The 111526-nt window shown below is 64.8% G+C and carries 112 protein-coding genes (2 of these 112 only partly in view); 64 read left to right on the top strand and 48 right to left on the bottom strand.

Going from position 1 to position 111526, the window contains the following annotated elements; all coding sequences use genetic code 11:
* Positions 1–423, bottom strand: the 5' end (the start) of a protein-coding gene (locus ACSC1P_RS20655; protein ID WP_435362105.1) for a hypothetical protein. It extends 636 nt beyond the left edge of the window; 423 of the gene's 1059 nt are visible here — the first part of the coding sequence; the start codon lies at positions 421–423; its stop codon lies beyond the left edge, outside the window.
* A gap of 117 nt (positions 424–540) precedes the next feature.
* Between ACSC1P_RS20655 and ACSC1P_RS20650 the strand changes: the two genes are divergently transcribed.
* Positions 541–1833 (top strand): outer membrane protein assembly factor BamB family protein, encoded by a 1293-nt coding sequence (locus ACSC1P_RS20650; RefSeq protein WP_435362104.1) that lies wholly within the window; start codon positions 541–543, stop codon positions 1831–1833.
* Between the two features lie 3 nt (positions 1834–1836).
* On the opposite strand, the gene ACSC1P_RS20645 is transcribed toward ACSC1P_RS20650, so the two are convergent.
* From ACSC1P_RS20645 to ACSC1P_RS20630, 4 genes are all read right to left on the bottom strand, one after another.
* Positions 1837–3684, bottom strand: coding sequence for a cation:proton antiporter (locus ACSC1P_RS20645; protein WP_435362103.1), 1848 nt, complete (start codon positions 3682–3684; stop codon positions 1837–1839).
* 682 nt (positions 3685–4366) lie between these two features.
* Positions 4367–5242 carry an alpha/beta fold hydrolase gene (locus tag ACSC1P_RS20640; protein ID WP_435362102.1) on the bottom strand — a complete coding sequence of 292 codons (876 nt, stop codon included), beginning with the start codon at positions 5240–5242 and terminating at the stop codon, positions 4367–4369.
* An 84-nt stretch (positions 5243–5326) separates the two neighbouring features.
* The gene (locus ACSC1P_RS20635) at positions 5327–6787 is read right to left on the bottom strand and encodes a hypothetical protein (RefSeq protein ID WP_435362101.1); all 1461 of its coding nucleotides are present in this window, start codon (positions 6785–6787) and stop codon (positions 5327–5329) included.
* A complete protein-coding gene (locus ACSC1P_RS20630) occupies positions 6777–7532 on the bottom strand; it encodes an ABC transporter ATP-binding protein (protein ID WP_435362100.1) in 756 nt (251 codons plus the stop codon). The genes ACSC1P_RS20635 and ACSC1P_RS20630 overlap by 11 nt, the downstream gene beginning before the upstream one ends.
* Before the next feature lie 126 nt (positions 7533–7658).
* Here ACSC1P_RS20630 and ACSC1P_RS20625 point away from each other — a divergent pair, with 126 nt between their 5' ends.
* Complete coding sequence (locus tag ACSC1P_RS20625; protein ID WP_435362099.1) at positions 7659–8621, top strand: C-terminal binding protein; 963 nt, start codon at positions 7659–7661, stop codon at positions 8619–8621.
* On the opposite strand, the gene ACSC1P_RS20620 is transcribed toward ACSC1P_RS20625, so the two are convergent.
* Positions 8618–9208: a DUF7344 domain-containing protein gene (locus ACSC1P_RS20620; RefSeq protein WP_435362098.1), complete on the bottom strand. Its 591-nt coding sequence runs from the start codon at positions 9206–9208 to the stop codon at positions 8618–8620. The two genes, ACSC1P_RS20625 and ACSC1P_RS20620, sit on opposite strands and share 4 nt — an antisense overlap.
* Before the next feature lie 224 nt (positions 9209–9432).
* Here ACSC1P_RS20620 and ACSC1P_RS20615 point away from each other — a divergent pair, with 224 nt between their 5' ends.
* On the top strand, positions 9433–10464 hold the full coding sequence (locus ACSC1P_RS20615) for a sodium:calcium antiporter (protein WP_435362097.1): 1032 nt from the start codon (positions 9433–9435) through the stop codon (positions 10462–10464).
* Between the two features lie 66 nt (positions 10465–10530).
* Positions 10531–11091, top strand: a complete 561-nt coding sequence (locus tag ACSC1P_RS20610) for an SRPBCC family protein (RefSeq protein ID WP_435362096.1) — start codon at positions 10531–10533, stop codon at positions 11089–11091.
* Positions 11092–11112: 21 nt separating this feature from the next.
* On the opposite strand, the gene ACSC1P_RS20605 is transcribed toward ACSC1P_RS20610, so the two are convergent.
* Positions 11113–12156: a DUF7544 domain-containing protein gene (locus ACSC1P_RS20605; protein WP_435362095.1), complete on the bottom strand. Its 1044-nt coding sequence runs from the start codon at positions 12154–12156 to the stop codon at positions 11113–11115.
* Positions 12157–12272: 116 nt separating this feature from the next.
* Here ACSC1P_RS20605 and ACSC1P_RS20600 point away from each other — a divergent pair, with 116 nt between their 5' ends.
* Genes ACSC1P_RS20600 through mutS form a run of 3 tightly spaced genes read left to right on the top strand, consistent with a single transcriptional unit; the run spans position 12273 to position 16542 of the window.
* Complete coding sequence (locus ACSC1P_RS20600; protein ID WP_435362094.1) at positions 12273–12977, top strand: hypothetical protein; 705 nt, start codon at positions 12273–12275, stop codon at positions 12975–12977.
* A gap of 6 nt (positions 12978–12983) precedes the next feature.
* Entirely contained in the window at positions 12984–13829 is an 846-nt protein-coding gene (locus ACSC1P_RS20595) for a hypothetical protein (RefSeq protein ID WP_435362093.1), read from the top strand.
* 49 nt (positions 13830–13878) lie between these two features.
* Entirely contained in the window at positions 13879–16542 is a 2664-nt protein-coding gene (mutS, locus tag ACSC1P_RS20590) for a DNA mismatch repair protein MutS (protein ID WP_435362092.1), read from the top strand.
* 9 nt (positions 16543–16551) lie between these two features.
* Here mutS and ACSC1P_RS20585 read toward each other — a convergent pair whose 3' ends face one another.
* Entirely contained in the window at positions 16552–17019 is a 468-nt protein-coding gene (locus tag ACSC1P_RS20585; RefSeq protein ID WP_435362091.1) for a cupin domain-containing protein, read from the bottom strand.
* Between the two features lie 157 nt (positions 17020–17176).
* On the opposite strand from ACSC1P_RS20585, the gene ACSC1P_RS20580 reads away from it, so the two are divergent.
* A complete protein-coding gene (locus ACSC1P_RS20580; RefSeq protein WP_435362090.1) occupies positions 17177–17383 on the top strand; it encodes an HVO_0649 family zinc finger protein in 207 nt (68 codons plus the stop codon).
* A 16-nt stretch (positions 17384–17399) separates the two neighbouring features.
* On the opposite strand, the gene nucS is transcribed toward ACSC1P_RS20580, so the two are convergent.
* On the bottom strand, positions 17400–18149 hold the full coding sequence (gene nucS, locus ACSC1P_RS20575; protein ID WP_435362089.1) for an endonuclease NucS: 750 nt from the start codon (positions 18147–18149) through the stop codon (positions 17400–17402).
* A 78-nt stretch (positions 18150–18227) separates the two neighbouring features.
* Entirely contained in the window at positions 18228–18800 is a 573-nt protein-coding gene (locus tag ACSC1P_RS20570; RefSeq protein ID WP_435362088.1) for a DUF6735 family protein, read from the bottom strand.
* 295 nt (positions 18801–19095) lie between these two features.
* Here ACSC1P_RS20570 and ACSC1P_RS20565 point away from each other — a divergent pair, with 295 nt between their 5' ends.
* The 3 genes from ACSC1P_RS20565 to ACSC1P_RS20555 all read left to right on the top strand — a co-directional run bounded on the left by ACSC1P_RS20565 (position 19096) and on the right by ACSC1P_RS20555 (position 23265).
* Complete coding sequence (locus ACSC1P_RS20565) at positions 19096–20193, top strand: hypothetical protein (protein WP_435362087.1); 1098 nt, start codon at positions 19096–19098, stop codon at positions 20191–20193.
* Between the two features lie 73 nt (positions 20194–20266).
* Positions 20267–21610, top strand: coding sequence for an FAD-dependent monooxygenase (locus ACSC1P_RS20560; protein WP_435362086.1), 1344 nt, complete (start codon positions 20267–20269; stop codon positions 21608–21610).
* Between the two features lie 173 nt (positions 21611–21783).
* Positions 21784–23265: a DUF7827 domain-containing protein gene (locus ACSC1P_RS20555; protein ID WP_435362085.1), complete on the top strand. Its 1482-nt coding sequence runs from the start codon at positions 21784–21786 to the stop codon at positions 23263–23265.
* A gap of 45 nt (positions 23266–23310) precedes the next feature.
* Here ACSC1P_RS20555 and ACSC1P_RS20550 read toward each other — a convergent pair whose 3' ends face one another.
* The 3 genes from ACSC1P_RS20550 to ACSC1P_RS20540 form a co-directional block, all read right to left on the bottom strand.
* Positions 23311–23934 carry an ArsR/SmtB family transcription factor gene (locus ACSC1P_RS20550; protein WP_435362084.1) on the bottom strand — a complete coding sequence of 208 codons (624 nt, stop codon included), beginning with the start codon at positions 23932–23934 and terminating at the stop codon, positions 23311–23313.
* Between the two features lie 7 nt (positions 23935–23941).
* Positions 23942–25450 carry a S8 family serine peptidase gene (locus ACSC1P_RS20545; protein ID WP_435362083.1) on the bottom strand — a complete coding sequence of 503 codons (1509 nt, stop codon included), beginning with the start codon at positions 25448–25450 and terminating at the stop codon, positions 23942–23944.
* 139 nt (positions 25451–25589) lie between these two features.
* Positions 25590–26567, bottom strand: a complete 978-nt coding sequence (locus tag ACSC1P_RS20540; RefSeq protein WP_435362082.1) for a DUF6663 family protein — start codon at positions 26565–26567, stop codon at positions 25590–25592.
* A 135-nt stretch (positions 26568–26702) separates the two neighbouring features.
* Between ACSC1P_RS20540 and ACSC1P_RS20535 the strand changes: the two genes are divergently transcribed.
* Positions 26703–27473, top strand: a complete 771-nt coding sequence (locus ACSC1P_RS20535; protein ID WP_435362081.1) for an Imm49 family immunity protein — start codon at positions 26703–26705, stop codon at positions 27471–27473.
* 143 nt (positions 27474–27616) lie between these two features.
* Entirely contained in the window at positions 27617–28102 is a 486-nt protein-coding gene (locus ACSC1P_RS20530; RefSeq protein ID WP_435362080.1) for a hypothetical protein, read from the top strand.
* A gap of 30 nt (positions 28103–28132) precedes the next feature.
* Here the strand turns inward: ACSC1P_RS20530 and ACSC1P_RS20525 are convergent, their stop codons facing one another.
* Complete coding sequence (locus tag ACSC1P_RS20525; RefSeq protein WP_435362079.1) at positions 28133–28774, bottom strand: helix-turn-helix domain-containing protein; 642 nt, start codon at positions 28772–28774, stop codon at positions 28133–28135.
* 42 nt (positions 28775–28816) lie between these two features.
* Positions 28817–29335 carry a DUF7342 family protein gene (locus ACSC1P_RS20520; RefSeq protein WP_435362078.1) on the bottom strand — a complete coding sequence of 173 codons (519 nt, stop codon included), beginning with the start codon at positions 29333–29335 and terminating at the stop codon, positions 28817–28819.
* Between the two features lie 214 nt (positions 29336–29549).
* Between ACSC1P_RS20520 and ACSC1P_RS20515 the strand changes: the two genes are divergently transcribed.
* The 4 genes from ACSC1P_RS20515 (at position 29550) to hutI (ending at position 33926) form a co-directional block, all read left to right on the top strand.
* Positions 29550–29960: a hypothetical protein gene (locus ACSC1P_RS20515; protein ID WP_435362077.1), complete on the top strand. Its 411-nt coding sequence runs from the start codon at positions 29550–29552 to the stop codon at positions 29958–29960.
* An 83-nt stretch (positions 29961–30043) separates the two neighbouring features.
* Complete coding sequence (gene hutU / locus ACSC1P_RS20510; RefSeq protein WP_435362076.1) at positions 30044–31792, top strand: urocanate hydratase; 1749 nt, start codon at positions 30044–30046, stop codon at positions 31790–31792.
* Positions 31789–32712, top strand: coding sequence for a formimidoylglutamase (hutG, locus tag ACSC1P_RS20505; protein WP_435362075.1), 924 nt, complete (start codon positions 31789–31791; stop codon positions 32710–32712). The genes hutU and hutG overlap by 4 nt, the downstream gene beginning before the upstream one ends.
* Positions 32709–33926, top strand: coding sequence for an imidazolonepropionase (gene hutI, locus ACSC1P_RS20500; RefSeq protein WP_435362074.1), 1218 nt, complete (start codon positions 32709–32711; stop codon positions 33924–33926). The genes hutG and hutI overlap by 4 nt, the downstream gene beginning before the upstream one ends.
* 51 nt (positions 33927–33977) lie before the next feature.
* Here the strand turns inward: hutI and ACSC1P_RS20495 are convergent, their stop codons facing one another.
* Both ACSC1P_RS20495 and ACSC1P_RS20490 read right to left on the bottom strand, forming a co-directional pair.
* The gene (locus ACSC1P_RS20495; protein WP_435362073.1) at positions 33978–34652 is read right to left on the bottom strand and encodes a helix-turn-helix domain-containing protein; all 675 of its coding nucleotides are present in this window, start codon (positions 34650–34652) and stop codon (positions 33978–33980) included.
* Between the two features lie 74 nt (positions 34653–34726).
* Positions 34727–35563, bottom strand: a complete 837-nt coding sequence (locus tag ACSC1P_RS20490; RefSeq protein WP_435362072.1) for a DUF8054 domain-containing protein — start codon at positions 35561–35563, stop codon at positions 34727–34729.
* 80 nt (positions 35564–35643) lie between these two features.
* On the opposite strand from ACSC1P_RS20490, the gene ACSC1P_RS20485 reads away from it, so the two are divergent.
* From ACSC1P_RS20485 to ACSC1P_RS20440, 10 genes are all read left to right on the top strand, one after another.
* The gene (locus ACSC1P_RS20485; protein ID WP_435362071.1) at positions 35644–36732 is read left to right on the top strand and encodes a TrmB family transcriptional regulator; all 1089 of its coding nucleotides are present in this window, start codon (positions 35644–35646) and stop codon (positions 36730–36732) included.
* 284 nt (positions 36733–37016) lie between these two features.
* A complete protein-coding gene (locus ACSC1P_RS20480) occupies positions 37017–38459 on the top strand; it encodes an extracellular solute-binding protein (RefSeq protein ID WP_435362302.1) in 1443 nt (480 codons plus the stop codon).
* A gap of 95 nt (positions 38460–38554) precedes the next feature.
* A complete protein-coding gene (locus tag ACSC1P_RS20475) occupies positions 38555–39487 on the top strand; it encodes a carbohydrate ABC transporter permease (protein ID WP_435362301.1) in 933 nt (310 codons plus the stop codon).
* Entirely contained in the window at positions 39484–40455 is a 972-nt protein-coding gene (locus ACSC1P_RS20470; protein WP_435362070.1) for a carbohydrate ABC transporter permease, read from the top strand. Before ACSC1P_RS20475 ends, ACSC1P_RS20470 begins: the two co-directional genes overlap by 4 nt.
* 3 nt (positions 40456–40458) lie before the next feature.
* Complete coding sequence (locus ACSC1P_RS20465; RefSeq protein ID WP_435362069.1) at positions 40459–41631, top strand: ABC transporter ATP-binding protein; 1173 nt, start codon at positions 40459–40461, stop codon at positions 41629–41631.
* Between the two features lie 3 nt (positions 41632–41634).
* Positions 41635–41832 carry a DUF8005 family protein gene (locus tag ACSC1P_RS20460; RefSeq protein WP_435362068.1) on the top strand — a complete coding sequence of 66 codons (198 nt, stop codon included), beginning with the start codon at positions 41635–41637 and terminating at the stop codon, positions 41830–41832.
* A 65-nt stretch (positions 41833–41897) separates the two neighbouring features.
* Positions 41898–43001 (top strand): Gfo/Idh/MocA family protein, encoded by a 1104-nt coding sequence (locus tag ACSC1P_RS20455; RefSeq protein ID WP_435362067.1) that lies wholly within the window; start codon positions 41898–41900, stop codon positions 42999–43001.
* A 120-nt stretch (positions 43002–43121) separates the two neighbouring features.
* Complete coding sequence (locus ACSC1P_RS20450; protein ID WP_435362066.1) at positions 43122–44090, top strand: sugar phosphate isomerase/epimerase family protein; 969 nt, start codon at positions 43122–43124, stop codon at positions 44088–44090.
* 2 nt (positions 44091–44092) lie between these two features.
* Positions 44093–45223, top strand: a complete 1131-nt coding sequence (locus ACSC1P_RS20445) for a Gfo/Idh/MocA family protein (RefSeq protein WP_435362065.1) — start codon at positions 44093–44095, stop codon at positions 45221–45223.
* Complete coding sequence (locus tag ACSC1P_RS20440; protein ID WP_435362064.1) at positions 45224–46306, top strand: M24 family metallopeptidase; 1083 nt, start codon at positions 45224–45226, stop codon at positions 46304–46306. It begins immediately after the preceding gene.
* Here ACSC1P_RS20440 and ACSC1P_RS20435 read toward each other — a convergent pair.
* Positions 46289–47257, bottom strand: coding sequence for a carbohydrate kinase family protein (locus tag ACSC1P_RS20435; protein WP_435362063.1), 969 nt, complete (start codon positions 47255–47257; stop codon positions 46289–46291). The two genes, ACSC1P_RS20440 and ACSC1P_RS20435, sit on opposite strands and share 18 nt — an antisense overlap.
* Positions 47258–47373: 116 nt before the next feature.
* Here ACSC1P_RS20435 and ACSC1P_RS20430 point away from each other — a divergent pair, with 116 nt between their 5' ends.
* The 4 genes from ACSC1P_RS20430 (at position 47374) to ACSC1P_RS20415 (ending at position 55280) form a co-directional block, all read left to right on the top strand.
* Positions 47374–48819: a sensor histidine kinase gene (locus ACSC1P_RS20430; protein ID WP_435362062.1), complete on the top strand. Its 1446-nt coding sequence runs from the start codon at positions 47374–47376 to the stop codon at positions 48817–48819.
* A gap of 101 nt (positions 48820–48920) precedes the next feature.
* Positions 48921–51245 (top strand): COG1361 S-layer family protein, encoded by a 2325-nt coding sequence (locus ACSC1P_RS20425; protein WP_435362061.1) that lies wholly within the window; start codon positions 48921–48923, stop codon positions 51243–51245.
* Between the two features lie 6 nt (positions 51246–51251).
* Complete coding sequence (locus ACSC1P_RS20420) at positions 51252–53732, top strand: efflux RND transporter permease subunit (RefSeq protein ID WP_435362060.1); 2481 nt, start codon at positions 51252–51254, stop codon at positions 53730–53732.
* A 111-nt stretch (positions 53733–53843) separates the two neighbouring features.
* On the top strand, positions 53844–55280 hold the full coding sequence (locus tag ACSC1P_RS20415; RefSeq protein ID WP_435362059.1) for a sensor histidine kinase: 1437 nt from the start codon (positions 53844–53846) through the stop codon (positions 55278–55280).
* 2 nt (positions 55281–55282) lie between these two features.
* Here ACSC1P_RS20415 and ACSC1P_RS20410 read toward each other — a convergent pair whose 3' ends face one another.
* The 4 genes from ACSC1P_RS20410 to ACSC1P_RS20395 all read right to left on the bottom strand — a co-directional run bounded on the left by ACSC1P_RS20410 (position 55283) and on the right by ACSC1P_RS20395 (position 58555).
* Complete coding sequence (locus tag ACSC1P_RS20410) at positions 55283–55921, bottom strand: hypothetical protein (RefSeq protein ID WP_435362058.1); 639 nt, start codon at positions 55919–55921, stop codon at positions 55283–55285.
* 153 nt (positions 55922–56074) lie between these two features.
* Positions 56075–56737 (bottom strand): potassium channel family protein, encoded by a 663-nt coding sequence (locus ACSC1P_RS20405; protein ID WP_435362057.1) that lies wholly within the window; start codon positions 56735–56737, stop codon positions 56075–56077.
* Between the two features lie 2 nt (positions 56738–56739).
* Positions 56740–58161, bottom strand: a complete 1422-nt coding sequence (locus ACSC1P_RS20400; protein ID WP_435362056.1) for an APC family permease — start codon at positions 58159–58161, stop codon at positions 56740–56742.
* A gap of 106 nt (positions 58162–58267) precedes the next feature.
* Positions 58268–58555, bottom strand: coding sequence for a DUF8152 family protein (locus tag ACSC1P_RS20395; protein ID WP_435362055.1), 288 nt, complete (start codon positions 58553–58555; stop codon positions 58268–58270).
* 111 nt (positions 58556–58666) lie between these two features.
* Here ACSC1P_RS20395 and ACSC1P_RS20390 point away from each other — a divergent pair, with 111 nt between their 5' ends.
* Positions 58667–58861 (top strand): hypothetical protein, encoded by a 195-nt coding sequence (locus ACSC1P_RS20390; RefSeq protein WP_435362054.1) that lies wholly within the window; start codon positions 58667–58669, stop codon positions 58859–58861.
* Positions 58862–58882: 21 nt separating this feature from the next.
* Here the strand turns inward: ACSC1P_RS20390 and ACSC1P_RS20385 are convergent, their stop codons facing one another.
* Entirely contained in the window at positions 58883–59332 is a 450-nt protein-coding gene (locus ACSC1P_RS20385; protein ID WP_435362053.1) for a universal stress protein, read from the bottom strand.
* Between the two features lie 132 nt (positions 59333–59464).
* Positions 59465–60565 carry a sensor histidine kinase gene (locus ACSC1P_RS20380; RefSeq protein WP_435362052.1) on the bottom strand — a complete coding sequence of 367 codons (1101 nt, stop codon included), beginning with the start codon at positions 60563–60565 and terminating at the stop codon, positions 59465–59467.
* Positions 60566–60734: 169 nt separating this feature from the next.
* Between ACSC1P_RS20380 and ACSC1P_RS20375 the strand changes: the two genes are divergently transcribed.
* Together ACSC1P_RS20375 and ACSC1P_RS20370 are read left to right on the top strand one after the other, a co-directional pair.
* Positions 60735–61370 carry a DsbA family oxidoreductase gene (locus tag ACSC1P_RS20375; RefSeq protein WP_435362051.1) on the top strand — a complete coding sequence of 212 codons (636 nt, stop codon included), beginning with the start codon at positions 60735–60737 and terminating at the stop codon, positions 61368–61370.
* 257 nt (positions 61371–61627) lie between these two features.
* Positions 61628–62281 carry a helix-turn-helix domain-containing protein gene (locus ACSC1P_RS20370; RefSeq protein ID WP_435362050.1) on the top strand — a complete coding sequence of 218 codons (654 nt, stop codon included), beginning with the start codon at positions 61628–61630 and terminating at the stop codon, positions 62279–62281.
* Between the two features lie 32 nt (positions 62282–62313).
* Here ACSC1P_RS20370 and ACSC1P_RS20365 read toward each other — a convergent pair whose 3' ends face one another.
* Positions 62314–63012: a hypothetical protein gene (locus ACSC1P_RS20365; RefSeq protein WP_435362049.1), complete on the bottom strand. Its 699-nt coding sequence runs from the start codon at positions 63010–63012 to the stop codon at positions 62314–62316.
* Positions 63013–63145: 133 nt separating this feature from the next.
* Between ACSC1P_RS20365 and ACSC1P_RS20360 the strand changes: the two genes are divergently transcribed.
* Positions 63146–63535 (top strand): hypothetical protein, encoded by a 390-nt coding sequence (locus ACSC1P_RS20360; protein WP_435362048.1) that lies wholly within the window; start codon positions 63146–63148, stop codon positions 63533–63535.
* Between the two features lie 11 nt (positions 63536–63546).
* On the opposite strand, the gene ACSC1P_RS20355 is transcribed toward ACSC1P_RS20360, so the two are convergent.
* Positions 63547–63753, bottom strand: coding sequence for a hypothetical protein (locus tag ACSC1P_RS20355; RefSeq protein ID WP_435362047.1), 207 nt, complete (start codon positions 63751–63753; stop codon positions 63547–63549).
* 179 nt (positions 63754–63932) lie between these two features.
* Between ACSC1P_RS20355 and ACSC1P_RS20350 the strand changes: the two genes are divergently transcribed.
* From ACSC1P_RS20350 to ACSC1P_RS20340, 3 genes are all read left to right on the top strand, one after another.
* Positions 63933–65012, top strand: a complete 1080-nt coding sequence (locus ACSC1P_RS20350; protein ID WP_435362046.1) for an ATP-binding cassette domain-containing protein — start codon at positions 63933–63935, stop codon at positions 65010–65012.
* Positions 65009–65890 carry an ABC transporter permease gene (locus ACSC1P_RS20345; protein ID WP_435362045.1) on the top strand — a complete coding sequence of 294 codons (882 nt, stop codon included), beginning with the start codon at positions 65009–65011 and terminating at the stop codon, positions 65888–65890. Before ACSC1P_RS20350 ends, ACSC1P_RS20345 begins: the two co-directional genes overlap by 4 nt.
* 83 nt (positions 65891–65973) lie before the next feature.
* Complete coding sequence (locus tag ACSC1P_RS20340; protein ID WP_435362044.1) at positions 65974–67050, top strand: hypothetical protein; 1077 nt, start codon at positions 65974–65976, stop codon at positions 67048–67050.
* A gap of 26 nt (positions 67051–67076) precedes the next feature.
* Here ACSC1P_RS20340 and ACSC1P_RS20335 read toward each other — a convergent pair whose 3' ends face one another.
* The gene (locus tag ACSC1P_RS20335; RefSeq protein WP_435362043.1) at positions 67077–67544 is read right to left on the bottom strand and encodes an Lrp/AsnC family transcriptional regulator; all 468 of its coding nucleotides are present in this window, start codon (positions 67542–67544) and stop codon (positions 67077–67079) included.
* A 172-nt stretch (positions 67545–67716) separates the two neighbouring features.
* On the opposite strand from ACSC1P_RS20335, the gene ACSC1P_RS20330 reads away from it, so the two are divergent.
* Positions 67717–68814 carry a CNNM domain-containing protein gene (locus ACSC1P_RS20330; protein WP_435362042.1) on the top strand — a complete coding sequence of 366 codons (1098 nt, stop codon included), beginning with the start codon at positions 67717–67719 and terminating at the stop codon, positions 68812–68814.
* 47 nt (positions 68815–68861) lie between these two features.
* Here the strand turns inward: ACSC1P_RS20330 and ACSC1P_RS20325 are convergent, their stop codons facing one another.
* The 4 genes from ACSC1P_RS20325 to ACSC1P_RS20310 form a co-directional block, all read right to left on the bottom strand.
* Positions 68862–69701 (bottom strand): ABC transporter permease subunit, encoded by an 840-nt coding sequence (locus tag ACSC1P_RS20325; RefSeq protein ID WP_435362041.1) that lies wholly within the window; start codon positions 69699–69701, stop codon positions 68862–68864.
* On the bottom strand, positions 69701–70642 hold the full coding sequence (locus ACSC1P_RS20320) for an ABC transporter ATP-binding protein (RefSeq protein ID WP_435362040.1): 942 nt from the start codon (positions 70640–70642) through the stop codon (positions 69701–69703). Before ACSC1P_RS20320 ends, ACSC1P_RS20325 begins: the two co-directional genes overlap by 1 nt.
* An 83-nt stretch (positions 70643–70725) precedes the next feature.
* A complete protein-coding gene (locus ACSC1P_RS20315) occupies positions 70726–71604 on the bottom strand; it encodes an ArsR/SmtB family transcription factor (protein WP_435362039.1) in 879 nt (292 codons plus the stop codon).
* A gap of 108 nt (positions 71605–71712) precedes the next feature.
* Positions 71713–72069, bottom strand: a complete 357-nt coding sequence (locus ACSC1P_RS20310) for a DsrE family protein (protein WP_435362038.1) — start codon at positions 72067–72069, stop codon at positions 71713–71715.
* Positions 72070–72252: 183 nt separating this feature from the next.
* On the opposite strand from ACSC1P_RS20310, the gene hutH reads away from it, so the two are divergent.
* Entirely contained in the window at positions 72253–73824 is a 1572-nt protein-coding gene (gene hutH / locus ACSC1P_RS20305) for a histidine ammonia-lyase (RefSeq protein WP_435362037.1), read from the top strand.
* Positions 73825–74053: 229 nt separating this feature from the next.
* Here hutH and ACSC1P_RS20300 read toward each other — a convergent pair whose 3' ends face one another.
* On the bottom strand, positions 74054–74752 hold the full coding sequence (locus ACSC1P_RS20300) for a 5-formyltetrahydrofolate cyclo-ligase (RefSeq protein WP_435362036.1): 699 nt from the start codon (positions 74750–74752) through the stop codon (positions 74054–74056).
* 100 nt (positions 74753–74852) lie between these two features.
* Here ACSC1P_RS20300 and ACSC1P_RS20295 point away from each other — a divergent pair, with 100 nt between their 5' ends.
* The 3 genes from ACSC1P_RS20295 to ACSC1P_RS20285 all read left to right on the top strand — a co-directional run bounded on the left by ACSC1P_RS20295 (position 74853) and on the right by ACSC1P_RS20285 (position 76598).
* Complete coding sequence (locus ACSC1P_RS20295) at positions 74853–75224, top strand: DUF7344 domain-containing protein (RefSeq protein ID WP_435362035.1); 372 nt, start codon at positions 74853–74855, stop codon at positions 75222–75224.
* Between the two features lie 97 nt (positions 75225–75321).
* Positions 75322–75528: a Sp36 family protein gene (gene sp36 / locus ACSC1P_RS20290; protein ID WP_435362034.1), complete on the top strand. Its 207-nt coding sequence runs from the start codon at positions 75322–75324 to the stop codon at positions 75526–75528.
* 11 nt (positions 75529–75539) lie between these two features.
* Positions 75540–76598, top strand: coding sequence for a DUF7972 family membrane protein (locus tag ACSC1P_RS20285; protein ID WP_435362300.1), 1059 nt, complete (start codon positions 75540–75542; stop codon positions 76596–76598).
* A gap of 84 nt (positions 76599–76682) precedes the next feature.
* Here the strand turns inward: ACSC1P_RS20285 and ACSC1P_RS20280 are convergent, their stop codons facing one another.
* Entirely contained in the window at positions 76683–77270 is a 588-nt protein-coding gene (locus ACSC1P_RS20280; protein WP_435362033.1) for a hypothetical protein, read from the bottom strand.
* Positions 77271–77455: 185 nt separating this feature from the next.
* Positions 77456–78058: a class I SAM-dependent methyltransferase gene (locus ACSC1P_RS20275; protein ID WP_435362032.1), complete on the bottom strand. Its 603-nt coding sequence runs from the start codon at positions 78056–78058 to the stop codon at positions 77456–77458.
* Between the two features lie 477 nt (positions 78059–78535).
* Between ACSC1P_RS20275 and ACSC1P_RS20270 the strand changes: the two genes are divergently transcribed.
* From ACSC1P_RS20270 to ACSC1P_RS20260, 3 genes are all read left to right on the top strand, one after another.
* Positions 78536–79384 carry an SAM-dependent methyltransferase gene (locus ACSC1P_RS20270; protein WP_435362031.1) on the top strand — a complete coding sequence of 283 codons (849 nt, stop codon included), beginning with the start codon at positions 78536–78538 and terminating at the stop codon, positions 79382–79384.
* A gap of 58 nt (positions 79385–79442) precedes the next feature.
* Positions 79443–80384: an ArsR/SmtB family transcription factor gene (locus ACSC1P_RS20265; protein ID WP_435362030.1), complete on the top strand. Its 942-nt coding sequence runs from the start codon at positions 79443–79445 to the stop codon at positions 80382–80384.
* Positions 80385–80465: 81 nt separating this feature from the next.
* Entirely contained in the window at positions 80466–81242 is a 777-nt protein-coding gene (locus ACSC1P_RS20260) for an SDR family NAD(P)-dependent oxidoreductase (RefSeq protein WP_435362029.1), read from the top strand.
* Between the two features lie 333 nt (positions 81243–81575).
* On the opposite strand, the gene ACSC1P_RS20255 is transcribed toward ACSC1P_RS20260, so the two are convergent.
* Positions 81576–82010, bottom strand: coding sequence for a MaoC/PaaZ C-terminal domain-containing protein (locus tag ACSC1P_RS20255; protein ID WP_435362028.1), 435 nt, complete (start codon positions 82008–82010; stop codon positions 81576–81578).
* A gap of 317 nt (positions 82011–82327) precedes the next feature.
* A complete protein-coding gene (locus ACSC1P_RS20250; protein ID WP_435362027.1) occupies positions 82328–83377 on the bottom strand; it encodes a M48 family metallopeptidase in 1050 nt (349 codons plus the stop codon).
* Between the two features lie 262 nt (positions 83378–83639).
* Between ACSC1P_RS20250 and ACSC1P_RS20245 the strand changes: the two genes are divergently transcribed.
* The 4 genes from ACSC1P_RS20245 to ACSC1P_RS20230 are packed head-to-tail and all read left to right on the top strand — an operon-like array spanning position 83640 to position 88352.
* Positions 83640–84749, top strand: coding sequence for a DUF4129 domain-containing protein (locus ACSC1P_RS20245; RefSeq protein WP_435362026.1), 1110 nt, complete (start codon positions 83640–83642; stop codon positions 84747–84749).
* Complete coding sequence (locus ACSC1P_RS20240; protein WP_435362025.1) at positions 84746–85423, top strand: DUF7269 family protein; 678 nt, start codon at positions 84746–84748, stop codon at positions 85421–85423. The genes ACSC1P_RS20245 and ACSC1P_RS20240 overlap by 4 nt, the downstream gene beginning before the upstream one ends.
* Entirely contained in the window at positions 85420–86766 is a 1347-nt protein-coding gene (locus ACSC1P_RS20235; RefSeq protein ID WP_435362024.1) for a DUF58 domain-containing protein, read from the top strand. The genes ACSC1P_RS20240 and ACSC1P_RS20235 overlap by 4 nt, the downstream gene beginning before the upstream one ends.
* Complete coding sequence (locus ACSC1P_RS20230; RefSeq protein ID WP_435362023.1) at positions 86763–88352, top strand: DUF7519 family protein; 1590 nt, start codon at positions 86763–86765, stop codon at positions 88350–88352. Before ACSC1P_RS20235 ends, ACSC1P_RS20230 begins: the two co-directional genes overlap by 4 nt.
* Before the next feature lie 32 nt (positions 88353–88384).
* Here the strand turns inward: ACSC1P_RS20230 and ACSC1P_RS20225 are convergent, their stop codons facing one another.
* Together ACSC1P_RS20225 and ACSC1P_RS20220 are read right to left on the bottom strand one after the other, a co-directional pair.
* A complete protein-coding gene (locus tag ACSC1P_RS20225) occupies positions 88385–88777 on the bottom strand; it encodes a hypothetical protein (RefSeq protein ID WP_435362022.1) in 393 nt (130 codons plus the stop codon).
* A gap of 199 nt (positions 88778–88976) precedes the next feature.
* Entirely contained in the window at positions 88977–89774 is a 798-nt protein-coding gene (locus ACSC1P_RS20220; protein WP_435362021.1) for a helix-turn-helix transcriptional regulator, read from the bottom strand.
* A 185-nt stretch (positions 89775–89959) separates the two neighbouring features.
* Here ACSC1P_RS20220 and ACSC1P_RS20215 point away from each other — a divergent pair, with 185 nt between their 5' ends.
* From ACSC1P_RS20215 to ACSC1P_RS20205, 3 genes are all read left to right on the top strand, one after another.
* A complete protein-coding gene (locus ACSC1P_RS20215) occupies positions 89960–90388 on the top strand; it encodes a universal stress protein (protein WP_435362020.1) in 429 nt (142 codons plus the stop codon).
* A gap of 189 nt (positions 90389–90577) precedes the next feature.
* Complete coding sequence (locus ACSC1P_RS20210; RefSeq protein WP_435362019.1) at positions 90578–91501, top strand: hypothetical protein; 924 nt, start codon at positions 90578–90580, stop codon at positions 91499–91501.
* Between the two features lie 55 nt (positions 91502–91556).
* Positions 91557–91925 (top strand): hypothetical protein, encoded by a 369-nt coding sequence (locus ACSC1P_RS20205; protein WP_435362018.1) that lies wholly within the window; start codon positions 91557–91559, stop codon positions 91923–91925.
* A 17-nt stretch (positions 91926–91942) separates the two neighbouring features.
* Here the strand turns inward: ACSC1P_RS20205 and ACSC1P_RS20200 are convergent, their stop codons facing one another.
* Positions 91943–93517 (bottom strand): succinic semialdehyde dehydrogenase, encoded by a 1575-nt coding sequence (locus tag ACSC1P_RS20200; protein ID WP_435362017.1) that lies wholly within the window; start codon positions 93515–93517, stop codon positions 91943–91945.
* A gap of 72 nt (positions 93518–93589) precedes the next feature.
* Here ACSC1P_RS20200 and ACSC1P_RS20195 point away from each other — a divergent pair, with 72 nt between their 5' ends.
* Complete coding sequence (locus ACSC1P_RS20195; protein WP_435362016.1) at positions 93590–95356, top strand: PAS domain-containing protein; 1767 nt, start codon at positions 93590–93592, stop codon at positions 95354–95356.
* Here the strand turns inward: ACSC1P_RS20195 and ACSC1P_RS20190 are convergent.
* The 4 genes from ACSC1P_RS20190 to ACSC1P_RS20175 all read right to left on the bottom strand — a co-directional run bounded on the left by ACSC1P_RS20190 (position 95325) and on the right by ACSC1P_RS20175 (position 97895).
* Entirely contained in the window at positions 95325–95795 is a 471-nt protein-coding gene (locus ACSC1P_RS20190) for a pyridoxamine 5'-phosphate oxidase family protein (protein WP_435362015.1), read from the bottom strand. The genes ACSC1P_RS20195 and ACSC1P_RS20190 overlap by 32 nt on opposite strands.
* Complete coding sequence (locus ACSC1P_RS20185; RefSeq protein ID WP_435362014.1) at positions 95792–96226, bottom strand: universal stress protein; 435 nt, start codon at positions 96224–96226, stop codon at positions 95792–95794. The genes ACSC1P_RS20190 and ACSC1P_RS20185 overlap by 4 nt, the downstream gene beginning before the upstream one ends.
* A 330-nt stretch (positions 96227–96556) precedes the next feature.
* Positions 96557–97504 carry a DHH family phosphoesterase gene (locus tag ACSC1P_RS20180; RefSeq protein ID WP_435362013.1) on the bottom strand — a complete coding sequence of 316 codons (948 nt, stop codon included), beginning with the start codon at positions 97502–97504 and terminating at the stop codon, positions 96557–96559.
* Between the two features lie 172 nt (positions 97505–97676).
* Positions 97677–97895 (bottom strand): hypothetical protein, encoded by a 219-nt coding sequence (locus tag ACSC1P_RS20175; RefSeq protein WP_435362012.1) that lies wholly within the window; start codon positions 97893–97895, stop codon positions 97677–97679.
* A gap of 163 nt (positions 97896–98058) precedes the next feature.
* Between ACSC1P_RS20175 and ACSC1P_RS20170 the strand changes: the two genes are divergently transcribed.
* Both ACSC1P_RS20170 and ACSC1P_RS20165 read left to right on the top strand, forming a co-directional pair.
* Complete coding sequence (locus ACSC1P_RS20170; protein ID WP_435362011.1) at positions 98059–98370, top strand: DUF5802 family protein; 312 nt, start codon at positions 98059–98061, stop codon at positions 98368–98370.
* The gene (locus tag ACSC1P_RS20165; protein WP_435362010.1) at positions 98358–99404 is read left to right on the top strand and encodes a CapA family protein; all 1047 of its coding nucleotides are present in this window, start codon (positions 98358–98360) and stop codon (positions 99402–99404) included. The genes ACSC1P_RS20170 and ACSC1P_RS20165 overlap by 13 nt, the downstream gene beginning before the upstream one ends.
* A gap of 205 nt (positions 99405–99609) precedes the next feature.
* Here the strand turns inward: ACSC1P_RS20165 and ACSC1P_RS20160 are convergent, their stop codons facing one another.
* Positions 99610–100719: an RNA ligase gene (locus ACSC1P_RS20160; RefSeq protein ID WP_435362009.1), complete on the bottom strand. Its 1110-nt coding sequence runs from the start codon at positions 100717–100719 to the stop codon at positions 99610–99612.
* An 81-nt stretch (positions 100720–100800) separates the two neighbouring features.
* Between ACSC1P_RS20160 and ACSC1P_RS20155 the strand changes: the two genes are divergently transcribed.
* The gene (locus ACSC1P_RS20155; RefSeq protein WP_435362008.1) at positions 100801–101466 is read left to right on the top strand and encodes an RNA ligase partner protein; all 666 of its coding nucleotides are present in this window, start codon (positions 100801–100803) and stop codon (positions 101464–101466) included.
* Between the two features lie 34 nt (positions 101467–101500).
* On the opposite strand, the gene ACSC1P_RS20150 is transcribed toward ACSC1P_RS20155, so the two are convergent.
* Positions 101501–101683, bottom strand: a complete 183-nt coding sequence (locus ACSC1P_RS20150) for a hypothetical protein (RefSeq protein WP_435362007.1) — start codon at positions 101681–101683, stop codon at positions 101501–101503.
* A gap of 142 nt (positions 101684–101825) precedes the next feature.
* Between ACSC1P_RS20150 and ACSC1P_RS20145 the strand changes: the two genes are divergently transcribed.
* On the top strand, positions 101826–103016 hold the full coding sequence (locus ACSC1P_RS20145; RefSeq protein WP_435362006.1) for a CBS domain-containing protein: 1191 nt from the start codon (positions 101826–101828) through the stop codon (positions 103014–103016).
* A 53-nt stretch (positions 103017–103069) separates the two neighbouring features.
* On the opposite strand, the gene ACSC1P_RS20140 is transcribed toward ACSC1P_RS20145, so the two are convergent.
* Positions 103070–103324: an MTH865 family protein gene (locus tag ACSC1P_RS20140; RefSeq protein WP_435362005.1), complete on the bottom strand. Its 255-nt coding sequence runs from the start codon at positions 103322–103324 to the stop codon at positions 103070–103072.
* A 633-nt stretch (positions 103325–103957) separates the two neighbouring features.
* Here ACSC1P_RS20140 and ACSC1P_RS20135 point away from each other — a divergent pair.
* From ACSC1P_RS20135 to ACSC1P_RS20125, 3 genes are all read left to right on the top strand, one after another.
* Entirely contained in the window at positions 103958–104671 is a 714-nt protein-coding gene (locus ACSC1P_RS20135) for a DUF7344 domain-containing protein (protein WP_435362004.1), read from the top strand.
* A gap of 315 nt (positions 104672–104986) precedes the next feature.
* Entirely contained in the window at positions 104987–106792 is a 1806-nt protein-coding gene (gene glmS, locus ACSC1P_RS20130) for a glutamine--fructose-6-phosphate transaminase (isomerizing) (protein WP_435362003.1), read from the top strand.
* Between the two features lie 232 nt (positions 106793–107024).
* A complete protein-coding gene (locus tag ACSC1P_RS20125; RefSeq protein WP_435362002.1) occupies positions 107025–107585 on the top strand; it encodes an ArsR/SmtB family transcription factor in 561 nt (186 codons plus the stop codon).
* A gap of 82 nt (positions 107586–107667) precedes the next feature.
* Here the strand turns inward: ACSC1P_RS20125 and ACSC1P_RS20120 are convergent, their stop codons facing one another.
* The gene (locus ACSC1P_RS20120; protein ID WP_435362001.1) at positions 107668–107790 is read right to left on the bottom strand and encodes a hypothetical protein; all 123 of its coding nucleotides are present in this window, start codon (positions 107788–107790) and stop codon (positions 107668–107670) included.
* Positions 107791–107915: 125 nt separating this feature from the next.
* On the bottom strand, positions 107916–108896 hold the full coding sequence (locus tag ACSC1P_RS20115) for an NAD-dependent epimerase/dehydratase family protein (protein ID WP_435362000.1): 981 nt from the start codon (positions 108894–108896) through the stop codon (positions 107916–107918).
* 285 nt (positions 108897–109181) lie between these two features.
* On the opposite strand from ACSC1P_RS20115, the gene ACSC1P_RS20110 reads away from it, so the two are divergent.
* From ACSC1P_RS20110 to ACSC1P_RS20100, 3 genes are all read left to right on the top strand, one after another.
* Positions 109182–109733, top strand: a complete 552-nt coding sequence (locus tag ACSC1P_RS20110) for a metal-dependent hydrolase (RefSeq protein ID WP_435361999.1) — start codon at positions 109182–109184, stop codon at positions 109731–109733.
* 254 nt (positions 109734–109987) lie between these two features.
* Positions 109988–110581, top strand: coding sequence for an acyltransferase (locus ACSC1P_RS20105; RefSeq protein ID WP_435361998.1), 594 nt, complete (start codon positions 109988–109990; stop codon positions 110579–110581).
* Positions 110578–111526, top strand: partial view of a DegT/DnrJ/EryC1/StrS family aminotransferase gene (locus ACSC1P_RS20100; RefSeq protein ID WP_435361997.1) — the 5' portion only. Its footprint extends 158 nt past the window's final position; 949 of the gene's 1107 nt are visible here — the first part of the coding sequence; it begins with the start codon at positions 110578–110580; its stop codon lies off the right edge, out of view. Before ACSC1P_RS20105 ends, ACSC1P_RS20100 begins: the two co-directional genes overlap by 4 nt.

Genomic DNA, 111526 nt, shown 5'->3' with positions numbered 1-111526 from the left:
CCCGTTGTCCCTGATGAACTCACTGTCGTCGAACGCCCGGAACGCCTCGGACTCGTCGCCGTTCAACCGGACGACGGCGGTGGTGTCGGCGCTCCCATTTGCGAAGAGTTCGGTCGCAATCGCTCGCTGGCTGGTGTACAGTTTCTCACGGGTGGGGACGTACTCCCTCGCGAGTCGTGCAGGCGACGCCTCGTACGCGTACATCTCGATCCAGCGGTTGTAGCCGTCGTCAGTCGTCGGTTCGACCGCCAACTCCGTCGGTGGGACAGCGGTGGTTGACGTCGTGGTTTCGGTGGCCGTGTCGGTCACCGTCGTCTCGACACTGAATCGGCCACGTTCCTCGTCGGGGCCCGAAATCGCGCTACAGCCAGCGCTGGCGACGAGAAGGCCGACGAGGAGCAAGTGGAGGGCGGAACGTCTCATCGAACGAACTGACAGAGTAGCGGTACAAGTGCTTTCTGTCGCTGGCGGTGATGGAACGTACCATCGGTGACAAGATACTCAAGTGATTAGTTCATTGCCGCGGCCAAGACCAGACGAATGCGCCGACGTGCCCTCCTCGCCGCCGCCGGAACTGGCCTCGCTGCCGGACTGACAGGCTGCCTCTCGGCGTCCGCCCCGGCGGTGGGTACAGCGTGGTCACGTCAGACCGCCGACGCCGCGAACACCTACACAACCAGCACCGAGGGACCGACGAGCGACCTCTACCGCTTCTGGCAGCGCGAGTTGCCCGGTAACTACGGGCCGACGTGTTCACCGGTCGTCGGCGACGGAACGGTGTACGTCGCGTCCGGCGGGAGTCCGAACGACCAGCCCAGTTGGACCTGGCTCGGTGCCTACGACGCGACGACCGGCGAGCCAACGTGGGAGACGAAACTGGGCCAGACGGTGGAGACGGCGTCACTCCACTCCTACGCGGACTCACTCGTGCTGGACCGCGAGCGCGACCGTGTCCTCGTCCAGACGAGAGCCGGATTACAGTCCGTGGGAGCGGACGGCTCGGTCGACTGGACGTTCGAAAACATCGGTCCCCGGCAGATGGGCCCCACAGCCCTCTCGCCGGTCGTCGCCGAAGACACCGTCGTCACTGCCACGTATGCGACGACCGGCGATTCGGGGTTGGAGGCCGTCTTCGGGCTCTCCCACGACGGGACGGAGCGCTGGCGCGTCGACCTCCCGGACCGAACGCCGGGCCAGTTGACCGCCGTGGACGGAACGGTGTACGTGCCGAGCCTGTACGGCGACCAGAAAGGCATCCTCGCGCTGGACGCGACGACCGGTGAGCGACTGTTCACGTGGGACCTGCCGGCGTACGGCCCGCTCTCCGTCTCGAACGGCACTGCCTACCTGCCACTGCGAGACGGCGGAGTCGACGAACTCGTCGCACTCGACGCGCAGGACGGGACAGCAATCTGGCGGCAGGGCGTCGGCGGTCGCTGGCCCGAATCGGGACTCGCCGTCGCCGACGGCCTCGTCTACGCCATCGCCGAGTCGAGCCTCGTCGTTCGCCGTGCCGAGACGGGCGAGGTAGTGTGGCGGTTCGGGAAACAGTCGGCGGTCACCGCCGAACTCCAGACGAGTCCGGTCGTCGCTGGCGGGCACGTCTACGTCCACGGCTACCGGAATTCCGAGACGGACAGTACCGTCCATCTGTTCGTCCTCGACGCAGAAACCGGCGAGCAACGAGGACAGGTCGCACTGCCGCAGGCGATGTCACCGGACAGCGTTCCGGCAGTCACCGACGGCCTCGTGTTCAGCGCGCAGCGTCCGGGATCGCTGGTCGCCATCGGCGAGTGCGACACCCAGTTGTTCGGCGACTGTGTGTCGCGGTAGGGTTCAGTCGTCCGTCGGCTGCCCTTCACCGGCCGACCCGCTCTCACCGGCCGACTCACCCTCGCCCTCTTCAGTGTCGAGCAGGCCGCGTTCACGGGCTTCCGAGCGCCAGAACTCGTCGTACCCTTCCGTATCGGGGTCGCGGAGGACCGTCGTCTCGCCCTGATGGACCTGGTCGAGTTTGAGGTCGACCTCCTGTAGCAGGCGCTCGGCGATGTCCGAGGTGAGGATACCGTTGAGTTCGGCCGACTTGATGGCGCTCTGTTCGCGCTTGAGTATCTGGCGCTCGCCGACCAGTTGCTCGCGGTCGCGGATGGTCGGGTTCTGTTCGAGCAACTGGCTGATAGCCCGCGAGAGGTCTTCCTTCTCGGCCTCGTACTCGCTGGTGAAGCGGTTGTACACCGAGGTCGGAATCTGGTTCTTCGCGTCGAGCGAATCCGCCGCGTCCAGTGCGGCGTCGACCGCCCGGGCACGGCCGATGAGCAACTGGTAGAGCCGGTCTTCGTCGGTCGTCGTGATGATGCCGAGTCGCTCGATGAGTGGCTTCATCGTCAGCCCTTGCACGACCAGACTGAACGCCGCGATACCGAAGACGAGGACGCGCAGTTCCTCCGTGGTCACGCTGTTGTACGCCGCCAGCGGGCTGTTCTCGCCGCCGGGGATACCCAACACGAGCGCGATGGGGATCGAGGCGTGCAGGCCACCCCAGACGAGGACGTGCTGGTACGACACCGACAAATTCTGTCGCGGCAGCACCCGGTTCATGACGTTCGTGATGACGTACACCGGAATCGCCCGCCCGACGAGGACGAGGACGATGGCGATGGCGAGCGGCCCGAGGTTGGCGAAGATTTCGCCGATGGGTGTCCGGGCACCGATGAGCACGAAGATGAACGTGTTGACGAGGAAGCCGAGCGTCTCCCACGTGTTGAAGATAGAGAGCTTCGTCTGCGGACTCATCGCTTCCTCTGCGCCACGGTTCCCGATGAACAGCCCTGCGACGACGGTGGCGATGACGCCGGAGAACTTGATGCCGGTCCACTGGGGCACGTAGTGTTCGGCGAGGATGAACGACCCGTAGGCGAGGATGAGCGTGAGGACGATTTCGGTCATGTGCTCGTCGAGGTCGCGCATGACGCTGTACACGGCGAAGGCTGCGACGAAGCCGACGAGTGCGCCGCCGAGGCCGGAAAACAGCACGTCGATGGCGACCCGGGCGATGCCATCGATGGTCAGCAGGTCGTCGACGGACGCCCCCGAGGCGACGAGGTCGTACAACGTGACGAAGATGACGACGGCGACACCGTCGTTCAGCAGACTCTCACCCTCGACGAGCACCGAGAGTCGTTCTGGTGCACCGATTTCCTCGAACAGTGCCAGCACGGACACGGGGTCGGTCGGGAGGACGATGGTCGCGAAGAGCAGGGCGACGAGCAGTGGCATTCCGAGCACCTGCGTCGCCGCCATGCCGACGAGCAGGATAGACGTGATGAGGCCGACGACGGCCAGTACGAGGATGACCGGGAAGTTCTCGCGGAACTCCTCTAAGTCGGTGGTCGCTGCGCCTTCGAACAGCAGTGGCGGCAACAGCACGAGCAGGATGATGTCGTGCGACAGTGGGATGCTGTCGAGTGCCTGATGCGCCCCTGCGCCGCTACCGTTCGTGAGTGCGACGCCGATAGAGACCGCGAATCCCGCGAACAGCAACGCGATGGTGTACGGGAACCGGCCGACCTTGGCGACGAAGACGCCGACACCACCCGCGATGATGAACACGGCCAGCAGGTCGATGAGACCGGCCGTGATGCCGCCTTCGGAGGCGGCGAGGACGGGTGCGACGAGTCCGGTCACGTCGACTCCCTACCGGTCGTCGATACACCGACCAACAACTGCCCGCAGGAGACGCGTCTCATGTTACTCTCGCGTAATCTCGTCTGGCAGGTAAGCGTTCGGATGCCGTTTGGTGCCATGTCACATTTCGACACGCGTCGGTGTCGAGTTCGTGCCCTGCCGTGAACAGGCAATGGTTGCGTGGCGGAATACTTACTTACGGGTAACAATCAATCGTGGGAGTGGGCTTACTCCTGGCGCGCGTGAGCCCGAACCCACTTCCATCACTGCGCTTTTCCGCCGTCACGAGTACCGTCGTCAGTCACCAACGACGCAGAACGGTTCAACCAGAGTTTAAACCGTGTTGAAACCAGCACAATGAAAATTTTGGTGCCAGAAAGTATTTCCGGTTACTTCCGAGAGGCGACTCTATGAAACTGTGCAAGGACAACGGGCGATGGTGGTGGCGCAGCCGGCACGACCGGAACGGAGGACGCCGTGTCGTCTGACGAACCAGTGCTGGTCTACGTCCGCTGTGAACACTGCGGGCAAACGGGTGTCCCAACGTTGCTCCCGCACCGGTACAAACTCGCGCTCACGCCGGCCGGCGACAGGGTGCTAACGGAGTGTAACTCCTGCGGTGACTCGTTCTTCGTCTACTGTGAACCCAGATGAGGACTGACGCGAACAGGTAGCGTCGTCGTCAAGTCGCGTTCTCGGATACATCCACATCGGAACCACCAGCCGCGTCCACATCCTCGTAAACGCGCTCTCTGAGAAACTCCCGTATCGCGCTCGTGAAGAATTCGGGGTTGTCGACGTTCGAGGCGTGCCCGCCACCCGGGACGACGCGAATCTCGGGGTCGGTGTGGGCGAGTTGCTCGGCCAGTCGCTCGGCACTCTCGACGACGGCCGAGGGGACGTATTCGCCGTGCATGACGAGCGTCGGCGCGGTGACGACAGAGAGGTCCAGGTCTGACTTCGGGAATCGGGCAGTCGCGTCGGCGATTTTCACGAACTCGTCGTGGGGAATCGTCGCCCCGTCTTCGACCAGTCGCTGGATCGTCTCCTCGTCGCCGGAGACCCCGGGAAGGAGCCAGTTTCCGACCCGAAGCTGCCACCGATTCAGGGTCTTGTAGCCGACGACGCGGTCCAGTCGACCGAGGAATCGGAGGTTCGCCATGGCGGCCCGCCCGGTCAGGGACTGCGGACCGACGTGGAACGTATCGGCGAGCACGAGCCCAGCGACTTTCTCGGGGTGAGCCGCGGCGAACGCCTGCGCGACAGCGCCACCCATCGAGAGCCCACAGACGACGGCCCGGTCGATGTCGAGCGTGTCGAGTAGCGCGTTCAGGTCCTCGGCGAACAGCGAGATAGAGTACGGCGACACGTCGGAACCGCCGGTGTGGCCGTGGCCACGAACGTCGTAGGCGATGGTTCTGTACTCGTCGCTGAGCGCGTCCAGTTGCTGTTCCCACATCGTCGTGCTCATGATCATCCCGTGGACGAAGACGACCACGGGCCCGTCACCACGCTCGACGTAGTACGTCTCGATGTCCCCCGTCTGTACGGTCGGCATATCACTGAATGTACGTCACGTGTCGACGTGAAGTTACCGCGAACTGAGGTGTTCAGATGGGAGAACAGTCGAGATGCAACCGGGTCAGGCTCGGTGATGCTGCTCCCACCGCGGCACCGCCCGCCGGTACAGCACCAATCCGAGCGCGCCGGCGACGACCGCCGCGACGCCCAGCCCTGCGAGCAACGTGGTCGAGACGGGCGCGAGGACGAGACCGACGACGAGCACCGGCACCAGCACGAGTGCGACTGCGCCGCTGAAGGCGGCGAACAACACCGTGTCGAACAGGAACTCGTTCGGCTGGAACCCCGCGAGGTAGACGGTCAGGCCGAACAGGTAGCACTCCAGTCCGAGCAAGAGGAGCAAGCCGACGACGGCTTCCAGCGGGGGCGTGCCACGCCACGCGACCGCCGCGGCGAAGTACAGCACGCCGGTCGGGACGCCGAGGACGAGGAACGCGCGGAACTTCGCGCGAAAGACCGCCGCGACGGAAATCGGGTAGAGCTGGTACTGCGTCACGTCGTCGAACTGTGTGACCCAGTTGTAGGTCGTGAAGGCGGAGAGGCCGAGAATCGCGCCGAAGCTGATGCCGACCGAAGGGTCCAGACCGGTGATGACCGCGGCGAGGTCGATGAGGAACCACGAGACGACGAACAGCACACCGCCGGAGAACAGCACCTTGACCACGCCGCCAGACGAGCGCTGCACGTCGAGTAGCGACTTGACCGTGAGGCCGTCCGCGTCGAACGGGAGGCGACGCTGCCAGGTCAGGAACGTCCGCCGGGCTGTCCGGGCGGGCGTGACGTAGTTCGTGTCGTAGACGGCGACGCCGACGCCGAGCAGGACCGGAATCGGCGCGAGTGCGACCAGCGCCTCGACCGGCGTCGCGCCGTCGAACAGGCCGTATGGCGTGAACTGGATTACATCGACACCGGCGGCGTAAGCCAGCCCCGCACCGGCGGCGACAGCGAGCAGGAGCAGTTTGCCCGACGCGCCGCGCGTCGAGAGGCCGATAGCCGCGAACGTGACCGCGACGCCGAGGACGAACGTCGCCGTCGTCGTCGCCCAGAGCGCCGGGATGGCGAGTGGGGCGAGTGCGGTTGCACCCGAACCGCCTGCGCCAGTACGCAGGACGACAGCCGGAGCGAACCCGACTGCGATGGGTGCCAGAAAGAGCACGGCGTAGTACACCGCGTCCTTCACGAGGAAAATGCCGAGCAGCTTGCGCTGTGAAATCGGCAAGGTTCGTGCCGTGAACACCAGCAGCGTCGTGTCGCCGAGCAGATTCCGCATCGCGTCGCGACCGACGAAACCGATGGAACCCGTGTGTAAGCCGAAGAAGAAGGCGAGGCCGTGGACGCCCGCGACGACGGCCCCAATCTCGGTCCCGGTCGTCGTGAGCAGGTACACCGCGCCAGCCGTGATGGCCGCGACGAACAGCGGGAAGGCACCGAATCGCCCACCGCCGAACAGTTCGCTGTGGAGTCGCCACTCCTCTCGCAGCATCTCGACGAACAGCCGCCGGTCGAGGTGCCTAGTCGTCACTCGCCACGACCTCCGGCTCTTGCCACGCCGCGTCGTCGCCGACGTTCGCCATAAACTCGTCCAGCAACGAATCGGTACCGGCGAGGTCGCCGGGCTGGCGCTCGGCGATGAGTTCGCCGCCGTAGACGATGCCGACGCGCGAGCAAATCTCCTCGGCGACCTCGATGTGGTGCGTCGAGATGAATATCGTGTTTCCCCGGTCGCGATAGCTCGTCAGGAAACGTTTCGTCCGCTCCTGCACGATGGGGTCGAGATTCGCCAGCGGTTCGTCGATGAAGACGACTTCTGGCTCGTGAATGAACGCCTGCGTAATCATCACTTTCTGCTGTTGGCCCCGCGAGAGGTCGGTGCTGAGAGTATCCAGTTTCTCTTCGAACGAGAGTCGCTCGGCCCACGTCTCGACGCGGTACTCGACCGTTTCCGGGGGAATGTCTCGGACCGTTCCGACGAAGTCGAAGTACTCTCGTGGCGTCATGAAACTCGGCGGCGATTCCTGCTCGGGCAGGATGCCGATGTGTCGCCGCGTCTCGACCGGGTTCGCGACCGAGTCGTAGCCCAATATCTCGGCTGTGCCCGAATCCGGTTCCAGCTGACCCGTGAGTATCTTGATCGTCGTCGTCTTGCCCGCCCCGTTCGGTCCCAGCGCGCCGAACAGTTCGCCGCGGCCGATGTCGAGGGAGAGGTCGGCCAGCGCGACGACGTCGCCGTACGTCTTGCGAAGGTTCGCCGTACGAATCGCGCTCATCTGATGGCCGTGAGTTGGTGCGATGGTACGTAATCGTTCTGCCCGTCGGGAAGGTCGCGATACCGAATGCATCGGCCGAATCGCCACCGCGTCCGATTGATTGCCGAAACCGACCTAGAGACAGCCATGCCGACAGTCCTCCTCGCAGACTACGCGAAGCTCGACCCAGAGACGTTTCGTCGTGTCCTCGGCCCCGACTACGACGTGCAGGTCCGCGAACTCGACACGGAAGCAGCACTCGTCGATGCAGTTCGAGAAATCGGTGCAGACGCGGTCATCACCGAACCCGGAACGCCGGTATCGCGGGCGACCATCGACACACTCTCACTCCGAGTCGTCGCCCGTCCGGCAATCGGCGTGAACGGTATCGATCTCGACGCAGCAGCGGCGGCCGGCGTCACGGTTCTCAACTGTGCCGAGTACTGCACCGACGAGGTGGCGACCCACGCGCTCGCACTACTCCTCGACTGCGTGCGGTCGATTTCGGCCTACGACCGGTCGGTCGTCCAGGGCGAGTGGTCGTGGGAAGCGACACGCGAACTCCATCGCCTCCGAGACCGAACCATCGGTCTGCTCGCGTTCGGCCCCATCGCACGTCGGTTCGCGGAACTCGTGTCGGGCTTCGACTGCCCGATTCTCGCGTACGACCCCTACATCGACGACGAGACGATGGCCGCCTACGGCGTCGAGGCGGTCGACTTCGACGAGTTGTGTGACAAGGCCGACGTCCTCTCCGTCCACGCGCCGCTGACCGGCGAGACCCGAGGGATGGTCGACGCTGCGGCACTGTCCCGACTCGGCCCCGGTGCAATCGTCGTCAACACTGGTCGCGGGGCCGTGGTCGACGAGGACGCACTCGTCCGGGCGCTCGACGATGGGACCGTCGCGGCGGCGGGACTCGACGTTCTCGCAGTAGAACCGCCCGAGGACTCACCGCTGGTCGGGCATGACGACACGACGGTCACTCCACACGCCGGCTGGTACTCCGCGGAGGCCCGTGCGACCGTGAATGAAACCATCGCTACCGACGTAAAGCGTGTATTCGACGGACAACGACCGAAAAACGACGTACAGAAACTGTGGTTCTAACTCGACCGCCTGATGTTCCGGACGAAGCTGCTGAGTCGCGTCAGCGGACTCGTCCCGGCGGTGAGTTGCACGAGCAGCGAGCCGAGCATCGCGAGCGCGAAGACGCCAGCGATGGCGGTTGCACCAACGGTTGCGAAGCCGGGAATGCCGAACTCGGCAGCGAGGACGGCCAACGTGGCAGCCAACCCGAGCAGCAGGTAGTGCTGGTACCACGCCAGGCCGGTCGAACTCATGACCGTCGTGTAGGGCACGAGGTCGCGTGAGCGCTCGGTAAGCGTGACGGTCTTCAAGTTCGACTCGTAGTCCACGACGTCCAACTTGTCGAGCATCGGCAGGTGCGTCTGGTGCAGCGAAGCGTAGACGCTGTCCCGGATGTTACGCGGCGGCGGCGATTCCCCCGTTTCGGCCTCCGCGATCGCTTCTGACAGGTCTCGAAGCGTCGATTCGCCACCGTGGCTCCGAAGGTGCTTGAACACCGCTCGGCGGCGGTCGTTACTCAGTATCGAGTGTATATCCCCTTCGTCGAGACGGTTCGGGTCTCTCGCAGGGATGACTCTGCTATCAACTGTAGGCGTACTTATTGACACCGGTTACTCCCCCTCCACTGAGTTAGTGGTTACCAACCAAGATAACTGTATGCCCTGATTGGCCACCAGGTTTATATACTCAACTGGGATTTGCAGGTTGTTCCGAATCGTTCGTTAGCCTGGGAGCGACTGAGATAATAGTCTGTTATGCAGGCGAGTCGTGGCCAGTACCCTGACATTACCCAACACAGAAAGGTTACTGTCCCCGGGGAGAATCGTCGCGCATGTCGCTCCTACCGACGGCTGGGGTACCGGGGCTCATCTTGTTCGCCGTGGTCGGGACGGTGGTCGTGTGGGCGGGAAGTTCGTGGCTCGAACGCGCGAGCGAACACATCGCGGTGTACTACGGGCTACCGCCGGTAGTGCAAGGCGCAGTGGTCGCCGCCATCGGCTCTAGCTTCCCCGAACTCTCGAGCGTCGTCGTCTCCACGATGCTCCACGACGATTTCGAACTCGGTGTCGCCGCAATCGTCGGTTCTGCGGTGTTCAACGTCCTCATCATCCCGGCACTGTCGGGACTGTCCGGCGACGGCCTCGACGCGAACCGCGACCTCGTGTACAAGGAGGCGCAGTTCTACATGCTCGCCGTCGCCGTGTTGTTCCTCTCGTTCTCCTTCGCGGTCATCTACAACCCGGTCGAGTCCACGGCGGCGCTGACTGGTGACCTGACGCGGGGACTGGCGCTCATCCCCATCGGACTGTACGGGCTGTACATCTTCACCCAGTATCAGGACTCAGCGGACTTCGACGCCGACGAACCACCGAGCAGTATCTCGATTCTCGAAGAGTGGGGACGGCTTCTCGCTGGACTCGCCGTCATCCTCGTCGGGGTCGAACTGCTCGTTCACAGCGCGGTTTCGCTCGGCGACCAACTCGGGACGCCCTCGTTCATCTGGGGGCTGACCGTCGTCGCTGCCGGGACCAGCCTCCCAGACACGCTCGTCAGCGTCCGGGCGGCCAAGAGCGGAAAAGACTCGACGAGCATGGCCAACGTCCTCGGGAGCAATATCTTCGACCTACTCATCGCCGTTCCCGCGGGCGTCCTCATCGCCGGCAGCACGACGGTGAACTTCTCGCGGGCCGCGCCGATGATGGGCTTCCTCATCCTCGCCACGGTCGTTCTGTTCACCATGATGCGGACCGGGATGGAGCTATCGAAGGCCGAATCTGCGGTCCTGTTCGGCCTGTACGTGCTGTTCGTGCTGTGGTTAGTGCTGGAAGAACTCGGCGTGACCTCGCTCGTGCAAGGCGGTTGAAAGCCAGAATCGGTGGTTACCCAGGGGTAATCGAGGGTTCTTTTTCATCCAGTCCGACACTACGGTGTGGACGTCATCGAACTGTCGACGGTCGTGTTCGTCTCCCGCGAGCGAGCGTTCGATTTCCTGCTCGACTTCACGAACCACGAGCAGTACTCGGAGTACGTCGCCGACGTGACCCGCCACGGCGACGGCGACGTGGGCACGCAGTTCGACATCACGCTCCAGTGGTGGAAACTCGATTACACGCTCTCGCCGCGCGTCGTCGCGCTCGACCGGCCGAATCGCATCGACTGGGACGTACCGCGAGACGTTCGTGCGGAGGGCTTCTGGGCCGTCGAGGATGCGTCGGAACACGACCACGAGGGCCAAGACGGCTGCGACGAAGACGCAAACCGTGATGGACCGGTGTCGCGCGTCCGGTTGCGCATCGAGTTCGACCGCGACGCCTCGCGGTTCGGTCGCCTGCGACTCCCACCACTCGTCTCGACGGACTGGGTGCTGAAGCGCGTGAAACCCATCGCGAAGCGCGAGGCTCAGACCGTGTTCGAGCGAGCCATCGCCGATTTAGAAGGTGAACCGCGCCGCGTCGACCTCGACCTGCACGTCCGGCCGAGGACGCTGTAAGGAAATACGACCGCCAGTGGCTCAGTACGGACTCTCGCCGGGCGCTGGCGGCTCGCCAGATTCGTCGGTCGCAGCAGCGTCAGCACGGACTGCCTCGCGCTGGTCGGGTATCAGGTCGAGTTCCGGAACGACATCGCCGAGCACGAGCAGTGCGTAGTACCGCAAGTACGACTGGACCGGTACCTGGACGACCGCAGCGACCACGACCAGCACGACGGCGAAGACGGCTGCGACGAGCGCGATGACGCCGAGGCCGACTGGCTCCCACACGAGGAACAACCCAACTCCGACGGCGAAACCGAGACCGAACGGCAGGAGCAGGACGAGCGCGGCGACGCCGACGGCGAGCGCGACGAGGACACCGCCGACCATGGACAGGATAGCCCCGGAGACGACGTACGCGAGGTACTGCGTCCAGTTCGGCGGTATCGTCCCCCAGAGCCGCCGCCAGCCAGCGAGGACGCCACGTTCTTCGAGCAGCATGATGGGCGCGACGAACACAGTCGTCAGCCCGTTCACCACACTCACGATGACCGCGAACACGACGAACAGCGGCACGAGTGCGAGGACGAACGCGACGATAGCGACGCCGCTCCCGGTCGCTTCGGTCCCGGTGGCGAGCAGATAGACCGAGACCGCGGCGAGCGCGACCACCCCGAGCACGAGCAGGGCGAGGACGAGGCGGAAGCCGAACAGTCGCAGCCCGCGCCGCCAGTTGTCTGCCCAGTACGAGCGAATCCGGACTTTTTCGGTCCGGAGCGATTCGAGAAAGACGAACTCGAACACCGAACCGACGAACAGGAAGACGAGCGCCAGTGCGACCGCGACGAGGACGACACCGGCGATTATCCAGAGATCCTGTGCGGTAACCGACACCGGCGCACCGTTTCCACTCCCGTCGCCGCCGGGGACGCTGTACTGGGCCGAGGCGAAGTTCAGGCCCGGCCCGCTGACGAACAAGACCACCAGCGCGAGTTTCAGCCACGAGGACCGGTCGAGTGACGTGACAAACGCCCGCGTCACGGCGAACGCGTCGTCGAGGTCCTCCAATGCGTGCAGCACCATACCTAGAGAGAGGTGATGTAGACGAATGAAGCTATCACCGTGCTGTGGCGTCTGCACACCTCTCGAATTATTTAATTTCTATAACTTTAAAGTTCGAGTAGAGAGAACGAGCCCATATGCTCGGAGCCCTGCGACGAACCGCCCGACAGCGGTACACCCTCCGCCACATCCTCGCGCTCGTCGTCCCCGTCGCCGTCCTGTACGGACTAACGCGGAGCGAAGATATGTTGCTCGGTATCGCCATCGTCGTCCCCCTCTCGGAGGTGTTCACGCTGGTCCGTGAGACGCCCGAAATCGACGGTCGGTGGGCGAACGTCGGCCTCGGGGCGGTGTTGACCGCGGTGAGCCTCTGCTGGCTCACGTACGGTCTCGCTACCGCGGCGTCGCTGGGCTCCCTCTGGCCCCCCGCGCTGACGACGCTCGCGGGTGGCTGGCTCCTACTCGACGCCCGGCGCGACTTCGTCGAGGGAACACGGCGTGAACCCTCGAAGTACGACGACATGGACAGCGGAGAGGTGATGCTGGTGATGAACCACGCCCGACTCGTCGCCGAGGCTCTGGAGGCAGGTCCGAAGACCGTCTCCGAACTGGCCGAAGAATGCGACCTCACGGAGTCGCGCGTCCGTGAGGCACTGGAACTGGCCAGCGGGAACGACACCGTGTACCGGGTCGACGGTGGTGAGAACGACCCCAGTGCAGCCGACGAGGCTGGCGACACGGTCCGCTACGCCCTCGACGAGTCGAAGGTCGGCCCGCTCGCGTTCGTCCGCGAGAACGGAACTCGTGCGGTCCGACGACTCGCACGACCGTTCCGGTTCTGACACACGATGGCCGAGACTTCCGCGCACAGCGTCCACTCGTGGCGGGTCCGACCCGAGGACTCGCGACTCGTTCGGATGCTCAGATACGCCGCGCTCGGCTACCTCGGCGGCTGGGCGCTGCTTTTCGGCGTCGGCGTCGTGCTGGCAGCGTCGACGGTCGAGACCACAGTCTTCCTCGCCGCAGGTATCGGCCTATTCTTCGTTCTCGCCTTCCGGTTCGCGATGGTCGGCGTCCTGTTCGAGGAACACAGCGAGGAGTGGGCGTACGTCGAGTGGTACTGGTTAGCCCTCTCGTCGGTTGGCGGCGCTGGCCTGCTGTACGTCGGTTTTACCCATGGTACCGTCGTGTACTTCGGCACGTTTTTCGGGGTGTTCGTGCTACCGCTCGTCCTGTCGTCGTGGCTCCAGTCGACGGGCGAACTCGATACCGATTCGGGGACACTGACGTATCACGAACAGACCGTCGACCTGCACGACCTGACTACAGTTCGCAGATACCGACTGCCGCTCGGGAACTTCGTCGTCTACCGCGCCTCCTACGTCCGTGGGTCGACGGACATCACCACGCCTCGGCTGTTCGTCCTGCCGAGTACGATGGCAGCCGACGCCGACGCTGCGTTCGACGCCGGTATCGCCGCCGAGTCGGGCGAGTACGAGCCGCCGGACCCCATCGAGGGCTACCTCATCGCTGGCCTCGGCGTCGTCTTCCTCGCGGTCACCGCGGTCGTCGTCGTCGCAGTCCTGGGCGGCGGCAGCGACGCGAACCCGGCTGGACTACTCTACGTCGTCGTCTTCCTCGGCGGGCTGGGTGCAGCACTGGTCCTGTTCGGGATCCTTCACAACCACGCGTAGTCCCCCGAATCCAGCAGATATTTCCACCCGACCCGCCTGCCGTCTGCGTATGGACGCAGCGCTCGGACCGCCCAACAAGATGGCCGAGCAGGCCGACGACTTGACGCCGATGATGGCGCAGTACTTCGAGTTGACCGGGCGCTACGACGACGCGCTCGTGCTCTTTCAGGTCGGCGACTTCTACGAGACCTTCTGTGCGGCGGCGGAGGCGACCTCGCGTATCTGCGAGGTGACGCTGACCAAGCGAGAGGATTCGACCGGCAGGTACCCGATGGCCGGCGTGCCCATCGACAACGCCGAATCGTACATCCAGAAACTACTGGACGCGGGCTATCGCGTCGCCGTCGCCGACCAAGTGCAAGACCCCGACGAGGCGACCGGCGTCGTGGACCGCGCAGTCACCCGCGTCGTCACGCCCGGGACGCTCACCGAGGACGAACTGCTGGCGACCGACGACAACAACTTCGTCGCCTGTCTCACCCGTAGCGGCGACCCGGATTCGGGGGCAGTCGCAAGCGTCGGTGCAGACGGCAGCGAGGACGAGTACGGCTTCGCCGTCCTCGACGTGTCGACCGGTGACTTCTACGCGACCGCGCCGGACTCACCCGCGACGGTCGCCGACGAAGTAGGAAGGTTCGGCCCCGCCGAGGCCATCGTCGGTCCAGAGGTGTCCGCCGACGCCTTCGCCAGCGACTGCATGGTGTCGCCGTACGACCAGACCGCCTTCGGGGTCGGGAAGGCACGCGAGAAAGTCCGTGAGTACTTCGGCGACCCCGAGGCGCTGCTGGCCGGCGAGGCCGAAGTCCGCGCCTGCGGCGCACTGCTCGCCTACGCTGAGTACACCCGTGGCGGCGAAGCGGGCTACCTCGACTACCTGAACCACCTCACGCGGTACGACCCGCGCGAGTACATGATTCTCGACCCCACGGCCCTCGAAAGTCTCGAACTGTTCGAGCGTCGGTCGGTCCGGGGCGTCGAAGGCGCGACCCTCGCGGGCGTGCTAGACGAAACAGCCTGCGCGATGGGCGGCCGCGAACTGAAGGATTGGCTCCGGCGGCCACTCGTGGATTCGGACCGAATCGAGGCCCGCTTCGACGCCGTCGGCGAACTCGTGCGCGACCCCGCGACCCGTGAGGAACTGCACGACCTGCTGCGGGACGTGTACGACGTGGAGCGCCTCATCACCCGTGTCTCGCGCGGCCGGGCGAACGCCAGAGACCTGCGCTCGCTGAAGGAGACGCTGGACGTGGTTCCCGACTTGCGTGCCGCGCTCGCTGACTGCGAGACCGACCGGCTGTCAGCTCTGCGTGACGGACTGGACGAACTGGAAGACGTGCGGGACCTCGTCGGCCGGGCTATTCGGCCCGAACCGCCCATCGAAGTGACCGAAGGCGGCGTGGTTCGGGAGGGCTACGACGAGACGCTGGACGACCTGCGCGAGACCGAACACGCCGGGAAGTCGTGGATCGACTCGCTGGAGGAACAGGAGCGAGAGCGAACCGGCGTCGACTCGCTCAAAGTCGGGAACAATCAGGTCCACGGCTACTACATCGAGGTGACGAACCCGAACCTCGATGCGGTGCCTGACGACTACCAGCGCCGCCAGACCCTGAAGAACTCGGAGCGGTTCTACACGCCCGAACTGAAGGAGCGAGAGGACGAGATTTTCCAGGCTGAACAGCGCGCCGACGACCTCGAATACGACCTCTTCCGCGAGACCAGAACGGCGGTCGCCGCCGAGACCGAACGAGTGCAGGGCGTCGCGGAGCGAGTCGCCGCCCTCGACGTGCTGGTCTCGTTCGCCACCGTCGCGGCCGAGAACGGCTACACGCGACCCGAGTTTTCAGCGACGGGTATCGACATCGAGGCGGGTCGACACCCGGTCGTCGAGCGGACGCAGAGCGAGTTCGTCCCGAATCCTGCCAGCTTCGACGACGACCAGTTCTTCGCGTGCATCACCGGCCCGAACATGAGCGGGAAGTCGACCTACATGCGACAGGTCGCCTGTATCTGCATTATGGCGCAGGCCGGGAGTTTCGTTCCCGCCGATGCGGCCGACCTGCGCGTCCTCGACCGCGTGTTCACCCGCGTGGGCGCGAGCGACGACATCGCCGGCGGCCAGTCCACGTTCATGGTCGAGATGACCGAACTCGCCGACATCCTCCGCGACGCGACCGAAGACTCACTCGTGCTACTGGACGAAGTGGGCCGCGGTACCTCGACCGCCGACGGCCTCGCCATCGCGAAGGCAGTCACGGAGTACGTCCACGACGAAGTACGCGCGACGACACTGTTCGCCACACACCACCACGAGTTGACCGAAACCGCCCGTGAACTCTCTGGCGCGTTCAATCTGCACTTCGCCGCGACGAAGACCGACGACGAAGTTCGCTTCCAGCACGAGGTTGGTCACGGACCCGCGACGGCCTCCTACGGTGTCGAGGTCGCGCGGGCGGCCGGTGTTCCGCAGTCGGTACTCGACCGGTCGCACGAATTGCTCGCCGAGACGACGGCCGAGGCCGGTGAAATCGCGACCGCTTCCGGCGACTCAGAACCGGGAGATACCGACGACATCGACGACAGCGACGGCGACGGCGGCGATGGCGGCCTCTCCCCCGAAGCGACGAGAAAGCTTCGCGAGGCGTCGCTGGCGACGACGACGCCGATGGAGGCGTTGCAGTTGCTCGACGAATTGCAGCGAGAATTGGAGTAGGCTCCGAGTTCAGACGGGCGCTTCGAACTCGTGTTCGCACTCGGGACAGTACAGATAGTTTCCGTCTTCGCGCATCTGGAACTGGAGCATATCGCACTCGTCACACTTCTGGCAGCCCATCGGGACGCGAATGTCCCGGCTGCCCTTTGGCGCACCGAGCGCGAGGGCGACGACTTTCTCGTCGGTGTCGTTCTTGCCGGTCTGGAAGTCACCGCGAGCGAAGCGGACCGCCTCGTGCGGGCCGACTTCGACGGTTCCCTCCGGTGTCTCGAACGTCGCGGTTCCCTCCATCACGTAGAACACCTCCTCCTGGTCCATGTGGGTGTGCATTCCGCCGGAGAACGACTCGCCGGGGTCGAGCGCGTAGTAGTTGATAGCGAGGTCGTTCGTCCCGAGCGGGTCCGAGAGGCCGCGTCGGTCGAGGTCCGAATCGCCGAGGAACTGCGCGTCGATGTCGTCGATGTCTACTCGTTCCATAGTTCGCACTGTGTAGGGCAGTCGTAAAAGCACGGGGCAGTCGGAGACAGCTTCCGAAACACGGGGCAGTCGGCGGAAAACTCCACAGGTACGGATTGTTTCCCGGTGACATCTGTGTGACAAACGATTTATTGACCTACGTGTGGTATGTGACAACATGGCAGCCAGCAACCTCAGCGGGAAGAGCGCGTTCGACCGCCTCAAGACCCACTACGACGTGGACCTGGTCTGTCGCCAGTGTGGCCACGAAGACGCCGACGGCGAGTGGAAGGCGACCACGAACGGCCGGAAAGTCCTGTATCGCCACGTCTGCCCGAGCTGTGGCTCCATCGAGACGCGGACGCTCAGCCTGAAGAGCGAGTAGTACGGGTCTCAGCGCGTTACGCAGCTTCCGGTGGGTCGAGTGCGACGAACTCCAGCCCGTGCTCTGCGAGTTCGCGCCGTGCCCGGTCCGTGAGAGAGGGTGCGACGAGGATTCCTCGGACCGTCACCCCCGCGTGGAGTTCACGGCGAAGGGCTTCGACGTAGCGGTGTAACTGCCCAGCCGCGTCCGGCCCGACGCGTTTTCGCTTGAGTTCGAGGACGAGGACGTTCCCGTCCCTATCTTCGCCGAACACGTCGACCGCGCCAGCGGCCGTCTCGCGCTCGGTCGCCAATGGCTGGAAGCCGGCTTCGACGAGACCGGGTTCTTCGAGGATTCGCTGGCGAAGGTCCGCTTCCGAGCCCGTGAGCGTGATGTCCGCCTCGTCGTCGACGACGAGCGCACTCACCTGTGCCACCCGGTCGAAGGTGACGACCAGTTCTTCGGTCGGGTTCTCGCGCTGACTTTCGAGGCGGACCAGTCCGTCCTCGGTGAACGACACGGATTGCGAACAGCCCGGCGGCTGCCAGTTTACGGGCTTCTGTCCCTCGTCTGTGTGGACCAACACCGTCCCGTCGGGCTTACACATGACGTGGCGGTCGCCCGGACCGAGCTGACTGGTCGCTCGGCCGTCGTAGTCGACGCGACAGGTGCCGACGACGGTCACGAGGTCGCCGCGGACCAACCCGGCTTCGATGGCGTCGACGGCCGTCTCGGGTGTCGGCCCGACCACGGTCTGGACGCCGTCGGCGGTTCGTTCTCGCGTCACGGTCGAACTCCGGCGCGAGCGTACAAAAACACCGCGCGACAGGAGCGGCCGAACCGACGGGCGAACCGCCCGACTCAGTCAGGGAAGCAAGACCTCGCGTCCGTCCGTCTCCCACTCTCGTACTCGTTCGCGAAGGTACGCCTCCGCCTCTTCGTCCGTGAACACGCCGCGTTCTCGCATCTCGCTGACCGTGTCGGCGACGCCGCGGAACCAGGCCGAGAGTCGCGCCGCGTCCTCGCACGGGTCGCGGTCGCGCCGGAGCGAGACGAGCGCGCCCGCACCGACCGGGTCGGCGTCGGGACAGGCCCGGGCGAACCAGAGCGGCTGAAACGCCCGTACGTCGACCGTCGGCGAGACGACGTAGCAGGCTTCGTACTCCAGAAAGTCGAACTGCGCCGCGAGGTCGTCGAGACTGTCGCGGACCGCCCGCGGTGCCGGGTCGACCGGCGAGTCCGGCGCGTCGGGCCGTTCTGGTGCCTCGCCCGCCACGATGGCCTCGTGGGCGCCAGTCTCCCACTCACCACCACCGCCGAAGGGCGCGTCCCGGCGACAGGTCCGGCACAGCTGGAAACCGAGTGCGCCCCACTGCGAGTGGTGCAGCGAAAGTTTGCTGTCAGTTCGTTCATACGCGACGAGGGCGCGGTGGCCCACCGTCACTCACCTTCCGTCGCTGCCAGTGCTGGTTCGTCCATCTCGCCGGTGGTGGCCGCGTCTCGGTACTTGAACCCTCGTGGCAGCAGCTGTTACCAGTGGTACCGAATCGCTACTCGGTGAGTTGTCGTCGACGATCAGCGGGTATCGGACGGCAAGGTGGGGTGAGAAATGGTAGCAGGCGACTGCTTCCCGGCTATTTGCTTATAAATGGCCTGAGTGTCCCCCCAATTGACGTAGGGGTTCGGTTGAATCGTCACGGTTCCAAACAGGTTAACGAAGCTGAGGGAATATCGTGATAGAACCGACACTGGGGAATCTGGCGTTCGCCACACTGTTCGTCCTCGCGTGGGGCCTCGTGGTACTCTACGGAGTCTCTACCTACCTTCGCGTCTCGGGGGTCGCCAGAGCACGACGATACCGGCCACCGCAGCCACCGTTCGCTCACGGGCCGGCAGACGTACAGGTTCGCGTCGTCTCGACAGGCGACGGGGCAAAAGCACAGACGACCGTCGATTCGCTCCTCGCAGCGGCCCCCGACCTCGATATCCGCGTCCTCTCCGAGACGCCCATCGACGTCGAGGGCGCGACCGTCCACGTCGTTCCGGCCGAGTTCGCCTGCGACGCGACACCGACCGGCCGGGCGCACGAGTGGGCGCGCCAGCACGTCCCCTGTCACCGGGAGTACGTCCTCTCGCTGAAGGCAGGGACACACGTCACGGACTTCCACGGCGTGCCCGACGCCGACGTGGTTCAGTTCCGCGGCCAGCCGACCCGGACCGGTTCGCCGGTTGCCTATCTGGCCACGATTGCGGGCGTCGGCGGCCACGCCGACCGCTTCGCGTTCCCGACCCGGGCGACACCGCCCGCTGGTGTCGACGGTTGCGGACTCGCGGTTCGCCACGAACTCGACCAGACGGTTGGGTGGGACGACGCGTCGCTCCTGCCCGACAGCGCCTTCCTCTGGCGCGCAGTTCGCGACCACGGTGCCGACGTGACCGAGGTATCGACGCGCTGGGAAACCGCCTCACCGCGGACGATTTCCGAATCGTTCCGGAAACGCCTGTGGCAAACCCTCGGAACCCTGCGCGAGTGGAAGACGCTCCCGCCGACCTGGCTCGGCGCGCTGACTGCTCGCAACCTCTCGACCGTCGTCTGGCCCGTCGTCCCCGTCTTGCTCCTCCTCGGTGTCGCTGCACCTGTTCCGCTGCCCGTGACCGGTAGCGTCCTCGCGCTCGCCGCACTGGTGTGTGGCCTGAGTGTCGTCGCACTCGTCCTCGGCGTCCGCTATCTGGCGACGAGCGACCGGCCGGTCGGTCCGGTGGCGAGCGAAAGCATGTCTGCGGGCGACGAAGTGGGCCGGGGCGACACACTCGCCGATTCGGGCGACTGAATTTTCCAGGAATTTCTGCCAGCGCACGGCACTCGCCGTAACCGAAAACCGTCATCCCCGCCTCTATGCAGACATGACCAACCCGTCGTCCGCCTCCAGCACGGACACGACCCGCGTCCACGGCATCGACGACGACCACGACGTAGACCGGGTCCACGAAGTCGACGTGGTCGTCGTCGGGGCCGGTCCCGGCGGCGGCGTCCTCGCCGACTTGCTCGCCAGAAGCGGCGTCTCGGTCGCGCTGCTGGAACGCGGCGCGACGTTCGAGCGCGAGTTCCGTGGGTTCGCCTTCCAGCCCTCCGCGGTGCGCATTCTCGACGAGATGGACCTGCTCGACGCGGTTCGTGACCTCTCGCACGAAGAACTGGATAGCCTCTCGGTCGATGCCTACGGCCGGCACTACGACGTGACCGAGTTCGACGGCCTGCCCGGTGAGTACGACTTCGGGCTGTTGCTCGAACAGCCACATCTCCTCGAAGTGCTGTTCGACAGCGCCGCCAGCCACGGTACAGACTGTCGGCTGGCGACCACGGTCGTCGACCTGCTCGGGGACGAGTCGGAAGTTCGCGGCGTCGTCGCGCACGACCGCGGGGCGAACGAGACCGTCGCGTATCGCGCCCGGGTCGTCGTCGGTGCCGACGGTCGGTACTCGACGGTCAGGGACGCGGTAGGCATCGACGCCGGACTGTTCGACTCCCACCTCGACGTATTGTGGTTCAAACTGAACGCCGACGTGGCCCACGACTCCATCGCGACCATCACCGAACACGGCATCGTCCTCGGCATCCGCCTCGGCGAGCAGTTGCAGGTGGGCTACGTCCTCGAACGCGGGGGCTACGACGACCTCAAATCGGCCGGCATCGACGACTTCCGGGCGCGAGTGGCGGCCATCGACCCGCAGTTGCGAGTCGCACTGGAACGCGACCTCACCGATTTCGGCGACTGCTCGTTGCTCCACATCGGCCCAGGCCTCGCGCCGGAGTGGACCCGCGACGGGCTCGTCCTGCTCGGTGACGCGGCCCACGTCGCCTCGCCCGTCGGAGGACAAGGAAACGCGCTGGCGATGCAAGACGCTGCGGCGCTGCACGGTGTGCTCTGTCGCGTCCTGCGGGACGACGATGGGGGCGATGGAAGCGATGGGGACGACACCGGGCCGCTTCCAGCGAGTGCCTTCCAGCCCTACGTCGACCGTCGTCGGCCCGCCGTGAAGACGATTCTCCGGTTCCAGCGACGGGCCGAGCGACTCCTCACGTGGCTGGTCCACAATCGAGACGACATTCCGGTCCCCCTCCAGCGACTCGGAGCACGGTTGCTGTTCTCGCTCGCGACGACCAGTCCGGTGTCGAACTCGCTGCGCGAGACGGTCGCGCTCGGCCCGGACCCAGTCGCGGTGGAGCAGTGGCTGTTCGGGGAGTAGCGCGCTCAAGATAGATTTTTAGCTATCGCTTTCATTAATGTCTGGTACCTGTAGTGTCTATCTGGCATGAAGACGTGCCCTCCACACGCGACCGACCCCCCGCAGAATCGTACCAAACACCGACCACGAACCGGCCTCGCACTACGTCGCACCTGCACCGAGGGTGCCCACTGATGACTCGCAAGACGCTGGTCGCGCTCGCACTCGCACTGCTCGTGGGAACCTCGATGGTGCCCGCGACCGGGGCGGCCGCCACTAGCAGTGCGGCCATCCCTGACGGAACGACACTCGTTTACGACGGCAAGCACCTCCACCTCGCCGCCGGCCCGCAGCAGGCCGTCGTCGGCGAGTCCGACCTGCCCTCCGGGACTCGACTCTCGGTCCGGATTCAGTCCGAGTCAGGCGACGACCCGTTCCTCAAGTCGACCGAGGTAGCCGTCACCGACTCGGGTCGCTTCGTCGCCACGTTCGACCTCTCCGACATCTCGCCGGAGACGCCCATTTCGGTCCACGTCGTTCACGAGGGCGACCGACTCGCGACCGCAACCGGCGTCGTCGTCGACTGCGTAGGCGACTGTACAGACGACGAGCAACAGACGATGCCCGTCGACGACCCACCAACGGCAACCGACCCCGAGGAGTTCGAGAGCGACGAACTCGCGATTCCCCAGACCCTCGCCGGCGACCGCGGTTCGACTGTCCGCGTCCCCATCGAACTCGGCGACGCCGAACAGGCGACGGTGACCATCGGGTCCGAGCGCGTAAACTACAACATCGAGGCGACCGCCGGCGACGGGACCGGCGACGGCCGAGTCACGCTGTTGTTCGACACGACGAATGCCGGCCATCCGGCACCGACGCTCTCGGTCGCCGAATCGGGCGACACGGTAACGGTCCGCGAGGGCTCCGAGACGGAATTGAGTGCCCGACAGAGCGCCCTCGACGCGGGTGAGTACCCGCTCGAACTCTATCGCGGGTCGAGCAGTGGGCCCAACCGACTGGTGCAAGAAGCGACGCTCACCCTCGCAGAAAACGAGTCCGCCGAGGACTCGACGACGCACGAAGCGTGGCCCGACGAACCGCAGACCTTCGGCTTCGCCGAGCACATCACGGACGTCGAGCAGGGTGACGCCGTCGGCATGAGCGTGACGCTGGCCGACGAAGACGCCGCGACCGTCGTCATCGGCGACGACGAGGCCGGCTACGAGGTCGTCGCGACGCTCGAAGACGGCTCCGGCGACGGAATCGTCGACGTTCGCTTCGACACCGCGGCCGCCGGCGACACTGGCGAGGCGACCCTGACCGCTGCGGACTCGGCCGACACCGTCACCGTCACACGCGAGACGACACTCGACGGCAACCTCACGGCTGGGCTGTACGATACGGATCTCTACCGCGGCACGGCGATGGACGACGAAGCGGACGTCGGCACCGTCGCCGTCCGTGACGGCTTCTACCTCGACACCGACACCGGCACGACCGACGCGAACGCCGCAGGTGACGGCCGTGACGGCGGCGAGGGCGGCAACGACCGAACGCACGAGCCGGCACAGGCAGGGACCGACCTCGACCTCGGCGGACTCGCCGCGCTCGTCGTCGGTGGCGTCCTCGCAGTCGCCGGCATCGGCTCGCTGCTCGGGTTCGTCGGGAACTGAGCGCGGCAGCCGCCAGTACAGACGACTGCGCTTCTACGTTCTACCTCACCGACCGAAGACGGCCGCGACCAGCGCCGCCGCGACGAGACAGCCCGCGAAGAAGAGGAGACCGGGTTCGAGTACCTCGAAGACGAGGTAGCCGAGCGTCCCGTCGGCGACATCGGGGACGGCGTCCCAGCCGGCGGGACCAACTGCGCCGCCCGGGGACGACTTGTGCCCGCCGCCCACGACTAGCCGCTCCGCACCCCACTGAACGAGGAGGCTCGCGACTCCGAGCAGCCCGAGACCGACGACAAGTTGGGCCAAGGACTGCTCGACGACGGGCATGCGGTCCTCGTTCCCGACGAAGACGAGCGGGTCAGTCGCCGGGCCGTACACCGTCATCTCGTTGCCCTTCTCGGAGTAGACCGTATCTATCTGTTCGACGAGACCGGCTTCGCGCAGGTTCGTCAGGTGGTAGTGCGTGTTCTGGACCGAGGTGTCGAGGCGGGCTGCGAGTTCGGACGCGGTCCCCGGCTCCTCGAAAAGTGTCCGAAAAATCGTCCGGCCGGTGTCCGACGAGAGGGCGTCGAGCACGGTGTCCGCGTCCGCGTCGGCCATCTCGATGACGCGCGTTCGCTCGTCGGTCGTCGTCGTTCGGGACTGGATTCGATCGATGAGGCCGGACATGGAGGGCTCAATCGCTACGGAACAACGCCCGGGTAGTAAAGGTCGGCATTCCTAAAAACCGGCTTTGAGTGGTCTCGTTGCGCGCTGCCGCGACCGCCCGCGCCGGTTCGACCAGCCCGGTGCCGGACACCGGGTCGACGCCGGGGTCGCCCACGTCGGTCGCGGTCTCGGTCAGGAGTCGCTCTATCTCTCGCGGCGACAGGCCAGAATCGGCGTCTAGGACGAGCGCCGCGACGCCAGCCGCGTACGGGGCCGCGGCGGACGACCCGACGAACCCGTCAGGGTGGTTCGCCGCGGTCAGCCGATCCGGCGCGAGCAGGTCGACGCCTCGATCCGTCGAACCAGCCGCGCCAGCACCGCTGAACGCCTCCGCACGACCGGTCCGCTCGTCGTACGCCCCGACAGCGAGCACCTGCGCGGCGGTCGCCGGTGCGGCGACGCTCTCCGCACGGACCCGGTGTTCGAAGGCGTGCGTCGGCGACGAAACGGACAGTTTGGTCCCCGCTGCACTGGACTCGCCTCGGACGACGAAGAAGTACGACTCGCCCGGCGTGAGTTTCGCCTCGATGCGCTCGTTCGGGACGCCGTCGGCGATGTACGGCTGCGAGCGAGCGACCAGCCGTGCGCCGTCGGCTGCTTCGGCGTACAGTTCTAGCGCGAACGCCGACGTGGGGTGGTCATCCGTCCACGAGAGCCAGAGTGAGAGGTCGCGCCCGCTGCCGGCCGAGAGGGCGTTTCGCGTGGCGGGCGGAGGAATCTCGTTGGATGTGCCGGTGACCGCGGACGAGGTGGTGTCGGTTGTTCTTGGGTCGTCAGCAGGTCCGACGCCCTCGGTGATTCCGGGAGTAGCGACTGCGGCGTCGAACCGGTGTACCTCGTCTGCAGGCGCGAATTCGCCCGTCCAGTGCCCCATCCCGAGGTTCCCTGCCGACGCGACCACGAGCGTCCCGTGCGTGGCCGCCTTCCGGGTAACGCGGTCGACCCGGGCGCTCCCGTCGTCCGGTTTACCGTAGAACGACACCGGCGCGACTACCACGTCGACCTCCTCGGCGACCATCCACGCGACGGCCCGCTCGTAGCCCGACCCACTGTCGAACGAGGCGAGGTAGAGGTCGGCGTCGGGAGCGACCTGCACGACGAGCGACGCCGCCGCAGTCCCGTGGTCGTTCCGGCCGCCATTGGCGACCGTCTCGCCGGGGGCGAACGACCGCGCCGCGACGACCCGGTCCGACAGGTCAGGGTGAGACGTGTCGAAGCCGGTCACATCGACGACGCCGACGGTCACGTTCTCGCCGGTGAGCCCCCGCTCGTGCAGGCTCTCGATACCGGCCGTCGGGTCGATGGGGTCGCGCTCGCCGCCCACCGACGCGTCGGTCGTCGGCGTCGTCAGGGCGAATCCCGCGATGGCCGCGACGAGTAGGCAAACCAGACAGACGACCGTGACGACCTGCCCGGTCCGTCGAGTGGACCGATTCCACGCCGGGAGCCAGTGCCGGGACCCACCATCTCGCGTCATCTCTGTGAGGCGTTGTCGAGACGGGCAAGTAAACGATTCGATGACACGACGAGCGGTCGTTTCGACCGGTGGTTCCAGTGAAACCGGTCAGTGGACAGATACCGGCACACCCGCGTTTCTGGTCTGCCGACAGGGCTAGTCAGTCACCGCCGCGTTGGACTCGTGCGACTTCGACACGGTCTCGCCCGGTTCGTTGTGTGTAGACGAGGTCGGGACCGTCCCGCCGGACGTCGATGTCGTCGGTGTTTCTGACCTCGCCCGTCTCCACGTCGACGTAGCCCGTGTCCGCGCTCGCCGAGGCCGACGAGTCGCGCTCGTACAGCCGGTCCGTGCCGTCGACTCTTTCGTGTCTCAGGTACTCGTCGTGCCATCGAACGCGCTGGGCGGCCGTGCGAGAGCCAGTCGTCCCCGCGTGGACCAGTGGCAGGCCGACCTCGGTCCGCACGTCGTGCGAGAGCCACTCGCCGCCGGTCGCGACCGACAGCACCGCGACGTAGGGTCGTTCGGCCGGGGAAACGACGACGACGTCCACGACTTCACCGTCGAGGTCGTCACCGGGGTCCGCGGCGAACAGTTCGAGGTGGGCACTGCGACCGCGGCGAACTGTCGTGAGGAAGTCGTCGTCGGGGGCGGCGAAGACGTGTGAGGTAGCGATTGCGCGGTCGCCCCCGTCGGTGAGAATCTCGGCACCGGAGGCGACGCGGCGGTCGCCACCAGCGGCCTCGACCGCGTCCTGCCACAGACCCTCCGACGGTGCGAAGGCCCAGCGGGCGTCGGTCGCGTAATCGAGTGTGACAGCCTCTCGGACCTGTAAGTCGGAACTGGTGTCGAACGCCCAGCCACCAGATTCGTAGACGAGGCGGCCGCTGACGCGGTAGCCCGGCCGAAGGTGGTCGACCTGTCGCTGGAAGGCGTCGGGATAGTCGTCTGCGCGGACGAGGACGGTGCCGCCGAGTTGCGAGTCGAGCGCCGCGAGTGGGTCGGCGGCCTCGCGGACTGCGTTCCAGTCCGGGCCGCCCGCGAGGTCGCGCACGAGCAACCCGTCGTCGTGCCGGGCGAGGACGCGCAGGTCGTCGCTTGCGGGGTCGAGTCGGTCGTCGCTCGCGTCGGCGGCCATCACTCTGAGTTGGGGGAGGGGAGTGGAAACGTCTTGTGCCGAAAGGAGAGTGCACAGGGAGAAGAATCAAGGACCTTGTTTAATATTCGAAACTATGGGTGGATACACGAATAATCGGACGCTGGAGGGAAACAGGTGCCAGATCTGACCGACGAGCAACGAAACGAGGTCAACAGGCTCCTCAGAACCTACCTAAACAGAGCAAGGAAGACTGAAGATTTGTATCGAGAGGGACAGGTAGAACAGGACCTCTCGAATTTCTTCTCCGGGATTGCTTCGAGATATCAAAAAGGAGCCATCTGCTGTGCTTCGCAACGGACAGTTGAGGAAGCACAGGGACACTTCAGAACCGCTTCGAAGTATTTTCTGCAGAGCGCGCAGGAGAGCAACATCGGAGTGATGAGTACAAATTCACTCACACGTGGGATATACACCGCGGCTCTCGCCGGTGACTCCGACGGAATACGTGAACTAGCGGAACTCACCCGAAAACTGCACGAAACGGCGGATGTAGACCCGTCTGAATGGGTAGCAGATAGATTCTATCTTTCAGGCTGTCTGGCAGGTGCAGTTACGGGTGATATCGTCGAGACGGAGATAGAGTCACTAGAGGCAGTGAACGAAACTAAACCACCAGTGCACGCACTCTATGGAAGTGCAATACTGTCCTTCGTCAAAGCGCTCGATGAGAGCGACCCAGAAGGAGTCAAACGAGGTATTCAGCGGATGGTCGAGTACCATGTCGAAGAGTACCCCTCTGACGACATCTTCGGTTTGCTTATGGCCCCACAAGCGACTGCGTTGTTCGTCATCGCAAAATCGTCCGGATTTGAGGTCACAGTCGACAGTGAGCACGTTCCGACCGGATTGGTCGAATCTGCAGTCTTAGCCCTAAAAAGCAGCTAACACCGTGCGTTCCACCGGAAAGTTGTAGATTAGATGAACGTGACCACCGCGTCGAACAGCCACCAGTACCCTTCGACCGTGGCCGTCCCAAGCGAGCGCACCAGCGGGAGAAAGCACTTATTCTGACACGTTCTCGCCTTCGTATGGACCGCTCTCCACTCCTCCACCTACTCGTGGTCTGCTGCCTCCTGCTTTCAGGGTGCAGTTCGGTCACGGATCCGGGGACACAGCAACCGACGAGTGCTGTGGTCACCGACGATATCGGGACGACCGAACGCACGCAGCAGCCGCCGACCACGACCGGAACGACGACTGTGACCCAGACGACCGGAACTTCGTACGCTGGCGCAGCACAGGGCGGCAGACTCAGAGCTGCTGTCGTCGACGACCCGCCTGCCAACGCGACTGTGACCGAGTTTGACCAGGCGAATCTGTCCCATCCCGTCGTGACGGGCGCGATAGAGTCGGCGGTCGAAGATGGAACGTTCTCCACGTCGCTGAGTGCCTCCGAACTGGCGAACGTCGAAGACGACCTGTCCGCCGTGCCGGCGTACGACGGCGACGTGTTCGGGCAGTACGTCAGGTACGAAGGGACCGTGATTCGACTGCGACTGATTCAGAACGGGTAGCCACCGCGAGGGCCGTGGTCGGTCGAACTACTAGAGATAGTCGACGAGTGAGTCGAACAGTTTCCGTTCCGCGATTCGCAGGTGCTCTTCGACGGTTCGGCGGTCGATGCCGAACACTGCCGCGATTTCGGTCGTCGCCGTCTCGCGTGGAATCTCGTAGTAGCCCGCTTCGTGAGCCGCGAGCAAGATTTCTCGCTGGCGGTCGCTCAGGTCGGGCAACACCGCGTCGAGTCCCGAATCGGGAGACCGTCGCGCTGGCGAAGAAACCTCGCGCTTCGACTCGACCGTCACGTCGTAGTCGGCGACGAGGTCGCGGAAGAACTGGGTGAGGCGGTCGCCGTCGAGCGCGAGGACGCGGACGACCTTCTCACCGCCCTCGTAGCGAATCGGTGGGAGCAGCAGACAGTCGTGGCGAGCGAGGTAGGCGTCGATTGTCCCCTCCTCGTGTTCGCGCAGACAGTCCGCTGTGACGAGCAGGCACTCGTCGCCGTCACGAATCTGGTCGCGCACCCCGACTTCTGCGGCGGCGAGGTCGACGACTGTCTCGACCGGGCCGACCACGTGCAGGAGGTCGCAGTGGTCGTTGCACCAGAGGTCGATTCGGGCGTCGCTTCCGGCCGTGGCGCGGGCGTACGCGCTGTCGTCGCGGATGCGGAGGGTCGCCTCGAACATCGTCGAACGTCGGTTGTCGCCGCCAATGAAGCTTGCTCGTCCTCAGGCCGGAACCCCGGACTCGGACTGCTCTCGTCGCGCCCGGTCGATGAGTTCCATTCGTTCGCGCACCGCTCGCCACTCGTCGAGGTCGTCCCAGACCGCTTCGAGGTCGGTGTAGTCGGCGTGTTCGACCGCATCCACCTCGTCGGGAGCCGCGACGTCGTATCGCGCTCTGAACGCCTGCTCTCGCTCGGAGAGTTCGTTCAGTTCCTGTACGAGCTCTTCCCGTGGTCGCTGCTGGAGTTCGAAGACGCGCTTCCACTCGAAGTACGACTCGTTCCGTTCGAACGTCTCCGGGTTGTCGCCGGTCTTGACGACGATACCGACGTTCGTCATCCAGCGGAGGTACTCTCTGGCGGTCTCTTTCGCGCAGTCTGCCCGCGTTGCGACCTCGGCGACGCGGGTCGGTTCGTAGCACTGAATCGCCACGTCGTACACGCGGTCCCGAACGGTCAGGTCCGCCGCCGCGCTGTCCCAGTCGTCGAGCAAGCCGGGGTCGTCGGGTGGCGAATCGGGCATCGTCTAGCCGACTGTAGTCAGTGAAGCACAATAATTCTTAGTGGTCGCTTGAATATCTATGCAGCCTTCGTAGACGACTCGACAGCCACGTCGTGGACGCTCACGAGGCCACAGCAGCGTGCGTCAAGAACTGTCGTTGACGAGGACCCGCCGAAATCGCTCGTCGTCCCCTCGACTACTCAAAGTATTTACGCACTGACTCTGATTTTCAGACATGAATACGAGAAGACAAGTTCTCGCTGGTGTCTCTGGCTGTCTCGCCGCGGGTGGCCTGTTCGCAGCCACCGGCTACGGCTCCGGCGGAGAGAGTAGTTCGATGGGGACGGACGAACACGGAGGCTGTCAGAGCGGCGTCGAAGAACGCCCAGCGAACGGGACGTTCAAGTTCGTCGGCACCGCCCGCTTCGACGAAGTGTGGGCCACACTGGAAGTCGATGAAGGGGAACACTTCGACGAAGTACGAATCAGTTCGAGCGGGACCATCCTCCACACCGAGACCGACGTCGGTGCGGGACGACAGAAGATACTGTTCTCGCCCGGCGACGCGACGATGTTCACCATCACCGCCGTCGCGGACGGAACGACACGTGATACCGCGAAATTCTACGCGACCTGTGACACGTAGACAGGTCCGGTAGCGGGAGATAGATAAATACACCAGCGTAAGCCTGCCCTCACTCCTTTGTCATAGCGACCCAAGCCGCAGGCATGGCAGGACACTCCGACTCCGACGCGAAACACGACGTCGGCGAACCCTCCGAACAGTGGCGCGGGTATCAGGGCGCGCCGACGGGGACAGACATCGAGTGCAAGGGCTGGCGACAGGAAGCGGCCCTCCGGATGCTCAACAACAACCTCGACCCCGAAGTCGGCGAGAAGCCCGAAGAACTCGTCGTCTACGGCGGGACCGGGCGCGCGGCCCGTAGCTGGGACGCCTACGACGCGATTCTCGACGAACTCCGAAATCTCGACGACGACGAGACGCTGCTCGTGCAGTCGGGCAAACCCGTCGGCGTGTTCCAGACGCACGAGCGCGCGCCGCGGGTCCTCATCGCCAACTCGAACCTCGTCGGCAAGTGGGACGACTGGGACCACTTCCACGAACTCGAAGCGAAGGGGCTCATCATGTACGGCCAGATGACCGCCGGTTCGTGGGCCTACATCGGCACGCAGGGTATCATTCAGGGGACGTACGAGACCCTCGCGGAACTGGCCGAGCAGCACTATCCAGAGAACGACGGCCTCCGAGGCGAAATCACGGTCACGGGCGGCCTCGGCGGCATGGGCGGGGCACAGCCGCTCGCGGTGACGATGAACCACGGCGTCTGCATCGCCGCGGAGGTCGACGAACACCGCATCGACCGCCGCATCGAAACGGGCTACTGCATGGCAAAGACCGACGACCTCGACGAGGCCATCGAGAAGGCCCAAGCGGCCGCCGAGAACGACGAACCGTACTCCATCGGCCTGCACATGAACGCGGCAGATATGTTCGAGGGGATGGCCGAGCGTGGCTTCGTCCCCGACATCGTCACCGACCAGACCTCCGCACACGACGAGCTGGAAGGCTACTACCCGTCTGGCTACACCGTCGCCGAAGCCGACGAACTCCGCGAGACTGACCCCGAGCAGTACGTCGAGGAGAGCCTCGACACGATGGCGCGACACGTGCAGGGCATCCTCGATATGCAAGACGCGGGCGCGATTGCGTTCGAGTACGGGAACAACATCCGCGGGCAGGTCAAGGAGTACCGCAACATGAAACAGGCGTTCGACTTCCCCGGCTTCGTGCCGGCGTACATCCGGCCACTGTTCTGCCGCGGCAAAGGCCCGTTCCGCTGGGCTGCGCTGTCGGGCGACCCCGCCGACATCCACCGGACCGACGAGGCCGTCAAGGAACTGTTCCCGGAGAAGGAGCACCTCCATCGCTGGATCGACCTCGCACAGGAGCAGGTGCACTTCCAGGGCCTGCCGAGTCGGGTCTGTTGGCTCGGCTACCAAGCTGGAGATGACGAGGACGGATTGACGGAACGCGCCCGTTTCGCCCTCCGAATCAACGAACTCGTCGCCGAGGGCGAGATTTCGGCCCCGGTTGTCGTCACGCGAGACCATCTCGACGCCGGTTCCGTCGCATCCCCAAATCGAGAGACTGAAGCGATGCGCGACGGCTCGGACGCGGTCGCCGACTGGCCCATCCTGAACGCGCTGCTCAACACCGCCTCTGGTGCCGACATCGTGAGCGTCCACGACGGCGGCGGCGTCGGCATCGGCAACTCGCTGCACACGAACAACCACGTCGTCTTGGACGGCTCCGACCTCGCCGCCGAAAAGGCCAGACGGGTGTACACCACCGACCCCGGCATGGGCGTGATTCGCCACGCCGACGCGGGCTACGAGGAGGCGCTGGCCGAGGCGAAAGAGTCGAACGTGCGGGTGCCGATGGCCGAGGACGAATGACGACGTTCACAGCCCCGCCCGATTGGGAACCCACATCCTCGGACCCCAACGACGAGCAGTTCGGCGACGTGGTCGAATCGGCCACGCTCGACACCGCCAGCGACTACGACGTAGTCCTCGTCGGCGAACCGTACGACGGCGCGGTCATCGGCCGCAAAGGCGCGGCCGACGGTCCGGCCGCTATCCGTAAATCACTCGCCGGCGTGAAGACGCACCACTTCGACGCCGGTCCGGTATCGAACATCGGCGACCTCGGCGACGTGGCCATCCCGACCGGTGGCGGCGTGGCGCAGGTCCAAGACGCAGTCGCTGAGACTGCGGCCGCGGTACACGAAACCGACGCCTTCCCCGTCTTCCTCGGCGGCGACAACTCGCTGACCTACGCGAACGTGCTGCCGTTGCTCGATTTGGGAAGCGTCGGCGTGCTCAACTTCGACGCGCATCTCGACTGTCGAGAGGTACCGGAGTCGGGCCCAACCAGTGGGACGCCCTACCGGCAACTCCACGACGCCGGATTGGACGCCTACGCCTGCGTCGGCGCGAGACACTTCGAAACGTCGAGCGCCTACGACGACTTTGTCCGCCGCTGGGAGGCCCACGTCCGACTCGCAGAAGAGGTCGGCGACGACCCAATCGACTCGGTCGACAAGGCGGTCGGGTCGCTCGGTGACGTGGACTCGATTTACGTCTCGGTCGACGTGGACGTGCTGGACGCCGCGTTCGCGCCGGGTGCGAGCGCACCGACTCCAGGCGGTCTGACGACTCGCGAACTGTTCCGGGTGCTCCGTCTCGTGGCGGGCGACGACCGACTCGCCGGGTTCGAAATCGTGGAAACTGCGCCCAAACTCGACCGCGACGGCATGACCGTCGACGCGGCCGCCCGTGCCGTCGCCCACCTCATCGCGGGGTGGTCGGCGTGACCGACTTCGTCCTCTACGACGCCGCCGAAATCGCAGTCGGGCCAGGCGTAGACGAACCAATCGAGACCATCGAAGATGCTGCCATCGCAGTCGCAGATGGAGAAGTCGTCGCCGTCGGCCCGACCGACGAGATTACGCGAGAGCACCCGCCAGAGAACGCCGCCGATTCGCTCGACGCGAGCGGGAACGCCGTGGTTCCGGGCTTCGTCGACCCGCACACCCACGCGCTGTTCGCGGGCGACCGCTCCGACGAGTTCGAGGCCAAACTGCGCGGCAAGACGTATCAGGAGATTCTGGCCGACGGCGGCGGGATTCTGAAGTCGGTCCGGGCGGTTCGCGAGGCCAGCGAGGACGAACTAGTCTCGAATCTGCTCGGCCACCTCGACACGATGCTGGCGCACGGGACGACCACGGTCGAAGTGAAATCCGGCTACGGCCTCGACACCGAGACCGAACTCCGAATGCTCGCGGCCACCGGCCGCGCCGACGAGCAACACCCGGTCGACGTGGTGCCGACGTTCATGGGCGCACACGCCGTCCCGCAGGGCCGCGACGCCGACGACTACGTCGACGAAGTCTGTGAGGAACAGATTCCGGCCGCCGCCGAACAGGGCATCGCCACGTTCTGCGACGTGTTCTGCGAGGAGGGCGTCTTCTCTGTCGAGCAGTCGCGGCGCGTGCTCAAGGTCGGGCGCGAACACGGCATGACGCCGAAGGTCCACGCCGAGGAACTGGCCCACATCGGCGGGACGAAACTCGCCGCCGAACTCGGCGCGACCAGCGCCGACCACCTGCTCCACTCGACCGAGGAGGACGTGGATGCGCTCGTCGAGGCCGACGTAATCCCGGTTCTCCTGCCGGGCACTGCCTTCGGCCTCGGCGCGGAGTACGCCGACGCCCGCGGGATGCTCGACCAGGGCGCACCCGTCGCCATCGCGACGGACTTCAACCCGAACTGCCACAGCCACAGCATGGGCTTCGCGCAGTCGCTGGCCTGCGTCGGGATGCGGATGACGCCGGCAGAAGCGCTGCGAGCGAGTACGACGAACGCCGCCGCGGCGCTCGATTTGGGCGCGAGAACGGGCACGCTCCGCGAGCGTGCGCCGGCCGACTTCGCCGTCGTCGACGCGCCGTCGTTCCGGCACGTCCCCTACCAGTACGGGACGAATCTGGTGGAGACGGTCGTGAAAGCGGGCGAACGAGTTCACGGCTGACTGGACGCGGTCCCTGGTCTCGGTCGGGTGTCACCACCCGTACACGATCTGTTACCCGCGCCGATTCGGCTCGGTGTCCACGTCCGGCCCGAGCGCGTTCGTGACGAGGCGACCGTGACCGCGCCGGAGTCGCTCCGAGAGCGCCTGATTCGAGACGCCGAGTTGCTCGGCGAGTTCGATCTGTTCGACGCCGCGTGGAACCTCGTAATAGCCGGTTTCCGAGGCCGTGACGAGCGTTTCGTGTTGCTGTTCCGTGAGTCCGTACAGCCCGCGCTGGAAGGAATCCGATATCTGGAACATCCGGTTGACCGTGAAGTTCACCCCGTGTTCCTCACAGAACTCGTACGTCGCCGACACCGAGGACTCCTCGGGGAACAGGAGTCGAAGCCGCCACTGGTCGTCGGTGCCGACGGCGTCGAGCAGCGTCGCCTCCTCTTCGAGCAAGACGTAGACGATGACGCGGATGTGAGCGGTCCACTCCATCTGGAACAGGTACTCGTCGCCGAGGTCGGCGAGCATTTCGACGTTTCGGGTGCTCGAATCTGCCTCAAAGATGGCTGGGAAATCGTCGGCTGACTCGCTCGACGCCCAGAGAAACGGCATGACACTGTCGTCACCGTGGGCGACGAGTCTGACGATCTCGAACGACGCGTCGGGGACGCGATCGAGTGTCTCCTGTAACGCAAACTCGTCCGCCGGCAGCGACGCCTCGACGATTGTGGTCATTACCCGTAGTTCGCGCCGCCATCGATTATCAATTCCGCACCCAATTCGTTCGGGAATCGTTGAAATTTCTCGGTTTATCCACGGAACGTGAACAGTCTCGTGTCACAGTCAGTACACGCGAGTACTTCGTCGGGGTCGCTCCCAGCACCGGCCGCACCGCCACAGCACTCGACGGTCGTCGTCGCCTCGACGGGACCGCCGCAGTCGGGACACTCGTCGAGGAAGGTCCGAAGCGGTTCGGCCGCGGCCAGTGCGACAGCCTCGTCGAGGCCGGTCGGGTCGAGTGCTTCGACCGCGGCCACTTCGGCGACGGCGACTGGCCGTGTGAGCCAGGCGTCGCCGAGCGAGGCGACTTCGCTCCGGGAGACGACGACGTAGGGTCCACGACTGCCGGCACCGTCTTCGGTCGAGACCCGCGCGTCGGGAACGAGGTCTTGGACGGTCGCGGCGAGCGTTTCGACCGAATCGGCACGGTGGTCGCGCATCGCTGCGTACCAGCGCTCTCTGAAGTCGTCAGCGAGCAGCAGGTCGTCGCCCTCGGGGACGACGACACCGACCTCGACCAGTCGCGTCAACACGGTTTCGCCGTCGATTTCGTCGGGAGCGAGACTGCCCGGGGCAGGGTCGCCACCGCCGTCGCTGACCGCGTCTGGCGCGTGGAACCAGTCCGCTGGGACCGGCAGTGCGGCGACGAGTTTCGGGGCGAACCGCGGCGTAAATGGAACGACGTAGCCGCGGAGCCAGATACCGACGACACCGACGGCGGCCACAGCGAGGCCAGCGAACGCGAAATCGAGCGCGGCGAGGCCGACGGCCACCGCGGCGACCAGCACGAGGTTCACGACAGTACACGGCCAGCAGCGTCGCTCGCCGGTGTACGCCGGGGCACGGACAGCGTCGAAGACGGTCATCGTTGGGTGGTACCGCGAGCCGCGGGTAAAGGGTTGTCGTCGTGGGAAGGTTTTTGCGCTCGTTCCCCCGAACGGAGGGTATGGATTCCGACGAGTTGCGGGACGTGCTGCAGGAGGCCGGTCTCTCGCCGTACCAGTCGAAAGCCTACGTCGCCCTGCTGGAACTCGGAACGGCGTCGGCGCGTGACCTCGTCGCCGCGAGTGACGTTCCAGACCCGCGAATCTACGACGTGATTCGCTCGCTGGAAGACCGGGGCTACGTCGAAACGTACGAGCAAGATACGCTTCGCGCACGCGCTCACGACCCCGCGGACGTACTCGCAGACCTCACCAAACAGGCCGACCGGCTCGAATCCGCGGCCGACGAAATCGAACAGCGTTGGGAACAGCCCGAACTCGACCGTCACACGGCGAGTATCGTCAAGCGGTTCGAGACGGTCGTCGACCGTGCACGCCTGTTCATCGAGGAGGCGGAGAACCAGATTCAGCTCTCGGCCAGCCCAGCACAGTTCGAAGAGTTACACGGCGTCCTCGCCGATGCGCTCGACCGCGGCGTCTACGTGCAGGTGTCGCTGTACACCGACATCGACAGCACCGAAGAACTCCCGTCGCGTGAGACGCTCGCCGCGTCGACGACGGAGGCCCGCCATCGACCGATTCCGTCACCGTTCGTCGCGCTGGTCGACCGCCAGAAGGCGTGTTTCGCGCCCCACGAGGAGGCCCTGAACGAGTACGGTGTCCTCGTCGACGACCGGATGCACGAGTACGTGTTCCACTGGTACTACGTCGGCTGTCTGTGGGAGATTTGTGACGAGATATACAGCGCCCGGAACGACGACCCACCCATCGAGTACGTGGACATCCGTGAGTTCATCCGAGACGTGGAGTCACTGGTTCGAGCGGGCGACACCGTCGAGGTGTTCGTCGAAGGGAAGTCGGTCAAGAGCGGCGACGAGCGACGATTGGATGGGACCATCGTCGACGTGTACTACGAGGGCGACGGAGCGACCGACGCCAGAGAGACGCCGCTGGTCCAGCTCGCTGGCCGTGCGTCCGTGACCATCTCGACCGAGACTGGTGAGTACACCGTCGGAGGTGAAGGTGCGATGATAGAAGACGTGGAAGCGATGCGACTCACGGTGACCGATATCGCCCGGAACAGCGAATAATACCATTAATCAGGACAAATAAAAGTTAGTCCAGAACCGATATGTGAGATATATCTTATTCGATAATTTCGCTTCCCCTACTATCTTAGGGGGCGCGTTCACACCCCCACAACCAAACGTTCTACGTACGCCGGCTAGAGAATAAGTATAATACTAACAACTACAACAGGTGTTGTAGTCGCGGCAGTTATAAACCGAAAGCAATGAAAAAGAGCCGTATGCCTGCGAATAGTTCGCAAGGGAGTACGAGTGGTAGTGAGCGCAGAGTGTCGCGGCGGTCTTTCGTGAAGGTTGCTGGCGCATCGGGCGTCGGTGCCACCCTCGCTGGCTGTATTTCCAGCAACGACGGTGGCGGCGGGGGCGAGGGCCAGGGCGACAAGATAAGTATGGACGAGCCCAGCGAGGCCATCACGGTTAAATGGGCAGGTGACCAGAACTTCAAGAAGGCCCAGTCCGACATCAACAAGGCCCTGCACGATGCGGGCCTGTCAGAGAAGATTACGGTCGAAGTCGTCGAAGGGTCGTTCACGACGGGTGACCGGCGGACGAAGTACAAGAACATCCTCGACGCGGGGCAGCAGACGCCGACGCTCCTCATGATGGACAACGGCTGGACGATTCCGTTCATCGCTCGGGACCAGATTATGAACCTGAGCGACGCCCTGCCGAAGTCGATGATCGACGAGGTGAACAGCAACTACTTCGAGGCCAGCGTCTCCACGGCGACGATGGACGGCAGTCTGTACGCCATCCCGCTGTTCGCCGACTTCCCGACCATCCAGTACCGGAAGGACCTGGTCGAGGAAGCGGGCTACGACCCCGAAGGCGAGAACTGGGCGACCGAACCCATGAACTGGCAGAAGTTCTCCGAGGTCACGAAGAAGACCATGGACGAGACGGACGCGGGCATGGGCTTCACGTTCCAGGCAGCAGCCTACGAGGGCCTCTCGTGCTGTGACTTCAACGAATTCATGAGTTCGTGGGGCGGCGCGTACTTCGGCGACCACGACAACCTGTTCGGCCCCATCGGCGACCGGCCGATTACGGTCACCGAACAGCCCGTCGTCGACTCCATCAAGATGATGCGGACGTTCATCCACGGCGAGAACGACCCGCAGGCGCTCGACGGCATCACCGGCAACATCGCGCCGACGCAGGTCCTCCAGATGAAAGAGGAGACCTCGCGCGAGCCCTTCACGAAGGGCAACGCCGTCATGCACCGCAACTGGCCGTACTCCATCGTCATCAACGGCGCGGAGGACGCCTTCGGCGAGGACCTCGGCGTGATGCCGATTCCGTACGGTGTGAAGGCTGGCGAAGCCAAATACGAGGGAACCGGTGGCCCGGTCGCTGCCCTCGGTGGCTGGCACCTCGCACTCAACCCGAACGCGACGGACGCGAAGAAGAGCGCCGCCGCACAGGTGCTCAAGACGCTCCAGACCGAACAGGCACAGCTCGCGCTGTTCGAAATCGGCGGGTGGATTCCGCCGGTGCCGTCGCGGCTGGAGAGCGACAAGGCGAAAGAACTCGACGTCATCGGCCGCTACGTCGACACGCTCAAAATCGCCGGCGAGAACGCGATTCCCCGGCCCGCCACGCGCGTCTGGAACCAGCAGTCGTCCCAGATTTCACAGGAAGTCAACGCCGCACTCCAGCAGAACAAGACGCCCAAGAAGGCCATGGAGAGCCTGAAGGAGTCGCTGGAGCAGATAGAGAGCAGCGCCTAACCGTCGCCTGACCCATGGCAGCAGAATCAGAGTCAGGACCGGGCGCGCTCCGCGAGAGCAACCGCTCAGGACCGTACGCAGCCGCCATTCGCTGGATGGAGAACCTCAGCGAGGCGCAGTTCGCGTACCTCCTGCTCACACCGGCGTTGCTGTTGCTCGGCGCGATAGCGCTGTGGCCGTTGCTCTCGACGTTCAGAATGTCACTGTTCGCCGACAACCTCACCGGCCGGTTGGGTGGGTTCGTCGGCATCGAAAACTACGTCCAGTTGCTCACCGGCCAGAAGAACGCGCTGATGCCGTCGCCGTTCATCCCGACAGAACTGAGCGTCTCGGCGTTCTTCAACAGCGCGCTTACCGTGACGCTCATCTTCACCGTCGTCGGTGTGTTCTTCGAGACGATAATCGGCTTCGGCCAAGCACTCGTCCTCAATCAGGACTTCAGAGGGCGGCGCTGGGCCCGGCTCGCCATCATCATCCCGTGGGCGGTCCCAATCGTCGTGCAGGGGATGATCTTCTACTTGATGTTCCAGCCGGGGACCGGGTTCCTCATCGGCGACGAAGGGAGCCGAACAATCCTTCAGACGCTCGGTCCGTTCGGTCCCGCACCGTTCTCGAACACCATCGACTCGACGATAATCATCATCGTCGCCGACATCTGGAAGACGTCGGCGTTCATGGCACTGCTCATCCTCGCCGGACTCCAGAGCGTCGACCGGAACCTGTACGACGTCGCCCGCGTGTCGGGCGCGTCGCCGTGGCAGCGATTCAAGTACATCACGCTACCGCTGGTGCTGCCGACGGTGCTCGTCGCGATGCTGTTCCGCACCATCCAGGCGATGCGCGTCTACGGGGTCATCGAGACCGTCTCGGGCTGTGAGACGGTTCCTTCGCTGTCCTGTCTGGTGGTTACGAGCTTCGACAACAACCTGTTCGCGACCTCCGCGACGGTCGCGTTCACCACCGCCGCGATCATCGCGATATTCGTGTCGGTGTACATCATCGGGTTCGCCCGAGAGGAGATGGCATGAGTTCAGACGACCTCAACAACGTCTTCGACGGCGATGCAGAACTGAAGCGCGGCCCGTTCCAGCGCTGGGTAGACAACTCCATCAAGAACCCGGAGCAGGTCTATCGGGCGCTGTTCTACGTGGTGGCGTTCTTCTTCATCACGACGACGCTGTTCCCGTTCTACTGGCTGTTGATACTGGCACTGACGCCGACGCTCCCGAACGGAACGTTGCCGGAGATCGGCCTGCTACCGAACGGGTTCAACTACCAGACGTTCGTCACCATCTTCGAACAGGCACCGTTCTTACGGTACATGATCAACAGTGTCGTCCTCGCCGGGGCGACGACGGTCATCGTCCTGCTGCTCGCGAGCCTCGCTGGCTACGTGTTCGGCAGACTGGAGTTCAAGGGACGGCGACCGCTGATGCTGTTGGTGCTGGCAATCTCGTACTTCCCGCCGGCGGCGTTCTTCCTGCCGCTGTGGGACCTGTTCAACGGGAACGTCAGCATCGGCTTCCTGAACTGGACCATCAGTAGCCCGAGCCTGTACAACACGCCGGGTTCGATGCTGCTTCCGTTCAGTGCACTGTTCATGCCGCTGTCCATCTTCATCCTGACGACGTTCTACAGTCAGATTCCGGATGGGCTGGAAGACGCTGCCAGAATCGAGGGGACGACGCGACTCGGGGCACTGTTCCGGGTCATCGTCCCGCTGTCTGCACCCGGCGTGGCCACCGCCGGTGTGCTGACGTTCATCTCGGTGTACAACGAGTTCTTCTTCTCGTCACTGATGACGAGTGGACAGGCAGCGGACTGGGCACCGGTGCTGAACGGCATCATCCAGTTCCAGCGCGCCGGACAGTTCCAAGTAACGTACAACGCGATGGCAGCCGCGAGTATCGTGGCGGTGTTACCCGTCACCATCCTCGTGGTCTTCGCGCAGGAGAAGATCGTGAGCGGCCTCACCTCGGGGGCACTCAAGGAGTGAATCATGGCACGAGTTAGACTCAACGACATCACGAAGGAGTACAACGACGTCACGGCTGTCGACAACATGAACCTCGACATCCGCGACGGCGAGTTCGTCACCTTCGTCGGCCCGTCCGGTTGCGGTAAGTCGACGACGATGGAGACGATCGCCGGACTCACCACGCCCACCTCGGGTGAGGTGTACATCGGCGACACGGACGTGACGCGATACCCGCCGAAAGACCGCGGGGTAGCGATGGTGTTCCAGAACATCGCGCTGTTCCCGCACATGGACGTCTACGACAACATCAGCTTCGGGCTCAGACTACGCGACTACGACAAGTCTGAAATCGACAAACGCGTCGACCGGGCGACCGAAATCGTCCAGCTCGAAGGCATGCTCGACCGCCAGCCGGACGAGATGTCCGGCGGGCAGCGCCAACGCGTCGCCATCGCCCGCGCAATCGTCAGGAACCCGGCAGTGTTCCTGATGGACGAGCCGCTGGCGAACCTCGACGCGAAGCTGCGCGTCCACATGCGCACCGAACTCCAGCGCCTGCACAAGGAACTGGACACGACCATCATCTACGTCACGCACGACCAGGCGGAGGCGATGACGATGAGCGACCGAATCGCCGTCATCGACGGCGGCCAGCTCCAGCAAATCGACCCGCCACTCGTGTGTTACAACGAACCGGCGAACCTGTTCGTCGCCGGCTTCATCGGCTCGCCGTCGATGAACTTCGTCGAAGGCGAAGTGAGCAGTGGTGGCTTCCGGTCCCGGCACGTGAACGTGTCGTTCGACCCAGCGGACTACGGCCTCTCCGAAGGGCAAGACGTGACCCTCGGCGTCCGGCCGGAGGACGTCTATCTGTCGAGCAACACGTCGGAGGTCACCGACCCGACCGCACCCATCGAGACGCTCACCGACGTGCTGGAGCCGATGGGCAACGAGATATTCGTCTACCTCAAGCTGGAGGAGACGTCCGGCGGGATGGAAGACGACGATTCGAACCAGTTGCTGATGAGTCTCGACCCCGACTCGGACATCGAAGAGGACCAGGCAAAATCGGTCGTCCTCGACCGCTCGCGCCTGCACCTGTTCGAGACGGAGTCGGGCGACGCCATCACCCACGGACTCGGTGACCCGGCGACCGCACAGACGCCAGACACCGGGGCGTCGACGGGGGACTGACCCATGGACGCACTGCTCCTCTACTTCGGCGCTGGCACGCTCCTGTTCTTCTTCTGGGTGTACGGCATCGCGTCGTTCGCCCTCGACCTGAAGAACAAGTTCATTCCCGGCGCGAAGCAGTTCCTGCGCGGTCGGCGGGCGCAGAAGGAGCAGCGCGAGCAAGAGCAAGAGCGACGAGAGCGCGAAGAACAGCTGCTATAACCTGACCGACGGTTTTCGGTCGATTCGTTCCGACTAAACCGACCACACCCAGAGGCAACCACACGATGCACGAAGACGAAACGACACAGATAGGAATCGTAGGACTTGGCGGTATCGCCCGCCATCACGCCGACCACCTCGCAGCCTTGCAGACAGAGGGCGTCGCCGCCGAACTCGTCGGCGGGATGGACGTCGCGAGTGAAGCCCGAACCTCGTTCGCGGACGACTACGGCGTCCCGACGTACGAGGACGCAGTCGACCTGTACGACCAGGTAGACGCAGTCATCGTGACGACGCCGAATCGCTTCCACGAGGAGTACGTCGTGAGTGCGCTCGAAGCGGGCCTCGACGTGCTCGTCGAGAAGCCGCTGGCGCACACACTGGAAAGCGCCGAGCGAATCGCGGCGGCAGCCGAGAACTCCGAGGGCTTCTGTATGGTCGGGTTCCACAACCGCTTCGCCCCGGAGGTCGCCGCGCTCAAAGCGCACATCGACGACGACCGCTTCGGCGACGTGTACCACGTCGAGGCGAACTACATCCGTCGGCGGGGCATTCCCGGCCGCGGGTCGTGGTTCACCGACGAGGCGGTCGCCGGCGGGGGCGCACTCATCGACATCGGCGCGCACGCCATCGACCTCGCGCTCTACCTGATGGACTTCCCCGAAGTCGAGGAGGTCTCCGGTGTGGCGCGCTCCGAGTTCGGTGACCGCGACGACTACACCTACCTGAACATGTGGGGCAAAGACGGCGACGGCGACTTCACGGTCGACGACTCTGCCAACGCGCTCATCCGCTGTGCCGACGGCCGGACCGTCGCCCTCGAAACTTCGTGGGCGTCGAACCGCCCGCCGGAGAACACCTACACCATTCATGGGACCGAAGCCGGTGCCGCGGTCGACCGCAAGGACGAGAGCCTCACTATCTACGAAGTCGAGGACGTGGGCGGTCCGCAGTTCTCCGACGCGACCGTGACGACCGGCGAGGAGCCGGCTCACCGCGAGGAACAGCGCCGGTTCGTCGAGGCCGTCGCCGCTGGCGAGGCACCGGGCACGAACACCGTCGAGCAGGCGCTGACCGTCCAGCGCGTGATGGCGGCCATCTACGAGTCCTCGGAGACCGGGTCGGCCGTCCATCCGGGCACCGCGACGCCCGTCGAAGCCGACGACTGAGTCGCCTGCACTCGCCTACCGACCGGCTCACGACACGACCGCTGTCCGGCGGTCGACGGTGGCCAAGATTGCAGACGCGACCACACCTTTCACCGACGACAGACAACACCTACAACACACATGGATATCGGCGTACTCACCGTACCACTCGGACAGGAATCGCTCGAAGACACACTGGACTACCTCAGCGGCATCGGGGTCGACGCCGTCGAAATCGGCTGTGGTGGCTACCCCGGCGAGGACCACCTCGACCGCGAGGCACTGCTCGGCGACGACGAGACACAGGCCGACTTGCTCGCGCTCGTCGAGGAGTACGACATGCGCATCAGCGCGCTGGCGACGCACAACAACCCGCTCCATCCCGACGCGGACCGAGCGGACGAAGACGACCGAGAACTGCGCGAGGCCATCGAACTCGCGGGCGAACTCGACGTGGGCACCGTGACCTGCTTCTCCGGCCTGCCCTCGGGGAGTCCGGACGGGAGCGTTCCGAACTGGATTACCGCACCGTGGCCGCCGGAACACGCCGAGGCGCTCGACTACCAGTGGGAACTCGCCATCGACTACTGGTCGGACCTCGCCGAGCACGCCGAGGCCCACGGCGTCGACGTGGCGATCGAGATGCACCCGAACATGCTGGTGTACCAGCCGGACACGATGCTCCGTCTGCGCGAGGCGACGAACGACCGCATCGGCGCGAACTTCGACCCCTCGCACCTCTACTGGCAGGGCATCGACGTGCCGAAGGCGATTCGCGTCCTCGGCGAGGCAGACGCCATCCACCACGTCCACGCGAAGGACACGCGTATCTACGACCACCACGCCGAGCGCAAGGGTGTCCTCGACATCACCTCCTACCGCGACACCGAGGACCGCGCGTGGCTGTTCCGCTCCATCGGCTACGGTCACGGCGAAGAGCACTGGAAGGACGTCGTCTCCACGCTCCGGATGGTCGGCTACGAGGGCGCGCTCAGCATCGAACACGAGGACGCGCTGACCAGTTCCCGCGAAGGGCTAGAGAAGGGCGTCGACGTGCTCTCGCGTGCCGTCTTCGAAACCGAACCCGGCGACGCCTACTGGGCCGAGTAACCATGACGGACGAACCACTCTCCGTCGGGTTTCTGGGGTATCGGTTCATGGGCAAGGCCCACGCGAACGCCCTCGCCCGCCTGCCGATGTTCTTCCCGGACGCGCCGGCAGTCGAGCGAGACGTGCTCGTCGGCACCGACGAAGACGCCCTCGAAGACGCCACCGAGCGACTCGGCTTCGCCCGCTACGCGACCGACTGGGAAGAAGTCGTGGACGAGGTGGACGTGTTCTACAACCTCGGGCCGAACTTCCTGCACGTCGAACCGAGCGTCGCCGCGCTGGAGGCAGGCACCCACGTCCTCTGTGAGAAACCGCTCGCGCCGACGAGCGAGGGTGCCGAGGAGATGCTCGCAGCGGCCGAGGAATCCGACGCCGTGGCTGGCTGTGCGTTCAACTACCGGTTCGTCCCGGCCATCCAGTACGCGAAGAACCTCGTCGAATCGGGCGAACTCGGCGAGATTCATCAGGTTCGCGGGAGCTACATGCAGGACTGGCTGGTCGACCCCGACGCCCCGTGGAGTTGGCGAAACGACGAAGAGTTGGCAGGAAGCGGCGCGCTGGGCGACCTCGGCGCACACACGGTCGACCTCGCGAACTTCCTCGTCGGCGAGCGCGTCGGTAGCGTCGAGCGCGTCAGCGGCCACTGCCAGACGTTCGTCGACGAGCGACCAGTCGAGGGCAGCACGGAGCGAAAGCCCGTCACGGTCGACGACGCCTACAGCGCACAGGTCGAGTACGAGTCCGGCGCGATGGGCACCTTCGAAGCCTCGCGCTTCGCCACGGGCCACAAGAACGACCACAGCATCACGATCCACGGCTCGAAAGGCAGCGTGAAGTTCTCGCTGGAGCGCCTGAACGAACTCGAAGTCCACACTGGCGATTCGCGGGGCTACGAGACAGTGCTCGTGACGGACCCGGACGACCCCTACGTCGACCACTGGTGGCCGCCGGGCCACGTCGTCGGCTGGGAACACACGTTCGTGCACGAGAACTACGAGTTCCTCACGAGCGTGGCGAACGGAGACGACTTCGAACCCAGCTTCCAGACCGCCTACGACGTGCAACAGACGCTCGACGCGGTCCAGCGAAGCGACGAATCTGGGGAATGGGTCACGCCCGGTGAGGAGTCGTAGATGAGACGAGAAGCGAAACTCGACCGACTCGACGCCTACCTCGCCGCGAACGACCTCGACGAAGTCTGGTTCGCCGAACCGAACTCGTTCGCGTGGCTGACCGGCGGCGACAACGAGGTCGCCCGCGGCGCAGGCGTCGCAGCCGCTGGCTACGACGGCAACCACGTCAGAATCGTCACGAACGACATCGAGGCCGAGCGCCTGCGCGACGAGGAGGTGACCGACTCGGTCCACCCGTTCGTCTGGTACGAGCACTCGCTGGGCGAGGCAGTCGCCGAGCACAGCGAAGCCGACGCCGCCGCGGCCGACTTCGACGTGCCCGGCTTCGAGGACCTCGACGCGAGCCCGCTTCGACAGCCACTCACCGACGACGACATCGACGCGTACCGCGCCCTCGGCGCGGACGTTGCCGACGCCGTGGAAGCGGTCTGTCGCGGTATCGAGTCCACCGATACCGAGGTCGAAGTCGCCGCCGAGTTGCGCGGTACCCTGGCCGAGCGCGGCATCGACTCGCCGGTCGCACTCGTCGGTGGCTCGCGGCGCGCGCAGTTGTACCGCCACTACACGCCGAAAGACGAGGAACTGGGCGACTACGCGCTGGCCTCGGTCACGGCGGTTCGTGACGGCCTCTGGGCGAGTTGCACCCGCACCGTCACCTTCGACGAACCGGACTGGTTCCGCGAGCGCCACGACGCCGCGGCCCGCGTCGAAGCGACCGCACTCGCGGCGACCCGTGAAATCGGTCAGCAGGGCGGTACCAGCGGCGACGTGTTCGGCGCAATTCAGGCCGCCTACGACGAACTCGGCTACCCGGACGAGTGGCGGCGGCACCATCAGGGCGGTGCGGCCGGGTTCGCCGGACGGGAGTGGAAGGCGACACCCGACGGCGTCGAACCAGTTCACCTGCCGCAGGGCTACGCGTGGAACCCGACGGTACAGGGTGCGAAGAGTGAGGACACGGTACTCGTCACCGAATCCGGTTTCGAGGTGCTGACCCAGTCCGGCGGCGACTGGCCGACCGACTCGGTCGAGGCAGTCGGCTACGACGGCGCGGTGTCGCGGCCGCTACCGCTGCGACGCTGACTCTCGGAACGCCACCACGTCGTCGCGGGACGGCGAAGCGGCCATCGCTCCAGCGGCGGTGGTCGCCACTGCTGCGACCGCGTTCGCGTCCGCCAGAATCGCTTCTAACTCGGTTTCGCCACCAGTCGCGCCAGCGACGGCGCCAGCCAAGAACGCGTCACCCGCGCCGGTCGCATCGACCGGTTCGACCGGGTAGCCGTCGTGTGTCGCCGTCTGCGCGCCCCACGGCGCGCCATCGTCCGCGAACGCGACCGAACCGTCGGCCCCGCGGGTTGCGAGGACGGTGTGCGGTCCTGCTTCGAGTGCCTCGTCGGCGAGGTCTCCGAGCGTCTCGCCGTCGAAGCCGAGCAGTCTGAGTTCTTCGTCCGTGGCTTTCAGCACGTCCACGTTCGCGAGTACGTCGCCGACGACCGATGCGAAGTCGTCGTCCGGCCACAGTTCCGGCCGGTAGTTCGGGTCGAACCAGACGGTACAGCCCGCGTCGGTGGCTCGCGCGAGCAGGTCGCGGGTCGCCTCCCGTGAGCGGCCAGACGCGAGCGTGACGCCCCCGGCGACGACCGTCTCTACGTCGGCGAGCGTCGCGTCGGGGACAGTTCCCGGCTCCATGCGGGTGTCTGCGGTCCGGTCGCGGTAGAAGGTGAACGAGCGGTCGGCGTCAGCGTCGTGCGTGACGAACGCCAGCGTCGTCTGAGCGTCCGGGTCGCGTTCGACGAACTCGCCCGGGACGTTCTCCGCAGCGAGTGTTGCTTCGAGGAATTCGCCGAAGGGGTCGTCGCCGACGCGGGTCCAGAACCACGGGACGTGGCCGAGACGTGCCAGTGCGACGGCGACGTTGGCCGGCGCACCACCGGGCCGGCGCTCGAACCCGTCGACATCGGTGAGCGGGCCGACGCGTTCGGGGAGGAAGTCCACGAGTGTCTCACCCGCGACGAGAATAGTCGGGTCGGTCATGGGCGCCGATTCGAGAGTTGGACATGTAACTCCACCTCTCCTGGCGACGTTTTCGTCCGGACTGCCCGACGCCGTTCGGCGTCGCATTGATACCCATTCGGCCCGAAATACGGCCGATGAACGCCAGTGCTCGCGTTCTCCTCGTCGGGGACGACCGCGCCGCGGTTGCGACAGCGGCCAGCCGCTGCGAAGCGTCCCCACTGGTCGAGACAGTCGTCGAAGCGACGGCCGCCGAGGCCCCAGAGACGCTCGCTGCGGAGACGTTCGACGCGGTCTTTTACGTCGACAACACCTCGACAGCAGCCCTGGGGCAGTTCCTCGACTGCGATGGCGACGACGTATCGGCGGCCACCTCGGCTGCTCAGCGAAGCACCAGCGACAAACTCGAATCGAGCATCCGCGAACACGAGGCCATCTCCCAGTTGGCAGCCCACGCCATCACGGAACAGGATTTGGACGCGCTGTTCGACGAGGCCGTCACGGTCGTCGCCGAGGTACTCGACAACGAGTACTGCAAAGTTCTCGAACTGCAACCCGAGCGAGAGGAACTCCTGTTGCGCTCCGGCGTCGGCTGGAAAGACGGGTACGTGGGTACGGCGACCGTCGACTCGCAGGAAGAGTCTCAGGCGGGCTACACCCTGCTCTCCGAGAAACCGGTCGTGGTCGCCGACCTCGCCGAAGAGACGCGGTTCAGTGGGCCCGACCTGCTCGTCGAACACGGCGTTGTCAGCGGTATCAGCGTCATCATCGGCCCGGCCGAAGAACCGTGGGGCATCCTCGGGACACACGACACTCGCGTCCGCGACTTCGGCCGCCACGACGTGGAGTTCGTCGCCAGCGTCTCGCACATTCTCCACAGCGCCATCGGCCGCATGGACCGCGAGGCAGCACTCCACCGCCAGAACGAGCGCCTCGAACGGGTCGCCAGCGTCCTCTCGCACGACCTCCGCAACCCACTGACCGTGGCGATGCTCAACCTCGAAGTGCTCGCCGAGGAGACCGGAGAAGAGCAGGTCGACGCGATCGAGCGCATCGAGCGGTCCCACGACCGAATGTCGGTACTCATCGAGGACGTGCTCACACTCGCCAGACGAGAGAAACGCGTCGTAGCGTCGGATACCATCGACCTCGCAGCCATCGCCACGCGGGCGTGGGAGACCGTTTCGACTGGACAGGCGTCACTGGTCGTCGACACCGAGACGACCATCTACGCGAGCGAGACGGACCTCCAGAGCCTGTTCGAGAACTTGTACCGGAACGCGGTCGAACACGCTGGACTGGCCGTCACCGTCCACGTCGGTGACCTCGAAGACGAGGCTGGCTTCTACGTCGCCGACGACGGCCCCGGCATCCCCGAGGAGAACCGCGAAGAGGTGTTCGACCCCGGTTTCTCGACGCAGCGAGACGGGAGTGGCTTCGGCCTGCACATCGTCGAGCGAGTCGCCACCGCGCACGACTGGGACGTGTCGGTCACGGCCGCCGCGAACGGCGGCGCGCGGTTCGAGTTCGGCGGCGTCGAGACGGTCGAATCGTCGGACTCGGAGACGCAGACCTCGGCGTGAGTCGCAGCCACCGCCGGGAGAGTACCCGTCTCCAAAGCCATTTCGTATCAGTTACTGAATAGGTATAGTCGGTCGCGCACGTATCCTCACCGCACAGATAGATGCCGAACACGACGAGCGCCGCCACAGTCGTACTGGCACTCTTCGTCCTCGTCTCAGCGACCATCGGACCCGTGCTAGCAGACGTGGGCGGGAGTGAGCCGACGGCTTCGACCGCTTCGACGGCGGTGCTCGGTGCAGCTGGGTCGTCCGGCGCACTCGGGACACCCGGTTCGAGTCCGGGGGCGAGTCCGACGCTCGGCGAGCATGGAAGCGCCGAGAACACGACCGGCGAGCGCTGGAATCGCACAGAGACGGTCGCTGCACTGGACCGGTGGGCCGAAGCGACGGGTGTGGCGAACGAGTCGTGGTGGAACGCATCGCGTGTCCTCGACGCGCTCGAAGGGGTCTCCGAGGTCGACGGCTGGCTGCACGACACGCCGGAGAACTGGACCAACGAGAGCCTGCCCGACTGGTTCGACGAGCGACTGCACGAGTGGCACAACGAGACGAAAGACTCGCACGGGACGTGGTGGGACCCAGACGTCGTCCGGACCGTCCTCGCGGACCTGCGGTACGAACTCCACCGCCTCTTCGACTGGGACCTGTTCGAGGCGGGCGACGGCGGCGGCGCAGCAGGCTTCCCCCATCTGACACCCTACCTGCCGGATAACTACCTGCGGCCCGACGAGGAGGCGACACTGGCCGTGCTGATAGCGAACGACGGCGGCGGGCCGGAGTTCGAAGACGAAGAGCGTGTCTCGCTGTTCCCGGTGCTCACGAGCGGTGGTCTCGACCTCGCAAACCTCGTGACGAGCGCGCGAAACGTCGAGGTGCAAGTACTGGAAGTCGAGGGCGTCCCCATCGAAGTCCGAACCGGCGTCGTCCCGCTCGGCTGGGTCGGCCTCGGCGAAGTCGTCGACGTGCCGGTTCGCGTCTCCGTCGACCAAAACGCACCGCCGGGGTTCTACGAAATCCCCGTTCGGGTGAGCTACGAGGTCGTCGGCGCAGTCGACGAGAACGGGAGAGTCGAGGTGTACTTCTACGAGGTCCAGACGTTCCCGCTCCTCGTCGAAATCACGGAATCGGCTCGCTTCGTGGTGACCGAGACGGCCGCCGACGTGCAGGTCGGGTCGGCCGGACTGGTGACGTTCGTCGTCGAGAACGTCGGCTTCGACCTGGCGCGCGACGCCACTGTGGCCGTGACCGCCGAGAGCGCCGACCTGACGTTCGCCGGCGGCGGCATCGACGGCCGGTGGGTCGGTGACCTCGCACCGGGCGAAGCCGAGCGCGTCGCCTTCCGTGTCGTCGCCACGGATGGCGCGGTGAGTGACGACTACGCGCTCCGGGCCGTCGTGGAGTACACCGACCGCGACGGCCTCCCAATCGAGTCGCTACCGATGGTGGTCCCGGTCACCCCACTCGCAGAACAACGCTTCGCGGTCGGTGACGTGGACGCCAGCCTACGCGTCGACGACGAGGGTGAAATCTGGGGCACCGTCGTGAATCAGGGGCCGAAACCCGTCGCCGGCGCGGTGCTAGTCCTCGACGTGGTCTCTGAGTCACTGGTCCCACAGGAGGTCGAGTTCGCTCTCGGCACGCTCGCCCCCGGCGAGAACACGACGTTCTGGTTCCCGGTCGACGTGCGCGACACGGCCGAACCCGGCCCCCGGCGCGTGCTGTTCTCTGTCGAGTGGATAGACGCCGAGGGCGACGTACGCCTGAGCGACCCGCTCCCAGGACGAGTCGCCGTCACCGACCGCCGCGACGAGTTCGACGTGGAATCGCTCGACGCCGAGGTCGTCGTCGGCAGTAGCGGCTCTGTCGTCGTCGCCATCACCAACACCGGCGACGAACCGGTCCGGAACGTGAACGCCCGGCTGTTCGCAACGGACCCGCTGAGCACCAGCGACGACTCGGCGTTCGTCGGCTCACTGGACCCCGGCGAACGCGCCGAACTCGTCTTCGGCCTGAAGTCGGCGGGCGATGCCCAGGCCAAAGAGTATCCCGTCTCGCTCGACCTGCTGTACGAACTGCCGACCGGCGAGGCCGAACTCTCGCGAACGTTCCAGGTCGGTGTCGCAGTCGTCGAAACGCCCACGGACGGGTTCGACACGCCGCCGTGGCTCCCGTTCGTCGGGGCGTTGTTGCTGCTGCTTGCCGTGCTCGCAGTCGTGTGGCGACGGTTCCGGCGGCGGGCTGGCGGCGCTGGTGGCGAGGGCGAAGGAATCGACGATGGCGACGCTACCGAGAGTGACGAGGAAGCGGGCGACGATGGCGACGAACTGCCAGACGATGTCCCCGGCCCCGGCGAGTCGCCCGACGATGGCCCGGGCGGGCCAGCGGACGCACCGGGTGACCAGCCCTCGCCGGGAGACGACGACTGAGGAACCATGTCACGCGACGCCGCACACGAACGACTCGTCCGCTGGGTCGCCACGCTCCTCGTGGAGCGACCGCTCGCGGTCGTCATCGCCTTCGCAGTCGTTACAGCCGGCTTCGCCGCCGGTCTTCCGCAGGTGTCGACCGAAGCCGGGACCGAGGGATTCACCGAGGACCTGCCGTCGACGCAGGCGCTGGAAGAGGTGAACGCGCTGTTCGACCCACCGTTTTCGGCCGACGCAGGCGCGACACAGTTGATTCAGTCCGGGCCGAACGTCCTCGACCGGCCCGCCCTCTTGCGGATGCTGGTGAGTCTGGAGCGCGTCACGGACGACCCGTCGCTCAGAATCAGGTCGACAACCTCGGCCGCGTCGCTCGTCGCCCGGGAACTCGACCCGACGGCTTCGACGATTTCCGAACAGGTCGACGCGGTCGAAGAAGCGAGCGACCGTGAGGTGCAGGCCGCCGTCTCTCGCCTCGGTGAAAACCCGGCGTTCACCGCGCTCGTCAGTGACGACTTCAACCGCGAGTCTGGTCGGGCGTCGGCGACTATCGCGGTTCTCTCGCACGTCCTGCCGGGCGAGACGGTCACGGCCGGGAGCGGGGCCGACGACCCGTTGACACCGATTCAGCAGACGATTTCTGCACGGGTTACTGCGGACATCGTGGTGTTCGGGAGCGGTGTGCTGGCCGCTGAAAGCGCCACGGTCGTCGCCGATTCGCTCTTGCTCGTGGTCCCGGCCGCGTCGATACTCATCCTCGTCTTCCTGCTGTACGCCTATCGCGACCCGGTCGACCTGCTGCTCGGACTCACGTCGCTGGCGATGGCCATCGTCTGGACGTTCGGCTTCCTCGGACTGGCGGGCATCCCGTTCACTCAACTGCTCGTCGCGGTCCCGCCCCTGCTGCTCGCGGTCGGTATCGACTTCGGTATCCACGTCGTCAACCGCTACCGCGAGGAGCGGGTTCGCGGCGTCTCGCCGACGGACTCGATGGCGGTCGCCGGGCGACAGTTGCTCGTCGCGTTCTTCATCGTCACCGGGACGACCGTCATCGGGTTCTCCGCGAACGCGACGAGCAGTCTGAAACCCATCGCCGATTTCGGCATCACCGCCGCGGTCGGCATCACGTTCACCTTCCTCGTCTTCGGCGTCTTCCTCCCGTCGGCGAAGGTGCTGGTCGACGCGAAGCGCGAGCAGTGGGGGATTCCGGCGTTCTGGCAGGTGCCAATCGGACAAGAGGGGTCGGTTCTTGGGCGCGTGTTGCCGGTCGGTGTGGTCGTCGCCCGGCGTGCGCCGGTGGTCTTCCTCGCGCTGGTGTTGGTCGCCTCGGGCGGGATGGCCGTCTACGGCGCCGGCATCGACACCAGCTTCTCGGAAGACGACTTCCTGCCGCCAGCCGACCAGCCAGCCTACCTCGACGACCTGCCGGAACCGTTCCGCCCCGGCGAGTACACGACGACGGCGACCATCGACTTCCTCGAAGCGAACTTCGAGTCGGTCGACGGCGACTCGGTGACGCTGCTCGTCGAAGGCGATTTGACGAGTGACTTCGCGCTCACCTCCATCCAGCGCGCCGGGCGCGACCCGCCGACCACGTTCGTCACCGACCGGCGCGAGGCCCGCGCTGAGAGCATCGTCTCGGTCATCACGGGCTACGCCGACCGAGACCCCACGTTCGCGGCACTCGTCGCCGCCCACGACCGGAACGCCGACGGCGTGCCCGACGACGGTCTCGTGCAAATCTACGACGTGCTGTTCGCCTCACCAGTCGGCGAACAGGCCTCACGCTACCTGACCCCGGATTACGGCAGCGCGAGGGTCGTCTACCGCGTCGAAGGCGACGCCGAACAGGACGTGGTCGCGGGCGACGCGCTGGCCGTCGCCGAGCGCCACCGCCTCGACGCGACCGCCACGGGCACCATCGTCGTCTTCCAGGCCGTCTCGGACCTCATCTTCTTCACGGCAGTCGACAGCCTCGTCATCGCGCTCGGCCTCACCGCGATATTCCTCGTCGTCGTCTACCGCATCACGCTCGGGGCTGGCTCGCTGGGAATCGTGAACCTGCTGCCCATCGGTGTCGCCATCGCCTGTATCGCCGGGTCGATGCGCTATCTCGGGATTCCGTTCAACGCGCTCACGGCGACCGTCTTCTCAGTCGCACTGGGGTTGGGCATCGACTACTCGGCCCACGTCATCCACCGGGTCGCCGACGAACTGGCCGAAACCGGTGACCTGTTCGCCGCGCTCGAAAACACGACTCGCGGGACCGGCGGCGCGCTCACCGGGTCGATGCTCACGACCGTCTGTGGCGTCGGCGTCCTCGCGCTGGCCATCACGCCCGTCCTCGGCCAGTTCGGACTGGTCGTCGCCCTGAGCGTGTTCTACTCCTACCTCGCCGCGGTGGTCGTGACGCCCTCGGCGGTGGTCGTGTGGGCACGGGTTCGAGACGGGATGCAGCGATACGTGCTGGGGCGACCGGCCCGTGCGTGAGAAACCGCGACATCGTTGAGATATCGTGGTTTCCGTATATCCTCGTCGAGAGCGTCTGTCCCAGTAGGACACGCGTCTCGGCTTCGACGCTGAAGTTCTGGAGGATACCGTATGGTCGTACTGACACGAGACACACTGTTCGACGCCGTCGCCATCGGCGTGGTCGTCCTCGACCCGGAGACCGGCCAGGTCGTCGACGTCAATCGACAATACTGCGACGTCGTCGGCTCCGACCGAAACACGCTCGTCGGGAGCGAACTCTCCCGCCCAAACACCGCACGGCACGGACAGCAGGCCCTGCTGCGAAACCTGCGAGCCACGGTCGACGAGGGCGAACACAGGTTCGAGTGGGCGCTTCGAAACGCCGACGACGAGGACGTGCCGGTCGACCTGACCGGCATCGCGATCGACATCGAGGGCGAAACCCGGGTCGTCCTGACCTGCCACGACCGCACGGAACGCCACGAACTCGAAAAACAGACAGAACGGTTCCGCGAGCGCATCGACGACGCGATGCGTATCGGTGACGTGGCTTGGTGGGAGATGGACATCGAGACAGGTGATATCGTCTGTCACGACAACAAGCTCGCGATGCTCGGCTGGCCCGAGGGCGAGTTCACGCACTACACCGACTTCACCGACCGCCTGCATCCGGACGACTACGAACCTGCGATGCAGTCGATGCGTGACGCGCTGGCTGGCGACGCCGACCGCTACGACATCGAGTACCGGATACAGACGGACAGTGGCGACTATCTGTGGATGCACGACGTGGGGGCCGTGACGGCGCGGGGTCCCGATGGGGAACCGCGAACCGTGACTGGCGTCGTCATCGACATCACCGAACTGAAACAGGTAGAGTCGCGATTCCGCCAACAGGCCGAAGAACTCACGCTGTTGAACCGACTCGTCCACCACGACATCCGCAACGACATGAGCGTCATCAGCCTCTGGCTGGACCTGCTTCGACGTGACGTGAACGACCACCTCGACCGTGTGACGGCCGCGAGCGACCACACCCTCGAACTCACGACCACCGCCCGTGAGGTCGTCGACCTCGTCGGGAGCCGAGAACACACCCTCGACCTCGAACCCATCGAACTCCACCCCCTGCTCGAAGCCGAAGTGGAACGAGTCCGCCAGTCGTTCGAGGGCGCGACCGTCGAACTCGGGGAGTGCCCGGAATCGGTCGCCGTCCTCGCCAACCCGATGCTCTCGTCGGTGGTCGGCAACCTCCTGAACAACGCGGTCCAGCACGACCCAGCGGAAGAGACGACCGTCGAGGTGTCGGTCGAACTGGACGAGCACACCGTCGACATCGTCGTCGCCGACGATGGTCCAGGCATCGAGGAGGACCTGCAGGAGTCGCTGTTCGAGCATGGGACGGCCGGCTCGAAGAGTAACGGAACTGGCCTCGGCCTCTACATCGTCAAGACGCTCGTCGACGCCTACGACGGGTCCGTGACGGTGGCCGACAACGAGCCGACTGGGTCGGTGTTCACGGTGACACTCCAGCGAGCCGATTCCGACGTGGACACAACCGAGTGACCCTACTTCGACTTGCGTCCCTTCGCACGGGGACTGCTTCTGTTCCCGTTTGTCGAGCCGTTGTCGAGGACTCGGACGCTGTCGATGCCGACGTACGTGCAGCCGTCGTCGGCCGATTTACCGACGAGGACGAGCCACCGGTCGTCGGGTTCGAGTTCGAGGGCAGCCACGTCGAACTTGAACTTCGTGTCGTCGTCGCCGTCGCCGTCCACGTCCTCGACGGTGGACCAGGTGGGTTCGGCGTATCGGCCGTTGGACGACTGTACGAGGGTACACAGTTCCTCGGCCGTCGCAACGCCGGCCCGGTACTGCTGGTCCTCGAAGTCCTGACAATCACAGAACGCGGGGTCGTACTCGCCTTTGACGGGATACAGCTTCACCGACCCCGCTTCGAAGCGCGGCCAGCCAGCCGAGACGGGGAGTACACCACCGCTGCTCGGATTGACCGAGTTGGGACAACTCGACGGCTTCACGTCGACCCAACAGACGCGGAGACAGTCCGCGTCGCACGGGTCGGCGCTGCCGTTGGCAGTGGTCGTTCCCGCGAAGCCCACACTGGCGAGGACGAGCCCACCCGTAGCGAGACCGGTCTTTCGGAGGAGTTCTCGGCGTGAGACTGTCGGTCGTGTCGTTAATTCCATCGCAACCATACCGACTACAAGAATATATCAGATACTAACTAATTCGTGATTACGTGCAACTGTTGCACAGCCAACGAGTCTCTTCGGGACCGGCTGCCGTGCAACAATCAGTCGTAGTCGTTCGGTTTGCGGAGTCGTGCTGTCTCCGTCGGATTATCCGCGCAGCAAGTTCATCACTTCGTCCATCACCGCCGATTCGACGGCGACGACGTAGCGATGGCCCGGTTCCAAGACGGTCTCCGGTCCCCCGATGCGGTCGCCCTGATAGTCGACGACGATGAGGCTCCCGCGGGGCAATCTGACCTCTTCGAGCGTCTTCCCGGCGACCGGTGCGCCCTCGGCCACCTCGACTTCCAACACTTCCACCTCGCCGGAGATGTCTTCGAGGGTCCGCACCCCCTCACCGATTATCTCGTTGACCGCGGCGCGTGCACCCAGTCGTTCCGGGAACACGATGCCGTCGACGAACTCCGGGTAGAGGTCGTCTTCGCTGTTCGAGATGCGCATAACCGTCCGCACGTCGGCCATGCGCTGGGCGGCCATGCACACCGCGAAGTTGGTCGCCTCGTCGTCCGTGAGGGCGGCGACCACGTCGGCGCGGTCCGGTTGTGCTTGCCGGAGAATCGACGGCCGCGAAGCGTCACCCTCGATGACAGTCCCGAGGTACTCGTCGCTGAGTCGGTCCGCCCGGGCGGGGTCCGGTTCGACGACGACGACGGTGTGGCCGCGGTCGGCGAGCAGTTCGGCGGTTCGGACGCCGACGGTTCCACCGCCGGCGACGACGACACGCAGGTCTTCGGTTGGGGTCTGTGACATGGTTACTCCTGTTGGTCCTCCACTGGCGGGAGGGAGACGTCCTGTTCGGGTTCGGCTATCTCGGGCGCTCGTTCCTCGATGTCGGCCTGTACCTCCTCGACGCCTGCGGCGACACCACGGCGCGACAGCGCGAGGTAGACACCGATGCCCAGCGAGAGCCACGCGAGCGCGAGCAGCCACGTGTACGGGTCGATGAACAGCCCGAGCAGCAGGTTGCAGACGATGCCGAGGACTGGCGGAATCGGATAGTACGGAATCTCGAACGGGCGTCGCAAGTCCGGCTGCTGGTGGCGCAGACGAATCACACACAAGTTCACGAGGACGAAGCCGAGCAGTGAAAACAGGCTGGCGAGGTTGCCGACGATTCTGATGGGCACCACGAGGACCGCGACGAGCATCACGGCCGCGCTGGCGACGATGGCGACGAAGGGCGTCCCGTACCGGTGGTGTAAGTGGCCGAGCCGGGCGGGCAACTGGCGCTCTCTGCCCATGGCGAACGCGACCCGACTGGAGCCGATGACGACCGCGTTGAGCGCGCTAATCGTCGAGAACACCGCGCCGAATGCGATGAGCGCCGCACCCGTCCCCAGAATCGGAAACACCGGCATGAAGCCCGTCGCGGCCTCCGCGATGGCCGTCTCGCCCGCGTCGCCCAGCCCCTCGGCACCGAGCGTGCCGATAGCGACGAACACGACCAGCAAGTAGACCACGACGGTGACAACGACCGAGAGCAGGATGGCCCGCGGGATGTTCTTCTGCGGGTCCTCGACCTCCTCCGTTACCGTGGCGATGAGGTCGTAGCCCTGAAACGCGATGAACGTCAGGCCCATCGCCGGCAGCACCGACAGCGGGCCGTTGGGGAACAGTGGCCGGAACTCGCCGAGGTCGACGAACTGCATGCCGAAGACGACGAACACGAGCAGGATACCGATTTTTACGAGCGTGACGACCGTCTCCGCACTCCCGCTGGCCGCCGTCGACAGCGCGTTGAGCGCGACGAACGCGACGACCGCAACCAGCGCGTAGGCGACTGGCGGCCCCGGCAACGTCAGGTCGTACAGGTGGAACAACTCGACGAAGTTCGAGGCGAACCCGAGTGCGTACAGCGCCCCCGCAATCATGTACGTGAACCAGCGCGTCCAGCCCATGACGAACGAGACCGGGGCCGAGAACACCTCGCGGACGTAGGCGTAGCCGCCCCCATTTCGCGGGATGGCCGCCGCGAGTTCGGCGTACGAGAGCGCCGTGAACGTCGTGACGCCGCCGTTCAGCGCGAAGACGACGATGGCACCCGGGCCGACGCCGTCGGTGGCCAGTCCAGTGAGGACGAAGATACCCGCGCCGATCATCGCGCCGATACCGACCATCGTCGCATCGAGCAGCGTCAAACTCGTCGCCGGCGCGCGGTCGCCCGCGTGGCTCATGGCGACACCTCAGTCGTGCTCGCCGGCCACCACGCGACTGCGACCATAGCGTGACAATCGACAGCGAGGGGCAAATATCTCGGGCTGGATATGTGGCGTGAGCGGGTCAGTCGGCCAGTTTGACTAGCACTTCGTCGGCCAACCGTTTCGCCTCCAGCACGTGCTCGTCCGCCGCTTCGCTCCCCGTGTCGTCCACGTGCGACAGCAACTCGACGACGTGCCCGACTCGCTCGCGAACCACCGACTCGGGCAGGTCGGCCCCGACGAGGTCACCCGCGACTGCTTCGGCCTCGCCTAACCAGCGGTTCGCGGTCCGTTCGACCGGCAGCGATTCGGTCGCTTGCAGGTGGTCGTGGAGGGTACGAAGCTGTTCGGCGGTGGTGACCTCGGTCATCGGTCGGAGTGACGAGGCCGCCCCTCACAGTTCCATCGACCTGACGGCGAATCGGCTGCACCCGGTCGATTTGGGCGGCATTTCTTCGGCCTGCTGGCAGAACGACCCGATATGGACGACCATCTCCCGTACCAGACCGGCCCGTGGACCGTCGTCTTCGTCGTCGTGGTCGTCGGCTCGATGACCGTGGGTTCGGAGTTCGTCAGGCCAACGACGGCCGTCTTCGGCGCAGTCGGCCTCGGCTTCGTCGCACTGACGTACTACTACTATCGGCAGTCGGTCGAAAACAGCGAGAACAGCAGCTAGCGCGATAGGTCAGGTTCGAACTCAGTCCGCACGCACGAACGTCACCGGACACGGTGCGTTCAGCATTACTGCCTGTGCGGTCGACCCGAAGACGGCCTTGCCGGTCGGCGAACGCTGGCGGCCACCGACGACGACGAGGTCCGCCGTTTCTTCCTCGGCGAGGTCGACGATTTCGTCGCCGTAGTCGCCGACGCGGCCGCGAACTTCGTAGTCGACGCCTGCGTCGTCGAGGCGGTCTGCGACTTCTCGCACGGTGTTGTACCGGCCCGCCACGTCGTCGGCCGTGACCTCGGCGTCCGCCGAGATGGAGAGTTTGTCCTTCACGTCGCCGTACTCCTCGCTGGTGAAGACGTGGCCGAGGACGACCGTAGCGTCTGCCGGGCCAGCGATTTCCGCGACGGTCTCGGTCAGCGAGTCGATTCGGTCTGTATCGCCCTGTCCGAGCGCGAGCAGGACTGTGTGGAGCGTCATTGGGAGGAGTAACGACCTCCGGGCACATAACTGTACGGGATAGTTTACTCGAAAGTGTGTAAATAATCAGGCGGTCGAGACGCGGTCGCACCGCTCACTCAGTGGTGTTCAGCATCGACTGCGGTGAGAGAACTACGCTGCCTTCGGGAGTTCGAACGTGACGACACTTCCGCGTGGGTCGTTGTCCGAGATGGACACCGAGCCGTCGTAGCCCTCGACGACCGTGTTGACGAGGTAGAGGCCGAATCCACCGGTGCTGCTGCCCTCGTCGGCCGTCGGCGTTTCGAGAATCTCCTCTTTCTGCTCGTCGGGGATACCCGGTCCGTTGTCGACGACACGGCCGACTCCGACGCCGTCCTGTTCGCGGACTTTCACCCAGACTGCGGGTTTGTCGGTGTCGTTGTGTTCGACCGCGTTCTCGAGGACGTTCCAGAGCGCAGACGAGAGGAAGTCGCCGCCACGGACCTCGACGTCGGATTCGATGTCGACGGACACCTCCACGTCCGGGTACTGGTCGCGGAACGACGCGACTTCAGCCTCGACAAGGTCTTCGAGATTCACGCGCTCCATCTCCATCTCGTCGAGTGCGCTGGCGAACACACGAGCAGATTCGTTCAGTTCCTGCAGTTGTCCACAGCGACGACTGATGACTTCGAGGTGCTGGCGGTCCGCCTCGTCCGCAATCGACGATTGGAGGAACTTCGCGCGGGCGTCGATGACGTTCAGACCGTTCATCCCGTCGTGGCGGAGCAGTCGGTTGATGAACTGGAGGGTCTGGCGCTTCTCGCGAACTTCGGCCAGCAGTCGCCGGTTCTGCTGTGCCTGTGCGCGGTTCCGCCCGGCGAGGATACCGCCGAGGCCACCGAGGCCGCCGAGGACGACGAAGCTACTGGCGTAGGATAAAATCGACGTTCCGGCGAGAAGGTTGTCGACGTTCGACCAGAGGACGAGCGCCCAGAGGAATGCGATTCCGCCGAAGAACCACTTCGCCGCGAGGACGACATCGTCGTCGGTCAACTCGCCGGTCAGTGTCTGGTACCCGAGGACGGCTGCACCACCCGCGAGTCCAGCGTTGATGAACACCTCGTACACGAGATTGAACCAGTTCGTTATCTGGTCTAGAGAGAAGACGAACAGGTCGACGAGCCCGAGGCCCGCAAAGGCGACACTGCAGCCGACGACAGCGATTCCGGCCAGCGGTCGTGACGTCGCACTCGTTTCGGGCCCGTCCATGCGAGGCACGTTAGCTGTCATCACTAATGAATGGATATGGCCGAGTCCGCCATCACTAATGAATGGATGTGGCCGAGTTGGGGAATACGCAGTCAGACGACCACGTGGTTGTGCGTGGTGGATGCAGCAATACATCCGACTTTTCTATCCGAGGGTCCGAACGTGGACCATGAGCCAGCAGCACACCGAGGACACCATTACCGTCTACTCCGACTACGTCTGCCCGTTCTGCTTCCTCGGGCGACACGCACTCTCGACGTATCAGGACACGCGAGATGGCGACCTCGAAATCGACTGGCGACCGTTCGACCTCCGCGCACAGAAGCGCCGTCCCGACGGGTCACTCGACCTGTCCGTCGACGACGGGAAGGACGACGCCTACTACGAACAGGCGAAACAGGGCGTGCGCCGACTGCAGGAGAAGTACGGCGTAGAGATGAACCTCGACCTCGCGACCGACGTCGACTCGTTCCCGGCGCAGGTCGCCTCGCTCTACGCCAAGCAGCACTACCCCTACGAACAGTGGCTCGACTTCGACGTGGCGGTCTTCGAGGCGCTCTGGCAGGAGAACCGGGATATCGGCGACGAGGACGTACTGGTCGACCTCGCCGAGAGCGTGGGCATCGATGGCGACGAGATTCGGTCGGCGCTCGACGACGACACCCTGCACGACCACCTCCGCGAGGAGTTCGACGTAGCCCGCCGAAACGGCATCACGGGCGTTCCGACGTTCACCTACGAGGGCTACGTGGCCCGCGGTGCGGTACCGCCGGAACAGCTAGAGCGACTCGTCGAAGGCGTGTAACCGACGCCGCGACCCGGAGTCGGCCGAAGTCGACCACTGTCTGTGCTACCTGTACTGTCTGTACTGTCTGTGCTGTCTGCACCGCCTGCACTGCATGTACTGCGTGCTCTGCTGACCGTCGCATCAACCGGAGCGAGTAATGCTACGAAATCGATAATTTTCTCGGGTAACCGAATGATTGGAGCCTGCAGTGCAGTGGCAAATTTTCTATATTTTGGGAGAGTATTAACAGTCAGACCCTCAGTCTGTACCGGTCAATGAGTACCATCATCGAAGCCACGTTGCCTGCAGAGCAGTTCGCATTGGCAGAGACGATGTGCAGGCTTCCGGAGACGACGTTCGAGTTGGTCAGGTTCGTCTCACATGGCAGCGACCGGGTGATGCCGTTCCTCTGGGCCAAGAACGACGAGACAGACCAGCTTCCAGCGGTCATCGAGGCCGACGCGAGTACGACCGACACGACGGTCCTCTCCGAACTAGACGACGGCTACCTGTTCGACGTGGAGTGGACGGCGAGCGCACGTATCGCAGCCTACGTCCTCCTCGAAGAGGGCGCGACCATCGTCGACGCGGTCGCGAAAGACGGCCTCTGGCGGTTTCGGCTCCTCTTTCCCTGCCGCGAATCCGTATCTGCGACGTACGACCTCTGCGAGGCGAACGGCCTGGACGTCAGCATCCGCCGCCTCTCCGAACTGTCCGACTCGTTCCACCGTGGCCTGTTCGGCCTGACACGCGAACAGTACCAGACGATGGTCGAGGCACACGCCGCCGGCTACTACGAGGTTCCCCGACAGATCGACCTCACCGACCTCGCAGGCAGTCACGAAGTGTCGCACCAGGCGCTGTCAGAGCGCCTCCGGCGTGGGCATCAGACGTTGATTTCGAACGCGCTGTTCTCGGAGATGGTGTAGACCGGTACTCCCCGGACCGGGCCGGTACTGTCTCAGTCGTCGTCTGCGGTCGCCTGCGTCGCTCCGCTGTCGGCCCCTGTCTCCGCTGCTTCGCGGTCCTCCGTAGCGTCTTCGGCGTCGACCGAGTCTGCGGTGTCTTCGGTGTCTGCGTCCGATTCGATGGCGTCTGCGTCCTCGCTCGTGGATTCGTCCGTCTGCGAACTGGTCGAGGCGGCGTCCATCGCTTGTTCTTCGTCACCGCGACGACGAGCGACGACGACCGCAGCCACGAGTGCACCGAGTCCGAGCACCAGTTTCTGACCGAGTGAACGACCGCCCGAGGAGTCAGTGGTCGTGTCCTGCTCGTCCACCGTTCCGTCTGCGTCGTCCATCGTCGAAACCGTGAACTCCTCCTGCACAGGTTCCGAGTCGTCCGGTGCTTCTTCGGCCTGCGCTGCCGTCTCGTCCCCGTCCTCCGCGTTCCGGCGTCGACGGCGGGCGAGGTACGACCCACCCGCGATGGTGCCGAGACCGAGTCCGAGTTTCTTCAGCGACCGGCCACGGGACGACGAATCTGCCGTCGTTTCGTCGGCGTCCGTCGTCTCGTCTTCCGTCGAGGCGGTCGCTGTCCGTTCGTCGAGTGCCTCGTGGACGGCGTCTTTGACCGGTTCTCGCACGAGCGTTCGAACGGTTGCGTCGAGAAGTGACTTCGAGTCGAGCGACTGGGCATCTGGAGAGGTGGAGTCAGACATCGCTGTGTGCGCCGGTTCGCAGGGACGCACCGAGAGCGCACGCCTTGCACGTGCGCCCCCTTTTAACCAGATTGCGGTTCCTTGCTGGTACCCCACCAGCGACGATTAGCCGACAGACCGCGTACTGTCAGCTATGCCAGCCGACGAGGCCGAGTCGGGACGACCCGGTGCGAGCAATCCGCAGCCACCGGTCGACCTGCCCGACGACATCGTGGCCGCACTCGACGCCCACGCCGACAGCCCACACATCGTCCGCGAGGCCATCCTCTACGCCCACGAACTGCTGAATGCCCACCACGAGTCGCCGACATCCATCGTCCCGCAGGGCGACGAGGAAATTCTCCACGTCCAAGAACGGCCCGGCTACACCGAAGTCGTGAAGCGCAATCGCCCGGACTCGCCCGACGCCTACCTCTACCACGTGATGCGCGAGCCACATCCGAGTGGTGAGACGAAGCTGCACTGGGTCGTCATCGGGCGCGTGGTGGCCGACGAGTACGCGAACGAATCGAGTGAGGAGTGACGCGGTGGGCGTCAGAAAGCGAGATACAGGAGCGCGAGGCCAAACAACACGAAGACGCCACCGATGAGGTAGGCACCCCATCGCTCACCGGAACCGACTTCTTCCGACTCGATGGCTTTGACGTCTCTCGCTCCCTGCAGTCGAGGGTTACGCCACGTAGAGAGACCGGTAGCGATGGCGATAAGGCCGTAAATCGCGGTAATGCTGCTGTCGTTCATGCGTTTACTGGGGGAGGTCCGGCGTCGACGCGAACGACGACCAACCGCCGACACAGCACGTCTCACGCTAGTTTCATATCACTTGCATGCGTCTAGTCCTCCGACTTTCTCACACGGCGATAGCCGGCCGCTCCGCAGCGACATGCACTCGCCGTCGACCGGGCAGTCATACACCCACCATGTCCACCACACGACACGCCATCGAGACACGCGGCCTCACGCTGACCTACGCCGACGGCACCGAAGCCGTCCGCGGGGTCGACCTCGAAATCGCCGAGGGCGAGTTCTTCGGCTTCCTCGGGCCGAACGGGGCCGGGAAGACGACGACCATCACGCTGCTCTCTACCTTGCTCTCGCCGACCGCAGGCGAGATTCGGGTCAACGGCTTCGACGCCGTGGCTGACGCGAAGTCGGTTCGCCGGACCATCGGCTACATGGCCCAAGAGACCAGCGTCGATGAGGAACTCACCGCTCGGGAGAACATCCGCTTCGCCTGCGAAGCCTACGGCGTCCCGAAAGCCGAGCGAGCCGAACGCATCGACGACCTGCTCGAACTGGCAGACCTCGTCGACGTGGCCGACAAGCAGGCCAAGACGTTCTCCGGCGGGATGCAGAAGCGTCTGGACGCAGTGACGGCACTCGTCCACCGCCCGCCGCTCGTCTTCTTAGACGAACCGACGACCGGGCTGGACCCCTCGGCGCGAAACCGCCTCTGGGACTACTTCCGCAAGCTGAACGACGAGGGCACGACGGTGTTCCTCACGACGCAGTATCTGGAGGAAGCCGACCAGCTTTGCGACCGCATCGCGGTCATCGACGACGGCGAAATCGTCGCCGTCGGGACACCTGCGGAACTGAAGGCTCGCGTCGGCGGTGACGTGCTCGACCTCGTCCTCGAAACGCCCGACGAAGCGACGCTCGACCGCGCCGAGGCGGCCATCGCACCCGTCCTCAACAGCGACGACCAACTCGAACGGACCGAAACCGGACTGGCCGTCACCTCGCGCCAAGCCCGCGAGATCGCCACCGACCTGCTGCTCGCGCTCCGTGACGCCGACGTGCTGGTGACCGCGTTCGAGGTTCGCTCGCCGACGCTCGACGACGTGTTCCTCGCCATCACCGGCGAGCACGTCGAGAGCGAGCCGATGGCGGCGCTCGCTGACGGTGGAAGCGAGGTCCTGAGCGGAGCGAATAACCTCGAAATTGCGAGCGGCGAAGCCGCGAACAGTGGTGACAGCGACAGCGAGGTGCGCCGATGAGCACCGAAGCGACCCACGACGCGGGAGCAGACGCCGTCTCCGGTGAAGCCGTCTCGACGCCCGAAACGCACGTCCCGGCCGGTAACGGCTTCGCCCGCGACGTGTGGGTGAACTTCAAGCGCTGGAACCTCAAGGCCGTGCGCAACCCGTTCGTCGTGGTCGGCTCCGTCGTCCAGCCAGTCATCTTCCTCCTGCTGTTCTCGCAGGTGTTCGGTGGCGTCGTCGAGGGCGCACTCAGCGGCCGCGGTGGTGCGGGCGGGCTGGACTACATCACCTACCTCGTGCCCGCAATCGTCATCCAGGTCGCCATCATCTCGGCTGCGGCCTCGGGTATCGGGCTGGTGAACGACATGGAGCGCGGGCTGTACACGAAAGTGCTCGTCTCGCCGATGCACCGCGGCGCGGTGTTCCTCGGCAAGACCCTCTCGGAACTGTTCCGCATCGGGATTCAGGTCGTCATCATCATGGCGCTCGGCTGGTTGCTGGGCGCGGAGTACGCGGGCGGGCTGGCGAGCGTGCCGGTCATCATCGCCGTCGCCATGCTGTTCTCGCTGTGGTTCACGGCGTTCTCGAACGTCGTCGCCATCGTCACGCAGAACACGGAGTCGACCATCGTGATGACGAACCTGCTCGTCTTCCCGCTGCTGTTCGTCTCCAGCGCGTTCCTGCCGACCGAGTCGATGCCCGGCTGGCTCCAGACCGTCGCCGACCTCAACCCCATCACCTACGGCGTCGACGCGGTCCGGACGCTCGTGGTCGAAGGCTGGGCGTGGGACTCGCTGCTACCCGCCGTCGCGGTCCTGCTCGTGCTGGACCTCGTGTTCGGTGCCGTCGGTGTGTACTTCCTGAACCGGGCGACGAGTGCGAAGGCGAAGTAACGTCACGCAACTGGCGACTGGTATTTTTCAGCCACGACCACACGACGAAACTGACTTGTCTGATTGTTTAGAACAGGTGGACGATGTCACACCGGGCGACGACCCGAGCGGCGTCGGACGACAGCGACGAACCACTCGACCTGCTTCGAGCGGTCGCCCCGAATCTCCTCGGGGTGACGTTCGTCGGTCTCTGTCTGGTCGAAGGCGGGTTGCTGGCGCTCGAACTCGACGCCGAGGCGACGGCAGTGACTACTTCGATGGTCACCGCACTCGTGGCCCGGGCGGCCATCGGCACCGCCGACTTCGCCGTCACCTTCGGCGCGCTCGTCGTCGTCCTCGCCGTCGCGGACCGAATCGACGGTGACGGTCCCCTCCCACCGGACTGGCGGGTGTTCGGCGCGTTCGTCGTCGGCCTCTCGATACTCGCGTGGACCGTGGCCGGCGGCCAGTTACTGTGGCCCGCGTTCGTCACCGGCCTCGCGGTGACGCGCGTGCTCGTCGTCCGTGCTCCGGGGTGGTTCGGCCGATTCCTGTGGACCTCCTTCGAGACACTCCGACGGGTCTCGCTCGGTCGTGGGCCGACCGGGAGAGTGGCACCGATGGGCAGCATCGCGGTCGTGTTCGGCCTGTGGCTCGTCGCGACTGGCGCCGACGGCTTGCGCCTGTTTGTCCTCCTCGCCATCGCGGTGGGAGCGGTCGTCGCGCTCGCCGGGTCGTTCGGGACCGAGACGGACGACGGCCGGAACGACCCGACACTGGCGGACGCCATCGTTCCCGGCGGAGATGGACCGCTGGCAGACGCCGTGGTCATCGCTGTCCTCCTCTTGTTCGCGATGCCCCTGTTCTCGGCGCTACGACTCGTCGCTCCGGCCGGTCCGCTGTTCGAGCAGGCCTCTGCGACGGTCTTCTGTTGTGCGCTCGCGGCCGCCGCCGACCGACGGTTCGACGCGGCCGGGCGAGAACGCGCGATGACGTGGCTGGTCGGCTGGGTCGTCCTCGCGGGCGCGGCCTCGTCACTGCTGTTCGACGCCTCGACGTTCGACCTCGGCCCCGCCGTCGCCATGAGTCGGTGGGTCGTCTACCTGCTCGCCATCGTCCCCGCGATGCAGTACGTCGTGGAAACGCGAGCGAAGAGGGTCAGTGCGGCAGAACGTCGATAGCCTGTCCCGACGAGGAACAGCGACGGTCACTCCTCCGCGTCTTCCCCGAACCGCGAAAACGGTCGCCGATGGACGTTCCGTATCAGGTCTTCGTCAGAGACGCGAAGCCCGAGTTCGTCCAGCTCTTCGCCGATTCGACTGAGGTCGTCGCCGTCGACCCCGATAGCTCGGACGAGGACGTTCGACTCACCAGTCATCACCTCCTGCACCTCGACGACGCCCGGAACGTCAGCGGCCGCCGCGGCGAGTTCTTCACGTTCGGGAATCGGCGCGGTACAGACGATGAGGGTGAACAACTGGTAGCCCGCGCCCTCGTAATCCACGTCGGCGTGGTACCCTCGAATCACGCCCTCAGATTCCAGTTGCCGAATTCGGTTTCGGACGGTGCTCGCGGACACGTCGAGCGACGCCGCGATGTCGTTCGACGACGTGTGTCGTGCCGCTTCCTGCAGCGTGTACAGAATCCGCTTGTCGAGCGTATCGAGGTCTCGCATCGCTAGTCGTCACGACGTTTTCCGACCGACCGCAATAACAGTGCCCACAATACGATGTCAGAACGGTAGCTGAGAAAGAAATTATGGTCGTCTTGGGAAATCAGTATAAATATCCCCGGACAATCACAGGGTTCTATAGCCTGGAGCGAAAAGTGCGACGTACTGACAATCGATGAACACAGCCGAGATCGGTCTTCGCCTCCTCGCCGGTGTCTTGCTCATCCTCGCGAACGGCTTTTTCGTCGCTATCGAGTTCGCGCTGACTCGTGCGCGACAGTTCACGGAAGACGAATTCGTCGACGGGAACCCCAAACTCGAACGCGCGTGGGAGATGACCCAGGAACTCGAACTGTACCTGACCACCTGTCAGGTCGGGATTACGGCGTCGAGTATCGCCGTCGGTATCGTCGCCGAACCGGCGCTCGCAGCCCTGTTCGAGCCGCTGTTCGCTGGCACGACGCTGGCGACCATCGGGGCTGGCGCGCTCATCTCGTACTTCATCATCAACCTCATCCACCTCACCCACGGGGAACAGACGCCGACCTACCTCGGCGTCGAGCGGTCGCGGTTCGTCTGCCGGTACGGAGCCACGCCGCTGTACTGGTTCTACATGGCCATCTCGCCGCTCATCACGCTCGGCGACTACGTCGCCAAGTGGACGCTCCGACTGTTCGGCGTCGAGATGACCGGTGCGTGGCTCGAAACCGAAGAGGACGTCATCGAGTCGCGGGCACAGCTTCGCAACCGACTGAGTTCCCTGCTTGAGCGCGGTGAGATTTCCGGCGAGCGCCACGACGAAGTGTTGCGAGCGCTGGAGGCCGGGACGACCGAAGTGCAAGAGGTGATGGTCGACGAGTCGGATATCGTATTCCTCTCGACCGAGGTTTCGGCCGCGGAGAACCTACAACGTGTCGCGGAGACGCAACACACTCGCTACCCGCTCGTCGGCGAGACGGCGGACGAGTTCGAAGGAATCGTCTACGTGCCGAGCGTCGTCGAACAGATGGACGCGCTGAAGTCCGGTGAGACGACCTTCGCAGAAATCGCCGCGCCGCCGATGACCATCTCGGCGGACACGACCATAAGTGACGCTGTCGACCGCTTCCAGGCCGAGCGCCAGGAACTCGCGCTGGTGCTGGCCGACGGCGAAGTCGTCGGCTTGCTCACGGCGACCGACGCGCTGGAGACCGTGATGGGCGATATAGAGGACCCGCTCGATGGGGAGAGTCGGACGGACACACGGGGGCGGGGACAGCCGAGTTCCGGATAACTGGTCGGCGACGGCGGCGTCGGTGGTCCCGAGACACCAGCGGCGACTCAGGATAGATCTGCGCGCTCGAACCGTCGGTAGCCGACCGCCAGCGGGACGACCGTCCAGACGACCAGCAACCCGAGCAGGAACCACGGTTCGAGGTACACCGGTGCGGGACCGGCGACGAGCGCACCGAGACCGGGCGTCCCGGCCGCACCACTCAGGACGACGGTGACGAGCGAGCCGTACGCCCCCGAGGGACTCAGGCTCTGGACGAGGACGAACCAGCCCGGTACCTGTCCGCTCGGTGGTCCGCCCTGGACCAGCATGTACAGTCCCTGTGGGACGATGTCCCAGAACAGTGTTAGGGCGAGATACGCCGCGACAGAAATCGTCATCGCCCGCGAGCGTGTCGCGCAACTCGCCGAGATGCCGACCGCGATAGCGACGAAAACGACGCCGAGGACGGCCGTGAGTGCCATCGTCAGCGCGAAGGCGACGACCGGGAGCGTTCCGAACGCGAGTAGTGCGACGACGCCGGAGACGGCGTAGCCTGCGACCAGTCCGAGGACGACGACGGCACTCCGGCCGAGGAATTTGCCCGCGAGGACCTCGCGCCGGGAGGGCGGAAAGCCCAGCAACACCTTCACGCTGCCCGACTCGCGTTCGCCCGCGATGGCAAGATACGCCGCGACCAGCGAGCAGATAGGGACGAGGATGCCTGCGAACTCCGTCGCGCCGCCGATGCCCGCGAACACGTCGGTCTCGACGCCGGGCACGAACTGCAACGCCCCGACCGCGAGCGAGGTGACGGCGGCGACGAGCGCGACGATGCTCCACAGTGCCCGCGAGCGGACCGAATCCACGACCTCTTTCCGGGCGATGGTGACGGTGCGCATCGACATCACCGGCCCTCCGCCGCGACGGCGTCGGTCGGGGCGTCGTCGCCAGTGTAGGTCGTGAACAGTTCTTCGAGCGACGCCTCGGTGGTACCGAAGTCCTGCACCGTCGCACCGGCCTCGCGTACCGCGTCGAGGACCGCGAGTTTGGCCTCCGGCGTTTGGCAGTTCACCTCGACGGTCCGGTTTCGGGTCGTCACGGTCGAGACGCCGGCAATCGATTCGAGGTCGAGGTTCGCCGGAATCGCGTCGAGCGTGACGCTGATGGTCGAACCGGTTTCGAGCGTCTCGCGCAGGCCGTCGATGGTGTCGACGGCGACGAGTCGCCCCCGATTCAGGATACCGACCCGGTCGCAGACGGCCTCGACCTGTGGCAGGATGTGACTGGAGAAGAAGACGGTGCCACCGTCTGTGGCGTGTTCCCGGGCGATATCACGCACCAGTCGAACCCCGTTCGGGTCGAGCCCCGACGACGGTTCGTCCAGCACGAGCAAGGCGGGGTCGCCGACGAGCGCCAGCGCCAGTGCGAGTCGCTGGGTCATCCCCTTCGAGTAGCCGCCGACCGGCCGCGCTGCGGCCTCGGGAGCGAGCGCGACCCGCGACAGCAGGTCGTCGGGGTCGTCCGCAGCGTCTTTTAGGTCGATGGCGAACTCCAGATGTTTGCGCCCGCTCAGGCGGTCGTACAGGCCGTAGCCGTCGGGAAGGATGCCCACGCGCTCGTGGACCTGTTCGGTCTCGGTCTGGGCGTCGTAGCCCAGCACCGTCGCGGTGCCCGCAGTCGGGCGGACGTAGTCCATGAGCACGTCGATGGTCGTCGACTTCCCCGCTCCGTTCGGGCCGAGGAAGCCGAACACCTCGCCCTCGCGGACCGTGAGGTCGACCCCGTCGACGGCGAGTACGTCGTCGCCGTATCGCTTCGTGAGGTTCTCGGTCGCTATCGCAGCCATATCCGAGGATAGCGCCACAGGAGGAGATAAAAGTTATCAAAAATATTATAATTTAACAAATTCATAACTATACTGCGTTTTAGTCAAAATTCTGTCCGGTCTGCGTCGACAGTCACCTCGAGATGGGCGTCGAGGTGGACCGTCAACGAGTCGTCTTCCACGACGACGCGGACTGCAGCTTCGAACGGGTCCAGCGACTCGACGGTCGTCTCCCACGGTTCCAGCGTGGCCCAGAGCGACCACAGAGGAATCGCGGTGGCGTCGACCCCATGTCGCCAGTACAGCGAGACGACGGCGGGGTGGTACAGGAGTCGCGTTTCGACGGGTGCGAACACTTGCAAGTCACAGACCGTACAGTGCGAGATAGCCATATGCGTCGGCACCGGCGTCTCCTCGGTCCGCTCGACCCGAATCTCCATCTCCCCGCCACAGCCGCTACAGATGCCGTCGAGCGCCATCGCGTACTCGTGTCGGACGCGGCGGTCACACTCGTACAGCACTGTCTCGGAGTCCCGGTCGAGCGCCTGCCCCGGCGGCAGGTCGTACGAGACTACCTGCATCTCGCAGTCGGCACAGGAGACGACGAGCAGTCCGTCGTCGAGTGCCGCGTCGAGCGTCGTCGACGGACACGCCGGACAGTGCCCCTCGATGGTCGTCGGCTCGAACGTCGGGTTCCCCTCGTACGCGCCGGAGACGACGGCGCGGACCACTCGGTCACCGGCGGGTGCGAGTCGGTAGCCCTCGTCGGTCTTCCAGACGAAGTGTCCCGCGAGTCGCGAGAGGTGGTAAGAGAACTGCGGCGTCCCCTCGGCGTCGACCCGGTCGTACAGTTCGGAGAACGAGAGAACTGGCTGCCCCTCGCGCTCGGCAGCAGCCAGTTCCCGCAGTACCGACAGTCGCAACTCGCTGCTCAACACCTCGAACACGTCCTCAGTCGTGGCGGCCGCGTCGTCGCTCGACATGCGCTGCCGGGACGTAGGCAGTCGCAGGCCTAAGGGTTCCGGGCTCCCGAACATCGTCCATCCCTCGTCCACGACCGGTCGGCACCACGACGCCCCTACATCGACGCGTCAGAAGGTCAAGACCTCGTAGCCCTCAGCCACGAGCGTCCGGATACTGCGGTGCCCGTCGTACTCGTCCGGGGTCCTGACACAGGCCGTTTCGACCTCGTCGGCGACGCCGAAGGCGGTCGCGCAGAAGGGACAGGCCGTGGCCTCGTCCTTCACTGCCGTGTACAGGTCGTGGAAGTCGTGCGTCGGGTCCTCCAGTTCGGGTATCCACCGAGTCCCGGCACCGTCGAAGAGGAGTTCGACCTCGTCGTCGGGGTGTTCGGAGAACTCTTTCGCCGTCTCCAGCCCGTTGACGAGTCTGCCGAGGTCGGTTCCGGACTCGATTCCTGCAAGGATTACGATTGCTGCGTTCACCATCGCAATTGGAGGTATGCGACACACCACGATAACCCGGCGCCGACGGTGTGTGGAACACACCCACACCCGACAGTCTGAAGCCGATTCCGGGCAAGGCGAAAGGCCAAAGCGTTCTCTCCGAGGACGCTATTGCATGAACGAAACAGCCACATCCTCCATCCACACCGACGAGGTACGCCGACGATGACGACCGTCTCACTCGACGGCGAATCCCTCACGCCGGAAGACGTTGCCGCGGCCGTCCGCGACGGCGTGACGGTCGAAGTCCCCGAATCGGCCCGCGAGCGCGTCCGCGAGGCCCGCGAACGCGTCGTCGACGTGGTCGAGTCCGGCGAGGCCGTCTACGGGCTGAACACCGGGTTCGGCGAACTCGTCAACGAGCGCATTCCGCGCGAGAAAATCGAGGAGTTACAGACGAACCTCATCCGGAGCCACTCCGCGGGTTCCGGCCGTGAGTGTACCGAAGAAGAGGTCCGCGCGATGCTCCTCACGCGAATCAACGCGCTCGTGAAGGGCTATTCTGGCGTCCGCGAAGAACTCGTCGACCACCTCGTGACGCTGCTGAACGAGGGCGTCCATCCGGTCGTTCGCTCGCGCGGCAGCCTCGGCGCGAGCGGCGACCTCGCGCCGCTGGCGCACATGGCGCTCGTCCTCCTCGGCGAGGGCGAAGCCGACTATCAGGGCGAGCGGTACGACGGCGCGGATGCGCTGGCGATGGTCGACCTCGACCCGCTCTCGCTCGCGCCGAAGGAGGGCCTCGCACTCATCAACGGGACGCAGTTGACGGTCGGAAAGGCCGCGCTCGCCGTGGTCGACGCCGAGAACCTCGTGCAGGCCGCCGACGCCGCCGGCGCGCTCACGACCGAGGTGACGATGGGCACGACCGCGAGTTGTACGCCCGCGATTCACGAGGTTCGGCCGCACCCGGGGCAGGCCGCCAGCGCGCGAAACGTCCGGAAACTGTGTGCAGACTCCGAAATCGTCGAGTCCCACCGGAACTGCGACCGGGTGCAGGACGCCTACGCAATTCGCTGCCTGCCGCAGGCCCACGGCGCGGTCCGCGACGCGGTGGCGCACGTCCGCGAAGCCGTCGAAATCGAGTTGAACAGCGCGACCGACAACCCGCTCGTCTTCGACGCGAGCGACGTGGACGACCGGGCGTCGGGCACCGACCGCGCGGCCATCGTCTCCGGTGGGAACTTCCACGGCGCGCCGCTGGCGCATCGGCTCGACTACCTCACTGCAGTCATGACCGACCTCGCGTCCATCTGCGAGCGCCGTGTCGACCGCCTCGTCAACCCGAACCTGCAGGAGGACCACCTGCCGCCGTTTTTGACGGCCCAGAGCGGCCTGCGCTCGGGCTACATGATCGCCCAGTACACCGCCGCCGCGTTGGTCAACGAGTGCCGGTCGCTCGGGCGCGCCGCCACCGACAACACGCCCGTCTCGGGTGGACAAGAGGACCACGTCAGCATGTCGGCGCAGGCGGCCCACCACGCCACGACGGCGGTCGACCACGCCGCGACCGTGGTCGGCGTCGAACTGCTCTGTGCGACGCAAGCCCTCGACTTCGTCGACGAGGCACTCGAACCGGGGGCCGGGACGCGGGCGGTCGCCGAAGCAGTGCGCGAAATCGCGCCACCGCTCGACGACGACCGGGTCCTCTCGCCCGAACTCGACCGCGCTGCGGCATTGGCCCGTGGTGGCCTGCTCGGCGAGCGACTCGCTGCTGCGGTCGGTACGGAACTAGAGTAGGGTCGGCGGCGACGCGTTCGGCGTCGATTGAACGGAGGATAGACGCTGATGACGAGTGGAACGGGGAAGGGGGACAGCGCGCGGTTGCCAGCACCGGCCTGCAGTGGTGGGGAGTCGATTGGTGGAATCTCCGCCCGTACTCAGCGCACCGCGCCAGCTATCGATACGTTCCCATCAGAAATAAATCTTCTGTATTTTTCTGTAAAATTATCCCCATAGTTTCTGGTCGTTACTGCAACCGGTCCAGAATGGGAATCTCGGCACGTCGTTCGTCGTCGAGCAGATCCCAGTCGATACCGGTCGGTTTCGGTCGCGACGGAGGCCGGAACAGCCGGTCGGGTGTCGCCACGATGTCGAGTGGCACGTCGTGCGAGCCGGTCGAAACCGCGTCGTCGACGACCTGTTTCTCGTGGACCGTCGTCGCTACGACTGTCTCGTCGGAGACGAAGCCGAACTCGCGCAGCAGGGCGAATTCGAGGTCGGCGTAGCCCTCGCCCTTGCCGATGCGGTTGCCGGTCTCGGTGACCGCGACACTGCCGCTCACGACGAGGTCGATAGGCTCCATCTCGTCGGGGCCGACCGGGACGCCGATTTTCGAGGAGCCACCGACCGTCGTCGCCTCGTCGTAGTCGTCGATTTCTGCGGGGTCGAGTCGCAGGAAGCACTCCTCGTCACGCAGTCGCGGGACCGCCATGTACAGCGTCTTGCCCTGGCGAAGGGCGGCGCGTCGAACCGGTAGCTGTGGCGCGTCGGGGTTCGCCTTCACGGTGTCCGCGGCCTGCCACTCGTCGGTCGCCGTGAGTCGGTCGGCCGCGTCGCTCGCCCCAGCGAAGTTGGGGATACGCCCGTGTGGCGGGTAGGGAAACCGCGCCTCGCTGCTCGATTCGAGGTCGTCCCAGACGCGCTCTCGGCGCGCTTGCTTGTCCATACGGCGGCTTCGGTCTCGACCGGTGAAATACCCCGATAACCGAGTGACAGGCGCTTGCAAGCCGCCATTTTACTCCCCTGGGCGTGCGATATGTACTCGAATGGCAGGCACCCGCAAGACAGCGACAGGGCCCACTCCCCGACTGTCCGAGATTCCGGAGATAGACCGGGAACGGACCCAGTACGCGCTCTCGTGGTTCGTCGACCACGGTGCGGAGACAGACATCGAGGTGTGGGCCACGCACGTCGCCGCGTGGGAGCACGAGACGGACCTCGCGGGCGTCGACCGGTCGAAGCGAGAACACCTCTACTCGTGGCTGTACTTCGAACTCGTCCCGCGACTCGTCGAAGACGGCCTCGTCGAACACACCGCCGAAGCGGACGGGAGCTTCGTCAGAGCCGTGGTCCCGTCGTACGAGTTCGAGAGACGAACGGAGGGGTTGTTGCGCGAGCAGCGACCGGCAGACTCCTGACCACAGGCGAGTCGGGCGACGACGAAAGCCACGAAAACTACCAAGACCACGCAGGTGCAGGCAACTGGCTATTTAAGCAGACGATGGAATGACGCACATGGAATCAGAGACGAGACACATCTGGGAGTACGAGACACTCCGTGTTCCAAGAGGACCGACGAAGAAGGAGGCAGTCGACCCCAAGACGGACCTGAACGAACTCGGGCGTGACGGCTGGGAGCTAGTCGAAACCATCACATACGTCGGCGGCGGGACGAAGTATCTCGTCTTCAAGCGACCAGCCGACACGGGTGACGACGCGTGAGCGAGGGCGGGATGGACGTTGACGCCGACTCGGACGGCGACACGCAGATAGAGACGGAAGGCAGCGCCGACGTCAGTACCGCCAACACGATGCGGGAACGCGCAGACGAGAGCCACACGAAACTCTGGGTGTTGCTACAGGCGAACCGACTGCTCGTCACGGGTGTGCTCGCCGCCATCGTCTTCATCTCGTTCATGCTGCTCGGAACGACGTTCTATCCGGCCTTCCAGTCGGACCTCCAGTCCGGCGACACCATCGAGACCATCTTCTCGACGATGCTGAGTTCCATCATCACGGGAACGACGCTCGTCGTCACTATCACCCAACTCGTCATCTCGCAGGAGAACGGCCCACTGGGCGACCAGCACGAGCGCATGAGTAACACGATGAACGTCCGTGAGTATACGTCAGAACTCGTCGAAGAACCGGTTCCCGCCGACCCCTCCGCGTACTTACAGAGCATCATCGCGGCGACCCAGCGCCGGGCGAACGCGCTCCGAGACGCGGTCTCGGAGAGCGACGACGACGAACTTCGCGACGAAATCGACGAGTTCACCGACAGCCTCACCGAGAACGCCGACGAGGTCCGTGACCAACTCGAGGGCGGCACGTTCGGCGAGTTCGACGTGCTGTTCGCGGCACTCAACTTCAACTACGGCTGGAAGATATTCCAGGTAGAACGCCTCTCGAACGACTACGCCGATACGCTCGACGACGAGGAGAACCACTTGCTCGAGGAACTGCGAACCGCCCTCACGATGTTCGGACCGGCACGCGAGCACATCAAGACGCTGTACTTCCAGTGGGCACTCATCGACCTCTCGCAACTCATCCTCTACGCGGCGGTACCGGCGCTCGTCATCACCGGCGGGATGCTCGCGTTCGTCGGGAGCGGGACGATACTCGGGTCGACGGTCGGCGTCCCGAACATCCTGTGGGTGACGGGCCTCGCGTTCACCATCTCGTTGCTCCCGTTCTTGCTGCTCGTGTCGTACATCGCTCGCATCGCGACGGTGGCGAAGCGGACGCTCGCTATCGGACCGCTCATCTTGCGCGACTCACAGCGGTGACAGTCCGACAAGTCCGGCAGAGTGCTCGTTACGTCCGATTGCAGAACGGGAAGTGAAGTACCGTATACACGACCGCTGTGTGGCTCACCCGAACAAGTCGTACACCTGGTCGGGGAGCGCCGAGAACAGGAACGTCACCGCGACGTAGCACCAGCACACCGTCGCGAGGCCAGAACTCGACAGCGCGAGCCAGCACGCGGGCGCGACGATAGCGAGCAAGAGGACGGGTGCAGCCTTCACGAGTGCGTGGTCGCGTGCGGTCGCCTGTGGGTTCGGTTCGTACCGGATGTAGGCGTCGCCGCCCGGTGTGACCGCGAGCGTTTCGACACGGCCGCCAGTGGCGACGACAGCCAGCGCGTGGGCGAGTTCGTGTGCGACCGACGCGGGAAGCGTAAAGAGCGAGTAGAACACGCCGACGTGGGATGGGCCAGCCGCCGGAACGCCGACGGGTTGGCCGGGGTCGCCGTAGAGCGCCAGCGGTCGGGCGAACTCGGCGGGAAGCGGGCCGCGAACGACCGTCAGCGCCGCGGCGAACGCGCTCGCGCCGGAGACGAGGACGGCCAGCGTCAGCCACGTGTTCGGTCCCCCCTGTCTGAAGACGACCGCGAAGACGACCAGCAACACCGTCCCGTGGAGGACGAGCGTGCCTCTGGCGTCGGCGAGGGGATTCACGACTCTTACACACAGAATCGGCGGATTTCGAGTTAAACACCGCGGTGTCGGCAGCGAAAGGTCGTTACTGGAGCGAACGGCAACCTCAGCGGGACGAATCGACTCGGTGGGGTGGGTCACTCGGCTACGGCCGGATGGGTCACTCGTCCACGGCCGGGTTGGTCACCCGGCCACGGTCGGATATATCACTCAGCAGCGGTGCGGCCGACGGTGGCGAGGATGCCGGGAACCGGTCCCTGCTGCGTCTCGAACTTCGTCTCACGGACTTCACGGAGCGACCACGCCGGCCCGGCGAACGACTCCTCGAACGTGGCCCGGGACGCCACTCGCGGTCCCGAGTTCTCGGGTGCGCCCTCGCCGAACGCGAGGATGTGTGCGACGCCGCCCGCGGTGAGGACGCTGGCGAGGGACGCGACGTACTCGGCCCGTTCCGGCGGGTCGAACACGTGGAACGCGCCACTGTCGACGGCGGTGTCGAACGGCCCGAGGGTAGGGTCGAGGTCGGTCACGTCGCCGACGTGGAACGTCACGTCGAGGTCGCGCGCTGCTGCGCGTTCTCTGGCCCGCGCGATAGCCGTCTCCGAGATGTCGACGCCGGTCACGTCACAGCCGCGTTCTGCGAACAGACAGGCGTGGATACCGGTGCCACAACCGGGCGAGAGCACACGGCCGGTGACCGCGCCGGTCCCGGTGAGTCGCGCACAGGCTTTCTGCGGCCGACCGAGGTCCCACGGTGTGTGTCCCTTCGTGTACGACTTCTCCCACCAGCCACCAGCGTCGTCGGTCATCTCCCGGTCTGAGCGCGCCTGCGGTAAGTGTCTTCGGGTCGATATACCCAGAAGCCTTGGCTAGGGATTCTCCACCATTGGGGAGAATCTTCGAAGCGTGACGATACTGACGGCTGCAGACGAGGGCAGGGTGGTCGTCAGCACCGTGGCCGACACGGAGGTGCGTCCGTAAGACGCACACCGATAGGTCTCGTCGGTGTGCTCCATCGCGTGTCAGTACTGGTGCAGCTGACACGTCCACCGACGACTGCACCCGTTCACGGTCGATGACACGACCGTGAACGTACTCCTGTCTTGGTTTCAAACCGCCCACAGCGGCCCGCTTCGCGGTTAAGACAGGAATGGCAGAAGTACAACAGTAATGCGGTGCTCAGAAGGTCTATACATCGACACTACTTGCTGCGCGATAGCGGTTCGGTGGAATCCAATGACTCTCTATGCACGCTCTCTGCGGACGAACCAGTGGTGTATCGCCCCATGATGCGCGACGACGAAATCCTCAGCCGAGACGGCAGCGGAGCCCGATTGACCGACCGGGTCCTCGGGGCCGTCGAACGCGAGATGGACGTCGACGCGGGTGTCGAACCGAGTGACATCGCGGAGTTCGAGGACCTCCACGTCTGCGGACAGGAGGCGACGTTCGAACTCGCCGCACTCTCTGACATCGACGAGGACACGACCGTCCTCGACGTCTCGTCGGGGCTCGGCGGCGCAGCCCGCACGCTCGCGACCGAGTTCGGCTGTCACGTCGTCGGCGTCGACCTCACCGGGGAGTTCTGTCGCGCGGCCGAAGAACTCACCCGACTCGTCGACCTCGACGACCGCGTCTCGTTCAGACACACTGATCCGCTCGACCTGCCGTTCGACGACGACACGTTCGACGTGGTGTTCCTCCAAGACCTCGCGGCGGACGTCGAGTACAAAGCGCGACTGGCGGACGAACTTGCACGGGTTCTCCGTCCGAGCGGCCGACTGGCGGTCCACGAGGTCCTCGCCGGGTCGGTCGAGCCACTTCGCGCGCCGATGCCACTCGCCGAGAACGGGGCAGTCGGCTCGCTCGTCCAACCCGAGACGTTCGTCGAGACGATGGCCGACGCAGGCTTCGAGGCCGACCGGTGGCTCGACGCGACCGTCGAAGCCATAGAGTGGTATCACAGTGTCGTCGAGCGCGTCGAATCGACCGGGGACGACGGGCTGCCACCCGGGTTCGAACACGTAGTAAGAGAAGACTTTTCAAGCGTCTGTCGTACGATGTGGCGGAACGCCGATGAGGACCGTGCCAGAGTCTACTACGGCGTGTTCAAACCACAGCCCGCGGCTGTATGAGTCACGAGAGCAGTCGACTAGTCAAAAGTTAAGACGCTTCCGACACGACACGGTACAGATGTCGCAGTTCAGTGGTCAGGGCGACGAGGGGCTCACCCCAGAGGAAGCGTTTTCGCTCCTCGGGAACGAAACTCGTTTCGGAATTCTCCAGGCGCTCTGGAAAGAGCTCGACCCGCCGAATTCGGCACCTGTCAGCTACTCCGAGTTGATGGACCGCGTCGGCGTCCGAGATTCAGGCAACTTCAACTATCACCTCGGCAAGCTCGAAGGGCACTTCGTCACCTCGACCGACGACGGCTACGAACTCCTCGAAGCCGGGTTACAGGTCGTCCGGTCGGTCCTCGCCGGGACGGCCGTCGGCGACGCGAAAATCGAGCCGACCGCGGTCGACTTCCCGTGTTCGGTCTGTTACTCAGAGACGACGATGCTCGAATACGAAAACGAGAAGGTGACACTCTGGTGTGCCGAATGTGACGGCCACTACCCGGCAGAGGAGCCATCCGGAAAGCTCGCCGACTTCGCCATGCCACCCGCTGGTCTCGCTGCGCGCGGCCCGGTCGAACTGCTCGAAGCCGGGATGACCCGCGTCAACCTGCAAGTCCAGTCGATGGCCGCTGGTGTCTGTCCGACCTGTTCGTGTAGTCCCGAACTACAGATACGCGTCGGTGAAACGGGAACGCCCCTCGAAACCTTCGACGACCCCGGGGAGGCAGTCGGAGCAGAACGCGTCATGAGCAACTACATCTGCCCGACGTGCAAGCTCCACTGGCGCTTTCCCACCTGGGTCCACGTCATCTGGCACCCGGCAATCGTCTCGTTCTACCATCAACACGGCCAGACGGTCGACGTGCTGTCGTGGGAACTCTACACGCGCGGCCAAGAGTACGACGTGTCGTTCACCTCAGTCGACCCGATTCGTATTACGGTGACCGTCGCCGAGAACGGCGATTCGCGGACGCTCACGCTCGACGAGTCGATGGACGTCATCGACGTGGAGTGAACCTCGCAAGCGAAACTGCCGGAACCGTGAGACACGGCCGCGACCCGCACACTCTTGTCGACTCCGTGAGTCGTCGCCGCCATGGACCTCGGACTCACCGACCGAACCGCACTCGTGACCGGCGGTGCCGGTCGACTCGGGAGCGAAGACGCCAGACACCTCGCCCGCGAAGGCGCAGAAGTCGTCGTCCTCGACGTGGACGACGACGGGGCACAGCGCGTCGTCGACGAGATTCGTGAGAACGGCGGCCAGGCACTCGCCGCGACATGCGACCTGACCGACCGCGACGACGTTCGCGAGACCATCGCCGACGTGCGCGAGGAGACCGGCGGTGTGGACGTCCTCGTCAACAACGCCGGCTTCGTCGACGCCGTCTCCCGGGTCGAGGACTTCCCGGACGACCTGTGGGACCGCGACATCGACCTCAACCTCACCGGCGCGTACAACGTCACGAAGGAGATCTTCCCGGCGATGCGCGAACGTGGCTGGGGCCGCGTCATCACGATGGCCTCCGTCGCCGGTACGCTGGGCAGTTTCGGCCAACTCTCGTACTCGACCACGAAATCCGGGCTCGTCGGCTTCGGCAAGACGCTCGCACTGGAAGGCGCGAAAGACGGCGTCACCTCGAACGTCCTCGCACCGAGCATCGTCGTGAAAGACCTCGCCGAGATGGAGCCCGAAAATCTGGAGCAAATCAACCCGCAGTTCGAGCGCCTGCGCCAGAAGACGCCGATGCGCGAACTCGGCCGCGAGGACGACGTGGCCCCGATGGTGTGCTACCTCGCCAGCGAACAGGCGCGGTTCGTGACCGGGCAGGTCATCGGGATTACTGGTGGTGTCGACCTGCTGGCGACGTAATTCCGAACTGGCCTTCTGGCGCGCGAGGACGCGCGAGGTCGCCGTGAGCCTGCGAACGGCGGCTTGTGGAAGCTTGCTTCCACAGTGGATGAGCGAAACGAACGGGGCGAGGCGACGCAGTCGCCTCGTTGCGAACGGGGAGTGAAACGACCCGTGAGCGGAGAGAGTTGGGCGAATCGGATGGGGAGGCTATGGCTGCGGTGCTGGACGGTGCGGTCATGTACCGTCGTGATTCGTGAACTGCTTCTCGACACCGACAGCAGTGACGACGACAGTACACGCAGCAGAAACAGCGACGACAGCGAACACCCACAAAACGAGAACAGACACCGATTACCGCACAAGTGCCAGTAGTCGACACGACAGCACAGTTTCCCCATCGCTGTTCACGACTTCGGACAGATACTCCACCACGCCGTTCGCCTCTGGGTGGTCTTCCTTCTCGCGCTTCTCCACGATTTCCGTCTCGACGTGGACCGTATCGCCCACGAACGTCGGCGCGCGAAAGCGCAACTCGTCGACGCCGTAGAAGGCGACGAGGCCGCTGTCGTCGTCGCGCGACTGCCAGAGCAGGCCGGTCATGACCGAGAAGACGAGCGCGCCGTGGGCGATTCGCTCGCCGAAGCCCGAGTCGGTCATCGCCTCGGCGTCGGTGTGCAGGTGGTTGAAGTCGCCGCTTACGCCGGCGAAGTTCACGAGGTCTGCCTCGGTGATGGTCCGGCCCTTCGTCGTCGCCGTGTCGCCGATGTCCGTGTCCGCGAAGTGCATTTTCGGAATGTGCGGTCGGCGACGGGATAGGTGTAGGGAAACCGGTGCACGTCTGGTGTAAGCGTTTCTGAGAACGTCGGTGCAGGTGTCGTCTCCATCCAGAGTTCGAGCAATCAGTCTACGAATGCTGGTGCAGATGACCGCATCCACACCCTCCCCAACCGACTGCGGTGCTCGGCCTCCGGCCTGTGCTCCTCATCCCTCGCGCGACTACACCTCGCAGTCTCGCTATCGCTCGACATGCTCACCAGCGCGCGCCAGAGTGTTTGTGACGACTCGAATACCCAACCAGAAAACGACCCGCTACGCCCCCAGAATCAGACCATCTCGCGCTCGAGTTGCTGCAACCGCTCGATGCGCTTCGCGGTCGGCGGGTGCGAGCGCGTCTCGACGGTGAACTCCCCGGGATTCTCGTCGACCTGCTCGGCGAAGCCGTAGGGGAGCAGACAGAGGCCCTCGATGCCCTTGTAGTGGTGGCGAGCGTCCTGCGTCGGCGTCGCGGCGCTCTCGTCGAGCGTCTGGAGCGCGGAGGCGAGCGCCGCCGGGTTACCCGACAGGACAGCCCCAGAGCGGTCGGCGACGTACTCTCGGTATCGGGAGAGGTGCTGACTGAGGCTGAGCAACAGCGCGCCGATGGCGCCCAGCAGGATGCCGCCGAGGACGACCGAGATGACGAGCATCCCGGCGAACGAGACGGTGTAGCCGAGCGTGAACGGGGTCGCGTCGATGAACGCGGAACTCAGCAGGTAGAGCGCGAACAGGACGCCGCCCCAGAACAGGTAGCCGAACGACCGAGAGCCGAACAAGTCGAAGTCGTCGCTGATGACTGCGGGGACGAACGACGCGAGCGTCATCACGGTCGCGTCGCGGTTGCGGACGTGGGCCAGTTCGTGGCCGAGGACGGCGTCGAGTTCGTCGGTGTCGAGGCGGTCGAGCAGTCCCTCGCTGACGACGATAGTCGCGTTCGTTAGGCCGCCGACGGCGAAACTGTTGGGCACGTCGGTGTCGGCGACGGCGACGGTCGGCGTCTGCATGCTGGCCTGCGTGGCGAGACGCTGGACCCGGCCGACGAGTTCCGGGTGGCTGTCCGCGTCGACCGTCTTCGCGTCGACCTCTGCCAGCAGCTCGTAGCGACTGTAGCGCAGTTGCGCCCAGACGAACACCACGAGGACGGGCAGGACGACGGCAGCGCCCCAGGCGAGCGGCGACGCGCCCTCGACACCGAGCGCGCCCGCGACGACCGCCTGTGGGTAGGCGAGCCACGGCGCGAGGAGGTACGCGCCCGCGGCGACCAGTACGACGTCCACGGCGAGTATCAGCGCGAGCATCAGCAGGATGCGCGAGGTGAGGGCTGAATCGCGTTCCATTCTGTCGATGCTTTCTTCGCGGAAAGTAAAACCTTTCCGACCGGTCGGGGGCCGGACCAAACCTCGTATAGTTCACGTGTCGACACGAGAGCGACACGCGGTTTCGGAAAAGTGGCCGACTCAGCGGCTAGTACACAGAAATACCCGCGGACTACTGGACAGCACCATCGGCAAGCTTGCACATCGAGGCCGAGTAATATTCACCACGAGAAACAATCAGATAATGAGAATATATTTAACCCGGTAGACAAGTAGAAGAGTTGTGGGATACGATCTGAGTCGCGCGGCCGTCGCCGTCGTCTCCGTCCTGACGGTCATCCTTGCTGCCTCCCTCTTCCCTGCGTCTGGGTTCGGCACCTATCCTGGTGCGGTCGGGGACAGCGGCCCCGGAGACGGCGGACCGGCGGTCCCCGGAACTACCGACGTACAGCCGACGGCGACGGACGCGCCGACCACCACGAGCGGTGATACCGGCGGTGGGTCGGACGAGACGACTACGACTACCACGACGACGACCACGACGACCGAACGGCAAGACGCGCCTGCCGGTGCCTCCAGCCCCAATCGGGGCAGTGGCGTCGACGTCGTCGGCATCATCGGCACGTTCTTCCTGATGCTCGTGCTGGCCGCCGTGGTCGGCTCGCTCCTCGTCTTCGTCGGCGAAGTCGAGCGACGCGAGACCCCCGACTTCGACGGCTGGGTAGTGAACCTCCCCGGACTGCCACCGCTACACGTCCGCGCCTCGTTCCTGACGATTCCCCAGAGCACGATGGCGTTCCTCGTCGGCGCGTCCGCGTCGGCACCGAGCCTGCTAGACGGCATCGGTCGGGGCGTCAACGGCGCGTTCAGCGGCCTCGGCGGCCTCGCGAGCGGCCTCGGTACGGCCGGCGGCGCGCTGTTCGTCGGCGTCCCGAAGGCGATGGGCAAGGGCCTCCTCGCGATTCCCCGTGGCCTCGGCGGCCTCGGCAGCGGGCTCGGCTCGCTCACCGGCGGCCTCTCCGCGCTCACGAGCGGCGTCAGTTCGCGTAACTGGCTCAGCCGCAGCAACGGGACGCCGGACGACCCGCGCGGCCGCGGTGCCAGCGCGGACGCGTTCACCGACCCCGGTGCGCACGAACCGTCACCTCTCAGCATCGAGGACGCGTGGGAACACATGGTCGAGAAGGTGCCGCTCACGCGGCGACCCTCCCGGACCCCGGGCGAGTACGCCCGCGCCGCGGTCGAACACGGGTTCCCGACGAGCGCCGTCCAACAGCTGACCGACGCGTTCCAAGACGTTCGCTACGGGTCGCAGCCGGCGGACGAGACGCGCACGAACACCGCACGCGACGCAATCAGACGTATCCATCAGCGACTGGAGGGTGACGAATGAACGTCCCTCTCCTCGACGACGCCGCGAGACGGCGGCAGCTTCTGTACGGAATCGGGACGGCCTCGTTCCTCGCGGCCGCCGCCCTCGCGTTCCTCCCGCTCTCACTCGAACCGCTTCGCCCCTACGTCACGGGCATCCTGACCAACACCGGAACCGTCCTGTTCCTCGGACTGGCCGGCGGTGCAGTCGGTGCCCTCCACCTGTACACGACGAAGACTAACGGCCCAATCGACGGCGGCGACGAGGACGACTACGCCACCTCGGCCCAGCGCTTCGGCGTGCCCGAGGAGGCGACCTATCAGGCCCGCGAATCCGCGGGCGCGAACATCGACGACTCGGTCGAGAAACTCACCGGCGAACTGCCCGGTTCACGGGCGAAGAACTGGTGGCAAAGCCGCGAACGGCTGGAGGTCGAGGGCGCCATCCGCACCGCGGCTATCGACGTGCTGATGTCGAGCGAGAACTGCTCGCACGACGAAGCCAAAGCACACCTCGATAACGGCACGTGGACCGACGACCCGCGTGCAGCCGCGTTCCTCGGCCCCGAGGCACCCGAACTCCCTATCAAGATGCAGTTTTACGACTGGCTCAGCGGCGAAGCGTACGAACGGCACGTGACGCACACGGTCGACGAAATCGCGGACCGTGCGGGCCTGCTGGAGGCAGAAGCATGAACACGGAAATCGACACCGGACGCTGGAACGTCGGCCTCACGGCCGCGCTCGTGACGGGCGCGCTCGGCCTGTTCGCCGGGAACACGACGCTGTTTCTGGCGTCGACCGTCGGCCTGAGCTACGCCGCGTACGGCTACGCGACGCGACCGCCGTCGCTCGACCTCGCCGTCGAGCGCCACCTCTCCGACACGTCGCCGATGCCCGGCGACGACGTCGAAGTCACGGTGACGGTCAGAAACGAATCCGACTCGCCGATGGCCGACATTCGTCTCGTCGACGCCGTCCCGAAGACCCTCGGTGTCACCGAGGGCGCGCCGCGCTACCTGACGAGCCTGCAACCCGGTGAGGAAGAGTCGTTCACCTACACGGTGAAAGCGCGCCGCGGTGTCCACGAGTTCGGCGACCTCTCGGTCGTCTCGCGGAACATCAGCGGGGCCATCGAACTCCACGGCACCGAAGCCGTGACGAGTCGTGTCTCCTGTCACGCCCACGTCGACTCGGTGCCGCTCGCCGACCAGACGATTCCGTACACGGGTCGCATCAGCACGAACACGGGCGGCGAAGGCATCGAGTTCCACTCGGTGCGCAAGTACCAGAAGTCGGACCCGATGAGCCGCATCGACTGGAAGCGCTTCGCTCGCACCCGCGAACTCCGGACCGTGGAGTTCCGCGAGTCGCGTGCCGCGACGGTCATCGCCGTGGTCGACACGCGCTACGAATCTCGCGTCTCCCGGCGACCCGAAGAACCCGACGGCGTCGAACTGTCGACGTACGCGGCGGGACGTATCTGTGGGCACCTGCTCGACGCCGGCAACCGCGTCGGCCTGGCACGCTACGGTGGCTCGTTCGACTACCTGCCGCCGGGAACCGGCTCGGCGCAGGCGGTCCGCATCCGGAACGAACTGAACGTCCAGTCGTCGACCTCGATTCCGGTCGCTGACGGCGCGGCGGCCGCGGCAACCGACGGCGGGACCGACACGGACACCGCGACCGCGACCGGCCAGTCCGGCGACGGCAGCGAGACGGTCGCCACCGACGGTGGGTGGCGCATCGACTGGCTCCGGCGACGTGTCCCGAACGAGGCCCAAGTCCTGTTCATCTCGCCGATGCTCGACGACGGGCCGTTCGAGACGCTCAAGCGCCTGCGCGCTGCGGGCCACGCGGTCCGGGTCGTCACGCCCGACGTGACCAAGACGGACACGCCCGGCGGGACGCTCACCCGCATCGAGCGCGCCAACCGACTCCGCGACCTTCGCGGCCGGAAGACGAAGGTCGTCGAGTGGTCGCCAGACCAACCGCTGTTTGCAGCGATGCAGACGGCCGAAAAGAGGTGGGCACGATGAGCGACTACAGCTTCGACGACGCCCCGGCGGAGTTCAGCGGCCGCCTCGCGGTCGGTATCGCCGCACTCGCCAGCGTCGTCCTCGGCCTCGCAATCGGGCAGGCGTCGGTCGTCCTGCTGGCCGTCGCCGGCGGGGGTGGCATCGCGTACGGTGCGAATCGACTCGGCGAATCGACCAGCCGCGACCGGGCCATCGGCAGTGTCGTGTTCATCGTCGGGTCGGTCGGGCTCATCGTCGCGCTCGGCGCGTGGAAGCCGTCGGTCGCGGTCGCTGCGGTGGTCGGCTGTGCGGGACTCGCCGTCGCCGTCGCTGGAACCGAAGCGACCACCGGTATCGACGAGTCGACGGTGCGGTCGATGGGTGGGACGCTCTCTCGCTCCATCGTCGTGCTGCTCGGCGCGACGGTCGTCACGGCCGCGATTCACGCCGGCGTGTTCACCGCGTTCGCAACCAACGCCGCGAAGTGGGCCGGGTTCGCCGTGACGGCGAGCGCACTGGCAGGCTTCGTGTCGCTCCAGTTGGAGCTAACCGCGCTGGCGGTCCTCGCCTACAAGGCCGGTACCGCCCTCGACACGTGGTTTCCAGACCGCCAGCCCGGCTCGCAGTCGAACGGCCTGACGAACGTCGGGGTCGACCCGAAGACGGTCCCAGCGCCCGTCTGGGTGGTCCTCGTCCTCGAAGCGGTCGCCGCCAGTATCCCGGGGATGGCACAGCTGTTCGACAGCATGCTCGCACAGACCTCCACGCTCGGGTCGGTCGTCGGCTCGCTGTTGACCTCGTGGGTCCCCCACGCGGCGCTCGGCGTGGCCATCCTCGTGCTGTCGAGCGTCGTCTTCCTGCGGTTCTGTCAGCAACTGTTCGTCCGCTGGGTCGGCGCGAAACCGCCCGAGACCATGGCCTACGGCACCGGCGGTGCCGTGGTGAGTCTCGTAGTCGCTGTCGTCACTGCCATCCCGCCCGTCGTCGCCTACATCGAGGGGCTGTTCGGCGCGGAGTCGGCGTTCACCGCTTCCTTCGCGACGTACGGGATGGGCGCGACGTTCCTCGGCGTCACCGCGGGCGCACTCATCGCTACGCTCATCGTCGTGCCGCTGGTGATGTTCCTGCTCTCGATGCAGTTCGTGCCCGAGGAGACCGGTGGGTTCGCCATCGGAGCGATGTTACTGTTCGTCGGAGGCATCGCCGGCGCGCTGGCGAACGCGATGCCCGTCGCCGTCTTCGTCGCCATGGCCGGCGCGTTCCTCACGTGGGACCTCGGCCTGAACGCGACGCTGGTCGGCCGTGAGGTCGGACAGGTCGCGGAAACGCGCCGCGGCGAAGTCGTTCACGCGGCCGGTGCGGTCGGCGTCGGCCTCGCCGCGGTCGTCCTCTCGGTGCTCGCAATCCGGTTCGTCGTCCCCGGCGTCGACGGGTTCGACCTGCCGCAGTGGCGGGCACTGAGCGCGCTCGCGCTCATGCTCGTCTCGCTCGTCGCGTTCTCGCGGCTGGCGACCACCGACGCGCCCGAGGACGAGGTGCCCACCGAGGGAACCAGCGGGCAGTCTGACCCGCAGTCCGGTGCCACTCGCTCCCCGGCGGACGACTGAAGACTGACGACTGGCTCACCGCCGGTTGGACGTTACGCTTCTTCGACGGTCGTCTCCGGGTTGACCGTGAGACTCTCTCGAATCGTTTCGATTCCCGCGACGGTTTCCTCGACGCAGAGCGGCTGGGCCACGTTGTCCTCGTCCAACCGCAGGATGCTCGACGTGAGTCTCAATCTGAGTTTGTAGTAGCGGCGCTCGTCCGAACCGTACGGAAGCCACATCTGGTAGAGCGGGAGTTCCGCGTCGTCCATTCCGATCACCTGTACCGTCTCGCCGTCGAACGACTGTTCGTAGAGCACCTCGAACGGGTTCGACGCACCGCTGGTCGTCTCGGCGATGGCGTCCTCGACCGCCGACGCGGTGATGCCCTCGAACGTCTGGCTGACACTGACGTTGGCCCCCTCCGATTCCCCGTCGACGCTCACGGTGGGACTCGAAATGGTCTGTATCCGACCACTTGGGCCGACGAGCGGGCTCTGTACCTGCGTTGACCTGTTCACACTGAGAAAAGACGTGAAGACGAGCAGTTGCTTCGGTGGCTTATTCCTCGTCAATACGTGGTTCGATCCGTCGCATTTCGTGTGAAAAGGTCAATGAACACGCGTTCGACACCGACGGAGAGGCTCAGTCGACGAGGCCGTCTCGGAACCTCGCAGCGGAAACGACCGTCGCGTCGGTTCGAAGCCTGTCGAACGCGTCGCGCGCCCACGCTCGGACGACGGCTGACTCGGTCTCGACGATACCACGCGGCACACCCCGCTCGTCGTCGGCCGAAAGGATGGTCGTCTCGTCGAATATCCCCAACTGAAACGGGACTGTCTGTCGTTCGTAGAACTCTAACTCGTCCGCTTCGACCATCTCGAACACCTGCTCACAGACCGTGGGGTTCGACCGAATCGCCTCGACTACGGCCGGTGTCAACACCCCTCGGTTTCGGAAGTCCCGCGATTTCGCAGTCTCGTAGTTCGACGCGACGATCTCCGGTTCCATGGCGTGGACGACCATCGTCACCTCGTTCGCACTCTTGAAGTGGTCCCGCAGTCGTGAGAGATGTCGGCCCGGTTCGGTCGGTGTCGGGGTCACCACGTCCGCGTCGGCGAGTGCTGCGAGCCCGAAGTCGAACGAGTCGGTCGGAAGAAATTCGAGCAGTGGTTCGAGCCGGTGTGTCGTGTCCGTGACCGTGACGAACTCCTCGTAGGCAGTCGCTATCGCCTCCCCCGAAATCGTGGTTCGGTAGCCCGTTCCGTGCTGTTCGACCCAGCCACGCGCTTCGAGGTCGGTCGTGATTCGGCCGACGGTGACCCGAGACGCACCGATTCTGTCACGCAGTTCCGCCCGGGTGTACGGTCCGGTCGTCAGTTCGCACAAGACGGCGGCACGGTTCGGTGACCGGGCAAGAAATTCGACGTCGTCGTGGCTCATGTACTCTCTCGGGCGAGCCAGCGACAAGAATACTCGCCTCGTGGCCGCGTATTAAAGAACAGTGCCGACGACGGCGGGACGATTCGAGAACTACCCAGTCGATCGCAGCATCTGACACGACGTTCGCGCCCATAGGTAAGTAATCAGACACAGACGCTAAGTTCGAATGGTCCGTATACTTAGATATGGGAGATGTACTCGTAGCCGTCGACGGGAGTGAGCACGCCTACCGCGCAGCAGAGCACGCCATCGGACTCGCCGAGGAACGCGGCGGCACCCTGCACTGTCTCTGCGTCATCGACGAGCGAAAGTTCGGCGAGCCAGCGCTCAGTTCGGACGAACTGGCCAGCGTCCATGCCGAGGACCACGGCCACGAGTGTGGCGAGCGGGTGGAAGCAGCCGCTGACAAGCGAAACGTCCCGGTGGTTCGAGAGATTCGCCACGGTGTTCCCGACGAGACCATCCTCGACTACGCCAACGACACGGGCGCGGAAGTCATCGTCCTCGGTGAACACGGCGACCACGCCGACCACATCGGCGGCTTGCGGCGGCGATTGGAGAAGCAATCGGACGTAGAGTTAGTCGTCGTCGGGGCGGAGCGGAAAGCGTACTGAGCTGGCTTAGATTGGATTCGTTTACTCCGACTCCTGAAAAATGAATTTTTAGTGATAACAGTGCCCAGAACCGAATCGTGGTATCGAATATCATATTCAACCCAAGTTGACTGTTTCCATATATTAAAGAATAGTCCACGGTGATAGCTAACAGTACTTTTTTTATGTGTCAGTATACCTGTTTTCTATATGCCTACAGAAGGCAATAAATTTCGAGAAGCCGAGTTAGATAAATCGAAAAGCTCTCGTCGAAAAATACTGAAAGCTGGTGGTGTCACTATCGCATCCACGATTGGAGTTGCCTCCACAAAGAGTGTGAGTGGAAAATCTAATGACGAAATTCCTGAAAAAGTAAAAGAACAGCTTCGTCGTCGATACGGAAACGAGGCAGAGATACTTATAAACATTATTAGTGAGGTTATCCGGAAAGTGGATTCCGGCGTTCTAAGCGAGGATCAAGGCAATACTCGAGTAAACAACCGAATTATCGAGCACCCCAAAACACCGAAAGCAACTTCGGATATCCAATCAGTAGCTGAATCACATAGTCCGTCCAGTGACCCCATAGTTGACACTCAGACAACATCAGAAGTATCAACATCTAAAGTTTCGACATCCAGTTTCTCTCTCATTCCAGATGAAGGAGAAGCCGGTGGCTCCTCATCTCTAACTGGGGCTGCTGAAAGAGACTACAACGTTAGTCAGAATACCGTTCGTGCGAACGCTCGGGTGGCACTTGCAGGAGATGCGACAGGCTACGCACGAGTGTATGCGTCAGACGTATACTTATCGGGAGATGTCCGCGTCTCTGCAACATACTACAGGGCTGGAACTGTTCAAGGTGGATCAGCGGAGATCTCTTTATTCGTTCGAGACTCCAATGGAACTCTCATCGACCAAGTCGTTGAACGCCCCAGTGGCGTTGACGGAACAACTACAGAATATGCTCAATTCTATCTTGAGGAGGGAGAAAGCTACGATATAGGGATTGAAGTATACACCAGAGTGTCGGGACTTAATTCGTATTCATACGCAGACTTTTACAGTCTGTCAACTGTTGGTCAGCGCCGGGTTGAACTCAACGGAGGACTTGATATCGAAACACTGGGCTAATCGCCATAATTGAGCCAAGAAACGCTTACAACCATACAGCCAAATACCAACCCCCATGAAGCCCTCACACGCCACTATCGGATGCGTCATCCTGAGTATCCTACTCAATACCGTCATAAGCGCAGTCACTGGAACAGCCTCGTTACTGGCAGCGACACCGGTCGGAGTCGCTGTCTACCTCGTCATCGGCATTTCGGGTCCGCAAGCAATCACCGGTCAACAGTACGATTCGGCGGTACACCGCGGGATGGCCGCCCTCGCGGCACTCGCTGGGGTCGGCGTCCTCGGCATCGGCCTTCTCGGCGACGGCCTGCTCGCGTCGTGGGGAATTGGGTTCGCAAACGTGCTGTTCGTCCTGTTCGCGGGCATCGTCTGCTGGGCGGCCGCGAACCAGTTCGCCGAAGGCTACTCTAGCGCCGCGTAAGCACCAATTAGAACCTCTCACCGCAGGAACGGCACCCGTCGCCACAGCCGCAACAACGCCGTCAGTGCCTTCGCCTGTAGCCCGGAGTCGATACCCACCGCGTCGAACAGCGGATGTCGCTGGACAGAGACGGTCTGTGATTCGGTGAAACGCAGCAGACCCTCTGGCCCGTGTCTGCGGCCGATACCGGACTTCCCGCGGCCGCCCATCGGCGCGTCGACGCTGCCCCACGAGGCGAGGTAGCCCTCGTTCACGTTGACCGTCCCGCAGTCGATGTCGCGGGCGACCGCCCGGCCCAGTTTCTCGTCTTCGGTCCAGACGCTGGCGTTCAACCCGTACTCGGAATCGTTCGCGCGAGCGACCGCCTCGGCGGTGGAGTCGACGCGCTCGACCGAAATTACGGGGCCGAAGGTCTCCTCGCAGGCGGCGTCAGCGTCTTTCGGCAGGTCGGTCAGCACGGTCGGTTCGTAGAAGTACGGCCCGAGGTCCGGCCGGGCCTGCCCGCCACAGTGGACCGTCGCGCCGCGCTCGCGGGCGTCGGCGACGTGCGATTCGACCTTGTCGAGTTGCGCTTTGGAGACGAGCGAGCCGATTTCCCGGTCGTAGTCGTAACTCGGCCCGACATCGAGGTCGGCCGCGGCCGCGACGAATCGTTCGAGGAACTCGTCGTACACTGCGTCGTCGACGTACAGCCGCTCGGTGCTGATGCAGAGTTGGCCCGCGTTCGTGAAGCAGGCACCCAGTGCACCACGGACCGCCCGGTCGAGATCAGCGTCAGCGAGGACGAGCAGCGGATTTTTCCCGCCGAGTTCCATCGAGCAGTCGACGAGGTTGCGGCCGGCCGCGGCGGCGACCTCGCGACCGGTCGCGGTACTGCCCGTGAAACTCACGTAGTCCACCGCTTCGACGAGTGCCGGGCCGAGCGTCGCCCCGTCGCCGGTGACGACGTGGAACACGTCGTGTGGAATCCCGGCTTCGCGGAGGATTTCGGTGGCGAGCAACGCGGTGTACGGCGTCTGCTCGGCTGGCTTGAGCACGACGGCGTTGCCCGCCAGCAGCGCGGGGATGGCGTCCGAGATGGCCAGTGTGAGTGGGTAGTTCCACGGCGCGATGATGCCGACGACGCCGACTGGGTGGCGGTGGACCTCGGTGCGGGTGAGTCCGGCGACCATCCCACGGCGGCGCTCGGAGTCGAGAATTTTCTCGGTTCGGTAGCCGTAGTACCGCGCCGTCGCCGCCACGTCGAGGACTTCCTCGAAGGCGTGAGCGCGACTCTTTCCGCTCTCTAGCTGGACGAGGTCCAAGAGTTCGTCCTGTCTGTCGAGCACGAGGTCGTGTAACCGCTGGACGACACGTGCGCGGTCGGCTGGCTCGCGGTCGGCCCACGCCTGCTGGGCGTCGCTGGCACGGTCGACCGCGAGCGCCACGTCCTGTGGCGCGCACTCGACCACCTCGGACACCACGTTTCCGGTGAACGGCGCCTCGACCGGCCGGCCGTCTCGGTCGTCGGCGATCGCCGTCACGAGGCCGTCCAGTCGGTCGAAAAGTGTGCGAGAGAGGTGTACTGGGAGGGTCGCAGACTGCCTATCCATATGCCCTCTTAGAGCCAGAGCCTAAACCAGTTGGTTGCCGGATTTAAATGAGTCTAGAAGGATGTCCTGACCATGGACGATACTCTGCCGCGGGTCCTCTACGTGAGACCCGAAGGTTGCGACGAGCCCTCGCCCGCGGCACTTGCAGTCACCGAGAACGTCGGTCAGGTGACCGACACAATTCCACCCGACGACCCCGACAGTCTCCAACTGTCGGGCGTCGACTGTGTGGTGGCCGCGTGCGACGGCCAGACGGGACTCGCTGTTCTCGAAGCGGTGCTGGACGAAGACGATTCGGTCGGAACGATTCTCCACCCGACCGACGGCAGTGAAGCGATTGCCGGGGCAGCAGTCGCAGCAGGCATCGACCGCTACGTCCCGGGCGATGCCACGGACGAGATGCTGTCCGACGCGGTCTCGCAGGCCGGCGCGACACCAGGACGCGAGACGATACAGACCGACGACGGGACACCCGGCTGTTATCAGGCCATCGCCGACTCCGACGCGTTCGGCGTCCTGAGCGTCGGCACCGACAACGTCGTCAGGCACGCAAACGACGCCTCGGGCGTGATTCTGGGCTACGATTCCGACGACCTCGTCGGCGACAGCATACAACGTGTCGTCCCCGAGCGGTTTCGAACGAAAGAGGGCGATTCGTTCGAGCAGCAGTTCCTCGGCGACGACAGCCCGAGAGAGTGGACGTGGACCGAGTTCCCGGCACGCCATCGGGCGGGCCACGAGGTCCCGCTGGACATCGCGTACGGACGAGCGACCGTCGACAGCGAACAACTGTTCATCGCCATCATCCGTGACGTGACAGAGCGCCGAGAACGCAAGGAAGAACTAGAGCGGCAAGCCAGCGCACTGGAGGCGTCGATGGACGGTATCGCGGTGCTCGACGAAGACCAGCGGTTCGTCTCGGTCAACAGCGCGTTCAGCGAGATGCACGGCTACCGCGAGCGCGACGACCTGCTCGACCAGCACTGCACGCTGGTCTACAACGGGTCGGTCGCGGAACTGCTCGACGGCGAAATCGATAGCGGGAGTACCCGTGAACTGGAGGCCATCCGGATGGACGAGTCGAAGTTCCCGACCGAACTCTCACTCACCGAACTGGACAACGGCTGTATCGTCATCGTCGCTCGCGACATCACCCAGCGACGGGTTCGCAGCCAGCGCCTCTCGGTCCTCTCGCGTCTGCTCCGGCACAACGTCAGAAACGAGATGACGCTGGTCAAGAGTCGCGCCGAACTCATCGACAACCACACCAGTCGCGGGCTGGTCGAAGAACACGTCGACATCATCCTCAAAGCCGCCGAGCGCCTGACCACGGTGAGCAAGAAGGCGTACCGCGCGACCGAAGTGCTCCAGTCGGTCGAAGAGCCCGAGGAGGTGAACATCGCCAACAGCATCGAGGACTCGGTCGCCGACATCCAGACGCGGTACCCGAACGCCGCCATCTCGACCGAGATACGCGACCGGCCGACCGCCTCCGCCAACCAGTACATCGGCGTCGCGTTCCGCGAACTCATCGAGAACAGTATCGTCCACAACACCGAAACGAGTCCGAACGTGAGCGTCAGTGTGCGCAACGGCTCAGAAGACATCTTCGTCGAGATTCACGACGACGGGCCGGGTATCGAGGACTCGGAACTCGCGGTCCTCGACCGAACCGAAGAGACCTCGCTCGAACACGGCAGCGGCGTCGGCCTCTGGCTCGCCGCGTGGGTCATCGAGACGACCGGCGGGTCCATCGACTTCGACACGACACCCGACGGGACGACCGCCCGAATCCAGTTCCGCTGTCTCAGTCACGGTCCCCGCTCATCCGGGGCGTAAAGTCCCAGGCGTAGGCCCGGTCGATTTCGACTGTTATCGTCACTTCGTCACGCTCGGGAGCCAGTAGCTTCTTCCCTAACTGTGACTCCGCACCGCCCTGTCCTGCGAGATAGCGCTCCAGCAGTCGCCGCAGTAGTGCCTTCTCGTCGTCCGGTTCGACGCTCGCGTGACCCTGCCCGCGGACGCCACGGTACGGCGGGTCGTTCGTCGACACCTCGAACGCGACGGCGTCGTCCGATTCGAGGTAGCGAACCACGTCGGCGTCGGCCGCCGTCGCACACCGAAACACGCCCGCGTCGGCGTCGTACTCGAACCACAGCGAGAGCATCCACAGTTTGTCGCCCGGTGTCCGACACGAGAGCCGAAGCGGTATCGTCGACCCGTCGAGGAAGTCGGCGACCCCGTCGTGGTCCCAGTCGCCGCGGAGTGCGAACGTCATCGGACGACCGTCACCGGACAGTGTGCTCTGCGGACGACCGCTTCGGCGACGCTCCCGAGCAAGACCCGCGAGACACCAGTCCGTCCGTGACTGCCGATGACGATGTGGTCGATGTCGTGCTCATCGGCGAACTCGTTGATTTCCCGCGAGGGGCGACCGACCATCGACTCGGTCTCCAGCGTGACCTCGTACTCGTCGGCGACCGACTGCGCCTGTTCGAGCAACTCCGCCGAGACCTTCTTCTGGCCCTCGTACCACTCCTCCCAGTAGCCCGGCAACCCACCGTCGATGGGCGAACTGTAGCTCGCGTCCATCAGGTCGATGACGTGGAGGACGACGATGTGGTCGTCCGGGTGCTTCTCCAGTGCGTGTTCGAGCGCGTGCGCCGCCTGCTCCGACTCGTCGTACGGGACGAGGACTCGTTCGGTCATACCTGACAGTAGGTTTGCAGGCGCGATAAAGAGACGGTGGGGTTCTCAGGACGTGAGAGCGTGAAAGAGGACGAAAGAGGACGAAAGAGGACGAAAGAACCGACACAACGGTCTGGCGCGCGTGGACGAGCGTGTCTGCGCCATCGGCGCAGACCGCGAGGAGCGCGCGAGGGATGAGCCGTCTCGCCGAAGGCGAGCGGCGAATCGGATGGGGAGGAAGTGGCTGCGGTATCTACCGTCGGCGCTAGTGGACTAGTTTCCAGTCACAGATTCAGCACCAGTCCCGGCACCAGAAGCACCAGACGCGACCGAAACGACACCCGAACCAATCTACAACGGTTCTAGTCCCAGACTCGCTTTCAGCACTTCGTCCAGCCGCGCCCGGACTTGCTCGCGGCTGGTCTCGACGGTCGCCGCACCGGCGTCGGCGTGCCCACCGCCGGAGCCCTCGAACACGGCGAGCAGTGGGTCGAGAATCACGTCGACGTGGACGGTGCCGGAACTCCTGACCGCGACGCGAGTAGTCCCGTCGCGTTCGGAGAGGACGACGGCGAGGTCGGCCCCGCCGTCGACCAGGGCGGCGGCGGCCGTGCTAGCGAAGCTACCGACGTGCGAGACGGCGACGACGAGGTCGTCCGCGCCGAACAGTTCGACGCGCTGCATCGCCCGGAGACAGGCGAGTCGCTCGCCTTCGCGCCAGTTCGGGCCGAGCAACGCCGGCAGGTCGTAGGCGCGTTCGCCCGCAATCGACAGCAAGGCGACCACGGCGTCGAGGGTCTCGGCGTCGGCGAGTGCGAGTCGCTGCGTGTCGCTCATGATGCCCGCGAGGAGGAAGAACGCGCCATCGGACGAGAGGTCCCAGCCAGCGGCCCGGGCCAGCTGGTAGACCAGTTCGGCCGTCGCTCCTGCCTCCGGGTCTACGAAGGCGGCGTCAGCGCGCCGGGCGAGGTCGTCCGGTGGGTGATGGTCGACGACGACGAGACGACCGGCCCGGTCGAGGTCGATTGGACCGACGCGGCTGGCGGCCGCCGAATCGACGACGACGGTCAGGTCGAAGTTCGCCGGGTCGGCTCGCTCGACCGCAGGTCCAGCCAGTGGGTGTGCGGACTGGCCGACGCCGCCGGGCGTACAGACCGTCACGTCGTCCAGCAGGGTCGCGAGTGCCCGGGCCGACCCCAGCGCGTCGAGGTCCGCGTGTCGGTGACAGACGACCAGCACGGACCCCGGCCCGTCGAGGAGGGCGAGTACATCGCTAATCTCGGCCGTCGCGTCACTCATACATCAATAGACGCGCGTTAACTAGAAGAGGGCGTCGTCTGTCACGCAACGCACGAGTGGTCGAATCGGCGACGAAAGTGGTGGAAGAGAGAGGGATGAAACTCCCGGTAGAACGCGAAACCCGTCTGTATTCTGTGGAGGGCGTCGGGCGTGGCTGAATCGCAGAGAGCGTTCAGATGCGAAGGCGCGAGACGCGCAGGCAGTCGCCGTTCGTCGTCGGAACGACGGCGTGGAGATCGCGGCGCAGTTCGCGCTCGGCCGCGAGAACCTCATCGCGGTCGTAGCCCCGGGCTTCCATCGTGTGGAGAATGTCACTGCGGTCGGCAGAGGACCCGCCGGTTCCGAGTGCCTGGATGAGCAAGTGCATCTCGTGGGCGATGTCGCTAGGCACGCGTGTACATACCTCCTATAGGACCTTTAAAGCCCAGCCAAGTATGCTTGCCCCACTCCCCGTTTCACGGGCGACGTCCCAGCGACTGAACAGGACCGAACCCAGACCCTGCACTGCCACGCGAGCGTCATATGTTCACAGGCACCATAGATACAGACCAGACATGTTCGAACCGCTGAACCCTGGGTTCGTCGTCGGGCGACTCGCCGTCGTCTCGACGACCGGTGACCGACCGACGCTGGGGGTGCCGGAGTTCACCGCCGCTGCCGACAGCGCGGGGGCATTGGAGGACGCGTATCTCCTCGCGCACCTGTCGGGCTGTTACCTGCGCGTCTGGTCCGACTCGACGACGCCCGCGGAAACCCTCGCGGTGCCCGGCCCGACCCTGCTCGACTACCGACTGCCGGAGGGGCCCGGACCCGTCCTCATCGCGCGCCGCGAGACCGCACGGAGGCTGGACAGATGGCTCGGGTGAGAGGTAGCGAGGAGACGACCATCGCCTTCGGTGGCGACACCATGCTGGGGCGACTGGTCGACGAGACACAGCGAACCCGTGACGTGACCCGCGTCTGGGGCGACCTCCTCCCCACGCTCTACGAGTGCGACGGCGTCGTCCTGAACCTCGAGTGCTGTCTCACGACCCGCGGCGAGCCCTGGCAGGAGACCTACCACCCGTTTCACTTCCGGGCGGACCCCGCGTGGGCCGTCCCGGCGCTCCGCCACGCCGGCGTCGACTGCGTCTCGCTCGCCAACAACCACGTCCTCGACTACGGCCCCGAGGGCCTGTACGACACGTTCGACGCGCTCACGCGCGCGGGCATCGCCAGCACCGGCGCTGGCTGTACCCGCGACTCCGCGTTCCGCCCGGCCGTCTTCCTCGTCGGCGACCTGACCGTCGCACTGTGTGCCTTCACCGACAACACGTCCGAGTTCGCTGCGAGCGAGGACGGCCCGGGCACAGCCTACCTCGTCCTCGACACTGCCGCCGAGGAGACCGTCGAAATGGTCCGCGAGTCACTCGCCGCGGCCCGCGAAGCCGACCCCGATTTGCTCGTCGTCTCACTCCACTGGGGCCCCAACATGCGGACTCGACCGACCGCCGCCTTCCGCGAGTTCGCCCACTTCCTCGTCAACGAGGGCGTCGACGTTGTGTTCGGCCACTCCGCCCACGTCTTCCAGGGCGTCGAGCGCTACGGCGACGGCCTCATCTGCTACGACGCGGGCGACCTCGTCGACGACTACGCGGTCGACCCGAACCTCCGCAACGACCGGAGTTTCCTGTTCGTCGTGAGCGTCGGCCCGGAAGGTGCGCTTCGCTCGCTCCGGCTGATTCCGACCGAAATCGGCGACCGGATGGTGAACCACGCCGCGAACGGCGCGGCCGACCGAAGTCGTCGCCGGATGCAGTCGTTATCGAGCGAGTTCGGGACCACGTTCGACAGGGACGGACAGGACCTCGTGCTGGACCTGAGTGTCCCGGCGGACGGGGAGAAAGGCGTGGCTGGGTGAAGTCATTCGAGACCTACGAGTCGTCTGTTTTGAACGACGTGGAGCGGGTCGTGGCCGAGACGATGGCGTGTCTGTCCGCTTGAACCGTTTTTGCTCGGTGGACGAATAGCTGAAACACTGGTTTGGTTTGCAGTAGCATACGCCTAGAAACCGTTCAGACGTCGGTTCGGCCACGCGCGAAACAGCCAGCGGCGACCACGACGACTCACTCCGACAGGGTTCCCCCATCCAGATACCCTGATAAGGAGTCCGTACTCGACCGGTAGTGCTTGCTGAACGTGAGTACTCGCTCACCGTCCCGAGTCCTATCCGATTCGATGCGGACGTGCAGGCCGAGGCTCCCGAGGTGGTCGAGCAGTTCGTCGAGGACGCGCGGGTCGCCCCGGACCGTGTGCGACTCCGAAAGTGTCTCGCCCGCGGCTACGTCGCGGATGGCTTCGACGAAGGGTCCGAGGATGTCCTCGCCGACCTTGCGCGAGCGCTCGGCCAACTTCTCTTCGGTGTCACCCAGTTCGACGGCCCGGAACGCCTCGCGGAGCAGGCGCGGGTAGACGTACTCCTTGCCGTAGTCGACTGGATAGGCGAAGCCGTAGCGCAGGTTCCCGCGGTTGCACGCCGAGGTGGTGTACTTCGCCAGCGTGTTTCCGTCGGCCGACTTCAGGACGATTCCTTCGCGTCTCGCCCTGTCGAGGTCGTTCACGGCCTCATGGATGGCCGAGGATTCACTGGGCGCGAACGTCCCGAAGTGGCGCACCTGCGGAATCGCGAATCGCTTGCAGACACGGCGACGCGTCCCGGGCGGGAACGGCGCGCCAGTCTCCCGGTGGCGCACGTCGAACGCGAAGAAGGCGATGGAGTCGGCTTCCGGGTACGCGCAGGTCGTGTAGGGATTCTCAGGGCCGACCATCTCACCGCAGAGCATCGCGTCCGGGTACCGGTCGAAAAATTCCCCGAGGTCGAGGTCCCGGCGAACCACCTCGGTCGTGAACGGGCAGATGACCCCACTTCTGGTGAACCCGAGGACCGCGCCGTCGCGGAGGCGGACGACGCGGACGTTGTAGCCGTTCAACTTCTCCTCGGCGACGAACGGGCCGTCGAAGACGCGCCGAATCCCCGCGTCGAGGACGAGGAGCCGCTGGATACTCGGAAAGCCGCGGACGACCACGTCGCCGACGACGGCGGTTCCTGACGGGAGCTTTCGAGTCCGCTGGCGCAGGTTGTAGTACTCACGCCCGCGGAACTCGCGGCGGCCGAACCGGTCGGCGACGGCCTCGAAGTCCCTGCGAGAGAGGCCGAGCCCATCCACGTACTCCATTCGTACTGGTAGGCGGCGAGCGGTCTTGATTCGGCTGGTCCGCCCGATAGAGTATATCTCTGCGGGCGCGTACCGTCACCTATGGCGGGCCACCCCCTCAAACAGCGGTTCGTGGTGGATACCTCGACGTTCCTCTCGCAGGAGAACCGGCGGGAGGACGAGGACCTCGACGCCGCTCTCGCCCGACAGCTAGACCTCATCTCCAGAGCGAAACTGGACCTCAACATCTCGTGTTACATGCCCCCGTCGACCTACCGGGAGCTGACGACGATGCTGGAGAACCGGAACGTCTCCGACGACGTCATGGCCCGGCTGAACACGTGGATCATCAAGAAAGCGCCAGCCAGACTGGAGGTCATGATTCCGGCCGAACTCGTCTACGGCTTCATCGGCGAGATGTCCGAACGCGTGAACCGCGGCCTTCGAGTGTCTGAGAAGGCAGTCCGCAAGGCGGAGGAGTCGCGACTGGACTCCGGTGACCACGCCGACGACCGGATGACCGAAATCGACCACGTCATCTCCGACCTGCGCGACGAGTACCGCCACACCCTCCGACAGGGCGTGCTGGACTCACGCGAAGATTTGGACCTGCTGGTGCTGGCGCGCGAACTCGACGCCGGCGTCGTCACGGAAGACCAGGGCATCATCAACTGGGCCGACGACTTCGGCCTGCGGTATCTACAGGGGAGAGACTTCCCGCGATTGCTGTCGGACTATCTGGACGCGGTGGACCCCGACGTGGAGTAGACGGTATCTGCGGGATGTTCGTGGAAAACCGTGATTAGCTCGGCCGGTGCGGCCGCTTCTCGAACTCACGGCCGACGAGCACGCCGCCCTGCTCGAGCAGCGCGTCGGCGTGGTCCCAGCAGACGTAGGCGAGTAGGTGGCCCCGTGCGACGGCGACGTCCGCCCGCTGCCCGCAGGTGGCACATCGCTGCGTCTCCGGGGCGCGGACGAGACGCATGCGTTGCTCGTGTGGAAATTGGTCGGGAAGGTGCATAACCGTGACTCTGCGTAAGGCACCGCCTTCCCACCGATAACCGACCGTTCGGCGGGCACACAGCTATCTCCTCTGCCGCCGTAAGCCTACTTAGAGGTACCCGTAGATGGATATTCAGACCATCGTCGCAACGGAGTACTGCACGGCCGGGGCCGACACGCCCGCGTCGAAACTCGCCGCCGAGTTCACGGACCCGACGTGTCGTGGCGTCGTCGTCACCGAGGGAAAGCGGTTCCTCGGTGTCGTCACCCGGCGTCGATTCCTCTCGTCGCACCGTAACCCCGGTGAGAAGGCTCGCTCACTCGTCTGGCACGTGCCGACGGTGGGGCCGAGCGAAGACGTCCGCGAGGTCGCCGGCCTGATGCGCGAGTCCGACTCTGGCCTGTTGCCGGTCGAAGACGGCGGTGGCGTCGTCGGCGTCGTCACCGTGACGGACGTGATTCGGGCCGTCCAGCCAGCGCTCTCCGCGGTGGACGTGGGTGCCGTCTCGACGCCCGAGCCCATCTTCGTCGAACCGGGTGACCGCGTCGGGCGGGCACTCCACCTGTTCCGCGAAGAACACATCTCGCATCTGCCCGTCGTCGACGACAGCGGCCTCGTCGGCATCGTCAGTCTGGTCGACGTGGTGCCGTTCGTCGCGCGGGCGGTCGACCGCGCACAGGGCGGGTCGTCCGGCGTGGACACGTCCGGCGGCTCTCGCGGCGGGTTCGGTTCGCGCGAGGGCGACACCGACGATATGCTGGAGGTGCCCGTGCGCGACTTCATGAGCGCGCCAGTGTTGACCGCCGAAGCCGACGACGGCCTCGACGACGCCGTCTCGCGGATGTTAGAGCGTGACGTGTCCTCGGTCGTGGTCGTCGACGACGACGGTGACGTGACGGGTATCGTCACCTACTCCGACATACTCGATGCACTCGCCCGGGAGACGCCCGGTCGCCGGGCCGTGCAGGTCGTCGGGATGGACCTGACCGACGACATGAGCTACCCCGAACTGGTCGACCTCGTCGAGGGCATCATGGCCGACAGTCGGGCCAGTCTGCTCGACGCGAAGGTCCACTTGCACGAACACGACGAGACGCTACGGGGGACGCCGCTACTGTTCGCCCGGATGCGCCTGTTCACCGACCGCGGGATGTTCATCGCGTCGGGTGAGGGCTACGGCGCGAAGCAGGCCATCGGCGAAGCCACCGACGCCATCAAGCGCCAACTCCGTGACCGGAAGACCTACGCGCGGAGCAAGAAGCACCCGACGCCAGAGGAGAAAGCCCAGATGCGTGGCTGGGAGTCGACCGAGTAGCGGCTCCACAGTCGGCACTGGGGCGTGAAAAAGAACGAAACAGCGAACGAGTTTTAGTTGAGGTGGCCGCCGTCTTCGAGGTTGTCCATGACGTCGTCGACGAACGCGTCGACGGAGTCGTACGGGAAGTCGCCGCCCGGCAGCTTCGTCTGGAGCTCCATCGCGGTCATCGAGAAGTCACCGGACTCGAAGCGCGTACCCGGACCGTTCGGGAGCGCGGGGACGAGGTCCATCGGGCTGGAAATCGGGTAGTCTGCGCCCTCGAAGGCGTCGATCATCTGCTGTCGGAGATCGTCTTTGTCGACCATACCCGGCAAGTCACGCGGATAAATAATAAATCCTTGGGTAGTTGGTTGATTGGCGACGCCGGTGAGGCTGACGCGTAGAGATGTGCCGGGAGAAACCCGCTCTCTGGTAAAGAGCACGTACAGCGTGCCGAATCGTGGGAGTCTCTATGGTAGTATTTGAATCACACAGAGATTCTGAAAGCCCTCGATAATTTCTCGTCTCGACAGCAGTTCATAAACGCCATATAAGTACATGAGAGTGCAAACACCCTGCATAAAGAAAAAGACTATTAATACATTGTAATTATTATGTTATTCTGGTGATACCCTCGTAGACACCGATTAATAGGCCCTGAGACACCAAATTAGACCCATATTGTCGAATCGAAAAAGTGCCAAAGTTTTTCTCTATAATGTTATCCCTACCAAATATATAAAAATTCTAATACATCTGCTAATTGGACAATAACTTATTACACACATCCAGTCTGTGCTACATAGCGCGGAGTCGCTGAGTCCCGCTCGGGAAGACACACGTGCAATCGAAGACAGCCCCGAACTCCACGTCGAAACGCGGTCAATGTGCCCGTACTGAACGGCTACACGCCCTCACGTCGTGGGGTGACCATCGACCCGGTAGAGAGGACACTACACATGGGTACTAACACCATCGACTCACTATCTGGTGGCCCCGATTCGGCCCCGCAGACAGAACAGAGCGAAACGCACGGGAACGACGAAGACGCGACGAACACAGAGCCCGACAACGAGTCGTTGCCACTCGACGCAGTATTCGACATTCTTCGGAACGAACGACGGCGACGCGTCCTGCGGTATCTGCTCGACAACGACGGTCGAGCGACCATCAGTACGCTCGCCGAACACATCGCTGCCATCGAGAACGACACCACTACACAGGCGCTCTCGGCGCAGGAGCGAAAACGAGTGTACGTCGGACTCTATCAGTGCCATCTGCCGCGGATGGACGACACCGGCGTGGTCCACTTCGAACAGGGCCGCGGCGTGATCGAGCTCGCAGACGCAGCCGACCAGCTCTGTACCTACCTCGACAGGGACGACGGCGACGGTGATGGCGGAGCGCAGTCAGAGACTGACGAAACAGGAGAAGTGGAGAGTGAAGAGGCAGCAGTCGAAGCCGAATCAACCTCGCTCGACCAGCCGATTCCGGCCGAGGCGAGCCTCGACATCACCCCGTACTACGTGCTGACCGCCGGTCTCGGTGGTGTCGCGTACTTCGGACTCGGTGCTGGTGCCTCGTCGCCGTGGCTCCCAAACGCCATCGTCACCGTCACCATCGTCGTCATCATCTATCTCGCAGTACTCGACCGGTCGATGCACACGGACTGAACCGCGCCGACTCTTTTTCTGCCAGTTCGTTGTCTCCGAGGTAGTCCGTCGACAGCCCGTCGAAGGCGATTCCTACTCGTGCATCTTCGGTGTATCAATTCCCTACAGTGTGTCCCACAGCCGCCTCGGGACTAGCTGCAGTCATATAGACTCTATAACAATGAAGGGCCCGATGGAACCTGCTATCGTCGCTCATAGATCGGGTCACCCACCCGATTTACGAACGAGCAATGATAACATGATAGAGATACTATCTCGCTCGAAACAGGTTCGTCCGCTCGTCGATACGGGTATCGGCCACGGAGGCTGGTACTGATGTGCGGTATCACGGGCTATCGTGGTACTGCAGACACCGTCGAGAAGCTCGTGGCTGGGCTGGAGAACCTGGAGTACCGCGGCTACGATTCGGCAGGTATCGCAGTATCGAACGGAGACGGCGTCGAGGTGGTCAAGCGCGAAGGTGAGATACCCAACCTCGAACGCGACCTGACGGGACTCACTGCCGACGGGCTCGGCATCGGACACACGCGCTGGAGTACGCACGGCCCACCGACGGACACCAACGCGCACCCGCACTCGGACTGCACTGGGACCGTCGCCGTCGTCCACAACGGCATCATCGAGAACTACGACGTACTCAAAAAACGGCTGGCCACCACCCACAATTTTACCAGTGACACGGATACGGAGGTCATCCCACACCTCATCGAGGACGAACTGGCCGCCGGACGGTCCCCCGAGGAAGCGTTCCGCGCGGCCGTCTCCGAACTCTCTGGAAGTTTCGCTATCGCTGCGATTATCGACGGAACCGACGCTATCTTCGCTGCACGGAAGGGGTCACCACTGGTCCTCGGATTGAACGATTCTGAAGTCTACCTGGCGAGTGACGTGCCCGCGTTCCTCGACTTCACCGAAGAAGTCGTCTATCTCGAAGACGGCGACATCGTCGTCGTCGACGCGGACGGCTGGGAGGTCACCGACGCGGACGGCCACCACCAGGTGCGCCAGTCGAAGCGCATCGAGTGGACTGCCGAGGACGCCCAGCGACGGGGGTACGACCACTATATGCTGAAAGAGATACACGAACAGCCCGCCTCACTCGACCAGACTCTCCGTGGCCGAATCAGTGCCGACGACGACATCGCGCTCGACGAGTTCCCGGAGGGAGCGTTCTCGGACGTCTCCCGCGTCCAATTCGTCGCCTGCGGAACGTCCTATCACGCGGCGATGTACGCGACTCAGCTGTTCCACAAGTGGGGCATTCCCGCCACCACGTATCGCGCGGGGGAGTACTCGACCTCGCCGGCACCCATGGAAGAGGACACCCTCGTCATCGGTGTGACCCAGAGCGGCGAGACAGCCGACACGCTCGAATCGCTCCGCCGAGCGAAGGAAGCAGGTGCGCGCACGCTGGCGGTGACGAACGTCGTCGGGTCGACGGCCGCACGCGAGTGCGACGACACGATATTCATCCGTGCCGGCCCGGAAATCGGCGTCGCCGCGACGAAGACGTTCTCGTCGCAGGTGACGACACTCGCACTGCTGGCGCGACTGATCGCGGAGCAACACGAGGTCGACTGGGCCGAACAGAAGGACTTCGTGCAGGCACTTCGGTCGCTCCCGGAGGACGCCAAGACCGTCCTCAACGACACCCGAGTGGGCGACATCGTCCAGCAGTACGCCGACAAGCAGTCGTACTTCTTCATCGGCCGTGGTCTCGGCTACCCGGTCGCACTCGAAGGGGCGCTGAAGTTCAAGGAGATCACCTACGAACACGCCGAAGGGTTCGCCGCCGGGCAGCTCAAGCACGGGCCGCTCGCGCTCGTCTCGTCGGATACGCCAGTGTTCGTCGTCTTCACCGGCGAGAACACAGCGAAGACACTCCAGAACGTCGCCGAGGTACAGGCGCGCGGCGCGCCCGTAATCGGCATCGCGGGCGACGTCGAAGACCGTGTCGCGAACCACGTCGACGAGTTCTTGCACTACCCCGATACGCATCCGATAGCGGCTGGAATCCTCGCCAACTTGCACCTCCAGCGTGTGTCGTACCACGTCGCCGACCGGCTCGACCGTGCTATCGACAAACCGCGAAACCTGGCGAAAAGTGTGACAGTAGAGTGATGGCGATGCGAGGGGAACCACGCGAAGTCGGGCAGCTGTCTCCGATGAGCGTCCGCTATCGTCGTTACTGCCCGTCGCGCCGTCGACGGCCGAGGCCGTCAGCCGTCCGTGGAGACCGACCACGGCCACGCTCTTGCGGTACTCGCGTCACGGCCACGTCGGTGCGTCGAATACCGGAACCGAGCTGTCCCGGACTGTGGGACCCAACTCGGTGTGCAGGAGGTGTGGCTAGATGAGTCAGCCAGAGCAGACCGAGTTGACAGAAGACCGTGTGTTCGACCTGCTGAGCAACGAACGCCGGAGAGTGATCCTCTCGTACCTCGACCAGCACGACGGCCCTGTCTACGTCAGAGATATCGCACAGCACATCGCCGCACTGGAGAACGACGTCGACCCAGACGAGGTGACCAGCAAGCAACAGAAACGGTCGTACGTCTCGGTGTACCAGCGACACATTCCGAAGCTGGCGGACGCCGGGCTCGTCGAGTACAACGACGAGGAGCGGACGGTCCGACTCACATCGCGCGTCGAGGAGCTACACCGGTACCTCCCCACCGACGACGAGCAGACCCCGTGGCACCTCTACTACACCGCGCTCGCTATCGTCGCGGGTGTCACGTTCGCACTGTTGCAGACGGACGTCATCTCGCTGGGCATCGCCGGCGAGACCGCGGCGCTGGGGGTCATCATCGGCTGGTTCATTCTCCTCTCCAGCATCCACCTGTACAAGGCCCACTTCGTGACGAAGGACAAAGATATCTCACTAAGTGTCGATAAAGATTTCAACCAGTAACGGTGCGTACGCCGCGTGCGGCCCACGGGTAATCTCGGACTCGTGGTCGCAACGGCAGCGTGTGTATGCAGGACGGTCCGCGTTACTCCTCGCCGTCGTCGTCCACGTTCTTGGGGACCAGTATCTCAGGCGTACGCTTGTACGACGGCGTTTCTACGAACTTCTGGATGCGGTCCCAGTCCTTCTTCGTGAGGTAATCCGACATACACGAGAAATACGCTCGCATGTAGATAAGCACCTCTACCGTTCACACTGTGTGAACGACAGTAACTACAGAATAATCTATTATCAATTGTTTACTAGATGCGTATAGGTTCTGCCTGCCAGGGCCTACATCTCGGTACGGCGTCGTCGGTGCTCGACGAGGTCGCGCAGTCCGTCGGTGACCGCGACGGTCGGCGTGTACGCGAGTTCGTCGCCCGCCCGGGTGAGGTCGGCCCGACTGTGTTCGACGTCGCCCGCCCGGGAGTCCTGATGGACGATGTCGAGTTCCGAATCGGTGAGTTGGCAGACGTGTTCTGCGAGTTCGCGGATGCTGATGCTCGACCCGGTCCCGACGTTGAACGACCGCCCGACATGGTCGGTCGTCGCCGCGCGGATGTTCGCCTGCACGACGTCGGAGACGTGGACGAAATCCCGCGTCTGCTGCCCGTCGCCATGAACCGTCAGTGGGCCGCCGTCGCGTGCCTGCGAGAGGAACGCGTCGATGACGCCGCTGTACCCGCCGCCACCCTGCCGTGGGCCGTAGACGTTGAAGTACCGAAGTGCGACCGTCGGCAGTCCGTACACTTCGTTGTAGACGTGTGCGTACCGGTCGACCGAGAGCTTCGACACGGCGTACGGCGACTCGGGACGAGGAATCGTCGACTCCGGCGTCGGAATCGTCTCGGGGTGCCCATAGATGGCCGTACTAGACGCCATGACCACACGGGCGTCCTCCGCTTTCGCGCGTTCGAGGAGGCGAAGTGTCGCGCTCGTGTTCCGCTCGTGGTTCGCCGTCGGGTCGGCGATGGACGCCGGGACGCTGACGAGCCCTGCCTGGTGGAACACGACGTCGACACCACGCATCGCTCGGTCGAGGAGCGTCGAGTTTCGAACGTCACCCTCGAAGAAGGTCGCGTCGTCCGGGACGTACGCCTGCTCGCCGTTCGAGAGGTCGTCGATTATCCGGACGTCGGCGACTTCGGTGAGAACATCTGCCAGTGTGCTACCGATGAATCCTGCACCACCGGTCACGAGGACGGTCGAACCAGCGAGACCGGACTCGGCGAGTCGAGCCCAGCGCGCAGGGTTCGTCACGCTGTCTGTCATTTCACCCGAAGACACACCGTCAGGGCGGTTTGTTAGTCACAGCCGAACGAACGCCCGGACATCCATCTCTGAGGGGGCCGTATGCGGCCGCGAGCAGGTTCCTCAGTCGGTTAACCACCGACGAGGACGAGTAGTAGATGCATTACAAAGCCTCACGAGCGGATTACACCTCGTATGAGCAAGCGTCCCACGACACGGCGCACACAGCGGTTCGCTCCGAGACGACCGGTCGAGAACGACTCCGAGCGTCGACCGACGAGTCGGTCGTGGCTGCGCGTCTAACCGATGTGGCCGTGGGAACACCTCGCGTTCGGCTACATCCTCGCACACATCACCCTCCGTAGCGAGACCGAACGAATCGACATTTTCGCGCTCGTCGCCGTGATACTCGGAACACAACTGCCCGACATCATCGACAAGCCACTCGCGTGGATATTTGGCGTCCTTCCGAGTGGAACCTCCCTCGGACACTCGCTCCTATTTATGGTCCCGGTTGCGGGTGCCGTCGTGGCCGGCTGCTGGTACCGAGACAGAGTTTCCGTGGGAATCGCGTTCGCCGTCGCGTACAGCTCGCACCTCCTTGGTGACTTACTCTATCCGCTCGTGTTCACTGGCAGCCTGCCGCCCATCGGAATCCTCTTTTGGCCACTGGTGCCGGCCAACTCGTCGTCTGCGACGTTCACCGGGAACGTCATCAAGTACCTCGACATCTACTTCGACGCGCTGTTGAGTCCACGAGGAATCTTCTTTCTCTCACTCGAATTCCTCCTTCTTGGGGCCGCGCTGCTACTCTGGGTCAGAGACGGCCGCCCCGGCTGGCCCGACTTGGAGGGGTGACGTTCACCGCAATTATCACCGGATTACCACCAGCGAGCGTCCATGGAGACGGAGACGCAGCGCCGACACCGGGATGGCCGGCTCAGGAGTCGAAACGGGACATAGGAACTCGCTACGACCGTCAGGCAATCAATAACAAAGCGTCGAGCAATCGGTTCTCTGTCCATGCCCGGAGATGGCTCGAAATCGACAGACACTGTCGACCAGACGCGCACCAGAGTCGATGCGGCGACGAATAGTAGTGGAGGTGACGTATGACGGCAGAGGCGTCGATTATCGGCAAGCGAAGTGACGTCCACGAGACTGCCGTCCTCAATCACTCCCACGGTGAGGACGATCCGCAGCCGACCCAGGTCGGCACGAACGCGACCGTCAGGGCGGGAACCATCATCTACGCCGACGTCGTCACAGGCGACGATTTCGCCACCGGTCACAACGCGCTCGTCCGGGAGTTCACGGCTATCGGTGACGACGTGCTCGTCGGGACGAACACCGTCATCGACGGCCGGACGGAAATCGGCTCGCACGTCAGCCTCCAGACGAACGTGTACGTCCCGTCGCAGTCGGTCATCGGCGACCGCGTCTTCGTTGGCCCCGGCGCGACGTTCACGAACGACCCGTATCCGGTTCGGCGGGAGACTTCCCTGGTCGGCCCGACCATCGAGGACGACGCGTCCATCGGTGCCGGTGCGGTCGTCTTGCCAGGTGTGACCGTCGGCGAAGGTTCCTTCGTCGCTGCCGGGTCGCTCGTCACGCAGGACGTGCCGCCGGGACACCTCGCTATCGGCGCACCAGCGCACCACGAACCGCTCCCGCCCGAACTCGACGGAGGGAACTTGCTCGAATGATTCCGATTGCAAACCCAATCATCGAACGAGAGGAGTACGAACGCGTACAGGCGGTACTGGAGAGCGGCCACATCGCAGACGGGCCGGAAGTGCGAGCCTTCGAAGACGAGTTCGCCGACTACTGCGGCAGCGACCGCGCGGTCGCCACCTCGAACGGGACGACCGCACTCCACGTCGCCCTCGAAGCGCTCGACCTCCCTGCCGACGCGACGGTCGCCACGACGCCCTTCTCGTTCATCGCCACCGCGAACGCTATCAGACTCGCCGGCGCGACGCCACACTTCGTCGACGTCGACCCCGAGACGTTCAACCTCGACGCGAACGCGCTCGAATCGGAACTGCGCGACGGCCTCGACGTCGACGCCGTCATCGCGGTCCACCTCTACGGCCTGCCGGCACAGATGGACCACCTCGCGGAACTCGCACAGAGCTACGACTTCGCGCTCGTCGAAGACGCGGCACAGGCCCACGGCGCACGCTTCGATGGCGACCGGGTCGGCTCCATCGGTGACGTGGGGTGTTTCTCGTTCTACCCGACGAAGAACATGACCACGGGCGAAGGCGGGATGGTGACGACCGACCGCGACGACGTCGCCGACCGCGCCGAACAGTACGTCAACCACGGCCGTGCAGAGTCCGGCTACGAACACGTGAGCGTCGGCCACAACTTCCGGATGACGAGCATCGGCGCGGCCATCGGTCGCGCCCAACTCGACCGGCTTCCGCAGTTCATCGAGGCACGACAGGCGAACGCCGCCCGACTGGACGAGCTGCTCGCCCACCTCGACGTGACGACGCCGGCGGTCCCCGCGGACCGCACACACGTGTACCACCAGTATACCATCAAGACGCGAGACCGCGACAGACTCAGGGCGGTGCTTTCCGACCGTGACATCGGCACCGGGGTGTACTACCCGACGCCCATCCACAAACAGCCTGCGTACG

The organism is Haloarchaeobius caseinilyticus, from assembly GCF_051207395.1.
Lineage (GTDB): Archaea > Halobacteriota > Halobacteria > Halobacteriales > Natrialbaceae > Haloarchaeobius.
Note: the sequence above shows the minus strand (reverse complement) of the source record. Positions and strands in the feature narration are given on the sequence as shown.

What these genes read in the sequence shown, in the direction of transcription:
- ACSC1P_RS20650 (WP_435362104.1), top strand. Translation starts at nt 541, where the DNA reads ATGCGCCGACGTGCCCTCCTCGCCGCCGCCGGAACTGGCCTCGCTGCC.
- ACSC1P_RS20640 (WP_435362102.1), bottom strand. Translation starts at nt 5,242, where the DNA reads ATGCCGACCGTACAGACGGGGGACATCGAGACGTACTACGTCGAGCGT.
- ACSC1P_RS20630 (WP_435362100.1), bottom strand. Translation starts at nt 7,532, where the DNA reads ATGAGCGCGATTCGTACGGCGAACCTTCGCAAGACGTACGGCGACGTC.
- ACSC1P_RS20625 (WP_435362099.1), top strand. Translation starts at nt 7,659, where the DNA reads ATGCCGACAGTCCTCCTCGCAGACTACGCGAAGCTCGACCCAGAGACG.
- ACSC1P_RS20615 (WP_435362097.1), top strand. Translation starts at nt 9,433, where the DNA reads ATGTCGCTCCTACCGACGGCTGGGGTACCGGGGCTCATCTTGTTCGCC.
- ACSC1P_RS20605 (WP_435362095.1), bottom strand. Translation starts at nt 12,156, where the DNA reads ATGGTGCTGCACGCATTGGAGGACCTCGACGACGCGTTCGCCGTGACG.
- ACSC1P_RS20600 (WP_435362094.1), top strand. Translation starts at nt 12,273, where the DNA reads ATGCTCGGAGCCCTGCGACGAACCGCCCGACAGCGGTACACCCTCCGC.
- ACSC1P_RS20595 (WP_435362093.1), top strand. Translation starts at nt 12,984, where the DNA reads ATGGCCGAGACTTCCGCGCACAGCGTCCACTCGTGGCGGGTCCGACCC.
- mutS (WP_435362092.1), top strand. Translation starts at nt 13,879, where the DNA reads ATGGACGCAGCGCTCGGACCGCCCAACAAGATGGCCGAGCAGGCCGAC.
- ACSC1P_RS20585 (WP_435362091.1), bottom strand. Translation starts at nt 17,019, where the DNA reads ATGGAACGAGTAGACATCGACGACATCGACGCGCAGTTCCTCGGCGAT.
- ACSC1P_RS20580 (WP_435362090.1), top strand. Translation starts at nt 17,177, where the DNA reads ATGGCAGCCAGCAACCTCAGCGGGAAGAGCGCGTTCGACCGCCTCAAG.
- ACSC1P_RS20560 (WP_435362086.1), top strand. Translation starts at nt 20,267, where the DNA reads ATGACCAACCCGTCGTCCGCCTCCAGCACGGACACGACCCGCGTCCAC.
- ACSC1P_RS20555 (WP_435362085.1), top strand. Translation starts at nt 21,784, where the DNA reads ATGACTCGCAAGACGCTGGTCGCGCTCGCACTCGCACTGCTCGTGGGA.
- ACSC1P_RS20550 (WP_435362084.1), bottom strand. Translation starts at nt 23,934, where the DNA reads ATGTCCGGCCTCATCGATCGAATCCAGTCCCGAACGACGACGACCGAC.
- ACSC1P_RS20545 (WP_435362083.1), bottom strand. Translation starts at nt 25,450, where the DNA reads ATGACGCGAGATGGTGGGTCCCGGCACTGGCTCCCGGCGTGGAATCGG.
- ACSC1P_RS20540 (WP_435362082.1), bottom strand. Translation starts at nt 26,567, where the DNA reads ATGGCCGCCGACGCGAGCGACGACCGACTCGACCCCGCAAGCGACGAC.
- ACSC1P_RS20530 (WP_435362080.1), top strand. Translation starts at nt 27,617, where the DNA reads ATGGACCGCTCTCCACTCCTCCACCTACTCGTGGTCTGCTGCCTCCTG.
- ACSC1P_RS20525 (WP_435362079.1), bottom strand. Translation starts at nt 28,774, where the DNA reads ATGTTCGAGGCGACCCTCCGCATCCGCGACGACAGCGCGTACGCCCGC.
- ACSC1P_RS20520 (WP_435362078.1), bottom strand. Translation starts at nt 29,335, where the DNA reads ATGCCCGATTCGCCACCCGACGACCCCGGCTTGCTCGACGACTGGGAC.
- ACSC1P_RS20515 (WP_435362077.1), top strand. Translation starts at nt 29,550, where the DNA reads ATGAATACGAGAAGACAAGTTCTCGCTGGTGTCTCTGGCTGTCTCGCC.
- hutU (WP_435362076.1), top strand. Translation starts at nt 30,044, where the DNA reads ATGGCAGGACACTCCGACTCCGACGCGAAACACGACGTCGGCGAACCC.
- hutG (WP_435362075.1), top strand. Translation starts at nt 31,789, where the DNA reads ATGACGACGTTCACAGCCCCGCCCGATTGGGAACCCACATCCTCGGAC.
- ACSC1P_RS20495 (WP_435362073.1), bottom strand. Translation starts at nt 34,652, where the DNA reads ATGACCACAATCGTCGAGGCGTCGCTGCCGGCGGACGAGTTTGCGTTA.
- ACSC1P_RS20490 (WP_435362072.1), bottom strand. Translation starts at nt 35,563, where the DNA reads ATGACCGTCTTCGACGCTGTCCGTGCCCCGGCGTACACCGGCGAGCGA.
- ACSC1P_RS20485 (WP_435362071.1), top strand. Translation starts at nt 35,644, where the DNA reads ATGGATTCCGACGAGTTGCGGGACGTGCTGCAGGAGGCCGGTCTCTCG.
- ACSC1P_RS20475 (WP_435362301.1), top strand. Translation starts at nt 38,555, where the DNA reads ATGGAGAACCTCAGCGAGGCGCAGTTCGCGTACCTCCTGCTCACACCG.
- ACSC1P_RS20470 (WP_435362070.1), top strand. Translation starts at nt 39,484, where the DNA reads ATGAGTTCAGACGACCTCAACAACGTCTTCGACGGCGATGCAGAACTG.
- ACSC1P_RS20465 (WP_435362069.1), top strand. Translation starts at nt 40,459, where the DNA reads ATGGCACGAGTTAGACTCAACGACATCACGAAGGAGTACAACGACGTC.
- ACSC1P_RS20460 (WP_435362068.1), top strand. Translation starts at nt 41,635, where the DNA reads ATGGACGCACTGCTCCTCTACTTCGGCGCTGGCACGCTCCTGTTCTTC.
- ACSC1P_RS20455 (WP_435362067.1), top strand. Translation starts at nt 41,898, where the DNA reads ATGCACGAAGACGAAACGACACAGATAGGAATCGTAGGACTTGGCGGT.
- ACSC1P_RS20450 (WP_435362066.1), top strand. Translation starts at nt 43,122, where the DNA reads ATGGATATCGGCGTACTCACCGTACCACTCGGACAGGAATCGCTCGAA.
- ACSC1P_RS20445 (WP_435362065.1), top strand. Translation starts at nt 44,093, where the DNA reads ATGACGGACGAACCACTCTCCGTCGGGTTTCTGGGGTATCGGTTCATG.
- ACSC1P_RS20440 (WP_435362064.1), top strand. Translation starts at nt 45,224, where the DNA reads ATGAGACGAGAAGCGAAACTCGACCGACTCGACGCCTACCTCGCCGCG.
- ACSC1P_RS20435 (WP_435362063.1), bottom strand. Translation starts at nt 47,257, where the DNA reads ATGACCGACCCGACTATTCTCGTCGCGGGTGAGACACTCGTGGACTTC.
- ACSC1P_RS20430 (WP_435362062.1), top strand. Translation starts at nt 47,374, where the DNA reads ATGAACGCCAGTGCTCGCGTTCTCCTCGTCGGGGACGACCGCGCCGCG.
- ACSC1P_RS20425 (WP_435362061.1), top strand. Translation starts at nt 48,921, where the DNA reads ATGCCGAACACGACGAGCGCCGCCACAGTCGTACTGGCACTCTTCGTC.
- ACSC1P_RS20420 (WP_435362060.1), top strand. Translation starts at nt 51,252, where the DNA reads ATGTCACGCGACGCCGCACACGAACGACTCGTCCGCTGGGTCGCCACG.
- ACSC1P_RS20415 (WP_435362059.1), top strand. Translation starts at nt 53,844, where the DNA reads ATGGTCGTACTGACACGAGACACACTGTTCGACGCCGTCGCCATCGGC.
- ACSC1P_RS20410 (WP_435362058.1), bottom strand. Translation starts at nt 55,921, where the DNA reads ATGGAATTAACGACACGACCGACAGTCTCACGCCGAGAACTCCTCCGA.
- ACSC1P_RS20405 (WP_435362057.1), bottom strand. Translation starts at nt 56,737, where the DNA reads ATGTCACAGACCCCAACCGAAGACCTGCGTGTCGTCGTCGCCGGCGGT.
- ACSC1P_RS20400 (WP_435362056.1), bottom strand. Translation starts at nt 58,161, where the DNA reads ATGAGCCACGCGGGCGACCGCGCGCCGGCGACGAGTTTGACGCTGCTC.
- ACSC1P_RS20395 (WP_435362055.1), bottom strand. Translation starts at nt 58,555, where the DNA reads ATGACCGAGGTCACCACCGCCGAACAGCTTCGTACCCTCCACGACCAC.
- ACSC1P_RS20390 (WP_435362054.1), top strand. Translation starts at nt 58,667, where the DNA reads ATGGACGACCATCTCCCGTACCAGACCGGCCCGTGGACCGTCGTCTTC.
- ACSC1P_RS20385 (WP_435362053.1), bottom strand. Translation starts at nt 59,332, where the DNA reads ATGACGCTCCACACAGTCCTGCTCGCGCTCGGACAGGGCGATACAGAC.
- ACSC1P_RS20380 (WP_435362052.1), bottom strand. Translation starts at nt 60,565, where the DNA reads ATGGACGGGCCCGAAACGAGTGCGACGTCACGACCGCTGGCCGGAATC.
- ACSC1P_RS20375 (WP_435362051.1), top strand. Translation starts at nt 60,735, where the DNA reads ATGAGCCAGCAGCACACCGAGGACACCATTACCGTCTACTCCGACTAC.
- ACSC1P_RS20370 (WP_435362050.1), top strand. Translation starts at nt 61,628, where the DNA reads ATGAGTACCATCATCGAAGCCACGTTGCCTGCAGAGCAGTTCGCATTG.
- ACSC1P_RS20365 (WP_435362049.1), bottom strand. Translation starts at nt 63,012, where the DNA reads ATGTCTGACTCCACCTCTCCAGATGCCCAGTCGCTCGACTCGAAGTCA.
- ACSC1P_RS20360 (WP_435362048.1), top strand. Translation starts at nt 63,146, where the DNA reads ATGCCAGCCGACGAGGCCGAGTCGGGACGACCCGGTGCGAGCAATCCG.
- ACSC1P_RS20355 (WP_435362047.1), bottom strand. Translation starts at nt 63,753, where the DNA reads ATGAACGACAGCAGCATTACCGCGATTTACGGCCTTATCGCCATCGCT.
- ACSC1P_RS20350 (WP_435362046.1), top strand. Translation starts at nt 63,933, where the DNA reads ATGTCCACCACACGACACGCCATCGAGACACGCGGCCTCACGCTGACC.
- ACSC1P_RS20345 (WP_435362045.1), top strand. Translation starts at nt 65,009, where the DNA reads ATGAGCACCGAAGCGACCCACGACGCGGGAGCAGACGCCGTCTCCGGT.
- ACSC1P_RS20340 (WP_435362044.1), top strand. Translation starts at nt 65,974, where the DNA reads ATGTCACACCGGGCGACGACCCGAGCGGCGTCGGACGACAGCGACGAA.
- ACSC1P_RS20335 (WP_435362043.1), bottom strand. Translation starts at nt 67,544, where the DNA reads ATGCGAGACCTCGATACGCTCGACAAGCGGATTCTGTACACGCTGCAG.
- ACSC1P_RS20330 (WP_435362042.1), top strand. Translation starts at nt 67,717, where the DNA reads ATGAACACAGCCGAGATCGGTCTTCGCCTCCTCGCCGGTGTCTTGCTC.
- ACSC1P_RS20325 (WP_435362041.1), bottom strand. Translation starts at nt 69,701, where the DNA reads ATGTCGATGCGCACCGTCACCATCGCCCGGAAAGAGGTCGTGGATTCG.
- ACSC1P_RS20320 (WP_435362040.1), bottom strand. Translation starts at nt 70,642, where the DNA reads ATGGCTGCGATAGCGACCGAGAACCTCACGAAGCGATACGGCGACGAC.
- ACSC1P_RS20315 (WP_435362039.1), bottom strand. Translation starts at nt 71,604, where the DNA reads ATGTCGAGCGACGACGCGGCCGCCACGACTGAGGACGTGTTCGAGGTG.
- ACSC1P_RS20310 (WP_435362038.1), bottom strand. Translation starts at nt 72,069, where the DNA reads ATGGTGAACGCAGCAATCGTAATCCTTGCAGGAATCGAGTCCGGAACC.
- hutH (WP_435362037.1), top strand. Translation starts at nt 72,253, where the DNA reads ATGACGACCGTCTCACTCGACGGCGAATCCCTCACGCCGGAAGACGTT.
- ACSC1P_RS20300 (WP_435362036.1), bottom strand. Translation starts at nt 74,752, where the DNA reads ATGGACAAGCAAGCGCGCCGAGAGCGCGTCTGGGACGACCTCGAATCG.
- ACSC1P_RS20295 (WP_435362035.1), top strand. Translation starts at nt 74,853, where the DNA reads ATGGCAGGCACCCGCAAGACAGCGACAGGGCCCACTCCCCGACTGTCC.
- sp36 (WP_435362034.1), top strand. Translation starts at nt 75,322, where the DNA reads ATGGAATCAGAGACGAGACACATCTGGGAGTACGAGACACTCCGTGTT.
- ACSC1P_RS20285 (WP_435362300.1), top strand. Translation starts at nt 75,540, where the DNA reads ATGGACGTTGACGCCGACTCGGACGGCGACACGCAGATAGAGACGGAA.
- ACSC1P_RS20275 (WP_435362032.1), bottom strand. Translation starts at nt 78,058, where the DNA reads ATGACCGACGACGCTGGTGGCTGGTGGGAGAAGTCGTACACGAAGGGA.
- ACSC1P_RS20270 (WP_435362031.1), top strand. Translation starts at nt 78,536, where the DNA reads ATGATGCGCGACGACGAAATCCTCAGCCGAGACGGCAGCGGAGCCCGA.
- ACSC1P_RS20265 (WP_435362030.1), top strand. Translation starts at nt 79,443, where the DNA reads ATGTCGCAGTTCAGTGGTCAGGGCGACGAGGGGCTCACCCCAGAGGAA.
- ACSC1P_RS20260 (WP_435362029.1), top strand. Translation starts at nt 80,466, where the DNA reads ATGGACCTCGGACTCACCGACCGAACCGCACTCGTGACCGGCGGTGCC.
- ACSC1P_RS20255 (WP_435362028.1), bottom strand. Translation starts at nt 82,010, where the DNA reads ATGCACTTCGCGGACACGGACATCGGCGACACGGCGACGACGAAGGGC.
- ACSC1P_RS20250 (WP_435362027.1), bottom strand. Translation starts at nt 83,377, where the DNA reads ATGGAACGCGATTCAGCCCTCACCTCGCGCATCCTGCTGATGCTCGCG.
- ACSC1P_RS20240 (WP_435362025.1), top strand. Translation starts at nt 84,746, where the DNA reads ATGAACGTCCCTCTCCTCGACGACGCCGCGAGACGGCGGCAGCTTCTG.
- ACSC1P_RS20235 (WP_435362024.1), top strand. Translation starts at nt 85,420, where the DNA reads ATGAACACGGAAATCGACACCGGACGCTGGAACGTCGGCCTCACGGCC.
- ACSC1P_RS20230 (WP_435362023.1), top strand. Translation starts at nt 86,763, where the DNA reads ATGAGCGACTACAGCTTCGACGACGCCCCGGCGGAGTTCAGCGGCCGC.
- ACSC1P_RS20220 (WP_435362021.1), bottom strand. Translation starts at nt 89,774, where the DNA reads ATGAGCCACGACGACGTCGAATTTCTTGCCCGGTCACCGAACCGTGCC.
- ACSC1P_RS20215 (WP_435362020.1), top strand. Translation starts at nt 89,960, where the DNA reads ATGGGAGATGTACTCGTAGCCGTCGACGGGAGTGAGCACGCCTACCGC.
- ACSC1P_RS20210 (WP_435362019.1), top strand. Translation starts at nt 90,578, where the DNA reads ATGCCTACAGAAGGCAATAAATTTCGAGAAGCCGAGTTAGATAAATCG.
- ACSC1P_RS20205 (WP_435362018.1), top strand. Translation starts at nt 91,557, where the DNA reads ATGAAGCCCTCACACGCCACTATCGGATGCGTCATCCTGAGTATCCTA.
- ACSC1P_RS20200 (WP_435362017.1), bottom strand. Translation starts at nt 93,517, where the DNA reads ATGGATAGGCAGTCTGCGACCCTCCCAGTACACCTCTCTCGCACACTT.
- ACSC1P_RS20195 (WP_435362016.1), top strand. Translation starts at nt 93,590, where the DNA reads ATGGACGATACTCTGCCGCGGGTCCTCTACGTGAGACCCGAAGGTTGC.
- ACSC1P_RS20190 (WP_435362015.1), bottom strand. Translation starts at nt 95,795, where the DNA reads ATGACGTTCGCACTCCGCGGCGACTGGGACCACGACGGGGTCGCCGAC.
- ACSC1P_RS20185 (WP_435362014.1), bottom strand. Translation starts at nt 96,226, where the DNA reads ATGACCGAACGAGTCCTCGTCCCGTACGACGAGTCGGAGCAGGCGGCG.
- ACSC1P_RS20180 (WP_435362013.1), bottom strand. Translation starts at nt 97,504, where the DNA reads ATGAGTGACGCGACGGCCGAGATTAGCGATGTACTCGCCCTCCTCGAC.
- ACSC1P_RS20170 (WP_435362011.1), top strand. Translation starts at nt 98,059, where the DNA reads ATGTTCGAACCGCTGAACCCTGGGTTCGTCGTCGGGCGACTCGCCGTC.
- ACSC1P_RS20165 (WP_435362010.1), top strand. Translation starts at nt 98,358, where the DNA reads ATGGCTCGGGTGAGAGGTAGCGAGGAGACGACCATCGCCTTCGGTGGC.
- ACSC1P_RS20160 (WP_435362009.1), bottom strand. Translation starts at nt 100,719, where the DNA reads ATGGAGTACGTGGATGGGCTCGGCCTCTCTCGCAGGGACTTCGAGGCC.
- ACSC1P_RS20155 (WP_435362008.1), top strand. Translation starts at nt 100,801, where the DNA reads ATGGCGGGCCACCCCCTCAAACAGCGGTTCGTGGTGGATACCTCGACG.
- ACSC1P_RS20150 (WP_435362007.1), bottom strand. Translation starts at nt 101,683, where the DNA reads ATGCGTCTCGTCCGCGCCCCGGAGACGCAGCGATGTGCCACCTGCGGG.
- ACSC1P_RS20145 (WP_435362006.1), top strand. Translation starts at nt 101,826, where the DNA reads ATGGATATTCAGACCATCGTCGCAACGGAGTACTGCACGGCCGGGGCC.
- ACSC1P_RS20140 (WP_435362005.1), bottom strand. Translation starts at nt 103,324, where the DNA reads ATGGTCGACAAAGACGATCTCCGACAGCAGATGATCGACGCCTTCGAG.
- ACSC1P_RS20135 (WP_435362004.1), top strand. Translation starts at nt 103,958, where the DNA reads ATGGGTACTAACACCATCGACTCACTATCTGGTGGCCCCGATTCGGCC.
- glmS (WP_435362003.1), top strand. Translation starts at nt 104,987, where the DNA reads ATGTGCGGTATCACGGGCTATCGTGGTACTGCAGACACCGTCGAGAAG.
- ACSC1P_RS20125 (WP_435362002.1), top strand. Translation starts at nt 107,025, where the DNA reads ATGAGTCAGCCAGAGCAGACCGAGTTGACAGAAGACCGTGTGTTCGAC.
- ACSC1P_RS20120 (WP_435362001.1), bottom strand. Translation starts at nt 107,790, where the DNA reads ATGTCGGATTACCTCACGAAGAAGGACTGGGACCGCATCCAGAAGTTC.
- ACSC1P_RS20115 (WP_435362000.1), bottom strand. Translation starts at nt 108,896, where the DNA reads ATGACAGACAGCGTGACGAACCCTGCGCGCTGGGCTCGACTCGCCGAG.
- ACSC1P_RS20110 (WP_435361999.1), top strand. Translation starts at nt 109,182, where the DNA reads ATGTGGCCGTGGGAACACCTCGCGTTCGGCTACATCCTCGCACACATC.
- ACSC1P_RS20105 (WP_435361998.1), top strand. Translation starts at nt 109,988, where the DNA reads ATGACGGCAGAGGCGTCGATTATCGGCAAGCGAAGTGACGTCCACGAG.